Annotated in this window: 94 protein-coding genes and 5 pseudogenes (2 of these 99 running past the window's edge); 55 read left to right on the top strand and 44 right to left on the bottom strand. The window is 71.5% G+C overall.

Going from position 1 to position 115,343, the window contains the following annotated elements; genetic code table 11:
• Positions 1–77: the final stretch of an alpha/beta hydrolase gene (locus ACIRQ9_RS23745; RefSeq protein WP_404176813.1), read on the top strand. It extends 895 nt beyond the left edge of the window; only the last 77 of its 972 coding nucleotides appear in the window; its start codon lies beyond the left edge, outside the window; its stop codon occupies positions 75–77.
• Between the two features lie 368 nt (positions 78–445).
• A complete protein-coding gene (locus tag ACIRQ9_RS23740; RefSeq protein ID WP_404176810.1) occupies positions 446–1,171 on the top strand; it encodes an alpha/beta fold hydrolase in 726 nt (241 codons plus the stop codon).
• Positions 1,172–1,282: 111 nt separating this feature from the next.
• Here ACIRQ9_RS23740 and ACIRQ9_RS23735 read toward each other — a convergent pair whose 3' ends face one another.
• The 5 genes from ACIRQ9_RS23735 to ACIRQ9_RS23715 form a co-directional block, all read right to left on the bottom strand.
• Positions 1,283–1,825 carry a GNAT family N-acetyltransferase gene (locus ACIRQ9_RS23735; protein WP_404176807.1) on the bottom strand — a complete coding sequence of 181 codons (543 nt, stop codon included), beginning with the start codon at positions 1,823–1,825 and terminating at the stop codon, positions 1,283–1,285.
• Between the two features lie 68 nt (positions 1,826–1,893).
• Positions 1,894–2,892, bottom strand: a complete 999-nt coding sequence (meaB, locus tag ACIRQ9_RS23730; protein WP_404176804.1) for a methylmalonyl Co-A mutase-associated GTPase MeaB — start codon at positions 2,890–2,892, stop codon at positions 1,894–1,896.
• A complete protein-coding gene (scpA, locus tag ACIRQ9_RS23725) occupies positions 2,889–5,063 on the bottom strand; it encodes a methylmalonyl-CoA mutase (RefSeq protein WP_404176801.1) in 2,175 nt (724 codons plus the stop codon). Before scpA ends, meaB begins: the two co-directional genes overlap by 4 nt.
• Positions 5,063–6,868, bottom strand: coding sequence for a methylmalonyl-CoA mutase family protein (locus ACIRQ9_RS23720; RefSeq protein WP_404176798.1), 1,806 nt, complete (start codon positions 6,866–6,868; stop codon positions 5,063–5,065). Before ACIRQ9_RS23720 ends, scpA begins: the two co-directional genes overlap by 1 nt.
• A 113-nt stretch (positions 6,869–6,981) precedes the next feature.
• Positions 6,982–7,479 (bottom strand): MarR family winged helix-turn-helix transcriptional regulator, encoded by a 498-nt coding sequence (locus tag ACIRQ9_RS23715; RefSeq protein WP_404176795.1) that lies wholly within the window; start codon positions 7,477–7,479, stop codon positions 6,982–6,984.
• Positions 7,480–7,580: 101 nt separating this feature from the next.
• Here ACIRQ9_RS23715 and ACIRQ9_RS23710 point away from each other — a divergent pair, with 101 nt between their 5' ends.
• Positions 7,581–8,096, top strand: coding sequence for a YceI family protein (locus tag ACIRQ9_RS23710; protein WP_404176792.1), 516 nt, complete (start codon positions 7,581–7,583; stop codon positions 8,094–8,096).
• On the opposite strand, the gene ACIRQ9_RS23705 is transcribed toward ACIRQ9_RS23710, so the two are convergent.
• A complete protein-coding gene (locus ACIRQ9_RS23705) occupies positions 8,077–9,819 on the bottom strand; it encodes a hypothetical protein (RefSeq protein ID WP_404176938.1) in 1,743 nt (580 codons plus the stop codon). The two genes, ACIRQ9_RS23710 and ACIRQ9_RS23705, sit on opposite strands and share 20 nt — an antisense overlap.
• A 292-nt stretch (positions 9,820–10,111) precedes the next feature.
• Between ACIRQ9_RS23705 and ACIRQ9_RS23700 the strand changes: the two genes are divergently transcribed.
• The 8 genes from ACIRQ9_RS23700 (at position 10,112) to ACIRQ9_RS23665 (ending at position 19,503) form a co-directional block, all read left to right on the top strand.
• A complete protein-coding gene (locus tag ACIRQ9_RS23700; RefSeq protein WP_362727836.1) occupies positions 10,112–10,501 on the top strand; it encodes a cell division protein SepF in 390 nt (129 codons plus the stop codon).
• Between the two features lie 336 nt (positions 10,502–10,837).
• Positions 10,838–12,109 carry an ATP-binding protein gene (locus tag ACIRQ9_RS23695; RefSeq protein ID WP_404176935.1) on the top strand — a complete coding sequence of 424 codons (1,272 nt, stop codon included), beginning with the start codon at positions 10,838–10,840 and terminating at the stop codon, positions 12,107–12,109.
• Positions 12,106–12,438, top strand: a complete 333-nt coding sequence (locus ACIRQ9_RS23690) for a nucleotide pyrophosphohydrolase (RefSeq protein WP_404176788.1) — start codon at positions 12,106–12,108, stop codon at positions 12,436–12,438. Before ACIRQ9_RS23695 ends, ACIRQ9_RS23690 begins: the two co-directional genes overlap by 4 nt.
• A gap of 183 nt (positions 12,439–12,621) precedes the next feature.
• Positions 12,622–13,080, top strand: a complete 459-nt coding sequence (locus ACIRQ9_RS23685; protein WP_351325817.1) for a DUF6099 family protein — start codon at positions 12,622–12,624, stop codon at positions 13,078–13,080.
• Between the two features lie 344 nt (positions 13,081–13,424).
• Entirely contained in the window at positions 13,425–14,348 is a 924-nt protein-coding gene (locus tag ACIRQ9_RS23680; RefSeq protein ID WP_404176783.1) for an LLM class F420-dependent oxidoreductase, read from the top strand.
• A 99-nt stretch (positions 14,349–14,447) separates the two neighbouring features.
• Complete coding sequence (locus tag ACIRQ9_RS23675) at positions 14,448–15,374, top strand: DUF4232 domain-containing protein (RefSeq protein ID WP_404176780.1); 927 nt, start codon at positions 14,448–14,450, stop codon at positions 15,372–15,374.
• A gap of 110 nt (positions 15,375–15,484) precedes the next feature.
• Positions 15,485–16,960, top strand: a complete 1,476-nt coding sequence (locus ACIRQ9_RS23670; RefSeq protein WP_404176777.1) for a 3' terminal RNA ribose 2'-O-methyltransferase Hen1 — start codon at positions 15,485–15,487, stop codon at positions 16,958–16,960.
• Positions 16,957–19,503, top strand: coding sequence for a polynucleotide kinase-phosphatase (locus ACIRQ9_RS23665; protein ID WP_404176774.1), 2,547 nt, complete (start codon positions 16,957–16,959; stop codon positions 19,501–19,503). Before ACIRQ9_RS23670 ends, ACIRQ9_RS23665 begins: the two co-directional genes overlap by 4 nt.
• Positions 19,504–19,521: 18 nt before the next feature.
• Here the strand turns inward: ACIRQ9_RS23665 and ACIRQ9_RS23660 are convergent, their stop codons facing one another.
• Both ACIRQ9_RS23660 and ACIRQ9_RS23655 read right to left on the bottom strand, forming a co-directional pair.
• Positions 19,522–20,415, bottom strand: a complete 894-nt coding sequence (locus ACIRQ9_RS23660) for a hypothetical protein (RefSeq protein ID WP_404176771.1) — start codon at positions 20,413–20,415, stop codon at positions 19,522–19,524.
• 55 nt (positions 20,416–20,470) lie between these two features.
• The gene (locus ACIRQ9_RS23655; protein ID WP_404176768.1) at positions 20,471–21,574 is read right to left on the bottom strand and encodes an SPFH domain-containing protein; all 1,104 of its coding nucleotides are present in this window, start codon (positions 21,572–21,574) and stop codon (positions 20,471–20,473) included.
• Positions 21,575–21,702: 128 nt separating this feature from the next.
• Between ACIRQ9_RS23655 and ACIRQ9_RS23650 the strand changes: the two genes are divergently transcribed.
• The 3 genes from ACIRQ9_RS23650 to ACIRQ9_RS23640 all read left to right on the top strand — a co-directional run bounded on the left by ACIRQ9_RS23650 (position 21,703) and on the right by ACIRQ9_RS23640 (position 25,636).
• Positions 21,703–22,926, top strand: a complete 1,224-nt coding sequence (locus tag ACIRQ9_RS23650; protein ID WP_404176765.1) for an arginine deiminase — start codon at positions 21,703–21,705, stop codon at positions 22,924–22,926.
• A 139-nt stretch (positions 22,927–23,065) separates the two neighbouring features.
• Positions 23,066–24,073, top strand: a complete 1,008-nt coding sequence (gene argF / locus ACIRQ9_RS23645) for an ornithine carbamoyltransferase (RefSeq protein ID WP_404176762.1) — start codon at positions 23,066–23,068, stop codon at positions 24,071–24,073.
• Positions 24,074–24,199: 126 nt separating this feature from the next.
• A complete protein-coding gene (locus ACIRQ9_RS23640) occupies positions 24,200–25,636 on the top strand; it encodes an amino acid permease (RefSeq protein WP_404176759.1) in 1,437 nt (478 codons plus the stop codon).
• Here ACIRQ9_RS23640 and ACIRQ9_RS23635 read toward each other — a convergent pair.
• The 4 genes and pseudogenes from ACIRQ9_RS23635 to ACIRQ9_RS23620 all read right to left on the bottom strand — a co-directional run bounded on the left by ACIRQ9_RS23635 (position 25,596) and on the right by ACIRQ9_RS23620 (position 27,726).
• Positions 25,596–26,048, bottom strand: coding sequence for an ATP-binding protein (locus ACIRQ9_RS23635; protein WP_404176756.1), 453 nt, complete (start codon positions 26,046–26,048; stop codon positions 25,596–25,598). The genes ACIRQ9_RS23640 and ACIRQ9_RS23635 overlap by 41 nt on opposite strands.
• Positions 26,049–26,286: 238 nt before the next feature.
• Positions 26,287–26,532 (bottom strand): annotated as a pseudogene (locus tag ACIRQ9_RS23630) (hypothetical protein); the annotation flags it as partial.
• Between the two features lie 61 nt (positions 26,533–26,593).
• Positions 26,594–27,406, bottom strand: coding sequence for a PaaX family transcriptional regulator C-terminal domain-containing protein (locus tag ACIRQ9_RS23625; protein ID WP_404176753.1), 813 nt, complete (start codon positions 27,404–27,406; stop codon positions 26,594–26,596).
• Positions 27,407–27,531: 125 nt separating this feature from the next.
• The gene (locus ACIRQ9_RS23620) at positions 27,532–27,726 is read right to left on the bottom strand and encodes a DUF5999 family protein (protein WP_404176750.1); all 195 of its coding nucleotides are present in this window, start codon (positions 27,724–27,726) and stop codon (positions 27,532–27,534) included.
• A gap of 269 nt (positions 27,727–27,995) precedes the next feature.
• On the opposite strand from ACIRQ9_RS23620, the gene ACIRQ9_RS23615 reads away from it, so the two are divergent.
• A complete protein-coding gene (locus ACIRQ9_RS23615) occupies positions 27,996–28,421 on the top strand; it encodes a DUF6299 family protein (protein WP_404176747.1) in 426 nt (141 codons plus the stop codon).
• A 54-nt stretch (positions 28,422–28,475) separates the two neighbouring features.
• Here the strand turns inward: ACIRQ9_RS23615 and ACIRQ9_RS23610 are convergent, their stop codons facing one another.
• Positions 28,476–29,363 (bottom strand): alpha/beta fold hydrolase, encoded by an 888-nt coding sequence (locus tag ACIRQ9_RS23610; RefSeq protein ID WP_404176744.1) that lies wholly within the window; start codon positions 29,361–29,363, stop codon positions 28,476–28,478.
• An 87-nt stretch (positions 29,364–29,450) separates the two neighbouring features.
• Here ACIRQ9_RS23610 and ACIRQ9_RS23605 point away from each other — a divergent pair, with 87 nt between their 5' ends.
• Complete coding sequence (locus tag ACIRQ9_RS23605) at positions 29,451–31,433, top strand: BTAD domain-containing putative transcriptional regulator (protein ID WP_404176741.1); 1,983 nt, start codon at positions 29,451–29,453, stop codon at positions 31,431–31,433.
• Positions 31,434–31,636: 203 nt separating this feature from the next.
• Here the strand turns inward: ACIRQ9_RS23605 and ACIRQ9_RS23600 are convergent, their stop codons facing one another.
• From ACIRQ9_RS23600 to ACIRQ9_RS23580, 5 genes are all read right to left on the bottom strand, one after another.
• Positions 31,637–32,893 carry an extracellular solute-binding protein gene (locus tag ACIRQ9_RS23600; RefSeq protein ID WP_404176738.1) on the bottom strand — a complete coding sequence of 419 codons (1,257 nt, stop codon included), beginning with the start codon at positions 32,891–32,893 and terminating at the stop codon, positions 31,637–31,639.
• Positions 32,890–33,912: a hypothetical protein gene (locus ACIRQ9_RS23595; RefSeq protein ID WP_404176735.1), complete on the bottom strand. Its 1,023-nt coding sequence runs from the start codon at positions 33,910–33,912 to the stop codon at positions 32,890–32,892. The genes ACIRQ9_RS23600 and ACIRQ9_RS23595 overlap by 4 nt, the downstream gene beginning before the upstream one ends.
• Complete coding sequence (locus ACIRQ9_RS23590) at positions 33,909–35,297, bottom strand: vWA domain-containing protein (RefSeq protein WP_404176732.1); 1,389 nt, start codon at positions 35,295–35,297, stop codon at positions 33,909–33,911. Before ACIRQ9_RS23590 ends, ACIRQ9_RS23595 begins: the two co-directional genes overlap by 4 nt.
• Positions 35,298–35,591: 294 nt before the next feature.
• Entirely contained in the window at positions 35,592–37,952 is a 2,361-nt protein-coding gene (locus ACIRQ9_RS23585) for a tetratricopeptide repeat protein (protein WP_404176730.1), read from the bottom strand.
• Complete coding sequence (locus ACIRQ9_RS23580) at positions 37,952–39,271, bottom strand: serine protease (protein ID WP_404176728.1); 1,320 nt, start codon at positions 39,269–39,271, stop codon at positions 37,952–37,954. Before ACIRQ9_RS23580 ends, ACIRQ9_RS23585 begins: the two co-directional genes overlap by 1 nt.
• Before the next feature lie 91 nt (positions 39,272–39,362).
• On the opposite strand from ACIRQ9_RS23580, the gene ACIRQ9_RS23575 reads away from it, so the two are divergent.
• A complete protein-coding gene (locus tag ACIRQ9_RS23575) occupies positions 39,363–39,671 on the top strand; it encodes a trypco2 family protein (RefSeq protein WP_404176726.1) in 309 nt (102 codons plus the stop codon).
• Between the two features lie 122 nt (positions 39,672–39,793).
• On the opposite strand, the gene ACIRQ9_RS23570 is transcribed toward ACIRQ9_RS23575, so the two are convergent.
• Positions 39,794–40,090, bottom strand: a complete 297-nt coding sequence (locus ACIRQ9_RS23570; RefSeq protein WP_404176724.1) for a hypothetical protein — start codon at positions 40,088–40,090, stop codon at positions 39,794–39,796.
• A gap of 114 nt (positions 40,091–40,204) precedes the next feature.
• On the opposite strand from ACIRQ9_RS23570, the gene ACIRQ9_RS23565 reads away from it, so the two are divergent.
• The 7 genes from ACIRQ9_RS23565 to ACIRQ9_RS23535 all read left to right on the top strand — a co-directional run bounded on the left by ACIRQ9_RS23565 (position 40,205) and on the right by ACIRQ9_RS23535 (position 43,187).
• Positions 40,205–40,495 (top strand): polymorphic toxin-type HINT domain-containing protein, encoded by a 291-nt coding sequence (locus ACIRQ9_RS23565; RefSeq protein ID WP_404176721.1) that lies wholly within the window; start codon positions 40,205–40,207, stop codon positions 40,493–40,495.
• The gene (locus tag ACIRQ9_RS23560; protein WP_404176718.1) at positions 40,496–40,963 is read left to right on the top strand and encodes a hypothetical protein; all 468 of its coding nucleotides are present in this window, start codon (positions 40,496–40,498) and stop codon (positions 40,961–40,963) included.
• Positions 40,964–41,005: 42 nt separating this feature from the next.
• Entirely contained in the window at positions 41,006–41,332 is a 327-nt protein-coding gene (locus ACIRQ9_RS23555; RefSeq protein WP_404176932.1) for a hypothetical protein, read from the top strand.
• Positions 41,333–41,468: 136 nt separating this feature from the next.
• Positions 41,469–42,239: an IS5 family transposase gene (locus tag ACIRQ9_RS23550; protein ID WP_404176716.1), complete on the top strand. Its 771-nt coding sequence runs from the start codon at positions 41,469–41,471 to the stop codon at positions 42,237–42,239.
• Between the two features lie 15 nt (positions 42,240–42,254).
• Positions 42,255–42,362 (top strand): hypothetical protein, encoded by a 108-nt coding sequence (locus tag ACIRQ9_RS23545; protein WP_404176929.1) that lies wholly within the window; start codon positions 42,255–42,257, stop codon positions 42,360–42,362.
• Positions 42,363–42,384: 22 nt separating this feature from the next.
• Positions 42,385–42,807, top strand: coding sequence for a hypothetical protein (locus tag ACIRQ9_RS23540; protein WP_404176713.1), 423 nt, complete (start codon positions 42,385–42,387; stop codon positions 42,805–42,807).
• A 53-nt stretch (positions 42,808–42,860) separates the two neighbouring features.
• Positions 42,861–43,187 carry a DNA/RNA non-specific endonuclease gene (locus ACIRQ9_RS23535; RefSeq protein WP_404176710.1) on the top strand — a complete coding sequence of 109 codons (327 nt, stop codon included), beginning with the start codon at positions 42,861–42,863 and terminating at the stop codon, positions 43,185–43,187.
• 614 nt (positions 43,188–43,801) lie between these two features.
• Here ACIRQ9_RS23535 and ACIRQ9_RS23530 read toward each other — a convergent pair.
• Positions 43,802–45,124, bottom strand: coding sequence for a tyrosine-type recombinase/integrase (locus ACIRQ9_RS23530; protein ID WP_404176707.1), 1,323 nt, complete (start codon positions 45,122–45,124; stop codon positions 43,802–43,804).
• Positions 45,121–45,306: a helix-turn-helix domain-containing protein gene (locus ACIRQ9_RS23525; protein ID WP_404176704.1), complete on the bottom strand. Its 186-nt coding sequence runs from the start codon at positions 45,304–45,306 to the stop codon at positions 45,121–45,123. The genes ACIRQ9_RS23530 and ACIRQ9_RS23525 overlap by 4 nt, the downstream gene beginning before the upstream one ends.
• Positions 45,307–45,344: 38 nt before the next feature.
• Here ACIRQ9_RS23525 and ACIRQ9_RS23520 point away from each other — a divergent pair, with 38 nt between their 5' ends.
• The gene (locus tag ACIRQ9_RS23520) at positions 45,345–45,785 is read left to right on the top strand and encodes a hypothetical protein (RefSeq protein ID WP_404176701.1); all 441 of its coding nucleotides are present in this window, start codon (positions 45,345–45,347) and stop codon (positions 45,783–45,785) included.
• 91 nt (positions 45,786–45,876) lie between these two features.
• Here ACIRQ9_RS23520 and ACIRQ9_RS23515 read toward each other — a convergent pair whose 3' ends face one another.
• From ACIRQ9_RS23515 to ACIRQ9_RS23505, 3 genes are all read right to left on the bottom strand, one after another.
• A complete protein-coding gene (locus ACIRQ9_RS23515) occupies positions 45,877–46,245 on the bottom strand; it encodes a hypothetical protein (protein WP_404176698.1) in 369 nt (122 codons plus the stop codon).
• Positions 46,242–46,550 carry a hypothetical protein gene (locus ACIRQ9_RS23510; protein WP_404176696.1) on the bottom strand — a complete coding sequence of 103 codons (309 nt, stop codon included), beginning with the start codon at positions 46,548–46,550 and terminating at the stop codon, positions 46,242–46,244. The genes ACIRQ9_RS23515 and ACIRQ9_RS23510 overlap by 4 nt, the downstream gene beginning before the upstream one ends.
• A 138-nt stretch (positions 46,551–46,688) precedes the next feature.
• Positions 46,689–47,885 (bottom strand): helix-turn-helix domain-containing protein, encoded by a 1,197-nt coding sequence (locus ACIRQ9_RS23505; protein ID WP_404176693.1) that lies wholly within the window; start codon positions 47,883–47,885, stop codon positions 46,689–46,691.
• A 785-nt stretch (positions 47,886–48,670) separates the two neighbouring features.
• Between ACIRQ9_RS23505 and ACIRQ9_RS23500 the strand changes: the two genes are divergently transcribed.
• Both ACIRQ9_RS23500 and ACIRQ9_RS23495 read left to right on the top strand, forming a co-directional pair.
• Complete coding sequence (locus ACIRQ9_RS23500) at positions 48,671–49,057, top strand: hypothetical protein (RefSeq protein ID WP_404176690.1); 387 nt, start codon at positions 48,671–48,673, stop codon at positions 49,055–49,057.
• A gap of 1 nt (position 49,058) precedes the next feature.
• The gene (locus tag ACIRQ9_RS23495) at positions 49,059–49,319 is read left to right on the top strand and encodes a hypothetical protein (protein ID WP_404176687.1); all 261 of its coding nucleotides are present in this window, start codon (positions 49,059–49,061) and stop codon (positions 49,317–49,319) included.
• Between the two features lie 1,097 nt (positions 49,320–50,416).
• On the opposite strand, the pseudogene ACIRQ9_RS23490 reads toward ACIRQ9_RS23495, so the two are convergent.
• A pseudogene (locus ACIRQ9_RS23490) lies at positions 50,417–50,595 on the bottom strand (IS5/IS1182 family transposase); the annotation flags it as partial.
• 279 nt (positions 50,596–50,874) lie between these two features.
• Between ACIRQ9_RS23490 and ACIRQ9_RS23485 the strand changes: the two are divergent.
• Both ACIRQ9_RS23485 and ACIRQ9_RS23480 read left to right on the top strand, forming a co-directional pair.
• On the top strand, positions 50,875–51,255 hold the full coding sequence (locus ACIRQ9_RS23485) for a hypothetical protein (protein ID WP_404176684.1): 381 nt from the start codon (positions 50,875–50,877) through the stop codon (positions 51,253–51,255).
• Positions 51,256–51,565: 310 nt separating this feature from the next.
• Positions 51,566–53,470, top strand: coding sequence for a BTAD domain-containing putative transcriptional regulator (locus ACIRQ9_RS23480; protein ID WP_404176927.1), 1,905 nt, complete (start codon positions 51,566–51,568; stop codon positions 53,468–53,470).
• Positions 53,471–53,703: 233 nt separating this feature from the next.
• Here the strand turns inward: ACIRQ9_RS23480 and ACIRQ9_RS23475 are convergent, their stop codons facing one another.
• Complete coding sequence (locus ACIRQ9_RS23475) at positions 53,704–53,955, bottom strand: hypothetical protein (RefSeq protein ID WP_404176681.1); 252 nt, start codon at positions 53,953–53,955, stop codon at positions 53,704–53,706.
• A gap of 176 nt (positions 53,956–54,131) precedes the next feature.
• On the opposite strand from ACIRQ9_RS23475, the gene ACIRQ9_RS23470 reads away from it, so the two are divergent.
• Positions 54,132–56,003, top strand: coding sequence for a nuclear transport factor 2 family protein (locus tag ACIRQ9_RS23470; RefSeq protein WP_404176678.1), 1,872 nt, complete (start codon positions 54,132–54,134; stop codon positions 56,001–56,003).
• 188 nt (positions 56,004–56,191) lie between these two features.
• Positions 56,192–57,247: a TetR/AcrR family transcriptional regulator gene (locus tag ACIRQ9_RS23465; protein ID WP_404176675.1), complete on the top strand. Its 1,056-nt coding sequence runs from the start codon at positions 56,192–56,194 to the stop codon at positions 57,245–57,247.
• A 390-nt stretch (positions 57,248–57,637) separates the two neighbouring features.
• Here ACIRQ9_RS23465 and ACIRQ9_RS23460 read toward each other — a convergent pair whose 3' ends face one another.
• The 4 genes from ACIRQ9_RS23460 to ACIRQ9_RS23445 form a co-directional block, all read right to left on the bottom strand.
• Complete coding sequence (locus tag ACIRQ9_RS23460) at positions 57,638–58,315, bottom strand: TetR family transcriptional regulator (protein WP_404176672.1); 678 nt, start codon at positions 58,313–58,315, stop codon at positions 57,638–57,640.
• Positions 58,316–58,341: 26 nt separating this feature from the next.
• Positions 58,342–59,841: an aldehyde dehydrogenase family protein gene (locus tag ACIRQ9_RS23455; protein ID WP_404176669.1), complete on the bottom strand. Its 1,500-nt coding sequence runs from the start codon at positions 59,839–59,841 to the stop codon at positions 58,342–58,344.
• A 640-nt stretch (positions 59,842–60,481) separates the two neighbouring features.
• The gene (locus ACIRQ9_RS23450) at positions 60,482–61,477 is read right to left on the bottom strand and encodes an NADP-dependent oxidoreductase (protein WP_404176923.1); all 996 of its coding nucleotides are present in this window, start codon (positions 61,475–61,477) and stop codon (positions 60,482–60,484) included.
• A 122-nt stretch (positions 61,478–61,599) separates the two neighbouring features.
• Complete coding sequence (locus tag ACIRQ9_RS23445) at positions 61,600–62,223, bottom strand: TetR/AcrR family transcriptional regulator C-terminal ligand-binding domain-containing protein (protein ID WP_404176666.1); 624 nt, start codon at positions 62,221–62,223, stop codon at positions 61,600–61,602.
• An 85-nt stretch (positions 62,224–62,308) separates the two neighbouring features.
• Between ACIRQ9_RS23445 and ACIRQ9_RS23440 the strand changes: the two are divergent.
• The 3 genes and pseudogenes from ACIRQ9_RS23440 to ACIRQ9_RS23430 all read left to right on the top strand — a co-directional run.
• Positions 62,309–62,470 (top strand): annotated as a pseudogene (locus ACIRQ9_RS23440) (transposase); the annotation flags it as partial.
• A 295-nt stretch (positions 62,471–62,765) separates the two neighbouring features.
• Positions 62,766–63,695, top strand: coding sequence for an SDR family NAD(P)-dependent oxidoreductase (locus ACIRQ9_RS23435; RefSeq protein ID WP_404176663.1), 930 nt, complete (start codon positions 62,766–62,768; stop codon positions 63,693–63,695).
• 201 nt (positions 63,696–63,896) lie between these two features.
• Positions 63,897–63,974, top strand: a pseudogene (locus ACIRQ9_RS23430) (IS5/IS1182 family transposase); the annotation flags it as partial.
• Between the two features lie 425 nt (positions 63,975–64,399).
• Here the strand turns inward: ACIRQ9_RS23430 and ACIRQ9_RS23425 are convergent.
• Positions 64,400–65,929: a helix-turn-helix domain-containing protein gene (locus ACIRQ9_RS23425; RefSeq protein WP_404176660.1), complete on the bottom strand. Its 1,530-nt coding sequence runs from the start codon at positions 65,927–65,929 to the stop codon at positions 64,400–64,402.
• Positions 65,930–66,403: 474 nt separating this feature from the next.
• A complete protein-coding gene (locus ACIRQ9_RS23420) occupies positions 66,404–66,601 on the bottom strand; it encodes a DUF4236 domain-containing protein (protein ID WP_404176656.1) in 198 nt (65 codons plus the stop codon).
• 338 nt (positions 66,602–66,939) lie between these two features.
• Between ACIRQ9_RS23420 and acnA the strand changes: the two genes are divergently transcribed.
• Entirely contained in the window at positions 66,940–69,654 is a 2,715-nt protein-coding gene (acnA, locus tag ACIRQ9_RS23415) for an aconitate hydratase AcnA (protein ID WP_404176653.1), read from the top strand.
• Positions 69,655–69,860: 206 nt separating this feature from the next.
• Positions 69,861–70,307: pseudogene (locus ACIRQ9_RS23410) on the top strand (ATP-binding protein); the annotation flags it as partial.
• Here ACIRQ9_RS23410 and ACIRQ9_RS23405 read toward each other — a convergent pair.
• Positions 70,291–70,698, bottom strand: coding sequence for a hypothetical protein (locus ACIRQ9_RS23405; RefSeq protein ID WP_404176649.1), 408 nt, complete (start codon positions 70,696–70,698; stop codon positions 70,291–70,293). The pseudogene ACIRQ9_RS23410 and the gene ACIRQ9_RS23405 overlap by 17 nt on opposite strands.
• Positions 70,699–71,302: 604 nt before the next feature.
• Between ACIRQ9_RS23405 and ACIRQ9_RS23400 the strand changes: the two genes are divergently transcribed.
• Positions 71,303–74,584: a GH92 family glycosyl hydrolase gene (locus ACIRQ9_RS23400; RefSeq protein ID WP_404176645.1), complete on the top strand. Its 3,282-nt coding sequence runs from the start codon at positions 71,303–71,305 to the stop codon at positions 74,582–74,584.
• Positions 74,585–74,648: 64 nt separating this feature from the next.
• Here the strand turns inward: ACIRQ9_RS23400 and ACIRQ9_RS23395 are convergent, their stop codons facing one another.
• The gene (locus tag ACIRQ9_RS23395) at positions 74,649–78,392 is read right to left on the bottom strand and encodes a GH92 family glycosyl hydrolase (RefSeq protein WP_404176642.1); all 3,744 of its coding nucleotides are present in this window, start codon (positions 78,390–78,392) and stop codon (positions 74,649–74,651) included.
• A 424-nt stretch (positions 78,393–78,816) separates the two neighbouring features.
• On the opposite strand from ACIRQ9_RS23395, the gene ngcE reads away from it, so the two are divergent.
• The 10 genes from ngcE to ACIRQ9_RS23345 all read left to right on the top strand — a co-directional run bounded on the left by ngcE (position 78,817) and on the right by ACIRQ9_RS23345 (position 92,725).
• Complete coding sequence (gene ngcE / locus ACIRQ9_RS23390) at positions 78,817–80,268, top strand: N-acetylglucosamine/diacetylchitobiose ABC transporter substrate-binding protein (RefSeq protein ID WP_404176638.1); 1,452 nt, start codon at positions 78,817–78,819, stop codon at positions 80,266–80,268.
• Positions 80,269–80,295: 27 nt separating this feature from the next.
• The gene (locus ACIRQ9_RS23385; RefSeq protein ID WP_404176635.1) at positions 80,296–81,222 is read left to right on the top strand and encodes a carbohydrate ABC transporter permease; all 927 of its coding nucleotides are present in this window, start codon (positions 80,296–80,298) and stop codon (positions 81,220–81,222) included.
• A 4-nt stretch (positions 81,223–81,226) separates the two neighbouring features.
• Positions 81,227–82,150, top strand: a complete 924-nt coding sequence (locus tag ACIRQ9_RS23380) for a carbohydrate ABC transporter permease (protein WP_404176632.1) — start codon at positions 81,227–81,229, stop codon at positions 82,148–82,150.
• Between the two features lie 326 nt (positions 82,151–82,476).
• The gene (locus ACIRQ9_RS23375; RefSeq protein WP_404176629.1) at positions 82,477–83,676 is read left to right on the top strand and encodes an ROK family transcriptional regulator; all 1,200 of its coding nucleotides are present in this window, start codon (positions 82,477–82,479) and stop codon (positions 83,674–83,676) included.
• A 133-nt stretch (positions 83,677–83,809) separates the two neighbouring features.
• Positions 83,810–84,907, top strand: a complete 1,098-nt coding sequence (locus tag ACIRQ9_RS23370) for a sugar ABC transporter substrate-binding protein (RefSeq protein ID WP_404176626.1) — start codon at positions 83,810–83,812, stop codon at positions 84,905–84,907.
• Positions 84,908–85,234: 327 nt separating this feature from the next.
• Complete coding sequence (locus tag ACIRQ9_RS23365) at positions 85,235–86,026, top strand: ATP-binding cassette domain-containing protein (RefSeq protein WP_351325917.1); 792 nt, start codon at positions 85,235–85,237, stop codon at positions 86,024–86,026.
• Between the two features lie 56 nt (positions 86,027–86,082).
• The gene (locus tag ACIRQ9_RS23360; RefSeq protein WP_404176920.1) at positions 86,083–87,396 is read left to right on the top strand and encodes a sugar ABC transporter permease; all 1,314 of its coding nucleotides are present in this window, start codon (positions 86,083–86,085) and stop codon (positions 87,394–87,396) included.
• A gap of 190 nt (positions 87,397–87,586) precedes the next feature.
• Positions 87,587–89,503 carry a 1-deoxy-D-xylulose-5-phosphate synthase gene (gene dxs, locus ACIRQ9_RS23355; RefSeq protein WP_404176622.1) on the top strand — a complete coding sequence of 639 codons (1,917 nt, stop codon included), beginning with the start codon at positions 87,587–87,589 and terminating at the stop codon, positions 89,501–89,503.
• A gap of 204 nt (positions 89,504–89,707) precedes the next feature.
• Positions 89,708–91,204, top strand: coding sequence for an amino acid permease (locus ACIRQ9_RS23350; protein WP_404176618.1), 1,497 nt, complete (start codon positions 89,708–89,710; stop codon positions 91,202–91,204).
• A gap of 72 nt (positions 91,205–91,276) precedes the next feature.
• Positions 91,277–92,725 (top strand): ArnT family glycosyltransferase, encoded by a 1,449-nt coding sequence (locus ACIRQ9_RS23345; RefSeq protein ID WP_404176615.1) that lies wholly within the window; start codon positions 91,277–91,279, stop codon positions 92,723–92,725.
• Between the two features lie 48 nt (positions 92,726–92,773).
• Here ACIRQ9_RS23345 and ACIRQ9_RS23340 read toward each other — a convergent pair whose 3' ends face one another.
• On the bottom strand, positions 92,774–93,145 hold the full coding sequence (locus ACIRQ9_RS23340) for an NTP pyrophosphohydrolase (RefSeq protein WP_404176612.1): 372 nt from the start codon (positions 93,143–93,145) through the stop codon (positions 92,774–92,776).
• 66 nt (positions 93,146–93,211) lie between these two features.
• Here ACIRQ9_RS23340 and ACIRQ9_RS23335 point away from each other — a divergent pair, with 66 nt between their 5' ends.
• Positions 93,212–94,228, top strand: a complete 1,017-nt coding sequence (locus tag ACIRQ9_RS23335) for a hypothetical protein (protein WP_404176609.1) — start codon at positions 93,212–93,214, stop codon at positions 94,226–94,228.
• A 7-nt stretch (positions 94,229–94,235) separates the two neighbouring features.
• Here ACIRQ9_RS23335 and ACIRQ9_RS23330 read toward each other — a convergent pair whose 3' ends face one another.
• Positions 94,236–95,336, bottom strand: a complete 1,101-nt coding sequence (locus tag ACIRQ9_RS23330; protein ID WP_404176606.1) for an LCP family protein — start codon at positions 95,334–95,336, stop codon at positions 94,236–94,238.
• A 248-nt stretch (positions 95,337–95,584) separates the two neighbouring features.
• Between ACIRQ9_RS23330 and ACIRQ9_RS23325 the strand changes: the two genes are divergently transcribed.
• The 4 genes from ACIRQ9_RS23325 (at position 95,585) to ACIRQ9_RS23310 (ending at position 102,508) form a co-directional block, all read left to right on the top strand.
• Entirely contained in the window at positions 95,585–96,703 is a 1,119-nt protein-coding gene (locus tag ACIRQ9_RS23325; RefSeq protein WP_404176603.1) for a hypothetical protein, read from the top strand.
• A gap of 320 nt (positions 96,704–97,023) precedes the next feature.
• A complete protein-coding gene (locus ACIRQ9_RS23320) occupies positions 97,024–98,697 on the top strand; it encodes a stealth family protein (protein ID WP_404176917.1) in 1,674 nt (557 codons plus the stop codon).
• Positions 98,694–99,638, top strand: coding sequence for a hypothetical protein (locus ACIRQ9_RS23315; protein WP_404176600.1), 945 nt, complete (start codon positions 98,694–98,696; stop codon positions 99,636–99,638). The genes ACIRQ9_RS23320 and ACIRQ9_RS23315 overlap by 4 nt, the downstream gene beginning before the upstream one ends.
• Positions 99,639–99,646: 8 nt before the next feature.
• Complete coding sequence (locus ACIRQ9_RS23310) at positions 99,647–102,508, top strand: stealth conserved region 3 domain-containing protein (RefSeq protein ID WP_404176597.1); 2,862 nt, start codon at positions 99,647–99,649, stop codon at positions 102,506–102,508.
• Positions 102,509–102,620: 112 nt separating this feature from the next.
• Here the strand turns inward: ACIRQ9_RS23310 and ACIRQ9_RS23305 are convergent, their stop codons facing one another.
• The 5 genes from ACIRQ9_RS23305 to ACIRQ9_RS23285 all read right to left on the bottom strand — a co-directional run bounded on the left by ACIRQ9_RS23305 (position 102,621) and on the right by ACIRQ9_RS23285 (position 109,370).
• Positions 102,621–104,750, bottom strand: a complete 2,130-nt coding sequence (locus ACIRQ9_RS23305) for a 3-hydroxyacyl-CoA dehydrogenase NAD-binding domain-containing protein (RefSeq protein ID WP_404176594.1) — start codon at positions 104,748–104,750, stop codon at positions 102,621–102,623.
• Positions 104,747–105,964 carry a thiolase family protein gene (locus ACIRQ9_RS23300; RefSeq protein ID WP_404176591.1) on the bottom strand — a complete coding sequence of 406 codons (1,218 nt, stop codon included), beginning with the start codon at positions 105,962–105,964 and terminating at the stop codon, positions 104,747–104,749. Before ACIRQ9_RS23300 ends, ACIRQ9_RS23305 begins: the two co-directional genes overlap by 4 nt.
• A 290-nt stretch (positions 105,965–106,254) precedes the next feature.
• On the bottom strand, positions 106,255–107,535 hold the full coding sequence (locus ACIRQ9_RS23295; protein WP_404176588.1) for an HRDC domain-containing protein: 1,281 nt from the start codon (positions 107,533–107,535) through the stop codon (positions 106,255–106,257).
• A 194-nt stretch (positions 107,536–107,729) separates the two neighbouring features.
• Positions 107,730–108,392, bottom strand: coding sequence for a response regulator transcription factor (locus ACIRQ9_RS23290; protein WP_123973178.1), 663 nt, complete (start codon positions 108,390–108,392; stop codon positions 107,730–107,732).
• Between the two features lie 300 nt (positions 108,393–108,692).
• Positions 108,693–109,370, bottom strand: coding sequence for a DUF3000 domain-containing protein (locus tag ACIRQ9_RS23285; RefSeq protein ID WP_404176585.1), 678 nt, complete (start codon positions 109,368–109,370; stop codon positions 108,693–108,695).
• Between the two features lie 108 nt (positions 109,371–109,478).
• On the opposite strand from ACIRQ9_RS23285, the gene hemE reads away from it, so the two are divergent.
• Positions 109,479–110,546, top strand: coding sequence for a uroporphyrinogen decarboxylase (gene hemE / locus ACIRQ9_RS23280; RefSeq protein WP_404176582.1), 1,068 nt, complete (start codon positions 109,479–109,481; stop codon positions 110,544–110,546).
• A gap of 105 nt (positions 110,547–110,651) precedes the next feature.
• Here the strand turns inward: hemE and ACIRQ9_RS23275 are convergent, their stop codons facing one another.
• The gene (locus tag ACIRQ9_RS23275; RefSeq protein ID WP_404176579.1) at positions 110,652–111,476 is read right to left on the bottom strand and encodes a rhomboid family intramembrane serine protease; all 825 of its coding nucleotides are present in this window, start codon (positions 111,474–111,476) and stop codon (positions 110,652–110,654) included.
• A 167-nt stretch (positions 111,477–111,643) separates the two neighbouring features.
• On the opposite strand from ACIRQ9_RS23275, the gene ACIRQ9_RS23270 reads away from it, so the two are divergent.
• Entirely contained in the window at positions 111,644–111,910 is a 267-nt protein-coding gene (locus ACIRQ9_RS23270) for a hypothetical protein (RefSeq protein ID WP_404176576.1), read from the top strand.
• Positions 111,911–111,988: 78 nt separating this feature from the next.
• On the opposite strand, the gene ACIRQ9_RS23265 is transcribed toward ACIRQ9_RS23270, so the two are convergent.
• Both ACIRQ9_RS23265 and ACIRQ9_RS23260 read right to left on the bottom strand, forming a co-directional pair.
• Positions 111,989–113,377 (bottom strand): FAD-dependent oxidoreductase, encoded by a 1,389-nt coding sequence (locus tag ACIRQ9_RS23265; RefSeq protein WP_404176573.1) that lies wholly within the window; start codon positions 113,375–113,377, stop codon positions 111,989–111,991.
• A 37-nt stretch (positions 113,378–113,414) separates the two neighbouring features.
• Positions 113,415–114,320 (bottom strand): DUF4349 domain-containing protein, encoded by a 906-nt coding sequence (locus ACIRQ9_RS23260; protein ID WP_404176570.1) that lies wholly within the window; start codon positions 114,318–114,320, stop codon positions 113,415–113,417.
• A 156-nt stretch (positions 114,321–114,476) separates the two neighbouring features.
• Here ACIRQ9_RS23260 and hemG point away from each other — a divergent pair, with 156 nt between their 5' ends.
• Positions 114,477–115,343, top strand: partial view of a protoporphyrinogen oxidase gene (gene hemG, locus ACIRQ9_RS23255; RefSeq protein WP_404176567.1) — the 5' portion only. 633 nt of this gene lie beyond the right edge of the window; the window shows 867 of its 1,500 coding nt (coding positions 1–867); the start codon lies at positions 114,477–114,479; its stop codon lies beyond the right edge, outside the window.

Genomic DNA, 115,343 nt, shown 5'->3' with positions numbered 1-115,343 from the left:
TGCGCGGCACGTACGCCGCCGAGGCCGCCATCTCGATGGCCGTCCGCACCCTGCACACCGCCCTGCACACCGCCTGACCCGGCGGCAGGGCGCGGCGGCGAACCGTTCCGGCACGACGGGCGCCGCCCGCACCCAGGGAGCAGCGGGCCCGTACAGGCCGCGGCAGCGGGCGGAACGCGAGCAGGCGCAGCCGGCGCATGCGGTCGGCACCGCCGTCCTCGACCCGGCTGCCGTCCTCGCGCACCGGCCCCCCGCCGCCGGGTCACGCGGCGCGGGCGTCCCGCGCCGCGCCGCCACCGGACACGGCGGAACGCGCACCGGCGAAGACGGGGGCCGCCCACGCCCCCGGCCCGGGGCGGCGGGCCCCCGCACGGCCGGCCCCCCGGGCCGGTCCCTCTCGCCTGCTCGGACCCATCCCGCTTCGGACAGCAGAGAAGGAACTGACATGACCGCGCACACACCCACCGTCGTCCTGGTGCACGGCGCCTTCGCCGACGCGTCCAGCTTCGCCGGGGTCGTCCCCGGACTCCTCGCCGCCGGGCTGAAGGTGCTCGTGCCGGCCGTGCCCAACCGCAGCCTGACCGGCGACGCCGCGTACATCGCCTCGGTGGTCCGCGCGGTACCCGGCCCCGTGGTCCTGGTGGGCCACTCCTACGGCGGTGCCGTCATCACCGTCGCGGGCGCCGAGGACAACGTGCGGGCCCTCGTCTACCTGGCCGGCTACGCCCTGGCCGAGGGCGAGAGCCTCGGCGAGCTGCAGGGCCGGTTCCCGGACTCCGAGCTGGCCTCGGCCCTGGTCTACACGCCGTTCCCGGTCGAGGGCTCGGAGGAGCCCGGCACCGACGTGACGGTGGACCCCGACCGGTTCCCCGCGATCTTCGCCGCCGACGTCGACCCGGACCTGGCCAAGGTGCTCGCCGTCTCCCAGCGGCCTCTCGCCGGCGCGGCCTTCGCCGAGCAGGCGCCCGTCGCGGCCTGGCGTACCAAGCCGTCCTGGGGCCTGGTCTCCTCCTCGGACCGGACCATCAACCCCGACGTCGAGCGCTATGGCTACGAACGCGCCGGCATGACCACCGTCGAGATCGACTCCTCCCACCTGGTGATGCTCGCCCACCCCGGCGAGGTCGTCGCCCTGATCCGGGAGGCGGTCGGCAGCCTGACCGCACAGTGACCCGGGGGTGACTCGAAGGGCCGCGCACCGGTGCCGGCCGGGCGCGGCCCGCGCCTGCCCGGCCGCGCGCGGCCCGCGCCTGCCCGGCCGCGCCCCGGGCCGCCGGGAAGGTCAGCCCCGCGCGGCGGGCTTCCAGTCCTCGGCCAGCAGGCCCAGGAAGACCTCGTCGAGGAACTCGCCCATCACCCAGGCCGCGGAGCGCAGCACGCCCTCGCGGACGAAGCCGTTGCGTTCGGCGGAGCGCAGCATCGCGGTGTTGTCGGCCAGCGTGTCGACCTGGAGCCGGTGCAGACCGCGCACGACGAAGCCGTAGTGGCACAGCACGGCGACCACGTCGGTGCCGTACCCCTTGCCGCGGGCGGCCGGCAGCAGCCCGACCCCGAGGTGTGCGGACCGGTTGTGCGTGTCGACGCCCCACAGCATCGCGCTGCCGACCAGCGCACCGCCGTCCAGCTCCACCACGGAGAACGGGACGGTCGCCTCCTCCGGCTCGGACAGCGCGAACGGCCCGTCCTGCGAACCGGGCGCGACCGGCCGCCACGGCCGCCCGGCCGCCCGCGACGCGTTGACCACGTCGCCGTGGAGTTCGGCCTGCAGCACCGGGACGTCCGCCTCGTGCCGGGCCCTGAGCCCGACCTTGCCACCTCTGAGCATGCGAGTTTCCTATCCGACCCGGCCGGCGGCCGGCAAACGGATTACCGGTGTACGGACAGGGGCCGGGGTCAGCCCGGCCCCGGTGCGTCCGGGGGCTCGCCGAACGCCTCCAGGATCCGTTCGGCGGCCAGCGTGGCCGTCAGAGTGCCGTCCCTGACCTGCCGTTCGAGTTCGGGGGCGGCCGCTCGGACCGCGGGGTGGGCGGACAGCCGGCCGAGCAGTTCGTCCCGGACCATCGACCAGGTCCAGCCGACCTGCTGCTCCCGGCGCTTCTCGGCGAGCCGCCCGCTGGAGTCGAGCAACGCCCGGTGCTGTTCGAGGCGTTCCCAGACGACGTCCAGTCCCGTCGCCTCGCGGGCGCTGCAACTGAGCACCGGAGGCGTCCAGAAGGCGTCCTTGCCGTGCATCAGCCGCAGCGCGCCAGCCAGTTCGCGTGCCGCGGTCCGCGCGTCGCGTTCGTGCGGGCCGTCCGCCTTGTTCACGGCGATGACGTCGGCCAGCTCCAGCACGCCCTTCTTGATGCCCTGGAGCTGGTCGCCGGTGCGGGCCAGGCTGAGCAGCAGGAAGGAGTCGACCATGTCGGCGACCGCGGTCTCGGACTGGCCGACGCCGACGGTCTCCACCAGGATCACGTCGTACCCGGCGGCCTCCATGACCACCACCGACTCGCGGGTCGCCTTGGCGACCCCGCCGAGGGTGCCCGCGCTGGGGGAGGGGCGGACGAAGGCGGCCGGGTCGACCGCCAGCCGCTCCATCCGCGTCTTGTCGCCGAGGATCGAGCCGCCGGTCCGGGTGGACGACGGGTCCACGGCGAGGACGGCGACCCGGTGGCCGAGCCCGGTCAGCATGGTCCCGAACGCGTCGATGAACGTCGACTTGCCCACGCCCGGCACCCCGCTGATGCCGATCCGCCGCGCCCGGCCGCTGTGCGGAAGCAGCTCGGTGAGCAGCTCCTGCGCCAGCACCCGGTGCTGCGGCCGGGTGGACTCGACCAGGGTGATCGCGCGGGCGATGACCGCGCGCTTCCGGTCGAGCACACCCTTCGCATAGGCGTCGACGTCGATCACAGGTCGTGCCCGAGTTCCGCCGCCAGCCGCTTCACCAGGTCGTGGGCCGCGTCCGGGATCACCGTCCCGGGCGGGAACACGGCCGCGGCACCCATCTCCAGCAGCGTCGGCACGTCCTGCGGCGGGATCACCCCGCCGACCACGATCATGATGTCGGCCCGGCCCTCCTCGGCGAGCTTCTCGCGCAGCGCCGGTACGAGGGTGAGGTGGCCGGCCGCCAGCGAGGAGACGCCGACCACGTGGACGTCCGCCTCCACCGCCTGGCGGGCGACCTCGTCCGGGGTCTGGAAGAGCGGGCCGACGTCGACGTCGAAGCCGAGGTCGGCGAAGGCGGTGGCGATCACCTTCTGGCCGCGGTCGTGGCCGTCCTGGCCCATCTTGGCGACCAGGATGCGCGGACGGCGTCCCTCGGCCTCGTCGAAGGCGTCGACCAGGGCCCGGGTGCGGTCCACGTTCGGGGACTCGCCGGCTTCGTTGCGGTACACACCGGAAATCGTACGGATCTGGCCCGCGTGCCGGCCGTACACCTTCTCCAGGGCGTCGGAGATCTCGCCGACGGTGGCCTTGGCGCGGGCCGCGTTCACCGCCAGTTCCAGCAGGTTGCCCTCGCCGTCGGCCGCCCGGGTCAGCGCGTCGAGCGCCGCCCGGCACTCCACGTCGTCCCGCTCCGCCCGCAGCCGCCGCAGCTTCTCGATCTGCTGGGCGCGCACCGAGGAGTTGTCGACCTTGAGGACCTCGATCTGCTCGTCGCTGTCCACCCGGTACTTGTTGACGCCGATCACCGGCTGCCGTCCGGAGTCGATCCGCGCCTGCGTCCGCGCGGCCGCCTCCTCCACCCGCAGCTTCGGGATGCCGGCGTCGATGGCCTGCGCCATGCCGCCCGCCCGCTCGACCTCCTGGATGTGCGCCCAGGCCTTGCGCGCGAGGTCGTAGGTCAGCCGTTCCACGTAGGCGCTGCCGCCCCACGGGTCGATGACGCGGGTCGTCCCCGACTCCTGCTGGATCAGCAGCTGGGTGTTGCGGGCGATGCGTGCCGAGAAGTCCGTCGGGAGCGCGAGCGCCTCGTCGAGGGCGTTGGTGTGCAGCGACTGGGTGTGGCCCTGGGTCGCGGCCATCGCCTCCACGCAGGTCCGCGTCACGTTGTTGAAGACGTCCTGCGCGGTCAGCGACCAGCCCGAGGTCTGCGAATGGGTGCGCAGCGAAAGGGACTTGGTGTTCCGCGGGTCGAACTGCGCGACCAGCTTGGCCCACAGCAGCCGGGCCGCCCGCAACTTGGCGATCTCCATGAAGAAGTTCATGCCGATCGCCCAGAAGAAAGACAGGCGCGGCGCGAACGCGTCGACGTCCAGGCCCGCTTCGCGGCCCGCGCGGATGTACTCGACGCCGTCCGCGAGGGTGTACGCCAGCTCCAGGTCGGCCGTCGCGCCCGCTTCCTGGATGTGGTAGCCGGAGATGGAGATCGAGTTGTAGCGGGGCATCCGCTGCGAGGTGTAGGCGAAGATGTCGGAGATGATCCGCATCGACGGCTTCGGCGGATAGATGTAGGTGTTGCGGACCATGAACTCCTTGAGGATGTCGTTCTGGATGGTCCCGGCCAGTTTCTCCGGCGGCACCCCCTGTTCCTCGGCCGCCACGATGTACAGCGCGAGCACCGGCAGCACGGCGCCGTTCATCGTCATCGACACGGTCATCCGGTCCAGCGGGATCCCGTCGAACAGCCGGCGCATGTCGAGGATCGAGTCGATGGCCACGCCCGCCATGCCGACGTCGCCGGTCACCCGTGGGTGGTCGCTGTCGTAGCCGCGGTGGGTGGGCAGGTCGAAGGCGACCGACAGGCCCTTCTGGCCGGCCGCGAGGTTGCGCCGGTAGAAGGCGTTGGACTCCTCGGCGGTGGAGAAGCCCGCGTACTGGCGGATGGTCCAGGGCTGGTTGACGTACATCGTCGGGTAGGGGCCGCGCAGGTAGGGCGCGATGCCCGGGTAGGTCCCGAGGAAGTCCAGTCCCTCCAGGTCACGGCCGGTGTAGAGCGGCTTGACCCCGATGCCCTCCGGGGTCTCCCACACCGGGGCCGCGGCGCCGGTGGCGTCCTTGACGGCCGTACGCCACTGGTCGTCGCCGCCCTCGGTGACGGGGGTCCCCAGTTCGATGCCGGAGAAGTCGGGGATTCCCATCAGGACACTCCCATGCGGTCAAGGGTCTCGGACAGCACGGCCACGGCGTCGCAGCCCGCGAAGACGTACGCGTCGACGCCCGCGTACTCGCCCCGGCCCGCGAGGAAGACGTGCCCCGCACCGGACGCCTTGAGCGACCGGGCGGCCTGTTCGGCCTGTTCGGCGTAGAGCGCGTCGCTGGAGCAGAGCACCGCCTCGGCGGCACCGCTCTCCTCGAAGCTGCCCTCGGTGACGGTCTCGATGCCGCCGGCCTGGAAGAGGTTGGCGGCGAAACCGGCGCGGGCGGTGTAGGCCCCGGCCGGGCCGATCGTCGCCAGGTAGATCCGGGGGCGGGCGCCGGTCGCGGCGAGGTGCGCGTCCGAGCGGGCGCGCAGTTCCTCGAACGCCTCGTCCCTGCGCACCCGCGGGAGCCCGCCGGACGGCGGCTCGGGTGCGGCCTCGCGCACCGGCGCCTTCTCGGCCAGGTTCGGGAACTCGCTGACGCCGGTGACGGGTTCGCGGCGCCTGGCGAGCTTCTTGGAGCGTTCCGCCCAGGTCGTCGCGAGGTCCGTGCGCAGCCGGCCGGAGCGCAGCACGGCCGCCTGGCCGCCGTCCCGCTCGATCGACCGGAAGTACTCCCAGCCCGTGTGGGCGAGTTCGTCGGTGAGCCGCTCCACGTACCAGGAGCCGCCCGCCGGGTCGACGACCCGCGCCAGGTGCGACTCCTCGACCAGGATCGTCGAGGTGTTGCGGGCGATACGGCGGGCGAACGCGTCCGGCAGGCCGAGCGCGTGGTCGAACGGCAGCACGGTCACGGAGTCGGCGCCGCCCACCCCGGCGGCGAGCGTGGCCACCGTGGTGCGCAGCATGTTCACCCACGGGTCGCGACGGCTCATCATCACCGGCGAGGTGACCGCGTGCTGCACCTGGGCGCCCGCGGCGGCCGCGCCGCTGACCTCGGCGACCCGCGCCCACAGCCGGCGCGCGGCACGCAGCTTGGCGATGGTCAGGAACTGGTCGGCACTCGCCGCGTACCGGAACTCCAGCTGTCCGAAGGCCTGTTCGACACCCGTCCCGGCCTCGGTCAGCTCGCGGAGGTAGGCCACGCCGGTGGCCAGCGAGGCCCCCAGTTCCTGCCCCGCCGAGCCGCCCGCCTCGTGGTACGGCAGCGCGTCCACGGTCAGCGCGCGCAGCCCGGGGAACTCCTCGGCGCACCGCCGCGCGAGGGCGGCGGCCGGCGCGAAGTCCAGCGCCTCACCGGTACGCGCCTCGAAGCCGAGCGGGTCGGCGCCCAGGTTCCCGCGCACGGCCTCGGGAGCGATGCCCTTGTCGGCGTACAGCCGGAACAGCTCGGCGGCCGCCTCGGTCACCTCGCGGCCCGCGTCGAGGACGACCGGGGCCAGGTCGAGGAAGACGCCGTCGAGGGCGCGGGCGAGGCCGGAGACCGGGATGCCGCCCGCGCCGGTCAGCAGCCAGAGCGAGGTGACGCCGTTCTCCAGGTCGGCCAGGAGCGCGCCGTCGGGGGCGGTGGCGTGCCGCTGCCTTATGTCCCAGCCGCCCGCGGTGCCGCCCTCGGGCCGGCCGCCGCGCACGAACGGCGCGAAGCCGGGCAGGCCGGGGTCGGGCGCGGTGTCGCGCGCGGTGTACAGGGGACGGGTGCGCAGCCCGTCCTCCAGCGTCGTGGACAGGGCGTCCTCAGCGGCCTCGCCCGAGACTTCCCTGCCCGACTTGCGCAGTACGCCCTCCACGAGGTGCTGCCACTGCTCGTGTGTCGCGTCAGGGAACTCGGCGGCCAGTGAGAGCCCGTCGTCAGGCAGGACCGTCATGCTCGGATGCTAGGGCAGAGCGTCAGAAGTGCACGGGTGACGGGGCTGTGACCTTTCCCTCTCCGTGGTTGTGACCTGCGCCTCCCGGGGGCGCCGGGGCGGGTTCGCGGGGGTCAGCGGGTGCCTTCGGTGAGGGCCGGCACGAGCGCGCACAGGGCCTCGCGCTGCTCCGGTCCGATGACGTGGGCGAACGCGGTCCCGACCGTCTCGGCCAGGGCGGCGGAGGCGTCCTGGAGGCAGCCGCGGCCCTTTTCGGTGAGGGAGACCTCGACGCCCCGCTTGTCGTCGCGGACGGCCTTGCGGGCGACCAGGCCGGCGTGCTGGAGGCAGGCGATCTGATAGGTCAGACGGGTCTTCGGGCGGCCCAGCAGTTCGGCGATCCGGCTCATCCGCAGGCCCTCGCGCGGCTGTTCGGCCAGCAGGCACAGGATCAGGAACTCGTCGTGGGAGACGTCCAGCGTCTCCTTCACGACCGACCGCAGCCGCTGCTCCACCGCTCCCGTCGCGGCCAGCAGCAGCATCCAGGCGCGCAGTTCGTCCGGGAGCAGCCCGTCGCCCGTGCGGGAGGGGCATACGGGCAGCTCTGGGGGGTTTTCCGAGGCGGCGGCCATGGTGTCGAGTCTACCTGTTGTCCAAATTTGGATAGTGGGCTAGCGTGCAGCCGTAGCGAAGTCATCCAAATTTGAACCACTGATCCGATCGGAGCACGGCCATGACCGTCACCGTGGAAACCGGCCTCTGGCAGCTCGACCCGAGCGCCTCCACCGTCGCCGTCCGGCACAAGTCGGTCTGGGGTCTGGTCACCGTCAGGGGGACCTTCACGGGCGTCACCGGCCGGGGCGAGGTGGCGGCCGGCGGGTCCGCCACCGGCACGCTGGTGATCGACGCGGCCACTTTGGACACCAAGAACAAGAAGCGCGACGAGCACCTGCGCTCGGCCGACTTCTTCGACGCCGCCCACCACCCGGAGATCACCTTCGAGGTGCGCGATGCCCGGCGGGACGCGGACGGCACGGTGCGCGTGGACGGCCGGCTGACCGTCCGGGGCGTCACCAGGCCGCAGGAGATCACCGCGCGGCTGGCCTCGGCCGACGCGGACGGGCTGACGCTGGAGACGGAGTTCACGGTGACCCGCGAGGAGTTCGGGGTCGCCTTCAACCAGATGCGCATGATGGGCGGCCCGACCACGGTGACCGCCGCCCTGCGCTTCACCCGCGCGGCGGCCTGACCGTCGCTCCCGGTGCCGGCGCGCGCAGGGTGACGTCCTGGCTGGACAGGGTCTGCGGGTCCGCCGTGAACGCGCGCAGCCGGATCCGGGTGCCGGGCTTGCCGGGGACGGTGAACCGGCCGTCCGGCGGCCGGAGTTCGACGCTCGCCGTGCCGTGCCCCGCAATCGTCGCCGGGCCGCGCACCAGCAGCCAGTACCGGCTCATGCCCTGGCCGGTGGTCAGCGTGTAGTGCGGGGTGAGCGGGGCGTCCCCGGTGTTCACGACCTTCAGCGTCATCGCCCGGACCACCGCCGCCGACCGCTCCGCCCGGCGCAGGGCCGTGACCTGCATGCGCAGCGGCGGCGAGCCCGACACCGCGAGGGCCGCGCTCACCAGCGCCGGGATGAACAGCAGGGCCGCGACCGCGACCAGGGCGGGCCTGCGGCGGGGTCCGGCCAGGAAGGCCGGCCGCGGCTGCCAGGCCCGCGCGAACTCCGGCAGGGGCGCGGTGACGGCCGCCGCCAGCCACAGCGGGGTCATCAGCAGGTAGTAGCCGTCCTGGGAGCGGGTCGCCAGGAAGAAGGCCAGCCAGGGCAGCACGGTCGCCACCGGGCCAAGACGCCGCACGAACAGCACGAACAGGGCCAGCAGGGCCGCCGCGAGCAGCATGCTGGCGTGCGAGTACCAGGCGATGCGGTCGCTGCCGTCGGTGAAGTACAGCGTGACGTCCACCAGGCCCTGGCCGTGCACCACGGCGCCCTGGGTCAGCGGCAGCGCGATCCCCCCCAGCCAGCGGCCGGGTTCGGAGACGGCGAAGTACGTGTTGATCAGCAGCCAGACCGTGACGGCGGCGCCGGCGAACCGCAGCACCACCAGGGCGCCGGCCCGGCCGCCGAGTTCCCCGCGCCGCACCGCGTAGACGCCGGCCAGCAGGAACGGCGTGACGAACCAGGGCAGTTGCTGCGCCGCGCACGCGGCGCCCAGGCACGCGGCACGGGCGATCCCCGCGGTGCCGAGGCGGCCGCCCGCGCCGATCCGCGGCCAGCGCACCGCCACCGGGACGAGCAGGGCCAGCGCGATGATCGCCGGGTAGCCGACCCGGGCGTACGTCGACAGGAAGCCGAACCCCAGGCAGGCCAGGGTCGCCGCGGACCGCCACGGCACCGGGAGCATCCGCCACAGCGCGACCGTGCCGGCGATCAGCGCGAGCGTGCACGCCGCCGTCGCCGGGGCGCCGGAGTGGCCGAGCCACAGCAGCGGAACGGTGAGCAGCGGAGCGAGCGGGGGATAGCCGTAGGTGTAGTCGTAGCCGCCGCCTATGGTCGGCGTCACGGCGATGCCCGTGCCGTGGAACAGCCAGGGCCAGGGCTGTCCGTAGACGGCGTGTCCGGTGACGAGTGCCCGGGCCGCCTGGGTGGTGAGGACGCCCTCGTCGCCGCCGTTGTGGTTCAGCGCCCAGGCGCACAGGGCGAGGACCGCCGCCGTGACCAGGACCAGCAGGTCGACCCGGGCCAGCGACCGGGTCCTGCGCACGGTCAGGCTCAGCACGCCGCTCACCAGGATCGAGGCGTAGCACACGGAGATCAGGGCCGCCAGGACCAGGTGGTGCGTGGCCGCCTGCGTCCACACCGAACGGGTGCCGATGAACAGGGAGACGTCGGCGAGGAGGGTCAGGACGCGATGCCAGGGGGCGGGCGGTGCGCACGCTACGAGGTCCGGGGAGGTATCCGGGGCGGCGGACACCGCCGACTGTGTCCGCCGGTCGGGTGTCACCTGCTGTGTTTCTGCCAAGTGCACGCACCGGACGCTAATCCCGGGCGGTGAACGGGGCGTCGAAGGAGGAGAAGAGTCCGGTGTGAGGGCAGTAAGAAGCCCCCAATGCGTGGCATTCGCCCTAATAGTGACAAGAACACGTGTTCCACGCATGCGTGCCCACAGTCGTTCGCGCTTCGTGTCGCTGTTGGGCCGGACGGGTGACTTGGCGTAAGAATTGGCTGGTGCAGGCAACGAGTGCGAGTCAGGTCGGGGGGAGCCGGTGAGCCGTTACGACGTCACCGATGAACAGTGGGAGGGGCTCGCCCAGGTCGTGCCGCTGCGGGGCCGCGACGCCTGGCCGTCCTCGGTCGGCCACCGGTCGCTGCCGGACGCGGAGACCGAGACGCGGCGCCGTTTCGTGGTGCTGAGGGTGAACGTCTTCGCCGACGCGCGGGAGGTCGCCGAGACGCTGATGGCCGGGATACCGGTCCTGCTCGACCTGACCGGCGCGGAGACGGAGACCGCCAAGCGCGTCCTCGACTTCAGCACGGGCGTCGTCTTCGGCCTGGCGAGCGGCATGCACCGGGTGGACCGCAACGTCTTCCTCCTCACGCCGCCCGGCACCGAGGTCAGTGGGCTGATGGAGGGCGCGGGGGTCTCGGGCGGCTGAGCCGGGCACGGGGCCGGGGCGCCGCCGTACCCCGATCGTAGGAAGTCGCCGGCGGCAAAACGGTTCACCGGCCGGGCGGCGCCCTACGGTCCCCCTATGGCCGTGCCCTCCGTCTCGCCCGCGTCCAGCCCCTCCGCCTTTGCCGGTGCCACCCCGAGCGCCCCGCCGGCCCAATGTGCGGCCCCGCCGCCGACCCCACCGGACGTCCCGGTCCCGCCCGGCGTCCCGGGCTCCGGCGCGCCCGCCGCGCCGGGGGAGACCGTGCCCCGCGCCCGGTCGGGCCGCGGCACCGCGGCGGCGGCCGCACAGGCCACGGCGACCGCGCCGTCCACGGCGGTGCCCTCCGCGGCCTCGTCACCGGCCGCCGGTCCTGAGGCCGCCCCCTCGGGGCCCGGCTCCGCGCAGGCGCCGCCCGCCCGCCGACCGGCACGTGCCGGCGGTCCGCCGGGTCCCGCACCGGACGTCCGGCCCGGCGGCGGCCCCGCTGCCCGTCGCGACCCCCGTCCCCGGCTCACCGAGCTGCGTCTCTCCGCCTTCGCCCGGCATCGCGGGGCGAGCTTCCCGCTCGGGCCGGTCACCCTCTTCACCGGGCCGAGCGGCAGCGGGAAGTCCGCGGTGCTCGCGGCCTACGAGGCGCTGGCGCGGCTCGGCGGCGGCGCCTCGGTCGAGGAGGTGTTCCCCGACCCCGTCGCCCTGGTCCCGGAGCGGGCGCGGCCCGACGCGCAGCACCGGCGCGGATTCCGGATCGGCTGCACGGCGGACGGCCCCGAAGGGCCCGTACGGCTCGACGTCGCCGTCCAGGCCGAGCCCGACCTGCGCATCGTCGGCGAGCGGCTGACCGCCGGCGGCCTCGTGCTGCTGGAGACCGCCCTGCGCGACCCGGGGCGCCGGGCCGTGCAGGCCGCCTGGCACACGGCGGGCAGCTCTCCGGTGACCAAGGCCCCGCTGCCCGACGACCGGCTCGGCACCGCCCTGCTGCCGCTGCGCGTCGCCGGCAAGACCGACGGCCAGCGCCGGGTCCTCGCCGCCGCCGAGCAGATGGTCGTAGCCCTGCGGTCCGTGTTCGCCTGCGATCCGCGGCCCGAGGTCATGCGCGCACCCGTCCGCGCCGGCTCCGGGCGGCTGCTGCGCGGCTGCGACAACCTCGCCGACGTCCTGTGGCGCACCCGCTCCGAGTGCGGACGCCGCCACGGACTCCTCGTCGACGCGGTCCGCACCGGCTGCGCCGGTCCTGTGGCCGACCTGCTCGCCGAACCGCTCGGCGACGGCACGGTACGGGCGCTCCTCGACCGCGGCGAGGGCCACCGCTCGGAGCTTGCCGGGCTCGGCGACGGCGAGCTGCGCTACCTCGCCCTGGCGCTGGTCCTCTTCACCGGCCCCGGCGTCCTGGAGGTCGACGCGCCCGGCGAGGTCCCCGACGCCATGCGCAGCCTCACCGTCCTCGCCGACGGCTTCGACCGCTGCCTGGATTCCCGCCAGCGCACCGAACTCCTCCGCACCGCCGTCCTGATGGGCGAACGCGGCCACATCCGGCTCGTCGGCGCGGTGAGCGACGCGGACCCGGCCGACGGAGCCGGGACGATCACAGTGGTACACCTGGACGCGTGACCGACGAAGAACCCCTCGACGTGGCGAAGCTCCAGCGCAGGCTGGCCGAGTTCGCCGCCGCCCGTGACTGGCAGCAGTACCACACCCCCAAGAACCTGGTGGCCGCCCTCAGTGTCGAGGCCTCCGAACTGGTCGAGATCTTCCAGTGGTTGACCCCGGAGGAGTCCGCCCTGGTGATGGCCGACCCCGACACCGCGCACCGGGTCACCGACGAGGTGGCCGACGTCCTGTCCTACCTGCTCCAGCTCTGCGAGGTCCTGGACGTCGACCCGCTGGCCGCGCTGGACGCGAAGATCGAACGCAACGAGAAGCGGTTCCCGCCCTCCTGACGGCGCCCTGAGGGGAGGGCGGTACTCCGCTTTAACTCTCGGTGACCAAAAGCCCGCCCGAATCCGAATTGTTGTCCACAGATTTCCCCCTTCCTCTGGCTGTACGTCTCACCTGCCCTCACTCTGGGTAGTGAACTACTGACTGCTGCACGGCAGTTCGGACCGACGGGGACGGGGCGGCGGATGGACGCGATGCGGCTCATCGTGGCGAGCAGACGGGCACTGGCGAGCGGTGCGGGCGTACCGGAGATGATGACCGAGGTGTGGCAGGCGCAGGCCCTGGCCCAGGCGATCGGCAGCCGGCTGGCCGTCTCCGGCCCGCCCGAGCTGCGTGGCGAGGCTCTCGGCCTGACCGAGCTGGCGGGCCGGGGCTGCGGGATCCTGGGCGCCCCCGACCTGGATCCCGGCACCCTGCGCGCCGCCCAGCTCACCGAACTGGAGGACGCGCGGGCGACGCTGCTCTCCCTGGGCGGGCTCCTCGCCGAGGTCGGCATCACACTGGTCGGCATGGCCAGCGCGGCGGCCGACGAGGCGGCGTACTGGCAGTGCATGGAGGCCATCGACGCGGCCGACGAGTCCCGGGACCGGGTCCTCGAGATGCTGCGCAAACTGGCGGCGCGGGAGGAGGTCCACGACGGCTGACCGCGCGGCCGCGCGCGGCCCCGGCCGTCGGCGGCGACGCTCCGGGCGGCCGCGACGGGCCGCGCCTCGCCGGCGTGATCCGCCCGAACGGCCCTACGGGGTGTCGGCGCCCTCTGGTCTGGCGCGCCGCGGCCGAGGGGGCCCGCTTCCCTGTGCAGGTCGCACAGGCCCGCGGGCGGGCCACGAAGCGCACGCGACGGCACGGGCCGACGATCACCGGTGGGGCCGGAGACCGGCCGCCGCACCCGCACGCCCCGCCACCGGCGGCATTCACCCTGGCGGGGACGCGCACGGCAGCCGGTGCCGATGCGGTCGGCGGGCCCGCGGCCGTGCAGGATGGACGCATGGACCTTCGCATCTTCACCGAGCCCCAGCAGGGCGCGAGCTACGACACCCTCCTCACCGTGGCCAAGGCCACCGAGGACCTCGGGTTCGACGCCTTCTTCCGCTCCGACCACTACCTGCGGATGGGCGACGCCGACGGCCTGCCCGGCCCGACCGACGCCTGGATCACCCTGGCCGGACTGGCCCGCGAGACCAGCCGGATCCGCCTCGGCACCCTGATGACCGCCGCCACCTTCCGGCTGCCGGGCGTGCTCGCCATCCAGGTCGCCCAGGTCGACCAGATGTCCGGCGGCCGGGTCGAACTCGGCCTCGGCGCGGGCTGGTTCGAGGAGGAGCACAAGGCGTACGGCATCCCCTTCCCGAAGGAGAAGTTCGGCCGCCTGGAGGAGCAGCTGGCGATCGTCACGGGGCTGTGGGAGACCGCCCTCGGCGAGACCTTCGACTTCCACGGCACCTACTACGACCTCACCGGTTCGCCCGCGCTGCCCAAGCCCGCCCAGGCGCGCGTCCCGGTGCTGATCGGCGGCCAGGGCGCCACCCGCACGCCGCGGCTGACGGCCCGTTACGCCGACGAGTTCAACATGCCGTTCGCCTCGGTCGAGGACAGCGCCGCCCAGTTCGCGCGGGTGCGCACCGCCGTCGAGGCGGCCGGCCGCAAGGGCGACGACCTGACCTACTCCAACGCCCTCGTGGTCTGCGTGGGCAAGGACGACCAGGAGGTCGCCCGGCGCGCCGCCGCCATCGGCCGCGAGGTCGACGAGCTGAAGGCGAACGGCCTGGCCGGCACCCCGGCCGAGGTCGTCGACAAGATCGGCCGCTACGCGGAGATCGGCGCGCAGCGCTTCTACCTCCAGGTCCTCGACCTGTCCGACCTGGACCACCTGGAGCTGATCTCCGCCCAGGTCCAGGCGCAGCTGCCGTAGCCGGCCAGGCCCGCGCATCCGGCCGGCTGTGACACGCCTGTGACCGGAACTATGGCTTCCGTCACAGGCGTTGGGAGTGCGCCCTGATGAGCTGGCCGGATGCGCAGACCCCACACCCGTCTCCTCGCCCCCGCCGCCGTCCTGGTGCTGGCCACGGCGTGCGGCGCGGAGCACGCGGACGACGGGCCCGGCTCGGCCGCGCCGCCGCCCCGCACCACCGTCACCGACCCACCGGTGGACGGCGTGCGGATCACGTCGGTCACCCTCCCCACGGCCTCACCGAGCCCCTCCGTCACCCCGGGCCGGGTGCGCGCGGACCCGCTGCCCGGGACCGGTGACTCCGGGATCCTGGCCGCCTACCGGGTCCGCAACGACGGCGACGCCGCCATGACCTACACCGTGCTCTTCGCCTTCACCACGGACACCGGAGCCGTCATGGCCTCCAAGAGGGTGACCGTGACCGGGGTCGCGCCGGGCCACAGCACCACCGGGACCGTCGAGGCGGGCGCGCTCGCACCCGGCGCCTCCCCGGTCACCCGGGTCGAGGTCGCCGAGGTCACCAAGGTCCCCGCCGACGAGGCGCCGTCCCGGACGGGCCCCTGCCCCGTCTCCGGCGTGCGGCTGTGGGCCGACGACGGCGACGCCGCGATGGGCCTGCGCGTCGTCGGCCTGCACCTGGAGAACTGCGGGAAGCGGGACTACGCGCTCGACGGCTATCCGAAGCTGACCCTCCTGGACGACGCCCGTGAGCCCGTCGACGGCGTGCGCGTCCTGCGCGGCGGCACCGCCATCGCCACGGGAACCGGCCTCGACGGCCCGCCCGCCCCGCTCGTCCTGAAGCCCGGTGAGTCCGCCCGCTCCGGCCTGATCTGGCGCAACACGACCCTGTCCGGCACCGCGATCAACGTGCCCTACGTCCGGGTCCTGGCCAGGCCGGGCGCCGCACCCGTCATGCTCACACCGGGCCTGGACCTCGGCACCACGGGGAAGCTCGGCGTCGGCGCCTGGAAGCGGGCCGAGCGGTAGCGCCAGAGAAATTCCGCGGCCCGAAACGGCGACCGTCTGTACGTTGGAACCGCGCACAAGCGCACGACCAGCGCTTTCGCACCGTTTCCTGATCCCATTCGAGGCGACCCGTGTTCCTGACGATCACCACCACCGGCACTTCCGAACGCCCCGCGACCGACCTCGGGTTCCTGCTGCACAAGCACCCCGACAACGCGCAGACCTTCTCGACCTCCTACGGCATCGCGCACGTCTTCTACCCGGAGGCGGATCCCGAGCGCTGCACGGCGGCGCTGCTGCTGGAGATCGACGCGGTGGCGCTGGTCCGGCGTGGCAAGGGCAAGGGACACGGCGGGGCACCCGACGCGGCGCTCGCCCAGTACGTCAACGACCGCCCCTACGCGGCCTCCTCCCTGCTCGCCGTGGCGATAGGCAACGTCTTCTCCAGCGCGATGCGCGGAGTGTGCCGGGCCCGCCCCGACGCCCCCGGTCAGCCGCGGCCGCTGCGCGTCGAGGTGCCCGCGCTGCCCGCGCGCGGCGGCCCCGGTCTCGTACGGCAGCTGTTCGAGCCGCTCGGCTGGACGGTGACCGCCGAACCGGTCGCCCTGGACACCGCCTTCCCCGAGTGGGGTGAGTCGCGGTACGTCCGGCTGGTCCTGGAGTCCGGGACGCTGACCCTCGCCGAGGCCCTGCGCCACCTCTACGTCCTGCTCCCCGTCCTCGACGACGCCAAGCACTACTGGGTCTCCGCCGAGGAGGTCGACAAGCTGCTGCGCGCCGGCGAGGGCTGGCTGCCCGGCCACCCCGAGCAGCGGCTCATCACCACCCGCTACCTCTCCCGCCGCTGGTCGCTGACCCGGCAGGCGAGGGAACGGCTGGAGTTGGTGCGGCTCGCCGAGACCGACGACAGCGAGGTCGAGGAGATCGACAACGCGGTCGAGGAGGAGACGGAGGCCGAGGAGAGGCCCGCGCCGCTCGCGGTGCGGCGCCGGGAGGCGATCCTCGACGCCCTGCGCCGGTCCGGTGCCGCCCGGGTCCTGGACCTCGGCTGCGGACAGGGCCAGTTGGTGCAGGCCCTGCTGAAAGACCCCGCCTTCACCGAGATCGTCGGCGTCGACGTGTCGATGCGGGCCCTCACCATCGCGGCGCGCCGGCTCAAGCTGGACCGCATGGGCGAGCGGCAGGCGTCCCGCGTCACGCTCCTCCAGGGCTCCCTGGCCTACACCGACCGGCGGCTCAAGGGCTACGACGCGGCCGTGCTCAGCGAGGTGATCGAGCACCTCGACCTGCCCCGGCTGCCGGCCCTGGAGTACGCCGTGTTCGGAGCGGCCCGCCCGCGCACGGTCCTGGTGACCACGCCGAACGCCGAGTACAACGTCCGCTGGGAGACCCTGCCCGCCGGACACGTCCGGCACGGCGACCACCGCTTCGAGTGGACCCGCGAGGAGTTCCGCGCCTGGGCCGACCGGGTCGCCGGACTCCACGGGTACACCGTCGAGTTCGTCCCCGTGGGCCCGGACGACCCCGAGGTCGGCCCGCCCACCCAGATGGCCGTCTTCCAGATGGACACCACCACCCCCGCCGTGAAGGAGGCGAAGGCGGCATGACCGAGCAGACAGCGGCAGGACGCGTCCTGCCCGTCACCGACCTCTCCCTGGTCGTCCTGATCGGGGCCTCCGGCTCCGGCAAGTCCACCTTCGCGCGCCGCCACTTCAAGCCGACCGAGGTGATCTCCTCCGACTTCTGCCGGGGACTGGTCAGCGACGACGAGAACGACCAGGGCGCCACCAAGGACGCCTTCGACGTGCTGCACTACATCGCGGGCAAGCGGCTGGCCGCCGGCCGCCGCACGGTCGTCGACGCGACCAGCGTGCAGCAGGAGTCCCGGCGCCAGCTGATCGACCTGGCGAAGAAGTACGACGTCCTGCCCATCGCCGTCGTCCTGGACGTGCCCGAGGAGGTGTGCGCCGAGCGCAACGCGGCCCGCACCGACCGTGCCGACATGCCCCGCCGGGTCATCCAGCGCCACATCCGCGAACTCCGCCGCTCCCTCAGGCACCTGGAGCGCGAGGGCTTCCGGAAGGTGCACGTCCTGCGCGGGGTGGCGGAGGCCGAGTCGGCGACCGTCGTCACCGAGAAGCGGTTCAACGACCTGACCCACCTCACCGGCCCCTTCGACATCGTCGGCGACGTCCACGGCTGCGCCCTCGAACTGGAGGCCCTGCTCGCCAAGCTGGGCTACGCCGACGGCGTGCACCCCGAGGGCCGCACCGCCGTGTTCGTCGGCGACCTCGTCGACCGCGGCCCGGACAGCCCCGGTGTGCTGCGCCGGGTCATGTCGATGGTGCGGTCCGGCAACGCCCTGTGCGTGCCCGGCAACCACGAGAACAAGTACGGCCGCCACCTCAAGGGCCGCAAGGTCCAGCACACCCACGGACTCGCCGAGACCATCGAGCAGATGGCCGGCGAGAGCGAGGAGTTCACCCGGCAGGTAAGGGAGTTCATCGACGGACTCGTCAGCCACTACGTCCTCGACGGCGGCCGGCTGGTCGTCTGCCACGCCGGACTGCCCGAGAAGTACCACGGCCGCACCTCCGGCCGGGTCCGCTCGCACGCGCTGTACGGCGACACCACCGGCGAGACCGACGAGTTCGGCCTGCCGGTGCGCTACCCGTGGGCCGAGGACTACCGGGGCCGGGCGGCCGTCGTCTACGGTCACACGCCGGTCCCGGAGGCCTCCTGGCTGAACAACACCATCTGCCTCGACACCGGTGCCGTCTTCGGCGGCAAGCTCACCGCGCTGCGCTGGCCGGAGCGGGAGCTGGTCGACGTGCCGGCCGAGCGGGTCTGGTACGAGCCGGCCCGGCCGCTGCGCACCGAGGCGCCCGGCGGCCACGACGGGCGCCCGCTCGACCTGGCCGACGTGCACGGCCGGCGGGCCGTGGAGACCCGGTACCAGGGCCGGATCGCCGTGCGCGAGGAGAACGCGGCGGCCGCCCTGGAGGTGATGAGCCGTTTCGCGGCCGACCCGCGCCTGCTGCCGTACCTGCCGCCGACCATGGCTCCCACGGCCACCAGTCATGTCGAGGGGTATCTGGAGCACCCGGCGGAGGCCTTCGCGCAGTACGCGCAGGACGGGGTCGACCGGGTCGTGTGCGAGGAGAAGCACATGGGCTCGCGGGCCGTGGCCCTGGTGTGCCGGGACGCGGAGACCGCGCACCGCCGCTTCGGCGTCCCGCACGGACCCACCGGTTCCCTCTACACCCGCACCGGGCGCCCGTTCTTCGACGACGAGTCCGTCACCGAGGAGATCCTCGGCAGGATCCGCGAAGCGGTCGACGCGGCCGGGCTCTGGGACGAACTCGCCACCGACTGGCTCCTGCTGGACGCCGAACTGCTGCCCTGGTCGCTGAAGGCCGGCGGCCTGCTGCGCACCCAGTACGCGGCGGTGGGCACCGCCTCCGGAGCCGTGTTCCCCGGCGCGCTGGCCGCCCTGGAGGGCGCGTCGGCACGCGGTGTGGACGTCGGCGAACTGCTCGCCCGGCAGCGCGGACGCGCCGCCGACGCGGCCGCGTTCACCGACGCCTACCGCCGGTACTGCTGGACCACCGAGGGACTGGAGGGAGTGCACCTGGCCCCCTTCCAGGTCCTCGCGGTCCAGGGCCGCAGTCTCGCCGCCCTCCCGCACGACGAGCAGCTCGCCCTCCTGGACCGGATGGTGGAGCACGACGCGTCGGGCCTCCTGCGGACCACCCGGCGCCTGCTCGTCGACACCGGCGACCCGGAGTCGGTGCGGGCCGGCGTCGACTGGTGGCTGGAGATGACCGGCCGGGGCGGCGAGGGCATGGTCGTCAAGCCGCTCGGCGCGGTGGTGCGCGACCCGAAGGGCCGGCTGGTCCAGCCCGGCATCAAGTGCCGTGGCCGCGAGTACCTGCGGATCATCTACGGCCCCGAGTACACCCGACCGGACAACCTGGCACGCCTGCGGAACCGGTTCCTGAACCACAAGCGGTCCCTGGCGGCCCGCGAGTACGCCCTGGGACTCGAGGCCCTGGACCGTCTCGCGGACGGCGAGCCGCTGTGGCGGATCCACGAGGCGGTGTTCGGGGTTCTGGCCCTGGAGTCGGAACCGGTCGACCCCCGCCTGTGAGGACGGCCGGCCGCCGGCTCAGCCCACCAGCCGGAGCCGGTGGGCGCAGGCCCCGATCCGGACCCTCTGGCCCCAGGTGAGTTCCAGGGCGTCGGTCTCGATGCCGTCGCCGAAGGCGATCAGCCGGTCCGACTCGACGGTGAGCGTCAGGGACGCCGAGGCGGTCAGCTCGCCGGCGACCAGGGAGGTCCCGGTCACCGGCGAGGGCCACGCCTCCCGGACGAACCACAGCAGGCGGTCCTCGGTGGGGGAGGGCAGCGTCAGCCGGGCGCCGCGCTCCTGCCACAGCGAGCGCAGCCAGCCGGTGGCCCCGGTGCCGGTGCCCACCAGCACTCCGGAGGAAGCCTGGGCCTCGACGACACCCCCGTCGACCTCGAGGCCCAGGCGGTATCGGGCGGTCTGATGACCGGCGGTTCCCAGATAGATCTCGTTGAGCGCCACGAGCCGCTGCGTGTCGTCGGCCACGGCCTCGACCATCGTCAGCTCGTCGGCGCGGGTGACGGCGACGGAGGCCAGCAGCGTCGCCGCGTGCTCCGGCCGGTGCCGTACCAGCACACCGGGGTTGCGGCCGGGGTCGGTGTCGATGCCGATCACCGGCTGGCCGTCCAGGTACTTGGCCACGTTCGCCACCAGGCCGTCCTGGCCGACCACCAGGACCACGTCCTCGGGCGCGAACAGGAAGCGGTCCAGGTCGGCCCGCTCGACCCGGGCCTGGCGCCAGGTCAGCGGGACCGCCGCGGCCACCGTGGCCAGCGCCCGCCCGGTCCTGCGGTGCCGCTCCGCGATCTCCTCGATGTCCCGTCCCCGGGTGGAGAGGAAGAAGGCGGCCTGCCCGTGGGTGCCGTGATGGGCCACCAGTTCGTCGTACTCGGTGGTCCGGTGGACGAGGACCACCCGTGGCGCGAGACTCACGACGCCGCCTGCGCGGGCCGCCGGCCGTCGACACCGGCGACGCCGTCCCCCGCGGTCACGGCCCCTCCGTCGCGCCCAGCTTCGCCAGCAGCCCCGTCAGGACGTCCGGCGACACGGTCACGCTGTCGATGCGCGGCAGGTTCTCGGCGAGCCGCGTGCCGGTGAGCGCGTGCAGCGTGGCCACGTCCACCTCGCCGTGCACCCGCAGCCAGGCCGCCTGCGCCGCGGCGCGGGCCTCGCCGGTCTCCCGGGCGCCCTCGGCCTCGGCCCGCGCGAGCGTGACGGTGCGGGCCGCCTCGGCCTCGCCCAGCTTCACCGAGCGGGCCGCCTCCGCCTCCGCGAGCCGTACCGTCCGCGCCGCCTCGGCCTCCGCGAGCTTGACCGACCGCGCGGCCTCCGCCTCCGCGCGCACCGCGTCGGCCGCCGCGTGCTCCTCCGCCTCGCGCCGCGTGTTGGTGCCGCGCTGCTCGACCAACTGCTCCTCGCGGCGGGCCAGTTCGATCTGGCTGGCCAGCTCGTTCTCGGCGATGGTCCGCTCCCGCTCCACGGCCACCGCACGGCGCTCGTAGGTGGCCCGGTCCGCCTCCTGCTGGATCTGCTCGCGGGCCGGGGTGCGAAGCGCCCGCTCGACCTCCGGTTCGGGCCGCAGCGCCATCACGCGCACGGCCACCACCTCGATCCCGGTGGCCGGCAGCCGGGGCTCCGCGCCGAGGCCCTGCGCGATCCGCTCCCGGACCGCCGCCACCCCGTCGACCAGCGCGGACGCCAGCGGGGTGCGGGCCAGCACGGCCAGCGCGTGCTGCTGGGCGGTCTCGGTGAGCAGGGTGCCCAGCTGTTCCAGCGGGGTGCCGCGCCAGACCCCGGTGCCGGGGTCGATCGAGAAGTCGAGGCGGGCGGCCGCCAGCGCCGGGTCGCCGATCCGGTACGTGACCGTGGCCTGCACCGCGACGTCCTGGAAGTCGGCGGTGCGGGCGTGGAAGGTCATCGCCAGTTCGCGGTCGTCGACCGGGATCTCGGAGATCGCCGCGGTCAGCGCCCGGAACCAGAAGCTGATGCCGGTGCCGTCGTGCAGCAGCTTGCCGTCCCGGTGGTGCCTGATGTGCGCCGTCGGGGCGCCGCGCAGATGACGTCGTCCCAGCCGCCGGGTGATGTCGGCCATGAAGTCCCCCTCGTGATTTAGAGTCAACATGACAATAATCGCGGCCGGTCCGCTTGTCGTCAAGGGGACGACAACAAGAAACGGTCAACCTGGGGGTGAACCCGGTCGTCGATGGTCAGGATGGAGTCATGGGATTCCATGTCGACTCCGAAGCCGGGCGGCTGCGCCGCGTCATCCTGCACCGGCCGGATCTGGAGCTCAAAAGGCTCACCCCCAGCAACAAGGACGCCCTCCTCTTCGACGACCTCCTGTGGGTGCGCCGGGCCAGGGCCGAGCACGACGGGTTCGCGGACGTGCTCCGGGACCGCGGGGTCGCCGTCCACCTCTTCGGCGACCTGCTCACCGAGACGCTGGCGATCCCGGCGGCTCGCGCACTCGTCCTGGACCGGGTCTTCGAGGAGAAGGAGTACGGCCCGCTGGCCACCGACCACCTGCGCGCCGCCTTCGAGAACCTGCCCGCGCCCCAGCTGGCCGAGGCGCTGGTCGGCGGCATGACCAAACGGGAGTTCCTCGGCGGGCACGCGGAGCCCACCTCGGTCCGCTTCCACGTCATGGACCTCGACGACTTCCTGCTGCAGCCCCTGCCCAACCACCTCTTCACCCGGGACACCTCCGCCTGGGTCTACGACGGCGTCTCCATCAACGCCATGCGCTGGCCGGCCCGGCAGCGCGAGACCGTGCACTTCGAGGCGATCTACCGGCACCACCCGCTCTTCCGTGGCGAGACGTTCCACGTGTGGTCGGAGGGGCAGGCCGCCTACCCCTCCACCATCGAGGGCGGTGACGTCCTGGTGATCGGCGGCGGCGCGGTCCTGATCGGCATTAGCGAGCGCACCACCCCGCAGGCCGTCGAGATGCTCGCGCACGAACTGTTCGCGGCGGGCTCCGCGCGGACCATCGTGGCCCTCGACATGCCGAAGCGGCGGGCCTTCATGCACCTCGACACCGTGATGACGATGGTCGACGGCGACACCTTCACCCAGTACGCCGGGCTCGGCATGCTCCGCTCGTACACCATCGAACCGGGCTCCGGCGACAAGGAGCTGAAGGTCACCGACCATCCGCCGGAGCACATGCACCGCGCGATCGCCGCCGCTCTCGGCCTCAGCGAGATCCGGGTCCTCACCGCCACCCAGGACGTGCACGCGGCCGAGCGCGAGCAGTGGGACGACGGCTGCAACGTGCTCGCCGTCGAACCCGGCGTGGTCGTCGCCTACGAACGCAACTCGACCACCAACACCCACCTGCGCAAGCAGGGCATCGAGGTGATCGAGATCCCGGGCAGCGAGCTGGGCCGGGGGCGGGGCGGCCCGCGGTGCATGAGCTGCCCGGTGGAGCGGGACGCCGTGTAGGGGGCGTCGTGCGGGGGTGCGGGGGCGGGGCGCCCGGCCCGGGCCGGGGCCGGGGGGAACAGGACTCTGTATAGAAATGTGTAACGTCGTATAGACTTCCAAAAGTCCCCGCGTCGACCTCTACTGCTGGAGCGCCCCCATGGCGACAGTCCCGACCGCCCTCGCCGGCCGCCACTTCCTCAAGGAGCTGGACTTCACCGAGGAGGAGTTCCGCGGGCTGGTCGGGCTGGCCGCCGAGCTGAAGGCGGCCAAGAAGGCCGGGACCGAGACCCGGTACCTGCGCGGCAAGAACATCGCGCTGGTCTTCGAGAAGACCTCCACGCGGACCCGCTGCGCCTTCGAGGTCGCCGCCGCCGACCAGGGCGCCGTCACCACCTACCTCGACCCGTCCGGTTCGCAGATCGGGCACAAGGAGTCCGTGAAGGACACCGCCCGGGTACTGGGCCGGATGTTCGACGCGATCGAGTACCGCGGGCACGGCCAGGGCGTCGTGGAGGAACTGGCCGCCTTCGCCGGAGTGCCCGTCTACAACGGCCTCACCGACGAGTGGCACCCCACTCAGATGCTCGCCGACGTGCTCACCATGACCGAGCACTGCGACAAGCCGCTCGACGCCATGGCCTTCGCCTACCTCGGCGACGCCCGCTACAACATGGGCAACTCCTACCTCGTCACCGGCGCCCTGCTCGGCATGGACGTGCGGATCGTGGCACCCCGGCTGCTGTGGCCGGACGGCACCATCGTCGAGCTGGCCGAACGGCTCGCCGCGGCCTCCGGCGCCCGGATCACGCTCACCGAGGACGTGAAGGACGGCGTCAGCGGCGCCGACTTCGTCGCCACCGACGTATGGGTGTCCATGGGCGAGCCCAAGGAGGTGTGGGACGAGCGGATCGCGCTGCTCGGCCCCTACGCCGTGACCATGGACGTGCTGCGCGCCAGCGGCAACCCCGACGTCAAGTTCCTGCACTGCCTGCCGGCCTTCCACGACCTCGGCACCGACGTCGGCCGGGAGATCCACGCCCGCCACGGCCTGACCGAGCTGGAGGTCACCGACGAGGTGTTCGAGTCCGCGCACTCGGTCGTCTTCGACGAGGCCGAGAACCGGATGCACACCATCAAGGCGGTGCTGGTGGCCACGCTCGGCTGACCGCCGTCGTACCGCGCACGCCCCACCAGGCCTTATTCTGTCCGGCGGCCCGGCACACCCCAGCCGCGGCCGCCACGGCGACCGACCCGGATCGCACCCGCACCACCAGAAACGAGCACCACCCGCATGCCCCGCATCAAGTCCCCCCACCTGCTCGTCGCCGAATCCGGCGCCGACCGCGCGGGCCATGGCCTCCGCCGCACCATGGGCCTCTTCCAGCTGATCTGCTTCGGCATCGGCGCGATCGTCGGCACCGGCATCTTCGTCGGGCTCTCCGACTCGGTCGCCCAGGCCGGCCCGGCCGTCGTGGTCTCCTTCGTCCTCGCCGCCGTCACCTGCGTCTTCACGGCCCTCTCCTTCGCCGAGCTGGGCGGCGCGATCCCGGTCTCCGGATCGTCGTACTCCTTCGCCTACGCCGGTCTCGGCGAGTCCACCGCCTTCCTGGTCGGCTGGTGCCTGCTCCTGGAGTACGGCATCTCCATCTCGGCCGTCGCGGTCGGCTGGAGCCAGTACGTCAACGAACTGCTGCACAGCCTCACCGGCCTCCAGCTCCCGCACGCCGTGTCCGCGGGGCCCGGCGACGGCGGGATCGTGAACCTGCCCGCCGTGATCGTCATCGCGATGGCCGCCGTGCTGCTGGTGCGCGGGGTCCGGGAGAGCGCCCGCGCGACCGCCGCGATGGCGGCCGTGAAGCTCGTCATCCTGCTGGCCTTCTGCGCGATCGGCTTCAGCGCCTTCAAGGACGGCAACCTCGTGCCGTTCTCCCCGGCCGGGCTCGGCGGCATCGGCGCGGGCACCACCGCCGCGTTCTTCTCCTACATCGGCTTCGACGCGATCACCACGGCCGGCGAGGAGGCCAAGAACCCGCGCCGGGACATCCCCGTCGCGATCCTCGTCTGCATGGGCGTGGTCACGCTGCTCTACTGCGCCGTCGCCCTGGCCGCGACCGGCGCCATCGGCGGCGACCAGGTGGCCGGACGCCCGGCGGCCCTGTCCTACGTGGTCAACCAGGTCACCGGGTCCGCGATCGGCGGCGGCGTGATCGCCTTCGGCGCGGTCGTCGCCATCGCCTCCGTCGTCCTCGCGGTGATGTACGGCCAGACCCGCATCCTCATGTCCATGTCCCGGGACGGACTGATCCCGCGCGTCTTCGAGAAGGTCTCCCCGAGGACCGCCACCCCGGTCGCCGGAACCCTGATCGTCGCGCTCGTCTTCGCGCTGCCGGCCGCCTTCGCCTCGCTGGACGCGGTGATGAACCTGTGCACCATCGGCACCCTCGCCGTCATGGCGGTGGTGAACGTCGTGGTGATCGCGATGCGCCGGCGCGAACCGGCTCTGGCCCGCACCTTCCGGGTCCCGCTGTACCCCGTGGTGCCGCTGCTGGGCGTCGGCTTCTGCCTGTACCTGATGTACGAGACGGGCTGGACGACCTGGCTCCAGTTCGCCGTCTTCCTCGCGGTGGGCCTGCTGGTCTACGTCGGCTACGGGCGCCGGAACTCCACGCTGGCGCGCGCCGCGGCGGTCACGCCGGACGCCACTGACGCGGTACTACAGGAAGCCTGAACCACACCGCCTTGCCGGACTCGGTGGGGCGGTGGCCGCAGGAGGCGCTGAGGGCGCGGATCAGCAGCAGGCCGCGCCCGCCCTCCTCCATCGGATCGGGTTCCTCGACCACCGGACGGGTCAGGTGGCCGGGCGGCGCCGGGTCCGGGTCGTGCACCTCGACCTTGCAGCCGCCCGGCATCAGCTCGACGACCAGCTCTATCGGGCCCCGGCCGGCGGTGTGCTCGACGGCGTTGGCGACCAGCTCCGCGGTCAGCAGCTCCGCGGTGTCGGGGTCCGCCGCGTGGTCGGCCTCCTCCATCGCCGAACGCACCAGGGCACGGGCGACCGGCACGGCCGCGACGGTGTGCGGCAGCGCGATGCGCCAGGAGGCGGCGGCGGAAGGTGGTTCGTACACGGCGATTCCGTTCATGGCGCAGGCGATCACTGCTTGTCCTGCTTTCAACTGTAGGAATGGTACGGGTCCGCTCCCGGAACCCGTCGCCGGGCCCCGGGGGCCTGCGGCCCGGTACCCCGCTGACTACCCGGCCCGGTGCGCCGCTGCGCGCGTGCGGTGGGGCTGTTACCGCGTTATCGACACGCTGTGACCTTGTGACCGGCCGGGCCCGCCGGCCGGAGGCGAAAGGCTGGGGATCAGGTGAAGCCGACCATCCCGCGGTCAGCGTGGCGCCGTCCGCCGGACCGATCAGGATGAACGCGCCGGTGCGCCGGGACACCGTGTAGGCGTCCAGCGGCACCGCCTCGGCGCCGCGCAGGGTGATCCGGCCCAGGCCGTTGGCGGTCAGCTCGGCCGCGGCCGCCACGTCCCGCACGACCGCCCTGATGGTCCGCGTGGTGTGCCTGAGCAGCACCCGGTCGCCGACCCTGAGCGGCCGGTCGGCGAGGTGGTACACGGCTCCGCCAGACGCACCCCGGTCGACCGCCGTGCGTGCGAGGCACCCTCACGGGCCCGCTCCCTCACAGCCCCGCGAAAGCACCGCCCGCGTCCCGCAGGCGTTCGTGCAGCGCCCGGAAGACGGCGGCCGAACGGGTGCCCGGCCAGTCGGCGGGGAGCAGGGCCGTCGGCAGTCCCGGATCGGTGTACGGCAGGTGCCGCCAGGAGTCCAGGGCGAGCAGGTAGTCGCGGTAGGCGTCCTCGGGCGGGGTGTCGCTCCGTTGCTGCCAGCCGCGCAGCACCGGTTCGTGCTCGTCGAGGAACCGCTCGTGCGCCTTGGCGATCGCGGTCAGGTCCCACCAGCGGGCGACCGCCTCGGTGGTGGGGGCGAAGCCGAGGTGCTCGCCGCGGAAGAAGTCCACGTACGGGTCGAGACCGAGCCGGCGCAGGGTGTGCCGGGTCTCCTCGAACAGCCGGGCCGGGGCGATCCACACGCCGGGCGCGGCCGTGCCGAAGCCGAGTCCGGCGAGCCGCGAGCGCAGCACGTGCCGCTTCTGCCGTTCCGACTCGGGCACCGAGAACACCGCCAGCACCCAGCCGGCGTCCCGCGGGGCCGGGGCCGCGTACACCCGCTTGTCGCCGTCGTCCAGCAACTGGCGTGCCTCGTCGGAGAGTTCGTAGGCGGCCGCGCCCTGCTCGGTGCGCGTCGGGGCCAGCAGGCCGCGCCGTTTCAGCCGGGACACCGAGGACCGTACGGAAGGGGCGTCCACCCCGACGGCGGCCAGCAGCCGGATCAGCTCGGCGACGGGCACCGGGCCGGGCAGGAAGCGGCCGTAGGCGCCGTAGAGCGTGACGATGAGGGACCTCGGGGCGTGGTGCTCGGACACGTTGATCATTTTAGGTCCACGGCATCACGGCTGGTCACATCAGGTGCAGGGCTGAACGTGAGTCAGGATTCCGGGGGAGGGGACCGGCGAGCTGTCCGGGGCCGGGCGGACTCGGTACGCGACATCGCGCCCGGTCAGGCGGCGACGACGAGCTGTCCGGCCGGGCCGCGGTGCGGCTCGGCCACGCTGCCGTCGGGGCGCAGCTCGCCCGTGTCGTCGAAGACGATCGCCCCGTCGCACCGCAGGGACCAGCCCTGCTCGGGGTGGGCGGCGACGATGTGCGGGAGGCCCTGGTCGGCCGTCGCGCTCGGGAACGGGTGGGAACACATGGCGCACCTCCACGGGTCTGCCTCCGGCACGTCGCCGACCGGCATGACCAGACCATGCTCCCGCCGTGAACGGTACGGAACCACCTGCCGCGACCTGTGACAACACGCGGACAACACCCGGACGCCCCCACGACGGTCGCCGCGCGTCCGCGACCGAGCGGCGGAGCCGTCCCGGCCGGGACGCGCCACCGAAGGGGTGACGGTCACGCCTCCCGGGCCGCACGCCCGGTATCCAGGGCATGCCCACACCACGACCTGGGAAGGATGTCATGCCCCTACGCCCCGTCCTCGCCGCCGCCCTCGGTTCCGCCGCCCTGCTCTGCGCCGCCGTCGGCCCCGCGACCGCCGCTCCCGCCGAGTCCGTCACCGTCGACGCCACCGGCCGTCTCGCCGACGACGGCACGGTCACCCTCTCCGGCACCTACACCTGCACCGACGCCACCGGCCCGGTGTTCGTCAGCTCGTCCGTCAGCCAGGACTCGCCGACCAGCCGGCACGGCGTCGGCGGCACGCGGGCCGTGTGCGACGGCGCCGAGCACCACTGGGAGAACACCGGCAAGGTGACCTCCGAGAAGCTGGAGCCGGGCGCCGCCCGCGTCGAGGTCACCGTCATGGAGCTGCGCCCGGCGGGTGGCCTGCCGCTGCCCTTCTTCCACGTCACCCGGCAGCAGGACGTCAAACTCGCCAAGGGCTGAGACGCCGTCCGGACGGCCCGGCAGCCGGGAGTGCCGGGCCGGATCACCCGCGGATCACCGGGACAGCAGCTCCCGGACCGCGGAGGTGACCTCGTCCGGTGCCTCCTCGGCCATGAAGTGCCCGCAGTCAACGGTGCGGTGCTCCAGCTCCGGGGCCCAGGCCCGCCACAGCGCGGCCGCGTCGTAGCCGAGGGCCGCGCCCCAGTCCTGCTGGAGCACGGTCACCGGCATGCCGAGGACCTTCCCCGCGGCCCGGTCGGCCAGATCATGCTCGGTGTCGACGCCGGCCGACGCCCGGTAGTCGGCCACGATCGAGGGCACCGCCGCCCGGCAGGCCGCGAGATAGGCGGCGCGGACGTCGGCGGGGATCGCAGCGGAATCACGGGTCCACACATCCAGGAAGTGACCGAAGAACAGGTCGGGGGCGGCGCCGATCAACCGCTCGGGCAGGCCCGGGGGCTGGGCCGTCAGATAGAGGTGGAAGGCGACGGCGGCCGCGCGGCCGCGCAGCACCTCCCACATGTCCACGGTGGGCAGGACGTCGAGGAGCGCCAGATGCGTCACGGCGTCCGGGTGGTCCAGGCCCGCCCGGAAGGCGACCAGCGCGCCCCGGTCGTGCCCCGCCAGCGCGAACCGCTCGTGGCCGAGGGCACGGGCGAGCGCCACGACGTCGGCGGCCATCGTCCGCTTCGCGTAGGCCAGCCCGTCCACGTCGGCAGGCTTGTCACTGGCGCCGTAACCGCGCAGGTCGGGACAGATCACGGTGTGCTCGCGGGCGAGATCGGCGGCCACCCGCCGCCACATCAGGTGGGTCTGCGGGAAGCCGTGCAGCAGGACGACCGGGCTGCCGGTGCCGCCGACGACGGCGTGCAGACGGACGCCGTCGGCCACGGGGACACGGTGCGGGGCGAAGCCGGGGATGTTCGAGCCGGGGATGTTCATGCGCCGAGACTCCCGTGCGCGAATCAGCAACCGGTCAGCACGGACCGGGGCGTCGCCCGCCGTGCGACCGCATCTACCGTGGGGCGGGTGAGGACGGACCAGGTCGGCTTCGGAGTGCTCGGACCCGTGGTGGCGGAGCGCGCCGGTGCCCCGCTCGCCCTGAAGGGCCCCCGGCACCGTGCCGTGCTGGCCCGGCTGATCGTGGCCCGCGGACGGGTCGTGCCGGTGGCCCGGCTGGTCGCCGACCTGTGGGACGAGCCGCCGCCCACCGCCGTCAGCGCCGTCCGCACCTTCGTCGGCGACCTGCGCCGCGCCCTCGAACCCGGCCGCCCGCCCCGCACCCCGGCCCGGATCCTGGTCACCGACGGCCCCGGCTACGCCCTGCGCACCGGACCCGGGACGGTGGACGCCTGGCGGTTCGAGACCGCCGTGGAGGCCGCCGTACCGGAGGAGCCCGGTCCGGCCGCCCTGCTGCTGCGGGACGCGCTGGAGCTGTGGCGGGGGCCCGCCTACGCCGAGTTCGCCGACGAGCGGTGGTGCCGGGGCGAGCGGACCCGGCTGGCCGAGCTGCGGCTGCGGGCGGTCGAACAGCGGGCCGGGGCGCGGCTCGCCCAGGGCCGCCCGGCCGAGGCGGTGCCCGACCTGGACGCCCACCTCGCCGGGCACCCGTGGCGCGAGGAGGGCTGGCGGCTGCTGGCGCTCGCCCTCTACCGCACCGGCCGGCAGGGCGACGCCCTCGCGGTGCTGCGCCGGGCCCGCGCGACCCTCGCCGACCAGCTGGGGCTCGATCCCGGCCCGGCACTGCGGAGACTGGAGGCCGGCATCCTCGCGCAGGACCCCGCCCTGGACGCGGTGGGCGAGGCCGCGGCGGCACGGGTGTGGTCGCGGGCCGCGGAGGCGTACGACCGCACCGTCGCCGCGGGCGCCCGGGCCCGGCTCGAATCCACCGTCGGCCTGCTGCGCACGCTCGCCGTGACCGGCCCCGGCGGGCTCGCCGCCGCCCGCGAACACCGCCTCGCGGTGATCACCGCCGCCGAGGAGTCGGGCGACGCCGACCTGACCGCTCGGGTCATCGGCGCCTACGACGTCCCGGCGGTCTGGCCCCGCTCCGACGACCCGGCGGCCGCCCGCCGCGTCACCGAAGCCGCCGAACGCGCCCTGGCCCGGCTGCCCGTGACCCCGGCCCAGGACGCCGCCCGCTGCCGGCTCCTCGCCACGGTCGCCCTGGAGACCCGCGGCACCCGGTCGGCCCGCGCCGCCGAGGCCGCCGCGGAGGCGGAACGCCTGGCCCGCCGCCTGGACGATCCGGCCCTGCTCGCCTTCGCCCTCGACGGCGTCTTCATGCAGTCCTGCGCCCGCGCCGGCCTGGCCCCCCGCCGCGACGCCCTCGGCACCGAACTGATCACCCTGGCCGGCCGGCACGGCCTCGTCACCTACGAGGTCCTCGGCCACCTGATCCGGGTACAGGCCCGCGCGGGCCTCGCCGACCTCGCCACCGCCGACGCGCACGCCGAGGCGGCCGACCGGCTGGCCGACCGCCAGGAACTGCCGCTGGTCCGCGTGTTCACGGACGGCTACCGGGCGCTGCGGCTGGCCGCGACCGGGCGTACGGACCGCGCCGAGGCCGGCTACCGCGCCGTCGACCGGCTGCTGGCCGGGCCGGGCATGCCCGGCGTGCGCGCCGGACTCCTCCCGCTCGCCCTCCTGTGCCTCCGGCTGGCCGACCGGCCGTACGGCATCCGCGCCGCCCTCGACCCGGCCGCCGACTGGGGGCCGTACCTGCCCTGGATCCGCCCCGCGCTCGCGCTCGTGGCCGACGGCGAGCAGGCGGCCCGCGAGGCGCTGCGCGAGCTGCCCGAGCCGCCCGCCGACCTCGTGCAGGAGGCCCTGTGGTGTGCCGTGGCGGCCGTCGCCCTGGCGTCCGGCGACCGCCCGGCCCTGCTCCGCTGCCGGGACGGGCTGCGCCCGGCGGCCGGCCAACTCGCCGGAGCGGCAAGCGGACTGCTGACCGCAGGCCCGGTCGACACCTGGCTGACGGCGATCGACAAGGCGCTGGCCCAGGTGTATTGACCCGAAGCGTTGTTCACACGGCTGACCGTTCCCGCCGTCGCCCGCCCGCCTCGTGAGGCGGACGGGAAGGGGCGGACCGGCGCCGGGGCCCCAGCGTGCACCGTGGCCGCCGCGCCCGGTGGCGTCCTGCCGTCCCCGGCCGAGGGCGCGCGCCTCGCGCCGCTGTCCTGCGCCACCGGGCGGCCGGACCCGTCCCGCCCTGCTCAGCGGGGGCTGCACACCGTCCGGGGCGCGGCCTTCCCCGGGGCGCCCTGGGCGTCCTGCACCCGCTGCAGGTCCCGCAGCAGGCCCGCGATGCCGGGGTCCTGGCCGTCGGCGACCCGGGCGATGGTCTGCAGGACCGCCTCGTAGAAGGCGTCCCGCACGGCCGGTGCCATGACGTCCGAGGCGTCCAGGCAGCGCGGGCCCTGCCGGAGCCGTTCGGCGATCTCGTGGGCGACCCCGTCGTCCCGCGGGGTCACCTCCCGGTTCGCCGAGAAGAAGTCCGCCGACGCGGCCCACTCCTGCTGGCCGTCCCTGGAGGCCAGCCGCCGGACCAGCTCACGCGCCTGGGGACGGTCGCTGAACAGGGCCGCGAAGTCCCCGGTGACCTCGTGGGCCCGTACCCGGCCGCCACCGGGCAGCAGCGGAGCGGAGTCCGTCAGGTCCGCGTGCGCCGCCCGGCCCCGGTAGAAGGAGCGCGCGAACGACCCCTGGTGTTCGAGCCCGCAGCCGCCCCAGCCGGCGAAGAGTAGTCCGTCGCCGTCCGGGGAACCGCGGTGGTCGGTCAGCAGCGCGTGCCGGGCCCGGGACCGGTCCTGGGCCAGCAGACCAGCCCAGGCCTGCCACGCGGAGCGCACCGCGTCACCGCGCCACCACCGCGTCCGGCCGGTGCCCAGCGCCCACTGCGCGTAGACGCCCGGACCCGCCCGCTGCAGCACGAGGTCCTCGATCCAGTCCGTGCCGGGCCACCCGGAGGCGCCGTCGTCACCCATGCCGACGCACCACCTGCGCAGCGGGGCGGGCGAGTCCGCGGGCTTCTCGCCCCGCCGGTACCAGACGATGCTCTTCAGGTCCGCCTTGACCGGCACCCAGTACACCGACGAGGAGACGGTACCGGTCGCGTTCCACGGCGCGCCGTACTGCCCGGGGTCATACAGCCCGTTGAGCGGTTCGAGGCGGTTCTGGTCGGCGTACTCGGCGAGTTCACCGATGCCCGGCATGATCACGACGTCCGGGGGCTCTCCCGACTGCACCTTGGAGAGCAGCACCTCGCGCTGGGCGGCGGTGCCCTGGTAGCGGAAGGGGATCCCGAAGTCCCGCAGCACGGCCTCGAACCGGTCCGCCTGGTCCCCGGTCCAGGTCCCCAGGATGGTCACCGGCTCCCCGTCGTCGTGCCGTGCCCAGGCCACCACCAGCCCGCCGGCCGCGACCAGCACCATGACCACGAGCAGGACCAGCACCTTGAACCGCCGCGTCACCGCCGCCTCCAGTAGTCGCTGTCCAGCCGGAGCCCGAGGCCCAGCGCGGGCAGGACGACGACCAGCAGGCCGCCGACCGCCGTGCCCTGGTAGATCCGGTCCGCCCAGTCGCCGGCGGCGAGTTCCCGCCGGACCTCCTCCGACTCCTGCGCGACGCTCTGCTGCGCCCCGGCCAGCCCCGGTCCGGTGTGCCGGGACAGCTCGGTGATGCGCCCGAGATCACCGAGCGCGCCCTCCAGGCGGTCCTCGGTGGCGGTCGCCGTCAGCAGGGGGAACACCGCGAGCAGCACGGTCAGGACGAACGCGGCGACCAGGTAGGGGTTCCAGTCCCGGCCGCACCGGTCGCGCAGCACGAACAGCGCCGACAGCAGGGTCGACGCCAGCGCCACCAGGGCGATCTCGCCGAGCCACCAGCCGGCCCGCTGCCACCACCCCATGGTGGCGGTGGCGGCGGCGTGTTGGAGCTGCACCCGCTGCAGGGCGTCGAGGCGGGGTGCGAGCCCGACCTTGCTGCGGGTGAGCAGCGAGTCCGCCTCGTCGAGTTTCTGCTCCCGCATCAGCGGCTGGTCGCGGTACATGGACGTGCCCAGACCGAGCGAGTTGCCGTAGGTGGCGAGCAGACCGTTGACCGTGCCGAGATCCTGGTCGGTGCGGTCGGCGATCCGGGACAGGCCCTGGTCGGCGGCGGACAGCTGGGACCGGTACGTCTCGCCCGAGCCCGCCACGTCGACGAGGTGCGCCGTCACCAGGGCGTGCGCCTCCTGGTCGGCCCGCAGCGCCGCCAGCCGGGTGGCGGCCAGCCCCTGCACGGCCGGCGCCTCGCGGGCGGCGAGGGCCGCCGCGCCGCGCTGCGTCTGCCGGTAGGAGAGGAACAACGAGGCCGAGGCCACGGCCGCGCACAGCAGCAGCACCAGCAGGTGTGTCTCCAGCAGCCGCCGGGTCCGGGTGCGGCGCAGCCGCCCGCGCCAGAACGCGGCGGGGGAGCACCATCGCCGCAGGGTCGTCCGTACGGTCGTCACAGCAGCTTCTTTCCGCAGGCGATGCAGTAGCGGGCCTCGCCGCCGGCCGGGCTCAGGCAGCTCCCGCAGCGCGGTCCCGGGGGTGCGCCGTCCCCGTCGGCCACGGGCGCGCCCGGATGGGAGCCGGCCCGCAGGATCATCGGGCCCAGGGTCCCGGCGGCCACGGTGCGCAGCCGGATCCGTCCCTCGTCCGCGTCCTCGACGTCGGCGACCGTACGGATCTCGTCCAGCACCCAGTCGGTGCCGAACCGCGCCGCCAGCCGGGCCGCCTGCGCCAGGCACTCCCGCGCGGTGTCAGGACGGTGGGCCTGGAGCGCGGTCAGCCCCTCGCGCAGCGCGCCGCGCATCCGGGCGGTGGCGGCGAGACTGCGCACACTGCCCCCGCCCGTCGGGCCGGGCGGCGCCGACTGCCGGGGCAGATGCCAGCGGGCGACGACGGGCACGTGGACGCCGTCGACGGAGACCATGGCGAACTGCAGGTCCGTCTCCAGCGGGTCGTCGTCGGCGCCGGCGACCAGGGTGAGCAGATAGTCGCGGCGGCCCGGTTCCCACTGGTGGGTGGGGAAGGTCCAGCAGTGCGGCCGGTCGTCCTCGGGCAGCCCGACCAGGCGGTGCGGACGGGGAGCCTTCTCGGTGAGCGAGACCTGGCGCACCGACGGCCGCAGCGTCACCTCGATCGCCAGCTGGGCCGGACCCGCCCGGCGCAGCCGCGCGACGGCGTCGATGACCGCGCCGCCGAGCCCTTCGTCCACGAACTGGGCGGTGCCGTGGAGCCGTTCGGCGATGGCCAGCAGCGGATCGGGCGGCCAGTCGGCGCCCACCGCGAACACGTCGCAGGTGAACTTCCCCGCGCAGACGTCCAGTTCCTCGTCGAGACGGGTCTCGCCCGCGGCACTGCTGCCGTCGGTGATCAGTACGAGGTGCGGTACGGACAGCGGGCGGTCGGTGAGCAGCGCCCGCGCCTCGGCGGCCCAGGACGCGTATCCGGCGGGACGCGGGCCGTCCCGGTGCAGCGGCAGCGAGCCCACCGCGAACGCGGCCCGGCGCCGCTGGTCCCGGTCGGCGACGGCCCACGTGCCGGCGTCCCGCGGATAGAACCGGACCGGTTCGGGACCGCCGCCGAGCACGGCGAAGGAGATGCCGTCGGGCAGTGCGCGCAGCGCGGCCGGCAGGGCGTGGCGTACGGCCGCCCGGTTGGCCTCGGCCACGTCCACCGCGATGATCACGGCGAGTTCGACCGCCGGCAGGTCGCCCGCGGCACGGTCGGCGGCCACCTCGACCCGCAGACGGGCCTCGATCTTCGCGCTGCGGTGCGGGCGCAGCTCGCCGTCCAGGTCGACGTGGAGGCGGACGGCCGGGTGCGACGGCCGGGTGCGGCTGCTCATGTCCTCGGTCACCGCTCCTTCCCTGGGGCACCGCCGGTACCGCGGGCGCGGTGCCGTGCGACTGCGTCGTGCCGTGCCGTGCCGTGTCGTGTCGTGTCGTGCCGTGCGTGCCGGTCGGTCGTGCCCTGTGCTCCGGTCTCCGCGTGCGGCCGGGCCGTCCGCCCGGTGCCCGGTGGCGCGTTCCCCGGTTCTACCGCCCGGTCCGGCCGGTCCGGCCGTCTGCCGTCCGCTGTACCGCGCGGCTCGCGGTGCCGTCTGTGCCGTCCGTGCCGTCCGTGCCGCTCGTGCGGCCGGTCAGATCCGGGTCTGCGGCCGCACCGCGTGCACGAGGTCCACGAGGTGCTCGTGGGCGATGTCCGACTCCCGGTGCCGGGCGGCCAGTTGCCGGTACAGGGACTCCAGCCGCCGCCGCTGCTCGCGCTCCGGCGTGGCCAGGCGTCTGAGCCGGCGGGCGTCCAGCCGGCCGGCCCCCGTGCCAGGACCGCCGGTCCGGTCGCTCTGGTGGTGCAGGGCGTCCAGCTTCCACTCGTGCAGTTCGGTCCGCAGCCGCAGCGCCTCGTCCTCGGACAGGCTCGGCCCGCCCGCGCCCGGTGCGCGTCCCACCAGGCCGGGCAGTTCGGCCAGGGCCGCGTCGACCTCGGCGGGCGCGGGCAGCGGTGTGAAGGCCGCCGCCGGGGGACCGTCGCCGGCACAGGGCAGCCGGGCCGCGCGGATCCGCAGGGAGGCGATCCGGGCGACGGTGTGGTCCAGGGTGCCGGGCCCCACCCGGCCGAGGACGTCGAGGGCCGCCCGCCGGTCGCCCGCGCGCAGCGCCAGCCGGGCCAGCCCCAGCGCCGCACCGCCGTGCGCGGGGTTGCGCGCGAACACCGCCTCGTACAGCTCCCTGGCGGCCCGGTCGCCGAGCCGTTCGCCGCAGTAGGCGAGGGCCAGCTTCGGGGCGTACTCGCCGGGCAGTTCGAGGTGGACCCGCAGGAAGTGGGTGCGGGCCTCGGTGACCTGCTGGGGTGCGTCGTGCAGACCGGCGTGCCGCAGAGCCAGCAGCGCGCGGTGCCACTCCAGCCGCCACCGGCGCACCGCGGACGGCCCCGGCACGGAATCGGCGGTGTCCAGCTCCGCCTGGGCCAGCTCCAGGTCGGCACGGGTGTTGCGGCCCAGCAGGACACGCACGTTGTGCAGGCAGATCTCCACCGACGCCGGCATCTCGTCCTCCTGGTCCAGGAGCAGCCCGGGGTCGTAGCCGCTGCTCACCTCGAACCGCGCGGTCTGCGGATCGCCCGGATACCGGCGCGGCACCGGCAGGCACCCGGCGATCTCGGCCGGTGTCGGCGTGCCGAGGTCGAGGGCGGGCGCCACCGGCGGCTCGTACCGGTCGCGGCGCGGCCGTTCCAGCCAGTGCTCGATGCCCGGTACGGTGCCGAGCCGGGCGCCGAGCAGCTGCGGGGACGGACGAAAGTAGTCGGACGGCTCCGGCGGGTCGCTCTTGCCGCGCAGCGCCCGGATCTCCCGCAGCGCGCCGCGCAGTTGGCCGGCCATCTCGCGGGCGTCGGCGAAACGCCGCCCGGGATCGGTCCGCACGGCACGCTCGACGACCTGCCGGAAGGAGCGGGTGCCGAGGCCCGGTACGCCGTCCACGGCCCAGTGGGCGAGTTCCCGCAGGGTGACGCCGACGGTGTGCAGGTCGTGGGCGACGGTGGGCAGGCCCGAGAACGCGGTCTCGGGCGCCATGTACTCGCCGGTGACGTGGGCGGGCGGCCGGTTCTGGCCCTCCTCGCGCATCCCGCCGAGGTCGATGACCTTCACGCCGTCCCCGTGGTGCACGACGTTCGAGGGCTTCATGTCCCCGTAGACGAAGACCCGTTCACCGCCGGCGTGCAGATGCGCCAGGGCTTCGAGGATCTGGCAGCCGTACGCGGCCACGTGCTCGATGTCGAGCACCGACTCGCCCCGCCGGGTCTCCTCCACCACCTTCTCCAGCGTCCCGTCCCCCACGTCGTCCATGACGATGTAGCCGCCGGTGATCTCCCCGCTGCCGTCGCCGCGGGCGACGAAGTCGCGGATCTGCACGATGCGGGGGTGGCGCATGGCGACGAGGTTGCGGCGCTCGACGTCCGCGAGCCGGGCGCCGTCCTCCTCGTACCGGTTGAGCAGCCCCTTCACTGCCACGACGTCCCCGAGGTGGGTGTCCTCGGCGAGGTAGACCCAGCCCTGCCCGCCGTGGTCGATGGGTCCCATGATCCGGTACTGGTCGCGCAGCAACTCGCCCTCGGCCAGCTCCGGTTCGTACGAGTACCGCGCGCCGCACGCCGGACAGAACCCGGCGAGGGGCACCGGGCCCTCGGTGTAGGGCGGGGCGAAGGTGATCCCGCAGTCGGCGGCCGAGCAGCCCATGCGGACCCGCAGCGGTGTCTCCGCGCGGACGAGGCGCGCCCCGGGGGGACGCGGGGCGCGGTCGGGGAGCGTGAGGAGGTCGCGGGGGCCGAGCTCGCGCGGGTCCTCGGGCAGGCCGGGCAGCGTCGGGCCCAGCTCGGAGCGGCCGCACCGGTCGCACCAGCCGGTGGGCAGGACGGAGCCCGGGCAGCGCGATCCGTCGAAGGCGCGGTGCGGGCAGCCGGCCGGCCGTCGGCCGCCGTCCGGGCCGGTGCGCTCCTCGCGCATCAGCGGCCTCCTTGCCGGTCCAGATCGGCGCGCAGGGTCCTGAGCAGGGCCCGCAGCCCGGGCAGTTGGCGCTGCGGGTCCGACGACGCGGCGATCCGGCGGAGTTCGGCCCGGCGCAGGTCGGCCGTCTCCGTCACGGAGTCCAGGGACGCGCTGTCGACGACGTCACGGCGGATCGCGTTGCCGAACTCGGCGTGCTCCAGCCGTCCGAGCAGGACGTCCGCGTGGCCGAACAGCGCGGGGCGCAGCAGGTCGTCACGGGCCGCGTTCCAGCCGGTGCCGCCCTCGTGACGGAAGACGAGCAGCAGCCGGAAACCCAGTTCCCGCAGGCGCAGCAGGAGCGCGAGGAGCGGGCCCGGCCGGGGTTCCTCGTCGAGGCCGTCGACCACGAGGGTGACCGGCCGGGCGGGTGCCGGCGCCGTGCCGGCCGGGCGGCGCGCGGTACCGAGCAGCCAGTCCCAGTACGCGAGGTACTCGCCCACCGGGAAGGAGATCCGGCCCAGGGCGTGGTCGGCGAGGTGCGGCCGGCTGTCGCCGCCGCGATGGACGACGTCGGCGCGGTGCAGCAGATGGCGCAGCGAACGGTCCTTGCCGCTGCCCGGCGGCACCACGGTGATCTTCACCGGGTCCTCGTCCGGATCGCCGAACCACCGCTCCAGGCGCTCCTCGAAGGCGTGGTCCCAGGCATCGGGGCCGCTCAACTCCGCCACCAGCGGCGACAGCTGGGCGATGAGGTCGACCGGGATCAGATACGAGAAGGCCAGCCTGTTGTCCTCGGGCAGCACCTCGCCCAGGTCGCCGCGGCGGCTGACGACGAGACCGACCACCCGCACCGGCCGGCCCTCCCGGGGCCTGGTGCACACGGCCGCGCCGCTGAACCCGGCGCGCACCACCTCGGCCTTGGTGACGGCGTCGAGCTGCACCCGCTCGCCGCTGGCGCCACCGATCCGGCCCCACAGGCTCATCCCGTCGTCGAAGCCCTCCGCGTACCCGGTGGCGTATACCTCGGTACCGGCCCTGAGCACGGTGTCCAGCGGAGCGGGGCGTGCACGCGGGCGCGGGCTGTCGAGCCGTAACACGGCCACGTCCTCGCCGTGTTCGCCCTCCGGGAGCCAGCCGCCCGGCATGACCCGGGCGGCCACCGGTTCCAGCGTGCCGTTCTCGGCGAACTCCAGCCACATCACGGCGTCCGGGTGGCGCACCACATGCGCGCAGGTCAACGCCGTGTGCTGGTCGACGAGTACACCGGCCCCGCAGACGGGGCCGTACGCGTCCCCGCGGCGCAGCCTGAGTCTCCAGTCGGCACGCAAGTCCCCCATGCTGTCTCACACTACGCGCGGGGCATCGCCCGTCCCTAGACTTGTGACCCGGTTGGATCGGTCAAGCCACGGAAGCCGGCGGGGTGTTGTCATGGGGGATCCGGAACCGATCGGTCTCGCGGAGGCCATCGGCACGGTGCGCGCGGAACTGGCCAGGGCGCAGGCGGAGGGCGCCCGGAGCGACTGGCGGTTCAGCGTGGAGCAGGTCAGCCTGGAGTTCTCGGTGCAGTTCCACCGGGCCGGCGAGGCCGGCGCGGGGCTGCGCCTGGGCGTGGTCGAGGCGCGCCTCGGCGGCTCGGTCAGCCACGACTCCACGCACCGCATCCAGGTCGACCTCAAGCCACTGCCCCGCGCGGACGGCCGCCACCACGAGGTGAGCCGCGAGCCCCGGTTCCCGTGACCCTTCCGGCGACCACGTGCCCGTCGTCCGGGCGGTCCCCGGCCGCGGCCGGACCTGCCCGCACCCGAGAACTCCGGGCGCGGGCACGGGTGGAGGAGGTCCGGATCGTCAGTCGAGCTGCGTCACCTTCGGCCGGCCAGCGTGGCGTTGAGGGTACCGGCGCTGTCGGCGGCGGCGGCTCCGGAGCCTTCCGTCAGGTTCCACCCGTGCGAGGCGGTGCCCGTGACCGAGCCCAGCGACACCGGAGCCGCGAAGCCGTAGGTGGGCGGGGAGGTCAGCACTCCGCTCTGCCGGTAGTTGTACTCCAGGAGCTGACCGGAGGCGTCGACGGCGTAGAGATCCGGGATGCCGTCCGGGCCGCCGGGGTTGGCGTCGCCGGTCTGGACCGGGCTGTTGACGTCGCCGGGTGAGGCGACCACCGGGTACGTCGTCGACGGACGGACGAACCCGGCACGGGGAACTCGGGCACCACGGACAAGGGTTCAGGTGGTGAGAGCCCGCGCTGCAGCTTCTCGCCCAGCGCCCCGGTCCTCATGACCGGCGGCAGGACCAAGGCGATCGGCAAGATCAAGACCGGTGACAAGGTCGAATCGGCCGATCCGGACACGGGCAGGCACCAGGGTGCCCGCACCGTCCAGCACGTCTGGATCAACCACGACAACGACCTCCTCGACGTCACCGTCCGCGACAAGGACGGCCACAAGGCCACGCTGCACACGACGGCCAACCACCCGTTCCGGGACGACACCACCCACAGCTGGAAGCCGGCCGGCGCCCTCCACCACGGAGACGCCCTCAACACAGCGGACAACGGCCACGCCTAGGTGGTCACGACCCGCATCACACCGGGCACGGCGGACCGCTGGAACCTCACGGTCCGGGAACTCCACACGTACTATGTGGTGGCGGGCGGCGTCCCGATCTTGGTCCACAACACCGATGAGGCTTGCGGACTGGGCTGGGCCAATGCCCCCAAGGATTCTGGCCATCGCATTGACTATGAGATTCGAGACAAAGATGGAAATCTCAAGGTCGCCGGTGGCCTCTGGAGCGGCAACACCACCCCGCAGGAGGCGGCCATTGAAGGAGGGTGGAACAGGCAAGCTGCAGCCAATACCGAGCATCGACTTATGAGAATGTTCGGCGTCGCGCCCGAATTTGAGATGCCAGACGGGGATCCGTACTTCGGTTTGCTTATGCACGTCCCGCCAGAGTCTGGTGATACCCTCTATATTAATAATGAGCCCTTTTCAACCTCGGCAGGGCTGCTGACGCGGCTGGCCCCCGGTTGAGCCGGGCGGAGACTCTGAGGGCAGGATGTCTTCGTGCCCACCATGGTTGTTGAGATCCACGTGCCGTTGCTGCCGATGCCAGACCTGCCAAACGGCTCCTACCCGTTTCCCTGGATCGAGGAGGTCGAGGACTTCCTGTCCGGTCTCGAAGACCAAGGTGACGTGGAAGTCTTCGATGAGGGAGAGGAGGACGGGGACGTCTACGTCTTCTTCGTCACCGGAGCCGGTGAGGGAGATCTTCTGGCGGCGGCGTCCCGCGTGGCCACGCTGCCTGGGGTCCCTGCGGGAACCGTTGCGGTCGTGAGTAACGACGAGGCCGGGGAGTTCGGTCTGGGACGACGGGTGGCGCTTCCGCTGCCTGTGCTCTGAAGACCGGTGCGGAGCCTCCGCCCCCTGTCCAGGTCACCTCAGGTCGCACGGCAGCGGGGCACCGAGTGCGTAACGAAGTGAAGCTCCTGGTAGACGAGTTGTCGACCAAGATCAACCTGTCCGCCCGGAGCTTCGCATGCTTGTCTACCCATCGGGACTCGATCTGTCCAGTTCAGCCCTGCGGTTCCTGGCCAGGAAGCTGACTGCCTTGCGCCGTGAACGCGGAACGCGGTGGCGCAGGCTCGGAACGGATCGGCAGGCCCTGCTGGTCCTCGCCCACCTGCGATGCGGACACACCTACGCCCAGCTGGCCACCGGGTTCGGGATCAGCCTCAGCACCGTCTACCGGTACGTGAGCGAGGCCGTCGAACTGCTGGCCGCCCTCGCTCCCGACCTCGCCCAAGCCGTACGCGCCGCCTCCCGCAAAGCCTTCGTGATCCTGGACGGAACTCTCCTGCCGATCGACCGCATCGCTGCTGACCAGCCCTTCTATTCCGGCAAACACAAGAAGCACGGCATGAACGTGCAAGTCCTGGCCGACCCGGCAGGGAGACTGCTGTGGGCCTCACCCGCGCTGCCCGGAGCCGTTCACGACCTTCGTGCGGCCCGCGAACACGGCATTCTCGACTCTCTGGCCGCGGCCGGCATACGCTGCTGGGCCGACAAGGGATACCAAGGAGCCGGCGGAACCGTCCGTGTGCCCTACCGCGGTCGCTGGGAGAAACTCTCCGCCGGTCAGCAGGCGGTCAACCGGGCCCATGCCAAAATCCGGGCGCTGGGCGAGCAGGCCATTGCCACGCTCAAGACCTGGCGACTGCTGCGCAAGCTGCGATGCAGCACCACCCGCATCACCAGCCTTGTTCAGGCCGTCCTCACCCTCCACATGACCTGCTCAAACCAAGGTTGAAAACGGCTCAATGGCCTGAAGAAGCCTTGCGGACGCTGTCAGGGCATGATGAATGAATTCATGGATCTCTATGGCGTCGAAATAGAATATACCTGGAATGGCGGGGTCAATAAATGGCCCTAGCGAGTGAAATCTGGGAGGTGTCATGGAATATGTAGTGCAAGTGATGCACGAGGACGAATCTCCGCGCTATCAAACCTACTGTCTGGCACTCTATGAGAGTTGGGATGAGGGTGCCATAGGATTCGAATTCCAGCGCGACCTTCGAGACCCGAGTGATCCGCGCGCCTGGAATCCTCCCGTTTACTGTGTTGTAAACGGGGCCCATGATGCCAGCTATGGTGGCGTTAGGCGCGTCAACTGGATTGGAGGCTCGGTTGAAATGGAATTTACTCCCGAGTCGGCATTGGAACTTGGCATTGCTGGCGAAATTGTGAAGCTGGCCTTCGCTGGCAATATTCGCGATGTTGAGTCAATAAAGAGAGGGTTGGTTCGCATCTTCTCCTACGGCCCACCTGACCAGCGTCCAGAGCTGATTGGGTTCGACACGCCTGCAGTAGGGAGTTAGTCTCGATCGTTCATGAGTCCTCGTCGGTTTGCTGACGGGGACTCTGCGTTTGTGTGGTGCGGTCTTTGCGGGGCTGGGGTAGATTCACTGGAGGGCGTCCGATTGGAGATCAGGCGCGTGGTCACTTGCTTGGAAGGCAGCTCGGTGGCTCTGGTGATATTCCAGAGAATTTGGTAACGCTTCTCCAGAACCCCGTGAATACTCCGATCATGAGCGGCTTTGAAAGGCAAGTTCGACTGGCCGTAGAAGGTGGTCAATTTGTCCAATACTCGGTCACTCCTATATATGAGGGAAGTAATCTAGTGCCGCGCGCCGTAACCCTTTCGGCGTATGGCAACGGAGACTTTAGTCTAAATGTCACAATTTTGAATGGGAGGTAGCATGAGCATCGACGAACTAGCGTCCGTCGTGTCGCCTCCCTTGGGTGTCCAGCCTGGTGAAGTCGACTGGCAGTCTGTCGAGCGCCTGATTGGTTGCGGCTTGCCCGCCGACTATAAGGAGATGGTCCGGCGATACGGTCCGGGCTGCTTCTCGTAGTTCATTCACATCTATCAGCCTTCGAGTGAACTGCGGGCCATTGATCTTCCTACTCAAGTTGGCGAGTCGTTGTGGGCGCTCAGGTATCTGAGAGACGCAGGTGAGCCAATGCCGTATCGGATCGACGATCCAGCGGAAGTGCTCGCTTTCGGCCGAACGGACAACGGGGACGTTCTCTTTTGGAGGCGTCTGGACATTGAAGCTCCTGATACATGGACCGTTCTTGTGAAGGAGCCTCGGGGTGAAGAGTGGTTCGAATTCCCTGGTGACATGTCGGGATTCTTGGCCAAGGTCCTAGATCGTACAATTGCTGTGCCTATTTTTCCGCGACGATTCCCGTCAATGGCACCGATCTTTGAGTCTTACTAGCGGCCTTCCTTAATTGCGTCAGCGGCCCCGCCGGATTTGATTCCGGTGGGGCCGCTGTGGTGTTTGACGGCAGTAGTTGACGGCAACGTCAGCGGACGGGTGCTGCACAAGGCGTTGGATCGTCGCCGTCGTCTGGCTTGGCGGCGGTGTCGGTGAAGTTGCCGAGCGCGCGTCCGAGGAGGTCGATGGCCTGGCGTTGGAGGCGGAGGCGGACGTGGGCATACACAGTCGCGGTGACGCCGATGTGGGCGTGGCCGAGGAGTTCTTTGATGACGACGAGTTCGACGCCTTGCTCCAGGAGCAGTGTCGCCGTTGAGTGGCGGAGGTCGTGGAACCGGATCGGTCGTAGGTGGGCGTTGCGGAGCAGTGCGTTGAACTGTCGGGTGAGGGTGGCGGGTTCGATCAGGTGTCCGTCGGGGCGTGTGAAGACGTGGCCGGTGTCATGCCAGTCGGAGCCCGTCTTCTCCTTCTCCTTCTCCTGGGCCTGGTGCTTGCGGTGAGCACGGAGTGAGGTGACGCAGGAGGCCGGGAGTGCGATGCGGCGTTCGGAGCTGATGGTCTTGGTGGGGAGCGTGGCCAGGCCGCGGCTGTTCGTGCGTTGGAGGGTGCGGCCGATGGTGGCGGTGCCGCCGTCGAGGTCGGGGTCTTCCCAGCGAAGGCCGAGGAGTTCGCCCTTGCGCAGGCCGGTGCGCAGGGCGAGTTCGAAGAGTGTGGCGTGCCGGTGGTTCCGGGCGGCGGCGAGGAACTGTCGGGCTTCGTCGGCGGTGAGGGGGTTGAAGCGGCGGGGGTGTGGGACTCCGGTGCGGACGTTGCGGGCGACGTTGCGGGGGATCTCCTCTTCGCGGACGGCGTGTTCCAGGGCGGATTTGAGTACGGAGTGGATGTAGGCGAGTGTGAGAGGGGAGAGGTGCTTGCGGCAGCACTGGCCGAGCGCGCAGCAGCGTGGGCGGTGGCCGGTCTGGGCGTCGGGCTTGCGGCGGGCGTCGATGCCGCGTGCGCAGCATTGGCAGACGGTCCGCAGTCCGTTGAGCCAGGTGCGGACGTCCTTGGCGGTGAGCTTGGCGAGCTTCTTCCGGCCGAGGCCGGGGATGAGGTAGTGCTCGACGACGGCGGTGTAGTGGGTGTGGGTGGTTTCGCGGAGGTGGTGGACGGCGACGTTCTCCAGCCAGTACGTCAGGTACGCCGCGAGGCTGCCCTGCGCGGTGACGATGGGGACGCCGCGATTGCTGGCGGCGATCTTCTCGGTTAGCTTGGCCAGCGCCTCCGTGCGTGAGCTGCCGTAGACGTGGACGCGTTTGCGGGTGTTGCCGGGGGCGAGGACGTATCCGGCGGCTTCCCAGCGGCCGTCCTTGCGCTGGTAGACGGTTCCGTCGCCGTTGGCGCGGGTCTTCTTGCGCTTGGGGGCGGTCATCGGGTGGCCTCTTCCAGGTTGTGCTGGACGTAGTCAGTGAGTGCGTGGGCGGGGATGCGGCGGGCGCGGCCGATGGTCAGGGAGGCCAGGCGGCGGGTGCGCAGGAGGTCGTAGAGGGCGGAGCGGCCGATCTTGAGGCGGGCCATGGCCTCGGGGACGGTGAGGAGTTCGTCGTCATGCACCAGTGGTCACCGCCAGCTCGTGCGTCGGGCTCCCGCCGATGAGTGCGAAGATCCGTAACGGCTCGTTGTCCAAGGGCACCCGGCTGACGGCAGCGGAGGCTGCCGAGGTCATCGGCCACAGCGAAGAGAACACCGAACAGGCCCTGGCCACGCTGGCCCTCGAAGGGCACGTCCGCAAGGTCTACCGGAATCCGCGCAGGAAGATCCCCTCCCGTACCCGGCCGAGCGAGCCGCAGCCGGAAGAGCTGGCCTACGTCATCGGCGAAGGCCTCTTCTGGGGCGAGTCAGGAGACACGGGCGGCACCGAGGGCAGCTCAGGAGAGCAGCCACCGCACCCCACTCCGCCCGCATCCGGGGACATGGATCTGGCGGGCAAGCTGGATCTGATCCTGGAGCAGATGGCCGACATGCGCGAGCGCCTGGAGCGCCTGGAACAGGCGAGCCCTCGTCCAGGAACCAAGCGCTCGAAGGGCACCTGACGGCATGCAAGGAAGATCCCCGGGAAACCATGGCTCTCCGGGGATCGCTTCCGGCCCGGCCTGGATGGGACCAGGGAGCCACGAGGAACGGTCAGCGGCAGACGGCCGGGTACGAACTCTCCTGCCCGTTTTCCTCGTCCTCCAGGTCGTCCACGGTGTCGAGATCGTCGTCGATGGGTGTGCGCAGGCGTGCGCCGCGACTCACCGCGATGCGGTGCACGTTGCCGAGTGCTTCAGTCAACTGGACTGCCAGCAGGTGAAGTTCGCCCGGCGTCCACTGCCGGTTGTCCAGGACTTGCTTGGCCTCATGGAAGAGTTCCCCGGCCAGGCCGAGCTGGGTCGACTCCATGTTGTCGGCGAGCCGGGACAGGTATCCGGCCCTGTCGCCTGCGAGATAGCACGGCTTGCCCTCGGGCCCGGCCCACGGCAGCAGGCGCAGCTGTCCGGTCCCGCTCGTCACGCCGTGACCTCCACTCGGTCGAACAGCTGGGGACTGATGTCGATGCCGCGCACTGCCAGCCGGAGCGTGCGACACCGTGCCTGCTGCTCCTGCTCCTCCCGCCGCTCGTGCGCGACCAGATACGAGCGGACCAGCCCGACCTCCTCACCGTGTACTACTCGGGCGGCCGGTACGCGAGCCGGACAGGCCCTCGACGCCTCTACAGCAAGGCCGGCGGACGGGTGATCAGTTCTGCGATGGCGGCCCGGTGCGGGCCACAGCAGCCGCATCAGCGGCTCGAAGATGCGGGCGATACAGTGCGGCATGTCGACGCTCCTTGTCAGCGTTGGCCATGCCCCCGGACCGTTCGCGCGGTCGCGGGGGTCCTGACGAGACGTCAGCCTGCCGACTCGCGATGCACCGCGGTTGCACCGAAGGGTGCAACTCCTCCCGCCAGAAATCCGCTATATCCCGACCCACTCCGCGTACTGCGCCAACGAGCCGTTACGCGCCCGCTCCCGCCGCTTCAGCGCCAGTACGGTCTCCCGCACGGTCGGGTGGTAGCGGGTCTGCTGCGGGGCGATGCGCCGGGCCTGGTACAGGCAGTCCAGCGCCTTATCCGGGTGGCCCGCCCACGCGTGGGCCCGGCCGAGGTCCATCCAGTGGTGACCGGCCCGGGAACGGGTCCAGCCGCGTGGAATGCGCACGTTGTCGGCGAGTTCGATCGCACGCCCGAAGTCGTCAGCCTCCGAGGCGATCGCCACGGCATGCACACCGACGTTCACCGGTCCCCAGGTGACGCCGAAGTCGGGCAACTCGCCTGTGGCCCGGGCAAGGGCACGGGCCTCGGCGAGGCGGGCGTCGGCGTGGTCCCTGTCCTTCATCCGGCCTGCGATGGTCGCGGCACGCAGGTGCAGCATGCCCCGCATCGCCTCGACGCCCGCCGGGCGGCGTGACTCCTGGCTGCCGAGGTCCCGCAGAGCCCGATCGACCACCCGCAGACCCACGTCGTACCGACCCGAGGACAGCGTGGTCTGCGCACGCAGAAAGGCATGCATCGCGGCCAGCCCCGGCTCGTCGGCGCGCGGCGCGGTCCACGCGAGTCGGTCCAGCGCGACGGTGGCCAGATCGAGGAAGCCGAGCTTCCACGCCACGGTGAACACACACCGGAACGTCTCCGCCAGGCACTCGTAAGCCAGCCGCTGCTCTTCCCCGGTGCTGGTGTGCACTGCCTGCACCGACTCGTCGATCAGCACGGGCAGGTCGCGCACCATGTCCGTGTACTGCGCCTGGCGGCGCTGCTCCAGCGCTCGCTGGACATCCGCCCAGAGCAACGAGGCCGGGCGCGGAGCTGTCTCCCAGTCCAGAGCGATGTCCCAGTTCTCCAGCCCCTCACGGATCGGCTGGATCAGGGCATCCATGCGGTCGCGCCGCAGTTCGTCGGCGTACGGCTGTCCCAGCAGGTCGGATGTGGAAACACCCAGTGCACGGGCACAGGCGGCGACAAGAGCTGGGGAAGCGGGCTTCTGTCCGCACTCGACCTTCGACAACAGCGACTTCGACAGGTGCGCCCGCATCGCCAGCCCTTGCTGCGTCAGGCCGCGCTGCTTCCGGATACGGGCGATCCGAGCGCCGGCGTGTTCCTCGATGCTCTGCGACACGGCGAACTCCGTTCTGCGGCAACACTCAGACGGTACCCCCAGCACACGGTCCCGGAGCGGCCGAACAGCGATCATCCCGGCTGCCCGCAGGACAACACTCCAAGCCGAACGACCAGCCAGTGCCCACGGCGTACCACCGAAGCGGGATGCGTCCAAACTTTCTCAACGTCTTCAAGGCGACCCGCTGACGCGGGTCGCGCGCGGCACGGCCGCCCACCCGGCCCGCTCTCGGCTCCGCCACCGCGGGCGGGCCAGCGACCAGGCCGCGCAGAAGCGCGTAGCGGACCACCGGAAGCGCGGAGAAAGCCGGACGCGTTCGCACGACGATCGCCAGGCCGACGGCGAGGCGGCGGCCGGGAGTTGGCCACGGCGAAGGCCCGGAGGTGGGGCCGGTCGGCTCCGTGTGCTTTACCCACCTCCCCAGGTCGGGGCCCGCGTCGGGCAAGGCCAGGGGGCCACTCGTTCAAATTCCGGGCAGGAACACGACCTGCCCGAGTTGCCGGGCCAGCGTACGGCCCCCTGACCATGCCCGACCCCAACCCGGGCAGGACACCGGCCAAAGCCCACTCCACCGCCCTCACGCAGGCAGCAGTCTGACGGCAACGCCGACGGCAACACAGGCACACAGCACAGCACTTCCGCGCACCCCCACGGACCGGCAGGAATTCGCTGACCAGCGAAAATGCAGGTGACGACCGCCCCGCGAGCACACGTACTATGTCGTGGCGGGCGGCGTCCCAGTCCTGGTTCACAACACCTGCGGGGAATTGCCCGACGGTGTAACCGTGACGAAGGACGACAGCTCGATTGTGATTCACCATGCTGAAAGCGGATCTATGGCGATCGGCCTGCTTGACGATGCTGGAAAGCTGACGCTGGGCATGGATCGCCTGAGTGGATCTCCTTTGTCTGGGAAGCAGATGTTCGGCATGGTGATGGATCACTTTGGAGACGGGGTTAAGAGCATTGAGGGAAACTCGTCATACGGTGACAATCTCGCTGCATTCAATCAATTGGTAACGGGAGGGACGCCTTTGAAAACGGCCGCCAGCGGAACCTGGACGGGGCAGAGAGCTGCCGAATACGGGTTCACGCGTGTTCGTATCACTAGGGCCATCCCATCCATGGACGATGGGTATGATCGCGTCTCGGCCCTCTTTAGTAGGCCCTGACGTGAAGCCTGGTCAGTGGGTGGAAACGCTTCGCGAGCTCGCTTCATCTGGGATGGATATCGTAGATGTTGCTGAGCATGTGCGCGATGGGAATGCGGATTTTTCGGTGCGCTCGATGGAATGCCTAAATGAATTTCGAGTCGCATTTGGATTGTCCATCAGGCAGATGCAGGATATTGGCGGGTGGTACGAAGGGACGGTCTCTTCTGCCGCCCTCCGGGAAGAGATTCAGATTTCCTCAAATCGGCCTCCTTTGAAATGAGGATAGAAATCAGAAATGATCTGCCGTCTCGAGCGCGGCAGTCATGATGGTGAGGGGGATCTCAAGTTCATTTGATGGCGCTCAAAACTCTGGGATAAAAATCCATAAGTCTGCTTGCTGGTGGCAGAACGCTCGCGCTGCGCCGTCGGCGCCTCGAACCGGCTGCCGCTCCTGCCTCATCAGGGCTTCTGCGGCCCGGACTGCTCGCTGTGCTCGCAGGACTTGCGATTACCTGCGGTCTCTTTCCTGTGATCGTCGGAGCCGGTGTGCTTTTCGTGCGTTGAGATGCGGTGACGACGGCCCGCATTTCAAGTGGGAACGCCGCAACGTCCCCGCCGGCGCCGCATTCGCGCGGACCGGCAGGGCGATGCGGCAAATCTCTCGACGGGCCCTCAGATGTCCCGGAAGAGACCAGCGGACGCGGTGACCTGCCGCGATGCGTGGCTGATGACAGCTGGCCTGCGCGAATGAACAGTCAGCTTTCATGTTCGTGCCGGTTGATGGGGCCGGAAGGCCCAGAGAAGTCCCAGAGGACTCTCGCTGCTGACGGATGCCCTTTCAGTTCTGTACGCCCATGCGAGCTCGTCAACAATAGACGGGAAGACCAACTTCGGGACCGGCCCCGGGTGCGCAGGGATCACGTCTTGGACCCACACCCGTCACGCGCGGGACTGGGATCAACCGCGCGTGCGCGGGGACCACCGAGAGTCGTCCGAGCGAGTCGACCACGTCGCGGGGTCAACCCACTTCCGCTCGAGCGGAGGTGACCCAGCCGCATCACCAGGTCGGGGAACCGGCGGCGCCTGCTCTCCGCGCGAGCTGTTCGTGAAGACTCCAGACGGACGTTGCTCTCCGCGCGAGCGGAGGTGGCACAACCGGTCGTCCACCGGCTTAGGTCCCGGTGATTGCTCAGGCCAGGGCGGGAGCAGCGGTTCAATCCTTGCCCACAGATCGACGTCCACGGTCCGCGGGGAAGTCGTCACACGACGCGAACGGCCGGATCGTCACATCGGTCCCGCCCGACCGGAGCGCCTCAGCAAGATCCTGTTACGAGCACTTGGAAGGCACGTGCTCTATCCACTGAGCTGGAGCGTGAAGGCGGCTTCGACGACCCAGCGGTACACACCCAGGCCGGAGTCGCGCCCGTTCCACGGTGGGCGATGGCCGGGCGGATGCCCACCTCACGCACAGTCCGGCGGTAGATGTCGTACTCGTAGCCGCGGTCGGCGTACAGCACACCGGGGCGTCGGCGGGGTCGCCCGCGCTTGCCCTGGACCGAGGGCACGGCGCTGTGGCAGCGAGTCCGCGCTCCTGGCCGACGAACCGCTGCTGGACGTGGACGAGACCGCACCGCCGCGGCCGGATTCGGAAGCCGCCTACTGCGCGGTCAAGGCCATCGCCGAGAAGGTCGTGCGGGACGTCAACGCGCCGGGCTTCACCACCGTCTCCATACGGCCGCGGTTCGTCCGGGGCCCTGACAGCAGCCCTGACCGAAGGCCTGGCCGCCGCGGCCGGGCCGTTCGCATGGATCGAGGGCGGCCGGCACACCACCGATGTGACGTACGTGGACAACGCCGTCGAGGGCTTGATACGCGGATGGCAGCACGGCCGACCGGGTCAGGCGTACTCCGTCACCGACCAGCATCCGGTCATCCTGCGGGATTTCCTGGAGACAGTCTTCTCGCTCCACGGTGTCGACGCGCCCATCCCGGACAGGGACGCCGAGACCGCGGCCCAGGTGGTGCCTGTACCCGCCCGGTGGTTCGTCGGACAGCCGTGCACGCCGCGCACTGACAAAGCCGTGGCCGAACGGGGATACCGGCCCATCGTCTCGCATGAGGCCGGTTTCGCCTTTGTGAAGGAAGCGCTCGCCTCCGCCGCCGCGCGACGGACGGTCGGCGGTGCACCTGACCGTCGGTCCGCCCTCCCCGGGTGAGGGGAGCGGGGTGCAGGTGGGCGAGCGCTGAACCCGGGGGGGCTCTTGTCCGAGCCGGTAAGCACGGTTCAAAGGGTAATCTCGTCATGCGCTTCTCTGTGCGCAGGCGCGATGGGTTCCGACACGACCGCGGGCAGGGAGCCGGCCTTACTCAAGTGCCCGGCCATCGTGTGTGGGCGGGCGCGCCAGTGTTCGCGGATCCGGTCAGCGGTGAACCTCGACGCAGCGATCGCCGGACGGCTCCGCGCGGCGGTCTCGCCAGCCGGGCCGGAGTGGGGCGGCCATGAGAGAGAAAGGGTGTGGTCGCGTGATGCGTCTTGCGGTTCTTGGTCCTGTCCGCGCATGGCGACGGGACGAGGAGGTCGACCTCGGGTCTCCACAACAACGTGCCCTGCTCGCGCTGTTGCTCCTGCATGAAGGGCGCCTGGTGGCGACCGAGGCGATTCTGGAGGCCTTGTGGGGCGAGCACGCGCCTCGAGGCGCTCCGGGCACCATTCGCACCTACGTCTACCGTCTGCGCCCGATTCTCGGTGACATGGTGGTCATCGAATCGGCTGGCGGTGGCTACCGCCTCACCGTTCGTGACGGGACTTTCGACCTGAGGACGTTCCAGGAGCTGACCTCCCAGGCTCACCGGGCCCGCCGCGCCGGCGCTACGGCGAGTGCCGCTGATCTCCTGCGTCAAGCCCTCGGCACGTGGCAGGGACCGGCCCTGTCGGGGGTCCGGGGCCCTTTCTTCGACCTTGAGCGTGATCGGCTGGACGAACTGAGGCTGGCTGCTCTGGAAGAGGTGTTCGATCTTGAGCTGGAGGTCGGCGGGCCGTCTGATCTGACGTCCGAGATACGGGCAGCCGTGAGGGAGCACCCGCTGCGGGAGCGGCTGCACGAACAGCTCATGCTGGCGTTGTTCCGTGCCGGCCGCCGGGCCGAGGCTCTGGCCGCCTTCCAGCAGACACGGCGGCTCTTGCGCGACGAGCTGGGCGTGGACCCCGGGCCGGTACTTCGATCTCTCCACGACCGTATCCTGCGCGAGGGTGAGGGTTCCCACTCCTCTGCCGGGCGTGAGCCGTCCTCGCCCCCCGCGCCCGCGCCGGCTCAGCTCCCGGCGGACCTGGCAGTGTTCACCGGGCGCCGGGCAGAGATCGCGGAACTGTCCTTGGCGCTGCATAGTGCTGCGCATGCCCCGGTCGTCGGCATCACCGGTCTGGGCGGCATGGGCAAAACGGCGCTCGCGGTGCGCGTTGCGCACGCCCAACGCCGCTTGTTTCCCGATGGGCAACTCTTCGCCGACCTCGGCGGGGTAGAGGATCCGGTCGGCCCGCTGGAGGTGCTGGGCCAGTTCTTGCGTGCGGTCGGGGTGTCCCGGCTGCCGGCATCGCTGGACGAACGTGCCGCGCTGTGGCGTACGACGGTGTCCGGCCGTCGCCTGCTGATCGTCCTGGACGCGGCATCCAGCGGTGAGCAGGTGCGTCCTCTGCTGCCGGCCTCCCCCGGCTGTGCCGTCATCATGACGAGTCCGCGCCGCATCACCGACCTGCCCGGCATCCCCTGGCTGCGTCTCGGCGTGCTGCAGTCCGAGGACGCACTGCAACTGCTCGCCGCCATTTCCGGGACCCGGCGGGTGTTCGCAGAGCAGGAAGCGGCCAGTCGCCTGGTGCAGGCCTGCTCCTACCAGCCGCTCTCGGTGCATGTGGCGGCGGCCCGGTTGGATGCCCGGCCGTCTTGGACGATCGACCAGATCCTGGCCCAACTCGAGGACGATCTCCGCCAGCCGGTCGTCATGCATGAGGACTGCAAGATCGTCGACAGGCCATTCCGTGAGGCCCAGGCGCGCATGGACACCTTCCACCGCAACGCCTTCCACCTTGCCGCCGTTCCCGACTCCAGCCGGCTGGATGCCGCCATGGCAGCGGCCGTGCTCGACCTGCCGGTCAACGAAGCCACTGCCGTCATGGAAGCCCTGGTCGACGCTCATGTGGTGGAGATCTCCGAGAACGGCGACTACCACTTCCTCGGGCTCGTCAAGGCGTTCGCGAGGCGCCAGGCTCTCAACGGGCTGGGACACGACCACTGCCAGCGAGCGCTGCACCGGCTGCTGTGCCACTGCCTGAGCAGCAAGAGCACGGTGGGCGAAGAGGATCTGCGCGCGGTACTGGACCAGATCACTGATCTTCCGGACGCTCTCGCGGAAATGGTGTCGCTCTCGCTGCCCTGATGACTGCAGCGGCGGCGCACAACGACGCACCCGCCCAGGCCCCGCGAGCGTGGCGGCGTGGTGTCGTCGTTCGTATGTGCTGGGACGCGAGGTGGCCGTTAGCGGAGTGCAGGCGGGGGTGTTCTAGCGGGACAGCCCGGCGAAGACCGTCCTCCTGCAGGTGTGGGCGTCGCTGTAGTTGCGGGCACTTTGGCGTGTCTCCCGTTTCAGAGAGAGGCGAAAGCACCACCTGCTCACGCGCCCCGCTCTGACCGGCATGTCCCACGAGCCGTCCGACCGGCTCGTGGGGGAACTCCACCATTGCGCAGGGTGTTCCTGTCGGTGCCCAGGTCGGTGCCCAGGTCGGTGCCCAGGTCGGTGCCCAGGTCGGTGCCCAGGTCGGTGCCCAGGTCGGCGGGGATGCTCTTGTAGGGCGCCCCAGGTGTGGACTCGAACAGGTCCACGGCATCGGCCTTGAACTCGTCCGAGGAGTCCGCCACGGCCATCGGCGGTCTTCTCGCTTCCTCCGGATCAAGCAGATCCCGTATCAGCGTGTCTACCACTCAGGGGGCTCCCGCGTCACACGCGGGTGAGAATCGCGCGGAAGGCGACCTGTGCGGCCGATGGGTGAAACGCCCACGTCGACCCGGCATCGACGCCATGTTGACACGTGCCCAGTGCAATGGACCCCATGCTCAATCCAGTCAAGCGCGCCGGTCTGGCCGCGCAGATCACCGGGCCCGTACTCGGGCCGGAAGACGAAGGGTTCGCCGCGGAGTGCGCGCCCTTCAACCTTGCCGTGGCACACCGCCCTTACGTCGTTGTCGGAGCCACGAGCAGTACCGACGTGCAAGTCGCCGTTCGCTTCGCCGCACAGTGGGGTCTGCCGGTCGCCGTCATGGCCACCGGCCACCAGGCGACGGTCCCGGCCGATGACGCGGTCCTCATCACCACTCACCGCATGGCGCAGGTGAGCATCGACCCCGCAGCCCGCACAGCCCGCGTGACAGCGGGAACCCGCTGGCAGCAGGTGATCGACGCGGCGACCCCGTTCGGGCTTGCCCCGCTCAACGGCTCCTCCCCGCTCGTCGGAGTCGTCGGCTACACCCTCGGCGGGGGTTTGAGCCCCACAATGGGCCGCGCTCACGGGTGGGCAGCCGACCACGTCGCCTCCCTGGAGGTCGTGACAGCCGACGGCGAGTTGCGCTGTGTTGACGCCACGTCGGAACCCGACCTGTTCTGGGCACTGCGCGGCGGCAAGAGCAACTTCGGTGTCGTCACCGCAATGGAGTTCGCCCTCTTCCCGGCGGAACAGCTCTGGGCAGGCGGACTCTTCTTCGACGGGGCCGACGCAGCGGCCGTTCTGCACGCTTATGCCGAGGTCACGGCCGGGGCTCCGGACGAGTTGAGCTCATCGATCGCCCTGCTGCGCCTGCCGGCCCTGCCCGGCGTGCCCCCCTTCCTCGCCGACCGGTTCGCCGTGCACGTCCGCATTTCCTACCTCGGCCCGGAGGCCGAGGCCACCGAATTGGTGGCGCCGCTGCGGGCGGCCGCACCTGTCCTCGCGGACACGCTGGGCCCGATGCCGTACGCGTCCTTCGCGCAGATCCACAACGATCCGGCAGATCCGGCACCGTTCATGGAGCGCACCGCGATGCTGCACTCGCTGACCGGCGAGGCCGTCGCGGAGATCCTGTCCGCCGCGGGCCCGACGGCCGACTGCCCGGTGCACTTCGTCGAGTTGCGTCACCTTGGCGGCGCTCTGGCTCGGTCCGCGGACAACGCCGTAGGACACCGTGAAGCCCAGTTCGCACTCTGGATCGTGGGTGTGGGGGCGCCCGACGCCTTCACCGCGATGAACGCCTACGCCGATGAGGTCCTGCAGCGGATGCGCCCCTGGTCCACCGGCGGACGCTACCTGAACTTCATGGCCGCCCAGGACACCGAGGTCTCCGACGTGAGAGCCGCCTACGACGAAGCCGACTACCCCAGGCTCCGCAGCATCAAAAGGCGCTTCGACCCGGACAACCTCTTCCGCCTGAACCACAACATTCCCCCCGAGGAGCGCCCGATGACCGACGACAAACTGCAGCTTCTGATCGACCACGCCGCGATCGCCGACGCGCTGCACCGCTACACGGCCGGACTCGACCACGGCGACGCCGATCTGCTCACCTCGTCACTGACCGAGGACGCCATGGTCGACCTGACACCGGCCACGAGCAAGATCGGTCTCGACTTCCCCCCGCTCAAGCCGCGCGACACCGTGGTGGGAGCGCTCATCCCGGCGGTCGGCCCGCTCGACACCAGTCATGTGATCAGTAACATTCGCGCCACCGTGCACGGCGACACCGCCCACGTGAACTGCTACGCGATGGCTCAGCACTACCTGCCCGGGGAAGGCCCCAAGCCGGACCGGACTCGGCACGCGCTGATGATGAACCGCTACGACGCGGACCTGACGCGCGACGGAAGCACATGGCGCATCAGCCGACTGACGATCGACAACGCCTGGTTCGAAGGCGACGCAACCGTCCTGCTTCCCAGCGACTGACCTCAAGGCGAGAGGGGCTGACCGGGGCGGCGCCCTCCTTCTGCAGGGCGCCGCCCCGGTGCTGCCGGGCCCCACCAACACCGCCACAGAGGCGGGCCACACCCCCTCACTCACGAAACCGCCCCTGCGGGCCGGCTGCACCCAAGCCTTCAATGCCCGCCCTCCACGATCGTTCGGGAGCGTTCCGCGTGTCCACCACCTCCGATGAGCCCCACCCTCCTCGGCACTCACACTCCGACAGCGTCCAGGTACGACTCAAAGCCCTCATGGGGGACTTCCGTCACGGCGCTTGGCAGCCGACGGGTCTGGAGCGTCGCCTGGCCGAGCTTCTTGCGCAGTCGGCCGCCGGGACCGGGTCGCTCAGCGCGGTCAGTATCCGCGCCGCGCTGTGGGAGGGCTCGATGGCGGCCATTTACGAAAACAGCGGACGTTTCATCACCCTTGTTGCCGATCTGCTGCCGCTGCTCGAAAAGCCCGACGCAGCCGGGCTGCGCACGGCCGGCCTGGCGCTCGACTTCGTCGAGACGGTCGCGCAGACGGCACCGCACCGACAAGTCTCTCCTCCGTCGCCGGAATGCCTCGCTCCGAGCCTGGCAGGCAACCATCAGAGTGAAACAGCACCTCCGTCCCGGTCCCCGCGTCTCCGCGAGGACAGCGGCCGGCTGCGCGCGGACGCGGCACGCAATCACACCCGCCTGCTCAACGCTGCGGCACAGATAGCGCGGGAGCGGGGACTGAAGCATCTGACCATGGAAGCGGTGGCCCATGCGGCAGGTGTCGGCAAAGGCACCGTTTTTCGGCGGTTCGGCGACCGCACAGGTCTGATGCAAGCCCTGCTGCAGCACTCCGAGGACACCTTCCAGGCAGATCACCTCAGCGGCGTGGGCCAAGCAGACGGCCGTGATGAGGCCATCGAGCAGATTCGCGCATTCGGCGTGGCCGCCATACGACGCTATGCCCAGGAGATGGAGCTGCAGCTGGCTGCCGAGCCGTCGCCCCATCAGCGCTACCGGCGCGCACCTCGCCGCTCGTACCACGAGCGGGTCAGCGTCCTGCTCCGCCTGGCTGTACCGCAGGCAGACGCGGAACTGCTCGGCCACGCGCTGCTGGCCTACCTGGAGCCCACCCTTCTCTGGCATTTGAGCAACCAATGCAACCTACCCCTGCGGCGGCTGGAAAGCAGCTGGCTCGAACTGGTCTCCCGAGTCACCCAAGAGACCACAGTTCCGCAGGACGCGGCCTGAGGAGCTGTGCTCTTCCCAGTCTTGAGGACTGTGGTGAGGCACACGTGGTCCGGTCCGAAGGGACCGTGTGCGGTCGGGCGGGTGGTCCACAGGTCTCCCACGAGTCGGCCACGGTGGTACACGCACAACTGAGCGTTGCCGGGGTGGTCCTGCTGGGCGCGGGCGAAGGCGTCCACGACGCCTTCGAAACCTGCGGTCACGGTCCCCTCGACGGGATACGGCACGGGTGCTCCAGATGAAATGGTGGGCGGAGGGCGCGGTGAAGCGCGGGAGTGGGGGCGACCGAGGGGATCCGACCGGCCTGCCGGGGCACGCCGCCCGCCGCTAGGACTCCTACGAGGAACCCCACACCGGGTGGTCAGCCGTCCTCGGCACCCGGACCGCGGCGCGTCAGGCCTCGGCCTGGGCCGACAGCCCGACGAGCTGGGCCACCAGGCCAGCGCGGAGGTTGGCGCGGAACGCCTCCTCGGGGTCGAGCTGGCCCATCTGGGCGCTCACTGCCGCGACGACGTCGGTGGGCCGGGCGTAGGGCCACAGCCCGGCGGTGATGATGAAGACGGCTCCCGCGAACTGGTGCGTCGCGGCGCCGGACAGCGCCGGGAGCGTCGCGGCGGTGAGATCGGCGAGCCGGGCGGTGTTGGCGGCGGCGCGCTGTTTGAAGTCGCGGGCGAAGTCCAGGTCGATGTTGCGCTCCAGCACGCCGGCCATGACGCTGATGAGGTCGCACAGGACCGGCCGCTGCGCCAGGGTGTCGGCGACGGTGGCCGCGAAGACGCGCTCGGTGGCCCACGGCCCGTCGCACGGGGATGGCGGGGACGCGTCGTCGAGGGTGTCGAGCCACTGCCTCCACTCGCGGTCGAGGATCTCCAGGAAGATCACTTCCCTGGACCCGAAATACCGCAGCAGCGCGGACTTGGCCAGGCCGGTGCGCGAGCCGATGTCACCGAGGCTCACGTCCGCCGATCGGCCGTCCGCGAGCAGGTTGCGCGCGGCGTCGAGGATGGCTTCCCGCCGTGCCGCGATCTGTTCGGGCCGGCGCGCCCGCTGGAAACTGGCGGTACTGCTCATACAGGGAAGCCTAGACCTCCCGCCGCTCACGGCCCTTCGGCAGGACGCGGCAGGCGGGCCATGCGCAGGAGGTTGTTGCGCGCGCGGTCCGACCGGAACGGCGGTGCGGCGCTGTCGCCCGCCACGCGCAGCAGGAGCCGGCTGGCACGGACGACGGCCTTGGTGTTGGAGAAGGCGTCGAAGCCGACGCGGCCGCCCTTGTAGCGGCCCATCCCGCTCGGGCCGACCCCGCCGAACCCGATGCTGCCCGACATGGCGTGCAGCGCCGCGGCGTTGACGGTGACGCCGCCGGTGGAGGTGGAGGTGACGATGTGCTCGATGGAGCGCCGGTCCCAGCCGAGGACGTAGAGGGCGAGCGCCTTCGGCTTGGAGTTGACGAGCGCGACGGCCTGGTCGACGGAGCGGTACGTGTAGACGGACAGGATCGGGCCAAAGATCTCCTCCTGGTCGACGCGGGAGCCAGGCTTCGGGTTCACGACGATGGTCAGGGGGAGCTGGCGGCGTTCGGGGCTGGGCGCCTCGGCGGCGTGGACGGGCGGCTGCAGGACGCGGACCCCCGAGGCCCGGGCGTCGTCGACGAGGGCGAGGATGCGGTCGTACGCCGGCACGCTGATCATGGCCGAGTAGTTGCGGTTGCCCTGGACCGTCGGGTACGTGCGGACCGCGGCGTCGAGTGCCGCGTCGAGGAAGTTCTCCAAGTGCTCCTCGGGCACGAGCGCGTAGTCCACCGACAGGCAGATCTGCCCGGAGTTGCCGAGCCGGCCCTGGACGATCTGACCGGCCATGGCGCGGATGTCGGCGTCGGGAAGGACGATCGCGGGGCACTTCCCGCCGAGTTCGAGGATGACCGGGGTGAGGTTCGGCGCGGCCGCCTCCAGGATGCGCCTGCCCGTGGCCGTACCGCCGGTGAACAGGAACTTGTCCCAGGGCAGGGCCGCGAAGTGCGCCGACGCCTCCACACCACCGGTGACCACGGCGAGCTCCCGCTCGTCGAAGGCGTCCTGGACCAGCTGCCGGAACAGCGCCGCGGTGCGCGGCGTCAGTTCGCTCGGCTTCACGACGACCCGGTTCCCGGCGGCCAGGGCGTCGATGGCGGGGTCGACGGCGAGGCTGACGGGCGCGTTGAACGGCGACATGATGCCCACCACGCCCAGCGGTTCGGCGTACTCCCGGCTGCGGACCCCGAGCAGGCCGAGCGCGCCGCTGGACCTGCGCCGCGGCCGCATCCACCTGCGCAGGTGGCGGCGCACGTGGGCCGCGTGTGCCATCCCCGGGTACATGTCCGCGGCGAGGATCTGGTCCGGGCTGCGGTAGCCGAAGTCCGCCTCCAGCGTCGCGGTCAGGTCCTGGTAGTGGTGCTGCAGCAGGCGCTCCAGGCGCTGGATGCGGTCGATGCGCTCCTCGGCGCTGGGAGGGTCGGCCGGTGAGTACGCCGCACGCTGGGCGGCGAAGACGGCGCTGATGCGCTCGGGGCTGTCGACGGGCAGGGCCGCCGGGTCGGTGACCTCAGCGAATGGGGTGAGCATGACGTCCTCCTCGGGTCAGCGCATCCATCCTAAAAGAACGCCGTTCCGTTAACAAGAGAACGCCGTTCTTTTAAGTGGTGGCACCCGACAACCGCACCGTGATGAGCAACCGCAACCGACTGCGGAAGTCGGCTGCCGACGGCACCTCGGAGAAGGTCTTCACTACGCTGCCTGCCCAGACCTACGCGAGAGGTGACCTCCACCGGACCGCCTGGGTCGACCCGACGCTCGTCTCCGGCCGGGGAGCCGCACGACCGTCGCCTCCGAGGGCAGCAGTCTCCGGGGCGGTACTGGATCGGGGCGCACGCCGAAGCGCTCCAGCACGTGTGGCGGCGCGTCCTTCCCTGCATCGTTCCCCGGTCGCAGCAACGCCGCGGCCTCGCCTGCCACCCAGGTCTGCCGGACGCCACGGGTATGCGGCAGGTCAGGGCGGTCAAGAAGCCAGGGCACCTACCCGGCATGGCACCGGGCCCACGGACTGTCCGAATGAGCTGCCCGATCGAGCCTGGTCCGTAGATCAGCGCTGTCGACGGCCGGGGCACCCCGCACGTTTTCGCGATCCTTGCAGCGATACGTCCGATGGACGACGATCTCGACCAGGTCGGTGAGCTTGCCGGGTGAGGTGAGTTGGCCGGGTGTGTCAGTCCAGGGCCACGACGGTCTTGCCGGAGTTGACTCCGTCCAGCATGTCGATGAAGGCGGCCGCTGCGCTCTCCAGGCCCTTGGCCACGGTCTCGTGGTGGAGCAGTGAGCCGTCGCGCAGCCACTCGGCTGCCCGCGCCACGAACTCGGCGCGCAGATCGGTGTGTTCGGCGACCTGCATGCCCTCGAGCCGCAGGCTCTTGTACACGGCGAGCATGATGTTGGCCGGACCCGGGACCGGAGCGGTGGCGTTGTACTGCGAGATCATCCCGCACAGGACCGCCCGCCCGCGGTGGCGCAGCGAGTCGAGCGCCGCCTCCAGGTGGTCGCCCCCCACGTTGTCGAAGTAGACGTCGATGCCCCCGGGGGCGGCGTCGCGCAACTGCTCGGAGACCGGCGCCGTGCGGTAGTTGAAGGCGGCGTCGAAGCCGTACTCTTCGCGGAGCCGGCGGACCTTGTCGTCCGTCCCGGCCGAGCCGACGACGTAGGAAGCTCCCATGAGGCGGGCCATCTGCCCGACGAGACTGCCGACGGCACCGGCGGCGCCGGAGACGAAGACGACGTCCCCCTCCGCCAGGCCGGCGACGCGCGAGAGACCGGCGTAGGCGGTGAGCCCCGCGTTGCCGAGCACGCCGAGGTGGGCGGAGAGGGGAACGCCGGCGTGCTCCACCACGGTGATTTCGGACGCGTCCACCACCGCGTGCTCGCGCCATCCCAGCATGTGCCGCACCAGGGCGCCGACCGGCACGTCCGGCGACTGTGACGCCTCGACGACGCCGACCGCGGCCCCGGTGAGTGGTTCGCCAAGCGCGTAGGGCTGGTTGGTGCGGGTGGCGTCCATCTTGCCGCGCATGTACGGGTCCACCGAGAGGAACCGGTTGCGCACTAGCAGCCGCCCCGCCGAGAGTGCGGGCAGCTCGACGTCCCGCAGCGCGAAGTCGGACGGCTCCGGAGCGCCGTGCGGCCTGGCCGCGAGCTGCCAGGCGCGGGTCATGGTGGGGACGGGCAGGGACTCCCAGGTCTGCGTCACGGGATGCACTTCTTTCACGCCTGCGGTCGGACCCGTACGGCCCGAGCCGTCGAATATATACTGAACGATAAGTTCAGTATAGACCGCTACTCGGTTCTTCCCTCGCCGCTCCTGATCCCGCTGAGGACGTGCGCGACCGTGCGCTCGGCGAACGCCTCGTCGAGGGCGCCGTGGCCGAAGATCAGCCGGTAGTAGATCGGCGCGAAGACGAGGTCGAGGGTCGTCTCCACGTCGAGATCGGCCCGCAGTTCGCCGCACGACATCCCCTTGCGCAAAATTTCTGCGGCGACCGCGCGGCGCGGCGTCAGCCACTGCTCCCGCAGGGCGCGTGCCAGCTCGGCGTCGGACTGGGCGTCGGCGGCGAGGGCGCGCATGAGGGGGCCCGCGGTGGTGCCGGTGAAGAGGCGGACGGCCGCCGCGACCAGGATGTGCAGCGCCTCCGCCGCGCCCACGCCCTCCGCCAGCGACCAGGAGTCGGCGGCGCGGAGCATGAACCCCTCCATGGCCACCGCCCCCCGCGACGGCCACCACTTGTAGATCGTCGCCTTGCCCACCCCGGCGCGTTCGGCGATGGCGCCCATCGTGGCCGCCTTCAGCCCTCCCTCGATCATCAGGTCCCCGGCAGCCTCCAGGATGGCGGTACGCCGTTCTTCGCTGCGGGGCCTGCCCGGACCTCGGCGCGCAGCGCCCGCTGCGGTCACGTCACTCATACGCGTCTCCAAGCAGGAGGAAGAGGGTCCATATTATTAGACGCTACGTTCTGTTAGTGCGCCGGAGCCTTCAGCGCGTGGCCCCATCGTGGACGGCACCCTGGTGCCCACCCGCGACCACACGATCGCCGCGCGGTCAAAGACCTATCGGTACTCCACCCACCATCAGGTCGTCATCGACGCCGACACCCGCCTGGTCGTCGTGGTCGGCCGGCCACTTGCCGGGAACCGCGACGACTGCAAGGCATGCACCGGCCCGGAACGTCGCGCCGTGTCCTCGTCGCCTGGAGCTTCGCCGGCCAGGCCTGTGGCGCGCCGGCATGCGGGCTCGGCTTTGCGAGCGTACGCGTACCGGGGTAACGGATGCCCTCGCAGCAACCCCGAGGGCGTGCACCAGCGTGTGCTGGGGGTACGGAACGACGGGGGCGTGCTGAGGCGCACGCAGGCCACGTCACCCGGACGGCCCCGAGCGGCGACACCGGTACGACCTCGGGCATGTCACCCGGACGGGCCACGACAGCCGCCGCGGCTTGACTTCGAGCGTGCTCCAATCCCTAGAGTTCCGATCACGGATTTCCGCCCACGGATACGCCCTGCCACCGAGGACCACGGTCGCGAACGGCAACCGTGAAAGCGGCGGTGAGCACGACCGTTTACCCGGCCAGGCCGGTTCTCAGGACAGAGGTGATCCGATGAAGGTACTGGTGACCGGCGGGACGAGCGGACTCGGACTTGCCATGGCCTCCGCCCTGGCCGCGACGGGAGCCTCCGTCGCCCTGACCGGGCGGTCCGGCGAGCGTGCGGAGTCCGTCGCGGCGGGGCTGCCGGGGGCGACCGGCGTCGAAATGGACGTGCGCGACGAGTCCTCGGTGGCCAGGGCCGTCGACCGGGTGTGGTCGCGGCTCGGCGGCATCGACATGCTGGTGAACAACGCCGGCATCGGCATGCGCACGGTCAACCCGCGCTTCATGACACAGCCTCAGGGCTTCTGGGAGGTACCGTCCGACGCCTTCCGCGCAGTGATCGACACCAACCTGACCGGCTACTTCCTGGTCGCCCGCGAGATCACGCCACGGATGCTGGCATCCGGCGGTGGCCGCATCGTCAACATCTCGATGAACCACTCGACCATGCGACGCGCCGGATTCGTTCCCTACGGGCCGTCGCGTGCCGGCAGCGAGGCGATGTCCCGCATCATGGCGGCCGACCTGCGGGGCACGGGCGTCACCGTCAACCTGCTGCTGCCCGGCGGCGCGACGGTCACCGGGATGCTGCCCCAGGACGTCGCCTCCGAGGACCACGGGTTCCTGAGTCCCGCGGTGATGGGCCCGCCGATCGTCTGGCTGGCCTCCGACGACGCAGCCGGGGTGCATGACGAGCGCATCGTCGCCGCCGAGTTCGAACAATGGCTGCGGGACAGGGACAGCCGTCAGCCAAATGAAACGGGCAAGCAGGAACCAGACGCTCACTGAGTACGACTGGGGTGGGCCGGCGCGTCCAGTGGGGCACCCGTCAGGGGCTCGACGTGTCCGGGCAGGGCTCACCTTCCTGAGTCACTGAGCTTCTTCGAGCGGGCCACCGATCGGGTGACGGTCCGTGAAGCGCAACGAGCGAGGCCCCCGGGCAGTTGATCGAGATGTCTGACGTCTCAACCACGCTGCTCGGGGGCCTCGTTGGTCATCTGTCCTGCCGCACTCGACTGGCCCCGTGCGCTCGTGGAGTGGGTGACCATGCTCATCGTGACCCGTGAAAACCCGCAGCACACACAGGCTGGCGGTCATCGGACTACGCCTGGCTCCCCGGCAGATGGGTCATGCAAGGGCGTTCGGTCATGCCCCTAATCAGCGGTCTGTCAGTGCCTCCGGGGCTGGTGACACCACCCCCCAGGCCATGCGTTCGACAGCGGGAGATAGTCATGCCGACTCCGGGAGCCGGGCACCCCATTGCGGGGCTACCAAGAAGGTACGTGTGCGGAAAGGACTGAACTCCGAATCCTGGGAACGCCAGTGGCACCGTGGGTGCGGACATGGCGATGTCCCTGTGGCGAGCACTCCCCGTGAAGACTGACGGGCACTCAGATATTTCTGACGCACCGTCACCAATCTAGGGCAGCAGTTCAGCAGGCATTCAGGAGTGTCGTGCCCCTCCTCTCCTAGGGGCACGACACTTCTGCCGATCAGATGTCCCGGAAGATCTCGATCTGCGCCCCCACGGAGTTCAGCCGCTCCGCCAGGTCCTCGTACCCCCGGTTGATGACGTACACGTTGCGCAGCACCGACGTGCCCTCGGCCGCCATCATCGCCAGCAGGACGACGACCGCGGGGCGCAGCGCCGGCGGGCACATCATCTCGGCGGCGCGCCAGCGGGTCGGGCCCTCCACCAGGACCCGGTGCGGGTCCAGGAGTTGGAGGCGGCCGCCGAGGCGGTTCAGGTCGGTGAGGTAGATCGCGCGGTTGTCGTAGACCCAGTCGTGGATCAGGGTCTTGCCCTGGGCGACCGCCGCGATGGCGGCGAAGAACGGGACGTTGTCGATGTTCAGGCCCGGGAACGGCATCGGGTGGATCTTGTCGATCGGCGCCTCCAGCTTGGAGGGCCGGACCGTGAGGTCGATCAGCCGGGTGCGGCCGTTGTCCGCGAAGTACTCGGGGCTGCGGTCGTGGTCGAGGCCCATCTCCTCCAGGACCGCCAGTTCGATCTCCAGGAACTCGATCGGAACGCGCCGGACCGTCAGCTCCGACTCCGTGACCACCGCGGCGGCCAGCAGGCTCATCGCCTCGACCGGGTCCTCGGAGGGGGAGTAGTCGACGTCAACGTCGATGTTCGGGACGCCGTGCACGGTCAGGGTCGTGGTGCCGATGCCCTCGACCCGGACGCCGAGCGCCTCCAGGAAGAAGCAGAGGTCCTGGACCATGTAGTTGGAGGAGGCGTTGCGGATGACGGTGACACCGTCGTGGCGGGCGGCGGCCAGCAGCGCGTTCTCGGTGACCGTGTCGCCGCGTTCGGTCAGCACGATCGGGCGGTCCGGGCGGATCGAGCGGTCGACCTGCGCGTGGTACTGCCCCTCGGTCGCCGCGATGTCCAGCCCGAACCGGCGCAGGGCGATCATGTGCGGCTCGATGGTCCGCGTGCCGAGGTCGCAGCCGCCGGCGTACGGCAGCTTGAAGTGGTCCATGCGGTGCAGCAGCGGGCCGAAGAACATGATGATCGAGCGGGTCCGTACGGCGGCCTCGGCGTCGATCGCCGCCATGTCGAGGTCGGCCGGCGGCACCAGCTCCAGGTCGACGCCCTCGTTGATCCAGCGGGTCCGCACGCCGATGGAGTTGAGCACCTCCAGGAGGCGGTACACCTCCTCGATCCGGGCCACCCGGCGCAGCACCGTGCGCCCCTTGTTGAGCAGCGAGGCGCACAGCAGGGCGACGCACGCGTTCTTGCTGGTCTTCACGTCGATCGCGCCGGACAGCCGGCGGCCGCCCACCACGCGCAGGTGCATCGGTCCCGCGTAGCCCAGGGAGACGATCTCGCTGTCCAGGGCTTCACCGATGCGAGCGATCATCTCAAGGCTGATGTTCTGGTTGCCGCGCTCGATACGGTTCACGGCGCTCTGACTGGTGCCGAGCGCCTCCGCGAGCTGTGTCTGTGTCCAGCCGCGGTGCTGCCGGGCGTCACGGATGAGCTTGCCGATGCGTACGAGGTAGTCGTCTGCCATGAGATTGAGGTTATCTCAGATATGAGATGGGACCTGCTGAGGGGGTCCGTTCGGGTGATACCTCGTCAGTGCGGGTGCGTGTTCGACGTGTCGGCCATTGTTCGAAGGCTCTTCCGGTCGAGTTCCCGTGGCGGGAAGTACGGCTATTGCGGGTTTTGTCCGGCTGATTCGCGGCCTTCGTGGCACTTGTGGTGCGCGGTCGCCAGGTCTCGCGCGTGGCGCGGCTCGTCTGCGCGTTGCGTCCGATCGGTCCCGCCCGGTGCGCCGAGACGCCGACCGGTCCGGTCTTGTCCTGGTGTACGGCGCCCGTCAGGCCCGCCTGGGCGCGGTGTGCGACACGCCGGGATTCCACCGTGCGGGTTCCCGCGTGCCTCCGTTCGGACGCCGCCCTCGCCGACGCGCGGGGCTGTCGGGCGACGCGGCCGGACGACACCGCCGGGCGGACCGCGGCGCGCGCGGTCCGCCCGGCGGCGGTCACCCGCGGCGCGCCTTCGAGGTGTGACGCCACCCGAACGGTCCGGGCAGGTCCATCGACGTCGTCCGGCGCCCCGTGCTGCTGTGCGTGTGCCGGGGGCCGTGCTTGCCTCCGGTGGTGATCGACCAGGAGCGGCGGTTGATGTTGAGGCGCACTCCGGGCAGGATCCGGAAGCTCTTCCTGAAGGTGAGCGGCATGACGGTGACTCCTTTCGCTTCCCTCGTCGGTTACCCCCACTTCGCGAACTGATGGGCGACGGAACCGAATTCGCTCAGGAACGCCCGTCCGGCACGGGCGATGCGCTCCTCGGGGAGGGTCCGGGACACACTGCGGACGCGACGGAGGGCGGGTCCGGGCATGACCATCCGGCGACCGTGTACTAGAGTTATCTCGACATCGAGATATCTGCCTAGGCGCACCGTAGCCGCCACTTCTAGTAAGGCATGCCTAACTTAGCCTGACCTTACTGGATGGGCCAAGTCGGCGTGGCGGCACGATTGACGGTGGTACGCGCACATCAATGAAGGAGACTGTCGTGTCGGCGAACAGCTTCGACGCCCGCAGCACGCTGCAGGTGGGCGACGAGTCGTACGAGATCTTCCGGCTGGACAAGGTGGAAGGCTCGGCTCGCCTTCCGTACAGCCTGAAGGTCCTGCTGGAGAACCTGCTCCGCACGGAGGACGGCGCGAACATCACCGCCGACCACATCCGTGCCCTCGGCGGCTGGGACTCGCAGGCTCAGCCCAGCCAGGAGATCCAGTTCACGCCGGCTCGCGTGATCATGCAGGACTTCACCGGCGTGCCCTGCGTCGTGGACCTCGCCACCATGCGCGAGGCCGTGAAGGAGCTCGGCGGCGACCCCGCCAAGATCAACCCGCTGGCCCCGGCCGAGCTGGTCATCGACCACTCCGTCATCGCCGACAAGTTCGGCACCCACGACGCGTTCGCCCAGAACGTCGAGCTGGAGTACGGCCGCAACCGCGAGCGCTACCAGTTCCTGCGCTGGGGCCAGACCGCGTTCGACGAGTTCAAGGTCGTCCCGCCGGGCACCGGCATCGTCCACCAGGTGAACATCGAGCACCTCGCGCGCACCGTCATGGTCCGCGGCGGGCAGGCCTACCCCGACACCCTGGTCGGCACCGACTCGCACACCACCATGGTCAACGGCCTCGGCGTCCTCGGCTGGGGCGTCGGCGGCATCGAGGCCGAGGCCGCCATGCTCGGCCAGCCGGTCTCCATGCTCATCCCGCGTGTCGTCGGCTTCAAGCTGACCGGTGAGCTCAAGCCCGGCACCACCGCCACCGACCTCGTGCTCACCATCACCGAGATGCTCCGCAAGCACGGTGTGGTCGGCAAGTTCGTCGAGTTCTACGGCGAGGGCGTGGCCGCCACCTCCCTCGCCAACCGCGCCACCATCGGCAACATGTCGCCGGAGTTCGGCTCCACCGCGGCGATCTTCCCGATCGACGGCGAGACCCTGAACTACCTGCGCCTGACCGGCCGCAGCGACCAGCAGGTCGCGCTCGTCGAGGCGTACGCCAAGGAGCAGGGCCTCTGGCTGGACCCGAAGGCCGAGCCGGACTTCTCCGAGAAGCTGGAGCTCGACCTCGCCACGGTCGTCCCCTCCATCGCCGGCCCGAAGCGCCCGCAGGACCGCATCGTCCTCGCGAACGCCGCCGAGCAGTTCAAGAGCGACGTGCGCAACTACGTCGCCGACGACGACGAGGCGGGCAAGGAGTCCTTCCCGGCCTCCGACTCCCCGGCCGCCTCCAACGGCGTGCCGTCCAACCCGGTCACGGTCACGGCCCCCGACGGCACGACCTACGAGATCGACCACGGCGCGGTCACCGTCGCGGCCATCACCTCCTGCACCAACACCTCCAACCCGTACGTCATGGTCGCCGCCGCGCTGGTGGCCAAGAAGGCGGTCGAGAAGGGCCTGACCCGCAAGCCCTGGGTCAAGACCACCCTCGCCCCGGGGTCCAAGGTCGTCACCGACTACTTCGACAAGGCGGGCCTGACCCCCTACCTCGACAAGGTCGGCTTCAACCTGGTCGGTTACGGCTGCACCACCTGCATCGGCAACTCCGGCCCGCTGCCGGAGGAGGTCTCCAAGGCCGTCAACGACCACGACCTCGCGGTCACCTCGGTCCTCTCCGGCAACCGGAACTTCGAGGGCCGGATCAACCCCGACGTCAAGATGAACTACCTGGCCTCCCCGCCGCTGGTCGTCGCCTACGCGATCGCCGGCTCGATGAAGGTCGACATCACCAAGGACGCGCTGGGCACCGACACCGACGGCAAGCCGGTCTACCTCCAGGACATCTGGCCCACCGAGGCCGAGGTCAACGAGGTCGTGGCGAGCGCCATCGGCGAGGACATGTTCAACAAGTCCTACGCCGACGTGTTCGCCGGCGACGCCCAGTGGCAGTCGCTCCCGGTCCCCACCGGCAACACCTTCGAGTGGGACGCCGAGTCCACCTACGTCCGCAAGCCCCCGTACTTCGAGGGCATGCAGATGGAGCCGGCCCCGGTCACCGACATCGCCGGCGCCCGCGTGCTGGCCAAGCTGGGCGACTCGGTCACCACCGACCACATCTCCCCGGCCGGTGCCATCAAGGCCGACACCCCGGCCGGCACGTACCTCACCGAGCACGGTGTGGAGCGTCGTGACTTCAACTCCTACGGCTCGCGCCGTGGCAACCACGAGGTCATGATCCGCGGCACGTTCGCCAACATCCGCCTGCGCAACCAGATCGCGCCGGGCACCGAGGGCGGCTACACCCGCGACTTCACGCAGGCCGACGCGCCGGTGGCGTTCATCTACGACGCCTCCCGCAACTACATCGAGCAGGGCATCCCGCTGGTCGTCCTGGCCGGCAAGGAGTACGGCTCCGGTTCGTCCCGCGACTGGGCCGCCAAGGGCACCGCCCTGCTCGGCGTCAAGGCCGTCATCGCCGAGTCCTACGAGCGCATCCACCGCTCGAACCTGATCGGCATGGGCGTGCTCCCGCTGCAGTTCCCGGAGGGTGCCACCGCCGAGTCCCTCGGTCTGACCGGCGAGGAGACCTTCTCCTTCACCGGTGTCGAGGAGCTCAACAACGGCACCACCCCGCGCACGGTCAAGGTCACCACCGACACGGGCGTCGAGTTCGACGCGGTCGTCCGCATCGACACCCCCGGTGAGGCCGACTACTACCGCAACGGCGGCATCATGCAGTTCGTGCTGCGCAGCCTGATCCGCAAGTAGTCCGCAGGCGCCTGTGAGGGCCGCGTTCCCGGTCACCGGGGGCGCGGCCCTTCGCCGTTCCCGCGCGCGAGCCACGGGCGCCGGGCACCTCTGGCGGCTCGAACTCGCCCCGGACGCACCGGTGCTGGTCCTGGGCGACCGGGCCGGCCGCGCCGGGCGGTGGCCGACCCGCTCGCCGACGAGCGGACGCACACCCCCCGGGGGCGACGGTGACCGCCGGGGTCGGTGCCACCGCCGCGGGCCGCGTGGTCCGCGTCCGCGACGACGGATTCGGTGTCCCGCCGGAGTTCCTGCCGGCCGTCTTCGAACCCTGCACCCGGGCCGACCCCTCCCGCACCCGCACCGGGTCCCTGGGCGGCGGTGCGGGTCTCGGTCTCGCCGGCGTCGCGGCGATCGCCACCGCCCACGGCCGGCCGTGCCGAGGCGCACAGCGTCCCGGGCCGCACGGAGTTCACCCTCCACCGCCCCACCGCCCCACCTCTCCGCCGCGCGCCGCCCGCCACGGCCCGCCGGGAGGGCCCGGCGTCCGGACACGCGGACGCGCCCGCCGGGCGCGCGGTCCTGCCGCGCGCCCGGGGGCGGTCGTGAACGTGCGGGCGCCGGCGCCGCGATGGGCTCCGGCACCCGCGCGGGGGATCAGTCGTAGGGGTTGATCGAGGTGGCCGACGTGCTGCAGTTGTCGAAGGTGGTGTCCCGGCAGACCGTCAGCCAGAGGCTGTGGATGCCGCCGGTCAGGCTGCCCGGCATGCTGCCCCAGGTGGTCGTGGTGCCGCAGCCGGCGCTGTTGAAGTGGTTCGGGAACTGGAAGCCCGGCACGGAGACGTGGAAGAACACCGGGTGCGCGTCACAGGAGGTGTCGCTGAGCTTCACGTTGCGCAGGGTGAACGATTCCGAGCCCGTCCAGTCGACGGTGAGCGAGGCGGAGGCGCCGGTGGTGCTGGCGCTGAGCACGTCGTTGTCCGCGGCACTGGCCGTGCCCGGCGTGAGCCCGAGGGCCGCGGCAGCCAGGCCGGCGACGACGGCCGCGATGGCGCGCTTCTTCATGGGTCCTCCCGTATGTCCAAGCGGGTGTTCGGTCGGGTGCCCGGCGGGAGGTGTCGGCTCCGGCCCGGCGGCAGCAGGCTGTCCGCGGGGCCGTGCATATGCCAAGGAGTTCCGGGAGCCCTGGGACGGCGGGACGGCCGCGGGGCGCTGAACTGGGCCGTCGTGAGGCGGCTGGGACGAGGCCGGGACGGCGGCCCGCGGCCGGGGAGGCGGCGGACGCACCGCGAACCGCCCCGCCCCGCCGGACCGTCGGCAACCGCTCTGGGCGGACCCGGTGTCGGTTGCGCACCGGGTCCGCGAGCCGGGCAGGGAGGGGGTGGGGTGCCTGCCCGGGGGAAGTGGCGCGAACCGCCACTCGCGTGCTGTGCTGTTCGGCTTGTGTCGACGCCATGGAGCACGACAACGTTGTCTGATGTCTTTACCTGACTTTACCGCCCCAACCGACAACGATGTCAACCCACTTCGGGTAGCCCGCGCGGGTGAATCGGCGCGGCGCCTGCCGGAGGGCACGCGGTCTTCCGTGCTACGCGTGGCGCACGCTACTGTCCCTGCGGCTTGTGCGACCTGTGGTGCGCGACCCGTCCGAAGGAGGAGGGGCCGCGTCATGCGTTTCCGTCCCATGTCCCTGCTGCTGGCCGCGCTGCTCACGGCCGGCGGCGCCACCCCCGCCCTCGCGGCGAGCGCGAGCGGACCTCCCGGCCCGCAGCCCGAACTGGTCAAGGACCCCACCGCGTACGTGGATCCGCTGATCGGCACCAAGAACGGCGGCGACACCTTCCCCGGCGCCGTCGCGCCCTTCGGCATGCTCTCCTGGAGCCCGGAGAACACCAGGGGCGACGCGACCAGAACCGCGGCGCCCGGCGGCTACCAGTACGACGCGACCCGCATCCGGGGCTTCAGCCTCACCCACATGTCCGGCACCGGCTGCGCCGGCGGCAGCGGCGACATCCCCTTCTTCCCCTACGCCGGCGCCGTCACCTCGTCCCCGGCGAGCGACACCAGGGACGCCGTCTACGCCTCGGACTTCAGCCACGCCGACGAGCGGGCCGAACCGGGCCACTACGAGGTCGGTCTGGCCTCGGGAGTCACCGCCGACCTCACCGCGACCGCCCGCACCGGCTCGGCCCGGTTCACCTACCCGGCCGGCAAGCCCGCCTCGTTGCTGATCCGCACCGCCAACTCCGAGGTCGGCTCGGCCGATTCGGCGGTCACCATCGACCCGGCCACCCGGACCGTCTCCGGCTCGGTCACCTCCGGGAACTTCTGCGGCTACCTCGACCCGGAGGGCCAACGGTCCTACTACACGCTGTACTTCACCGCGCGCTTCGACCGCGCCTTCACCGGCGCCGGCACCTGGCGCGACGACCGGCTCAGCCCGGGGTCCACGACCGCCTCCGGCGGCACCGGCGGCTTCACAACGGGCGGACGTCCGGTCGCGGGCAAGGGAGCGGGCGGCTACGTCGAGTTCGCGGCCGGCACCGGCCCGGTCGGCGTCAAGGTGGGCATCTCGTACGTCAGCCGGTCGGCCGCCGAGGCGAACCTGCGGGCGGAGAACCCGCCGCGGCGCTCCTTCGACGCCGTCCGGGACGCGGCCCGCCGCGCCTGGCGCGACCGCCTCGGCGCGATCCGCGTCGGAGGCGGCACGGACGCCGACCGCACCACCTTCTACACCGCCCTCTACCACGCGCTCCTGCACCCGAACGTCATCAGCGACGCGGACGGCCGCTACCGGGGCGGCGACGGCGAGGTGCACGGCGTCGGACGCGGCCACCGGGCTCAGTACGGCACCTTCTCCGGCTGGGACGTCTACCGCGACCAGGTCCAGCTCCTGACCCTGCTGGACCCCCGCACCGGCTCCGACATCGCCCAGTCGCTCTACGCGCTCGCCGGGCAGAACGGCGGTGTCTGGGACCGCTGGCTGCATGGCGCGAGCGGCACCCACGTGATGAACGGCGACCCCTCGCCCACCGCCCTCGCCGGCATCCGCGCCTTCGGCGGCACCGACTTCGACCTGAAGGGCGCGCTGCGGTCCCTGGTGAAGGCCGCGACCGAACCGACCGCGCAGGACCTGTCGGCGGCGGGCAAGCCGGTGCTGTCGGTCGGCCAGCGCCCCTCGCTCGACAAGTACCTGGACAAGCACTACATGCCGTCCGTCTCCAACGCCTGGGGCGGCGCCGCGGAGACCCTGGAGATGTCCACGGCCGACTTCTCCCTCTCCCAACTCGCCCTGGCGGCGGGGGAGAAGAACACGGCGGCCGTCTTCGCCGACCGGTCCCAGTGGTGGCAGAACAACTTCGACGTAGCCGCCGACCCCGGCGGCGGGTACGTCGCCAACCGCAAGGCGGACGGCAGCTGGGTCACCGGCTTCACCCCGGACACCGGCAACGGGTTCGTGGAGGGCACGGCCGCCCAGTACACCTGGATGGTCCAGCACAACCCGGCGGGGCTGTTCGCCGCGATGGGCGGTACGGACCGGACGCTGGCCCGGCTGGACGCCTTCTTCCACCACGACGACGGCAGCTGGGCCCTCACCGGCGGCGGCGGCGACAAGGCCGAGCTGGACAACGAGCCCTCGATCAACGTGCCCTACCTGTACGACTACGCGGGCGCCCCGTACAAGGCCCAGGAGACCGTCCGCGCGGCCATGACCACGCTCTGGTCCACCGGTCCCGGCGGCATCCCGGGCAACGACGACCTGGGCGCGATGTCGGCCTGGTACGTCTTCTCGGCGCTCGGCATGTACCCGCAGGTGCCCTCCCGCGCCGAACTCGTGCTGGCCTCACCGCTGTTCGAGCGGGTGGAGATCGACCGCCCGGACGGCAACGACATCTCCGTCCACGCCCGCGGTGCGGCCGCCGGCGCCCCCTACGTCCAGTCCCTGAAGGTCGACGGCCGAACCAGCGACCGCCCCTGGCTCGACAGCTCCTTCGTCCGGGACGGCGGCCGCCTCGACTACACCCTGGCCGCCACCCCGAACCGGGCCTGGGGTGCCTCCTCGCCGCCGCCGTCGTTCCGCCGGGGCGAGCAGCCGTACCAGATCGGCGTCGGTCCGACCGCCGCGACCCTCGCCCCCGGTGACAGCACCCGGATCGCCGTCCGCGCCCTGTCCCTGACCGGCGGCACCGGTCCCGAGGTGCGGTTCCGGGTGCGGACCCCGGACGGCGTCGAGGCGACCCCGGCCGAGGGCACGGTGACCGGCGGCGCACAACCGATCACGCTGGCCACCACCGCCGGCACCCCGCAGGGCTACTACGACGTCCAGGTCACGGTGACCTCCGCCGGCCGTTCCTACGTCCAGCCGGTCGCCCTGACCGTCGCCGCGCCGGGCTCCCTGCTCGCCGCCTACGACAACACCGGCGTGTCGGACGACGCGGGCGACCACGACGAGGGCGACTTCGACGGCGGCGGCTGGAGCTACTCCCGCCAGGCCCTCGCGGCGGCCGGTCTCACCGCGGGCGCCCGGGGCGCCGTCGGCGGCCTCGCCTACACCTGGCCCGACGCACCCGCGGGCCGCCCCGACAACGCGACGGGCGCCGGCCAGACCATCGACCTCGCCACCCCCGCCGCCAGGCTGTCCTTCCTGGGCAGCGCCACCAACGGCGACCGGTCGGCCCCGGCCACCCTCACCTACACCGACGGCAGCACCGGCACGGTCGACCTCGGCCTCACCGACTGGACCGTCGGCGGCGGAGGCGGCACCGTCCGGTACGGGAACACGACCGTGGCGCGGACCGCGTACCGCAACGTCGCCGGCGCCGACAAGGACCCCGTGGCCACCTACGTCTTCGCGACCGAACCCGTCGAGGCGCCGGCGGGCAGGCGCATCAGGAGCGTCCGGCTCCCCGACGACGCCGACCTGCACGTCTTCACCCTCGCCACCGGCTGAGAGGGACGGGGCACGCGAACGGGGGCGGACCCGTCCGGGTCCGCCCCCGTTCGCGTGCGTCGGCTCAGGCCAGCAGTTCCACCTCCGCCAGCGTCGGCGCGCCGTCCAGGACGAGCCGGTAGTGCGCGTACGTCCCCGGCGTGCGGACCGTGAACGCCCTGGTCTGCAGGTTCCAGGCGAAGGTCTCGCCGGAGCGCCGGTCCACGGTGCGCCAGTGGGTGCCGTCCGAGGACGCCTCAAGGGTCCAGCCCGTCGGGGCCCGGGTGTGGTCCGCCGGAGAGGTCAGCGTGTACTGGATCCCCTTCACCGGCCCGGTCACCGGCAGGTCCACCGAGGTCACCGACTGCTGCGTGGCCGAGGTGTTGTCGAACAGGGAGCCGTCGCCCTTCAGGACGTCCGCGCGTGGGGCCGGGACCTTGTCGTCCTTGGTGATCGAGGCCGGGCCCGCGTTCTTGCCGGTGCCCCAGGTCGACGGCTTGGACCCCATCGTGAAGTCGACGACCCCGCCCCTGGAGACCAGCGAGTGGGGCAGCGAGGTCGACGTCCAGATGCGGCCGTTGACCCGCACGCCCTGCACGTAGACGTTGGCCGCGCTGTTCTGCGGCGCCCGGACGACCAGGTCCCGGCCGTTCTCCAGGTGGACGGTGGCCTTCTTGAACAGCGGGGAGCCGATCGAGTAGTCGCCGCTGCCCATCACCAGCGGGTAGAAGCCGAGGGCGGAGAAGAGGTACCAGGCCGACTGCTCGCCGTTGTCCTCGTCGCCGTGGTAGCCCTGGCCGATCTCGCTGCCGAGGTAGAGCCGGGAGACCGCCTCGCGGGCGTACGCCTGGGCCTTCCAGGGCTCGCCGGCCGCGTCGTACATGTAGATGACGTGGTGGGCGACCTGGTTGGAGTGGCCGTACATGCCCATCCGGACGTCCCGGGCCTCGGTCATCTCGTGGATGACCCCGCCGTAGGAGCCGACGAAGTCGGTGGACGCCGTCTCGGGGGTCGCGAAGTACTCGTCCAGCTTGTCCGCGAGTCCGGACCGGCCGCCGTACAGGTTGGCCAGGCCCCGGCTGTCCTGCGGTGCCGTGAAGGCGTAGCCCCAGCCGTTGGTCTCGGTGTAGTCGTAGCCCCACACCCGCGGGTCGTACGCGGACGAGTCCACCCGCCACGTGCCCTGGGCGTCCTTGCCCTGGAAGAAGCCGGCCTTGGAGTCGAAGAGGTCCACGTAGTCCTGGGCGCGGTTCAGGAAGTAGTCCGACTCCTCCTTGTAGCGCTTCTCGCCGGTCTTCTCGTACAGCGCCTTGCCCATCTCGGCGATGCCGTAGTCGTTGACGTATCCCTCCATCGCCCAGGACAGACCCTCGCGGGTGTCGTCGCTGGTGTAGCCGAGGAAGGGGGAGGTCGACATGCCCTTGCGGCCCACCCCGGAGGAGGGCGGCACGACCGTGGCGTTCTTCAGGGCCGCCTCGTAGGCCGCCTTCGCGTCGAAGTGCACGCCCTTGACGTAGGCGTCCGCGAACGCCACGTCCGAGGAGGTGCCGGTCATCAGGTCGGCGTAGCCGGGGGAGGACCAGCGCGAGGTCCAGCCGCCGTCCTTGTACTGCTGGACGAACCCGTCGACCATCTCGCCCGCCTGAGAGGGCGTCAGCAGCGAGTACGCCGGCCAGGTCGTGCGGTAGGTGTCCCAGAAACCGTTGTTGACGTACACCTTGCCGTCCACGATCTTCGCGCCGGTGTGCGTCGGGGTGTCCTGGCTGGTCATCGGCGAGAACGGGGAGGCGTACTGGTACGTGGAACCGACCTTCTCGAAGCCGGAGTTGGGGTACAGGTACAGCCGGTACATGCTGGAGTACAGCGTGGTCAGCTGGTCGGCCGTGGCACCCTCCACCTCGACCTTGCCGAGCAGCCGGTCCCACACCTTCTGGGCCCGTGCCTTCACCGTGTCGAAGGAGGTGCCGTCCGGGATCTCCCGGGCCAGGTTGTCCTTCGCCTGGTCGACGCCGATCAGCGAGGTGGCCAGGCGCAGGGTGACGGCGTGGTCGGAGCCCGCGTCGAAGCGCAGGTAGCCCTTGACCCCGGCGGAGTCACCGCCCGTCACCGGCTTGTCGAAGACGCCGTAGACGAACAGCCGGGTGGCGCCGGTCGACAGGCCGGACTTGACGTCCGAGTAGCCGGTGACGACCCCGTGCTCCTTGTCGAGGGTCAGACCGGCCTGCTCGGTGACGTTGTCGAAGATCACGCTCGCGTCGTCGCCCGGGTAGGTGAAGCGCAGCGCCGCCGCGTGGTCGGTCGGCGTTATCTCGGCCTTGAGTCCGTTCTGGAACCGCACCCCGTAGTAGTAGGGCCGCGCGGTCTCGTTCTCGTGCCGGAAGGCCAGCTCGCGCGCCTCCCGTCCGGTGTCCGGGGTCCCGGCGGCGGCGGACGGCATCATCTGGAAGGTCTGCCGGTCGCCCATCCAGGGGCTCGGCTCGTGACTGGCGCTGAACGCCTGGATCGTCGGCAGGTTGTCCGCGTTGTTGGCGCGCGCGTACTCGTACAGCCAGCTCTCCGAGGACGCGTTGGTCACCGGCGTCCAGAAGTTGAAGCCGTGCGGCAGGGCCGTGGCGGGGAAGTTGTTGCCGCGCGAGAAGCTGCCGCTGGAGTTGGTGCCGCGAGTGGTCAGCGCGTAGTCGGACAGGTGCGCCTTCGGCTTCTCGGGCGCGGCCGGCGCGATGTTCACGTCGTCGATCCAGCCCCGGAACCTGGCCGGTCCGGCCGGCGAGTCGTAGCCCACCAGGATCCGGTCCACGGTCTTGCCGGCCGCGACCGAACCGATCACCGAGGAGACGTCGTTCCACTGGTTGACGTACAGGCCCTTGGCCGCGCCCTGGCCACGCGGCGACAGGGCGAAGCCGTGGCTGTCCACCGCCCCGAGGCCGCTCAGGTAGGTGCCGTCGGTGAAGGCGAGGTCCACGGCCACGTTGGTGGCGTCGTAGTCGAGGTCGCCGTCGGCCATCGAGGGGAAGATCCGGTAGGCGAGCCGCGTGTCGCGCCGGACCTTCACGTTCACGTCGAAGACCTTGTTGTACGAGTACGCCCGCCCGCTCGCGGTGTGCCGGCCCGCGTACCGCAGCGCGTGGGTGCCGGTGAAGCCGGCGCCGGCCTTCGCGGTGGGCGAGCCGCTCGGGCCCTTGTCGACCAGCGAGAGCATGTCCTGGGGCACCGGGCCGCCGCTGCCGCCGGTGGAGAACTGCACGTCGGCGATCTGGAGGATGTCCGGGGCGCCGTTGTTCTTCGTGACGTCGAGCCGGAAGTGCTGGTACTCGGCGGGTTCCGCGAGGTCGTAGGTCCGGGTCTGGAACCGCTCGGTGAAGGTCTCACCCGTACGCGTGTCGACGGTCTTCCAGTCCTTGCCGTCCGCCGAGCCCTGCAGGGTCCAGTCGGCGGGATCGCGTTCGGCGTAGTCGTTCGCCGAGGTGACGGCGTACGTCACCAGCTTGATCGGCTTGTCGAAGTCGAACTCCGCCCAGCCGGTCCGCTCGAAGGTGAGCCACTTGGTGCCCGGCTCGCCGTCGACGAGGTTCTCCTTCACCTCGCCCGCGCCGGTGTTCTCGCCGCTGGCCCGAAGGTCTGTCACGTGGTCGGTGACGTTGCCGGGGATGCCGGTGCTGTAGCCGCCGTCGACACCCAAGGCGCGCGGAGCGCCGGCGGGGTCCGTGTCGACGGTGTCGGTCCAGTCAGGTGACGGATCGCCGGACTCGAACGAGGACGCGAACTGCGTCGCGGCCGCCGGTGCCTTGGCCGGCAGGGCGACCGCGGCCCCCTGGGAGCCCAGAGTCATGACTACGGCGGCCGTGATCACGACCGCCGTACCGGATCGGTGTCCTGTTCTTCGCTGCGTTCTCCGCTGCATCACGACGGGTACCCTCCCTGCCACAAGAGACAACGTTGTCAGATGCGTGGCGCAGGAACCAGTAGGTGGTCAAGTGGTCCGTGATGTCAAGGGTGTTGGCTGCGGCATTCAGGGGTCTATGTCGGCTCTTTTTCCGGCAAGCCGTACACGGCTCGCTCAGATTTCCGACAGGTCTCAACTAGGAAAAGACCCTTGGCGAACCTTGCATTCGATCTTGCCCCGCTGGCGGGAAGTGGACTATACCTGTCGGCACTTCCTGAGTGACTTCCTGCACGGCCCAGCACGACCCGACCGCGGTGCCGGGGAGGATCCGGTTCACCGCCTGAGTCCTGGAGAGGGCGAGGACTTGAGCATGGGATCCACATCCGCAGCCAGTCATGGTTCCGAAGGCGTCGGCCGCCGCGATCTGATCAAGCGGTCGGCCGCACTCGGCCTGATCTCGGTTCCCACCGTCGGATTTCTCTCCGCCTGTGCCAGCAGTGGCGGAGGCGGCCAGTCCAAGGACAAGGCCGGCAAGAAGACGGCCAAGAACCCGCTCGGCGTCAACGACACCGCCCAGATGGAATTCGTCCTCTTCGACGGCGGTTTCGGCAAGGAGTACGCCGAGGACGCGGTGAAGGTCTACCAGAAGGACTTTCCGAAGGCCAAGGTCAAGTTCTCGGCCACCCAGAAGATCCAGTCCACTCTGCAGCCCCGCTTCAACCAGGGCACCCCGCCGGACCTCATCGACAACTCCGGCGCCGAGCAGATGGACATGGGCGTGCTGGTCGGCAAGAAGCAGCTGGCCGACCTCACGCCGCTGCTCGACGCGCCGTCGTACGACGACCCGAACAAGAAGGTCCGCGACACGCTGCGCCCCGGCATCGTGGAGATGGGCCAGTTCGACGGCGACCCCGTCTGGATCATGTACTACGCCTACACGGTGTACGGCGTCTGGTACTCGCAGAAGGCCCTGGACTCGCTCGACGCGGAGTACCCGCAGACCTGGGACCAGATGCTCGCCGTCTGCGAGAAGGCCAAGAAGAAGGGCATCGCCGGCTGGACCTACGCCGGCAAGTACCCGTACTACATCCCCTTCTCGCTGTACCCGATGATCGGCAAGGTCGGCGGCGTCGAGGTCCTGAACGCCATCGACAACCTGGAGCCGAACGCCTGGAAGCACCCCGCCGTCAAGGCGTGCTTCGAGGCCTACTACGAGCTCTACAAGAAGGGCTACATCCTCAAGGGCACCCCGGGCCTGGACCACATCCAGTCGCAGACCGCCTGGGCGCAGGGCAAGGCCCTGTTCATCCCGAACGGCTCCTGGGTGGAGAACGAGTCGGCGAACGTCATCCCCTCCGACTTCAACCTCGCCGTCTCCGCGCCCACCGGCATCGACAAGAACGACAAGATGCCGTTCGGCACCATCTGGGCCTCAGGCGGCGAACCGTTCATCGTCCCGGCCAAGGCGGCGAACGCCGAGGGCGGCATGGAGCAGCTGCGCATCATGCTCAGCGAGGCCTCCTCCAAGAACTTCACGTCCAAGGTGAAGTCCCTGACCGCCTACAACGGCGGCACCGACGGCATCACCCTCACCCCGGGCCTCACCTCCGGCGTCGCCGCCCTGAAACTGGCCGGCTCGAACGTGGTCAACCCGCGGCTCCAGGACTGGTACGTGCAGCTCCAGAAGGAGAAGATCGGCGTGGCCGGTCTCGGCGAGATGATGGCCGGCCGGCTGACCCCGGCGGAGGCCATCAAGAAGATCCAGGGATACGCCGACGAAGCGGCCAAGGACACCACGATCAAGCACTACAAGCACCAGTAATACCCACCTCACGGCACCGGAGTGGCGATGCAGCACGGCAAGTACCGGTTCATTGTGGGGTTTCTGGCGTTGCCCCTGGGACTGTACGCGCTCTTCGTGGTCTGGCCGTTCATCCAGTCCATCTACTACTCGTTCACGGACTGGACCGGCCTGAGCCCCGATTTCAAGATGGTCGGCCTGGACAATTACAAGAGGATGTTCCACGACGACATCTTCTGGAAGTCCTTGCAGCACAGCTTGATGTTCGCGGTCGTGCTGCCGCTGGTGACGATCAGCCTGGCGCTGTTCTTCGCCTTCATGATCAATGTGGGCGGCCGCAGAAGGAGGGGCGGTCCCGTCGTCACCGGCGTACGGGGCTCCTCCTTCTACAAGATCGTCTATTTCTTCCCGCAGGTGCTGTCGATCGCGATCGTCTCGCTGCTGTTCGCCTTCGCCTACAACCCGGACAGCGGAGCGATCAACTCGTTCCTGCGCGGAATCGGTCTGGACAGTATCCAGCCGCTGTGGCTCGGGGATCCGAGCCTCGCGCTGTGGTGCGTGATGGCCGTCCTGGTGTGGTCCACGGTCGGTTTCTTCGTGGTCCTCTTCTCGGCCGGCATGGCGTCCATCCCGACCGATCTCTACGAGGCCGCGCTGCTCGACGGGGCCGGCCGCGCGACGACCTTCTTCCGACTGACCCTGCCGCTGCTGTGGGACACGGTGCAGTCCGGCTGGGTCTACATGGGCATCCTCGCGCTCGGCGCCGAGTCGTTCGCAGTCGTACAGATCATGACGACGGGACCGGGCGGGCCCGACTACTCGACGACCGTGATGGTCCTGTACGTGTACCAGAAGGCGTTCCGGGACGGTCAGGCCGCCTACGCCACCACCATCGGCGTCGCCCTGCTGGTCGTCACGCTCGCCTTCGCGGCGGTCGTGATGCGGCTGGGCCGTCGCGAGCGGCTGGAGTACTGAAGCGATGACGACGACCGAGACCGACGCCCCGATGCCGACCGGCCCCGACGCGCCGGTGGCGAAGACCGCCGCCGCCGCGCCGGAGCCGTCCCGGGGGCGGCGCGAGGGCGGGATCCTCAACGTCTTCTCCCACGGCGTCCTGGTCCTGTGGGCGATCATGGTGGTCATGCCGCTGGTGTGGGCGGTGATGACCTCCTTCAAGGACGACAGGTCCATCTTCAGCTCGCCCTGGGCGCTGCCGGACACGCTCCACTTCGACAACTGGTCGCGGGCCTGGACCCAGGCCAACATGAGCGACTACTTCCTGAACACCATCCTGGTGGTGGGCGGTTCACTGATCGGGACGCTGGTGCTCGGCTCGATGGCGGCCTACGTCCTGGCCCGTTTCGACTTCCCCGGCAACCGCTTCATCTACTACCTGTTCATCGGCGGCATGAGCTTCCCGATCATGCTCGCCCTGGTCCCGCTGTTCTACGTCGTCAACAACATGGGTCTGCTGAACACGATCCACGGCCTGATCCTGGTCTACATCGCGTACTCGCTGCCGTTCACGGTCTTCTTCCTCACGGCGTTCTTCCGCACCCTGCCCACCTCGGTGGCCGAGGCCGCCTTCGTCGACGGCGCCTCGCACAGCCGCACGTTCTTCCAGATCATGTTGCCGATGGCGAAGCCCGGCCTGATCAGCGTCGGGATCTTCAACTTCCTCGGGCAGTGGAACCAGTACATGCTCCCCACGGTCCTCAACACGGATCCGGACAAGCACGTCCTCACCCAGGGCCTGGTCCAGCTGGCGGTCAGCCAGGGCTACAAGGGCGACTGGTCGGGACTCTTCGCCGGCCTGGTGATGGCGATGCTGCCGGTGCTGGCCGCGTACATCGTCTTCCAGCGCCAGGTGGTGGCGGGGCTCACGGCGGGCGCGTTGAAGTAGACGGACCGTTTGCGTCCCGAAAGAACAGGAGCCGCCCTCAGGGGCGGCTCCGCCGCGCGGTGTGACCGGCGACGACCTGGCCGCACCCGCCTCACCGGGGCCGCCCGCCCCCCTCCCGGCCTGCTCACCAGTGGACTAGACATGTCGAACGCATGTCCCGCAGGCATCCCCCGAACCGCCAACGATTTCTGTCAAGGACTTGACGGCGGTAACCCGTTCAGCAGAGCTTGGAGTTCATAACTTGTAAGTGACCCGGTTCCAGAGATGTGGCTTGGGTCACGTTGGCGGCACCGTGGCCGCCTCCGATGGCGGGAGTGGATGGGTCGATGGAGACTCCGGGGTCGCAGTCGTCGCTGCACCGAGCCAACCTGGAACGTGTCGTACGGGCCGTACGGCTGGCCGGATCGCTCACGCAGGCGGAGATCGCGCGCACGACCGGGCTGTCCGCGGCGACGGTCTCCAACATCGTGCGCGAGCTCAAGGACGGCGGAACCGTCGAGGTCACGCCCACGTCGGCGGGCGGCCGCAGGGCCCGCAGCGTGAGTCTGAGCGGTGACGCCGGCATCGTCATAGGGGTCGACTTCGGCCACACCCACCTGCGCGTCGCGATCGGGAACCTGGCCCACCAGGTGCTGGCCGAGGAGTCCGAGCCGCTCGACGTCGACGCGTCGTCGAGCCAGGGCTTCGACCGGGCGGAAGAGCTGGTCAACCGCCTGATCGCGGCGACCTCCGTGGACCGCTCGAAGATCGCCGGCGTGGGTGTCGGCGTCCCGGGGCCCATCGACGTCGAGTCCGGCACCCTCGGCTCCAGCGCCATCCTGCCCGGCTGGATCGGCGCGAGACCGGCCGAGGAGCTGAGACTCCGCCTCGGCGTCCCCGTGCACGTGGACAACGACGCCAACCTCGGCGCCCTGGGCGAACTGGTCTGGGGCAGCGGCAAGGGAGTGCGTGATCTTGCTTACATCAAGGTCGCGAGCGGTGTCGGCGCCGGACTGGTGATCAACGGGAAGATCTACCGCGGGCCCGGCGGCACGGCGGGCGAAATCGGGCACATCACGCTCGACGAGTCCGGCCCGGTCTGCCGCTGCGGCAACCGCGGCTGCCTGGAGACCTTCGCGGCGGCCCGCTACGTGCTGCCGCTGCTCCAGCCCGGTCACGGCCCCGACCTGACCCTGGAGGGCGTCGTACGGCTGGCCAGGGACGGCGACGCCGGCTGCCGGCGGGTGATCTCCGACGTCGGGCGGCACATCGGCAGCGGTGTGGCCAACCTCTGCAACCTGCTGAACCCGAGCAGGGTGGTCCTCGGCGGCGACCTCGCCGAGGCCGGTGAGCTGGTCCTGGCGCCGATCAGGGAGTCCGTGGGGCGCTACGCGATCCCCAGTGCCGCACGGCAGCTGTCGGTGCTTCCCGGTGCCCTCGGCGGCCGCGCGGAGGTGCTCGGGGCGCTCGCCCTCGCACTCAGCGAGATGGGCGATTCAACCCTTTTGGACGGCTCGTTGCCCGCCGTTGCACCTGCCTTCACTTAGAGAACGAATGGCGCCGTTGCCATCTCGTTAAGTATTTACTTCTTGACGCCGCAGTCACGGCCGAGTTGACTTCCAGCCACCTCGGCCGCAGCGTTGCGGCCCTGTCAGGGAGGCACCCCCAATGAACGCAACGATGCGTAGAGTCGTGATCGGCACCGCCGCGGTTTCCATGGCGCTGTCGCTCGCCGCCTGTGGCAAGGCCGGCGATGACAAGAAGAGCGACTCGAGCAGCAGCAGCAGCTCCTCCGGTGGTAGCAAGACCATCGGTCTGCTGCTTCCCGACAGCGTGACCGCGCGCTACGAGAAGTTCGACAAGCCGTACTTCGAGGCCAAGGTCAGCTCGCTGTGTGCCGACTGCAAGGTCGAGTACGCGAACGCCGCCGGTGACTCGGCCAAGCAGGCCCAGCAGGTCAGCAGCATGATCACCAAGGGCGTCAAGGTCATCGTGATCTCGTCCCAGGACGCCGCGGCCATCAAGTCCTCCGTGCAGGCCGCTGTCGCCAAGGGCATCAAGGTCGTCGCGTACGACCGCCTCGCCCAGGGCCCGGTCTCGGCCTTCGTCTCCTTCGACAACGTCAAGGTCGGCGAGCTGCAGGGCCAGGCCCTGCTGGACTCCCTCGGCTCCAAGGCGACCAAGAAGTCCAAGGTCGTCATGATCAACGGTGACGACGCCGACCCGAACGCCGCGCAGTTCAAGGAAGGCGCCCACAAGGCGCTGGACGGCAAGGTCGACATCGCCTACGAGCAGTCCGGCCTGTGGAAGGACACCGTCGCCGCGCAGAAGGTCAAGGCGGCCATCACGCAGCTCGGCGCCAAGAACATCGCCGGTGTCTACTCCGCCAACGACGGCATGGCCGGTGGTATCGCCAACACCCTCAAGGGCGCCGGCATCAGCGGCATCCCGCTGACCGGTCAGGACGCGGAGCTCGCGGGCATCCAGCGCATCGTCGCCGGCACCCAGTCCTCCACCGTCTACAAGGCGTTCAAGCCGGAGGCCGAGGCCGCCGCCACGATCGCCGTGGACCTGCTCCAGGGCAAGGACATCGCCTCGCTCGCCACCAGCACGCAGACCAGCGGCTCCGGCGACAAGGTGCCCTCGCAGCTGCTGACCCCGGTGTCGGTCACCAAGGCCAACATCAAGGACACGGTGATCAAGGACGGTCTGTACACCGTCTCCGACATCTGCACCGGCGAGTACGCCAAGGCCTGCAAGACCGCCGGCCTGCAGTAGTCCGGCGCTCCGGAGCCGCACGGCTCCGGCCGCCCGCGCCCGGGTGCTCGCAGTACGACACCCGGGCCCCGGCCGCCCGACGCGCCGGCCCTTCCGCAAGGTGCCCCGTCCGTCCGGCGGTCTCGCGAAACCCCTCCGACGCCCGCTCCGGCCTCATACCCCGCTGCCGGAGCGGGCGTCGGACGGACCCGTTGCCAAGCGCGGCGGATTCGCGCATGTTCATCTTGTAAATCTCGTGCGGACACCGAAGACAACCCGAGGTGGCCGCACGACCCTCCGCGCCTGATCACCAAGCGCGGCATCCCCGCCGGTCAGGCGGCGAAGGAGATGGTTCACGTGTCCGCTACGCCCGTGCTGGCGTTGCGCGGAGTCTCCAAGCGATTCGGTGCGGTCCAGGCACTCACCGATGTCGACTTGGAGGTCCACGCCGGAGAAGTGGTCGCCCTGGTGGGCGACAACGGCGCCGGAAAGTCGACCCTGGTCAAGACGATCGCGGGTGTGCATCCCATCGATGAGGGCGTCATCGAGTGGGAGGGCCGGCCGGTCCACATCAACAAGCCGAACGACGCCCAGGGCCTGGGCGTCGCGACGGTCTACCAGGACCTCGCCCTGTGCGACAACCTGGACGTGGTCGGCAACCTCTTCCTCGGCCGTGAGCTCCTGCACCGGGGCGCCATCGACGAGGTCACGATGGAGAAGCAGGCCCGGGAGCTGCTGAGCACGCTCTCCATCCGCATCCCGAGCGTGCGCATCCCGATCGCCAGCCTCTCCGGCGGTCAGCGCCAGGTCGTGGCCATCGCCCGCGCCCTGATCGGCGACCCCAAGGTCGTCATCCTCGACGAGCCCACCGCCGCGCTCGGTGTCGAGCAGACCGCCCAGGTCCTCGACCTGGTCGAGCGGCTCCGCGAGCGCAACCTCGCCGTCATCCTGATCAGCCACAACATGGCTGACGTGAAGGCGGTCGCGGACACGGTCGCCGTGCTGCGCCTGGGCAGGAACAACGGCTCCTTCCCCGTGAAGAGCACCAGCCATGAAGAGATCATCGCCGCGATCACGGGCGCCACGGACAACGCCGTGACCCGTCGTGCGGAGCGTCGCACCCCGGAGGCGGCAAAGTGAGCGAGACGTCGAACAAGACCGTGCAGGGCGACGAGTCGCCCGACGAGTCTCCGCAGATCGAGAAGTCCGCGGCCGCCGAGGCCGCCGCGGCCACGGCGACGGTGGCCCCGCCCGCCGAGGACCCCACGGCCGCGCCCGTCGCGGTCGTCGACCCGCGCCTGCTGGTCCGCGAGGAGGGCCTCAAGGGCTACGTCACCGAGTTCAAGCGCAAGGTGAAGGGCGGCGAGCTGGGCTCGCTGCCGGTGGTCATCGGCCTCATCATCATCTGGACCATCTTCCAGGTGAAGAACAGCCTGTTCCTCAGCGCCGACAACCTCTCCAACATCAGCTACTTCCTCTCGGCCACCGGCATGCTCGCCATCGGCCTGGTGTTCGTGCTGCTGCTCGGTGAGATCGACCTGTCGGTCGGCTCGGTCAGCGGTCTGGCCTCCACCGTGTTCGCCGTCTTCGTGGTCAACCACGGGATGAACGGCTGGCTGGCGCTGATCCTCACGATCATCACCGGCGTCGGCATCGGCGCCCTGCACGGCTGGTTCTTCGCCAAGATCGGCGTACCCGCGTTCGTGGTCACCCTGGCCGGCTTCCTCGGCTGGAACGGCCTGATGCTGTGGCTGCTCGGCGACAGCGGCACCATCAACATCCCGTCCGACAGCGGACCGGTGCACATCCTCGGCCAGAGCTCCTTCTTCATGGACCAGGCCATCATCGGCGCCTACCTGCTGGCCGGCCTCGGCGTGGTCCTGTCGGCCATCGGCCAGTTCAACGAGCAGCGCCGGCGCCGTGCCGCGGGCGTCCCGTTCCGTCCCACCAGCGAGATCCTGGTCCGCGTCGCGCTCCTGGCCATCGCCTCCTTCGTGGCGGCGGCCGTGCTCAACAACGCCTCCGGTGTCTCCAACGCCCTGGTGATCTTCCTGGCCTCCCTGGTGGTCGTCGACTTCGTGCTGCGCCGCACGACGTACGGCCGCAAGGTCTTCGCGGTCGGCGGCGGCATCGAGGCCGCCCGTCGTGCCGGTATCAGCGTGCCGATGGTCCGGATCACCGTGTTCGCGATCTCCGGCGGCTTCGCGGCGGTCGGCGGTATGTTCTTCGCCGGCCAGACCGCCAGCGCCACGCTGAACGCCGGTGGCGGCAACACCCTGATGCTCGCCATCGCGGCGGCCGTCATCGGCGGCACGTCGCTCTTCGGCGGCCGCGGTTCGGTGTGGTCGGCCCTCCTGGGCATGCTGGTCATCCAGTCCATCCAGACCGGTCTCGACCTGCTCAACATGAACACCTCGATCCAGTACATGATCACCGGTGGTGTTCTGCTCGGCGCGGTCGTCATCGACTCGGTCTCCCGCCGCAGCCAGAAGGCGGCCGGGCGCGGCTGACGCCCCGCGGTTCCCGACTGTGCCCGGCACCGCACGGTGCCGGGCACAGTCGTGTCATAGGTGGGGGCCATCATGGGTACAGCCGACGCGTGACCTATGACCCTGGGGCCGGAGTCGTTCCGTCCGGGCGGAACATTAGACTCGACAGGCCCGGCAACAGCTCGATCAGCTCTACTGCAAGGAGGCACGGGTGCCGCTGCTGACCCGTATCAGGGGACCGCGCGATCTGGACCGGCTCAGCCCCGAGGAGCTGCTCCAGCTGGCAGAGGAGATCCGGAGCTTCCTGGTGGAAGCGGTCTCCAAGACCGGCGGACACCTCGGTCCCAACCTGGGCGTGGTCGAGCTCACCATCGCCCTGCACCGCGTCTTCGACTCCCCGAAGGACAAGGTGCTGTGGGACACCGGCCACCAGTCCTACGTGCACAAACTGCTCACCGGCCGGCACGACTTCTCGAAGCTGAAACAGAAGGGCGGCCTGTCCGGCTACCCCTCGCAGGCCGAGTCCGAGCACGACGTCATCGAGAACAGCCACGCCTCCACGGTCCTCGGCTGGGCCGACGGCATCGCCAAGGGCAACCAACTGCTCGACAACGACCACCACGTCGTCGCCGTCATCGGTGACGGCGCCCTCACCGGCGGCATGGCCTGGGAGGCGCTCAACAACATCGCCGCCGCCAAGGACCGCCCGCTGGTCATCGTCGTCAACGACAACGAGCGCTCCTACGCCCCGACCATCGGCGGCCTCGCCAACCACCTCGCGACCCTGCGCACCACGGACGGGTACGAGCGGTTCCTGGCCCGTGGCAAGGACCTCCTGGAGCGCACCCCGGTCGTCGGCAAGCCGCTCTTCGACACCCTGCACGGCGCCAAGAAGGGCCTGAAGGACTTCATCGCCCCGCAGGGCATGTTCGAGGACCTGGGCCTGAAGTACGTCGGCCCGATCGACGGCCACGACATCGAGGCCCTGGAGTCGGCGCTCGCCCGCGCCAAGCGGTTCGGCGGCCCGGTCATCGTGCACTGCCTCACCGAGAAGGGCCGCGGCTACCAGCCCGCCCTCCAGGACGAGGCCGACCGCTTCCACGGCATCGGCCCCATCCACCCCGACACCGGCCTGCCCATCAAGGCGTCCGGCGCCGACTGGACCTCCGTCTTCGGCGACGAGATGGTCGAGCTGGGCAAGGAGCGCGAGGACATCGTCGCCATCACGGCGGCCATGCTCCAGCCGGTCGGCCTGAAGAAGTTCGCCGACACCTTCCCCGAGCGGATCTACGACGTCGGCATCGCCGAGCAGCACGGCGCCACCTCCGCCGCGGGCCTGGCCACCGCCGGACTCCACCCGGTCTTCGCCCTGTACGCCACCTTCCTCAACCGCGCCTTCGACCAGGTGCTCATGGACGTGGCCCTGCACAAGTGCGGCGTGACCTTCGTCCTGGACCGGGCCGGCGTCACCGGCACCGACGGCGCCTCCCACAACGGCATGTGGGACATGTCGATCCTCCAGGTCGTCCCCGGCCTGCGGCTCGCCGCCCCGCGCGACGCCGACCAGGTCCGCGCCCAGCTCCGCGAGGCCGTCGAGGTCGACGACGCGCCCACCGTCGTCCGCTTCTCCAAGGGCGCGGTCGGCCCCGCGGTCGCCGCGGTCGGCAAGGTCGGCGGCATGGACGTACTGCGCGAGCCCGGCACCGACACCCCGGACGTGCTGCTGGTCTCCGTCGGCGCGCTCGCCCCGATGTGCCTGGAGATCGCCGCGCTCCTCGACAAGCAGGGCATCTCCACCACCGTCGTCGACCCGCGCTGGGTCAAGCCGGTGGACGAGGCGATGGCTCCGCTGGCCGAGCGGCACCGGGTGGTCGTCACGGTCGAGGACAACCTCCGTGTCGGCGGCGTGGGCGCGACGATCGCCCAGGCGCTGCGCGACGCGGGCGTGGACGTCCCGCTCCGCGACTTCGGCATCCCGCCGCGCTTCCTGGACCACGCGTCCCGGGCGGAGGTCATGGCGGAGATCGGCCTGACGGCCCCCGACATCGCCCGTCAGGTCACCGGCCTGGTGGCCAGGCTGGACGGCCAGCCGGCCGACGTCGGCTCCGTCGAGCCCGCCAGGGACTGAACCGCGACGCGCCCCGCGAGGGGCGCGGGGAACCGCGCGACGGGCCGTCCGCGGCCCCCGACGGCACACGAACCACCCCGATGGGCCGGTTCCGCTCACCTCCGGTGGCGGGACCGGCCCTCGTGCGTGAACCTGCCTTTGCCGGGCATACGCATCCCCGGCCCTCTCGATCATGTCGAGGACGACAAGCGTGGGAGGTAGGCAGTGGCCAGTACGTTCTTCAGGACCAAGAACGTCGAACAGTCCATCAAGGACACCGAGGAACCCGAGCACGCTCTCAAGAAGTCGCTGTCGGCCCTGGACCTCACGGTCTTCGGCGTGGGTGTCATCATCGGCACCGGCATCTTCGTCCTGACCGGTACGGCCGCCAAGAACACCGCAGGCCCCGCCGTCGCGCTCTCCTTCGCCGTCGCCGGCGTCGTCTGCGGCCTCGCCGCGCTGTGCTACGCCGAGTTCGCCTCCACCGTCCCGGTGGCCGGTTCGGCGTACACCTTCTCGTACGCCTCCCTCGGGGAGTTCCCGGCCTGGATCATCGGCTGGGACCTGGTGCTGGAGCTGGCGCTGGGCACGGCGGTGGTGGCGGTCGGCTGGTCGGGGTACATCCATTCGCTGCTCGACAACGCCGGCTGGCAGCTGCCCGCGTACCTCAGCGGCCGCGACGGCGCGCACGGCTTCGGCTTCGACATCCTCGCCGCCCTGCTCGTCCTCGCCCTCACCGCGATCCTGGTCGTCGGCATGAAGCTCTCCGCCCGGGTCACCTCGGTCGTCGTCGCCATCAAGGTGGCCGTCGTCCTGGTCGTCATCATCGCGGGCGCCTTCTTCATCCACAGCGGCAACTACAGCCCCTTCATCCCGCCCAAGGAGGCCGTGCCGGCGGGCGGCAGCCTCAAGGCACCGCTGATCCAGCTGATGATCGGCTGGGCGCCCTCCAACTTCGGCGTGATGGGCATCTTCACCGCCGCCTCCGTCGTCTTCTTCGCCTTCATCGGCTTCGACGTCGTCGCCACCGCCGCCGAGGAGACCCGCAACCCCCAGCGGGACGTGCCGCGCGGCATCATGGGCTCCCTGATCATCTGCACCGCCCTGTACGTCGCCGTGGCCATCGTGGTGACCGGCATGCAGAAGTACAGCGCGCTGTCCGTGGACGCCCCGCTCGCCGACGCCTTCAAGGCCACCGGGCACCCCTGGTTCGCGGGCCTGATCAGCTTCGGGGCCGCCGTCGGCCTGACCACCGTCTGCATGATCCTGCTGCTCGGCCAGTCCCGGGTGTTCTTCGCGATGAGCCGGGACGGCCTGCTGCCCAGGTTCTTCTCGCACACCCACCCGAAGTTCCGCACCCCCTACCGGCCCACGATCCTGCTGGGCGTCGTCATCGCGATCGTCGCCGGCTTCACCAGTCTCAGCGAACTCGCCGAACTCGTGAACATCGGCACGCTCTTCGCCTTCATCGTCGTCGCGATCAGCGTGGTCATCCTGCGCAACACCCGGCCGGACCTGGAGCGGTCCTTCCGTACCCCGTGGGTGCCGGCGCTGCCGGTCGTGTCCGTGCTGGCCTCGCTGTGGCTGATGCTCAACCTGCCTGCCGAGACGTGGCTGCGGTTCGCCATCTGGATGGTCATCGGCTTCGGCGTCTACTTCCTCTACGGCCGTAAGCACAGCCGTCTCGCCGAGGCAGAGCGGAGCCCCGCCGACGCTCCGTGACCGGCACTCTCGCCACTTCGGCCCCGTATGTCCCGTCCGAGGGGGACTGCGGGGCCGGATAGCGTGCTCCCCATGCTTCTCGCGCCCCTCGCCCCGCCACGGTCCGTAGTCGCAGGGAAGGGGTACTGGACGCGGCTGCTGCCCCTGCTCGCGGTCCTGGCCTGCGTCACCCGGACGCCGTCCTTCCTGCGGCCGCTGTGGAACCCCGACGAGGGCTATCTCGCCGTACAGGCACGCATACTGGCGCGCGGCGGGCAGCTCTACGAGACGGTGGTGGACCGCAAGCCGCCGCTGCTGCCCTGGCTGTACGAGGGGACGTTCGCGGTCTTCGGTTCCGGGTCGCTCACCCCGGTCCGGGTGCTCGCCGTCCTCGCCCAGCTGGCCACCGCCGTCCTGCTCGCCTCGATCGCCCGGCGCCGCTGGGGCGACCGCGCGGGGCGCACCGCGGGCACGCTGTACCTGCTCGTCTCCGTAGGGCTCAACCCCGAGGACGCGCAGGCCGCCACCTTCGAGGTGTTCATACTGCCCGCCACGGCCGCCGCGATGTGGTGCGCCGACCGCCGCCGCTGGGGCGCCGCCGGTGCGGCCGTCGCCTGCGCCCTGCTCACCAAGCAGACCGGCGGGGCCGTCCTGCTGCCGGTCCTCTGGCTGTTCCACCGCGCCGGCGGCCCGCGCGCGGGCCTGCTCCGGCTGGCCGCCGGTGTCACCCTGCCCGTCCTGGGCGCCGCCCTGCTCACCGACCCGGCCGGCTTCGCCTTCTGGACGGTCACCGGCTCCGGCACCTACGCCTCCTTCACCGGCTCCGAACTCCACGTCACGGCACGCGCGTTGACCAACACCGCGATCCTCGCCACGGCCTGCGCGGGCCTGCTCCCACCCGTCGCGCGCGCCCTGCGCGTCACCCGTTCCGGAGCCGGGGACCTCTGGCTGTGGCTGGCCGCGTCCGCGGCCGCCGTCACCGTCGGCCTCCACTTCTTCGGCCACTACTTCCTTCAGCTCACCCCGCCGCTCGCGCTGCTGGCCACGGCCGCGCTCCAGGTCCTGCCCAGGGAGCGGACCGCGGCGGCCGTCCGGGCCTCGGCCTGCGTCTGCGCCCTGTTCCTGGCCTGGGGTCTGCTGGCGCCGCGGCCCGAACTCGCGCACGCCCAGCGGCTCGCGGCCGCGCTCGCCCACCGCACCCAGCCGGGCGACCGGGTGCTGGTCTGGGGGATACACCCCGAGACCTACTGGCTCGCCGACCGCACGCCCGCCACCCGGTACCTCACCGCCGGCCTCCTCACCAACTTCAGCGGCGGCCGGGACGGTCCGCAGGTCGGCGAGAAGTACGCCGTCGCGGGCACCTGGCCGGTCTTCCGCGCCGAACTGGCCGACCGGCCCCCGGACCTGGTCATCGACGACTCCCGGGGCAAGCCGTACGGCCCCGACCGGGTGCCCACCCTGCGCCGCCTGCTCAGGGCCGGCTACACCCAGGTCGGCGAGGTGGACGGAGCGGTGCTGTACGCCCGGGTGCCGGGCGGGTAGGGCGGGACGCGGCGGTCGGCGCCGGGCGCTCCGACCCGGATCCGCGGCTCAGCGCAGGAGGGTGCTCGGGCCGATCACCTCGGCGCCCAACTCGGTCACCCGGCGGCGCAGTTCGCGGTCGGCGGTGACGACCAGGCGGGGGCGGCCGGGGTGTTCGGCGGCCAGCTCGACGATGCGGTCGTCGCCGCTGCCGGACGCCGCCTCCACCCGCACCCCGGGCACCGACTCGACCCCGCGGGCCGCGCCCTCGACGACGAGCACCAGCTCGACGGGGGTCGGCCGGCCGGGCAGGCCCCGCTCGGCGAGCCGGTCGCGCAACCGCTCGGCGGCCCCTTTGCGGTCCCGCCACCATCCGTCGGGCCGCGACCCGACGACGTTCGCGCCGTCGACGATCACCAGCAGGGGCGCTTCTCCGTCCATGTCCCCAGCGTCGCACGCCCGGGGCCTGCCCATCGCCCCGAACGGCCGCCCGCTTAGAGTGAAGCGGTGAACGGCGACTGGCTCCTCCGCGGCCGCGACGGCCGGCTCAGTGTCTATCTGCCGTCGGGTGACGCCGTGCTGTGCCGGGCCGAGCGCGGCCCCGCCCGTCCCTGGAGCGCGCCCCGCGGGATCGGCGGTGACCAGCGGCTGCACCCCGGCTTCGCGGTGGGCCACGGCGCCGACGGATATGCCCACCTGGTGGCCTGGCGGCCCACGGTGAACGGCGAGTCGGGGCTGGTCCACTCCACCCACTACCGTCCGCACCTGGCGGCCCTGGACTGGCGGCCGATCGGCCATCCCGGCAAGAAGGGCGAGGTCACCGGCGCCCCGGCCGTCGCGGTGGACGCGCAGGGCCGGGCCCATGTCTTCGTCCGCAACCGGGGACGCGGGGTGAGCATGGTCGCCCAGAAGGAGAAGGGCGGCTGGGACCCGTGGCGCGACCTGAAGGGCCGGCGGGTCGAGGACGGGCTCGCGGCGGTGACCGGCGAGTCGGGGCGGGTGGAGGTCTACGCGGCGGTACCGGGCGGGATCGTGCACTGGCGCCAGGAGGAGGCGGGCAAGCCGCCCGTCCTGCTGGAGACGGTCGAGACCCCGGTCCGTCCCGGCACCCTCACCGCCCTCGCCACCTCGCCCGCGAGCACGACCCTCTTCTACACCGACGAGGCCGGTGACCTCTGCGCCTGGCGTCCGGGCGACGGGCCGTACACCCTGCTGCCGTCCGCCGGGCCCGGCCCGGTCGCCGCGGTCCGCTGCGAACTCGACGGGCACGACTGCACCCTGCTCGCCCAGCGCTCGGCGAGCGGCCGGGTGGCCTTCGCCGCCTATCCCACGCAGGACGAGCGGGCGGGTGCCTGGTGGACCGAGTCGGGCCCGCAGCTTCCCGCCGACGCGACGGTCGCCCTGGCCACGGACGAGGAGGACCGGGTCACCGCCGTCTCCGTGTCCCCGTCCACCGGGCAGTTGCTGCTCACCCGGCGCAAGGACGAGGAGGGGCTGGCGCTGGAGGCCTGGCGGGAGGTCTGATCCGCCGTCAGTTTCCGCCGGTGGCCGGTGACTTCTTCGCGGACGCGGGGATCTCGGTGTCGGTGCGGACCGCCTTCCACAGGGCCGAGGCCTGCGGCTGGGCGGCCACCACGCGGTTCGGGTCGGCCTTGTCGTACGCCACCGGGAGCATGATCGTCTCCATGGTGTCCGGGTTGACGCCCTTCAGGCTGCGGCCGAACTCCGCGAGCTTGGTGAGCGAGGCGAGTTCGGAGTCGGTGGTGAGCGCCGCGGTCAGCTTGTCGGCGATCTTGTAGGCCTTCACCGGGCTGCCCAGCAGGTCCTGCCGCTGGATCTCGCCGAGCAGGGCGATCATGAACTGCTGCTGGAGACCGATGCGGCCGAGGTCGCTGCCGTCGCCGATGCCGTGCCGGGTGCGGACGAACTCCAGGGACCGCGTGCCGTCGAGGCGGTGGGTGCCCTTGGTCAGGTCGAGGCCGCTGGAGGTGTCGTGGATGTCCTGGTCCACGGTGACGGTCACCCCGCCTATCGCGTCCACCAGGTCCTTGAAGCCGGCGAAGTCCACCTCGACGTAGTGGTCCATGCGGACCCCGGACATCTGCTCCACCGTCTTGACCACGCAGGCCGGACCGACCTGCGAGTAGATGGAGTTGAACATCACGCGCCGCGCGGAGGCGACCGTGGAACCGGTCGCGCTGGTGCACTCCGGGCGGGTCACCAGGGTGTCGCGCGGAATGCTGACCGCGACGGCCTGCCGGCGGCCCTCGGGTATGTGCATCACCAGCGCGGTGTCCGAACGGGCCCCGGAGACCTTGCCGGTGTGCAGCGCCGCGTTGGCGCCGGCCCGGGAGTCGGAGCCGAGGATGAGTATGTTCTGTCCCGAGGTGGGCAGTTTCTCCGGCCGGTCGTCACCGATCGCCCGGTCGATGTCCAAGCCGTGGATGTTGCCGTCGATGCCGCTGTAGAGCCAGTAACCGGTGCCGGCCACGGCCACGATCAGGACGGCCAGCGAGAGCAGGATCCAGCGGCCGGTGCGGCGCCTGCCGGTGCGCGCGCGCTTGCCGCCTCGCCCGCCTCCGGGCGATGACGTGGCGCCGTCGGCGGAGGGCGGCGTCGATACGTGGCTCATCCTGGTTCGAGTCCTCAGGTGTCGTGCCCCGGAGGGCGCATGCGGTGGCGTGGGGACTCGGGTGGGGGGAGAGCCGGTCCGTGATCTGCCGGATGACGTTGCACTATAGACACCCCGTCCGGACAGTTGTGCGGTCGGAGTGACGAAAACGTGAACGCGGACCATCGGGAGGGTGTCCCCCGGGAGGCCGGGGGAGACGGCCGGCGCCGACGGCGGACCGGTGGAGGGACGAGGAAGAGGGGGACCCGATGGGGGTCGGAACCAGGCGGGCCGCACGCGGCCGCGGGAGCGCGTCGCGGGAGGAGGCCGGCCGTGCGGCCGGTGACGGCCCCCGGAGCGACGGTGTCGTGGACGGCCGTTGGCTCGTCGGCGGCCGTGACGGCAGGCTCAGCGCCTACGCGCGCACCGACGGCGGGGTGTTGCGCTGGACGCAGGCCCGGCCGGGTGGTCCCCGGTGGACGGGGCCGGACTTCTTCGCCGCCCCCGGCGTCACGGACGTCTCGGCCGCCCAGGGCGCCGACGGATATGTGCACCTGGTGGGCAGGCGGGAGCGGGGCGGCCCGGCCCCGGTGGAGATCGTGCACGCGGTGCAGTACCAGACCGGCCGGCCCCTCGGGGAGTGGCGCTCGATGGGCAATCCCGGCCGGACCCCGGAGCGGGCGGCTCTCGTCGGGGCGCCGGTCGCGGCGGTGAGCGCGTCGGGCCGGGTGCACGTCTTCGTCCGCAACGCGGGCGGCGGGGTCAGCCTGCGCAGGGAGGCACCGGACGGGCGGTGGGAGCCCTGGCGGGACCTGCGCGGCGGGGGCGTCCTCGCCGGGACGGCGGCCACGGCCACCGGGACCGGCCGGATCGAGGTGTTCGTGCCGGGCCGGCGGGCCGCGATGCACTGGTCCCAGTCCGAGCCGGACGGCGGGACGGAGCGCCGGCCCGACCTGGGCGTCGCCGTCGCCGAGGGCAGCCCCGCCGTGCTGGAGACCGCCCACGACCGGGTGACCTTCCACTGGACGGACGCGGCGACCGGCGGGGTCGTCGCCCACCGTCCCGGCGGCCGGGTCGTTCCGCTGGGCGGGGCGCCGGCCGTCGGCAGGATCGCGGCGCTGCGCACCGTGCTCGACGGGTACGACTGCACGGTCCTCGCCGTCCGCGACCGGACCGGCGGGATCGCGCTCGCCGCCTTCGGGACCGAGAACGAGGGCGGCGGCGTGTGGTGGTCGCCGACGGGGGAGCGGTGCGCGCACGGTCCCGCGCTGGCCCGGGACGCGCGCGGGCGCGTGGTCCTGGCCTTCGTGGACGAGGCGGGCGCGCTGCGCGTGGCGCGCCAGGCGGACGAGGCGGGCCTGGCGATGGAGCGATCGGTCCCCGTATGACCCGGTAGCGCCCCCCGCCGGATTGAAATGTAGGTGACACCTATCTCACAGCTGTGCAAACGTGTGGACAATAAGTTGGTGAGAATGTGAAGATCCGGTGGCTCGATCTGGTCGTCCCCAACGGAACGGCGGGCGTACGGGCGCAGTCGTTCACGGGGCGTGAGGGGGGTCTCAGCCCTTGCTCAAGGTGCTGAGGAGTTTGGGTGAGCCCGGGTAATCCGGAGGCCAGTGCGCTCGTTTCCACGTACAGATCACTCGTCCCGGTACGGGCCCGCCGGCGGATCGTCCGGCGGATTCCGCGTCCGCTGCGCCAGCAGGTCATGCGCGGTCTGGCGGCGGCCGACGCGATGCGCGGCACCCTGGCCGGAATCGCCCTGGGGCGGGGCCTCGGTGCCGCCCGACGCGACGCGGCCGCCCTGCGGGTGGTCCGTCTCGACGGACGGCACGTGCGGGCCATGGTCGTGCCCGGCGCCACCGAGTGGGCCGCGAGGGCGCGCAACCTCCATCTCCTCGTGGCGATCCTCGAAGAGGCCGAGATCGAGTACTTCGCCGTGCGCGGCACGGGAGGAAACGTTCCTGTACTGGCGATTCCCGCGGCGCTCCGCGAGGACGTCGAAGAGGTCCTCCAGATGGTCTGCGGCAGCGACCCCGGATACGTCCGCGCGGCGTCGGGGGGCCAGTCCCGCGACGGGTCCTCCGCCCAGGCCTGGCGGAAACTGCGCGCGCAGCGGGTGCTGAACGTGGCCTGGGTCGTCTGCGACCCCACCGGAAACCTCGTCTTCGGCCACGACTCCGGCTGCGAACTGGAGTTCTGGACGGAGCAGGACGGCGAACTCGTCGCCCCCCGACCCAACTCCGTGATCACCAGCACCCCGGCCGACGGCGAACGCCGGCTCGCCGAACAGCGCCTGTTCAGCCCCGTCCCGTTCCTGTACGGCACCGGACAGACCCGCACGCTGCCCGAGTTCACGGCCGCGCTGATCGGCGACCACCGCTACCCGATCGACATCGTCTACACCTGGGTCGACGACTCCGACCCGGTCTGGAGGGCGAGCAAGGACACCACGCGCCGCTGGGTCGACGGCTCCGTGCCGATGCACGACCAGGCCGACAACGACGCCCGGTACACCAGCCGCGACGAACTGCGGTACTCCCTGCGCTCCATCCACCAGTTCGTGCCCTGGGTGCGCAACATCTACCTGGTGACGGCGGGACAGGTGCCCGCCTGGCTCGACACCGAGTACCCCGGCCTGCGCGTGGTGGACCACCGGGAGATCTTCTCCGACGCGCACGCGCTGCCGACCTTCAACTCCCACGCCATCGAGAGCCAGCTGCACCACATACCGGACCTCGCCGAACACTTCCTCTACCTGAACGACGACGTGTTCTTCGGGCGCCCGGTCCACCCCGAACAGTTCTTCCATCCCAATGGCCTGACCAAGTTCTTCATGTCCAAGGCGCTGATCCCGTCCGGGCAGATCTCCCCCGACGACCTTCCGGTGAACGCCGCGGGCAAGAACAGCCGGGGACTGATCGCCCAGCAGTTCGGCACGGTCGTCTCGCAGAAGATGAAGCACACCCCGCACGCCCTCCGGCGCTCCGTCCTCGCCGAGATCGAGCAGGTCTACGCCCGCGCGCACTGGGTCACCCAGCACTCGCGGTTCCGTTCCCCGCACGACACCCCGGTCGTCTCGTCGCTGCACCACTACTACGCCTACCACTCGGCCAGGGCCACCGTCGGCGACCTGCGGTACGTGTACATCGACATCGGCGACCAGCGCGCCGAGCAGCGGCTCAACCGCCTGGTCGCCCGGCGTGACTTCGACACCTTCTGCATCAACGACACGGTCGTTCCCGAGGACCGGGACGCCCAGGCGCGCATGGTCGCCCGCTTCCTGGACGCCTACTTCCCCGTGGCCAGCCCGTACGAGCGCCCCGATCCCGCGCCGTCCACGGCGAGGCAGCAGGTCGAGGAAGGGGCGGTGGCCCGATGAGCGCACGCGGCAGGATCCTCGCCGCCGTCCGCCGCCGGGCCGCGGTCCGGCTCGCCCGGCCCCGCGCCTGGCTGATGAACCGCCTCTTCGTGCCCAGGCGGGCCGCCCGCACCGCCCGGCTGCGCTACGCCGCCGTCCTGGACGGCCAGACCGTCAACCTCCACGCCGAGCTGCCCCGCTCGGTCACCGGCGCGGACCGGGCCGAGATCGTCGTACAGCGCCGCCGCCGCCGGCACCGGGTGCCCGCCCGGATCTACGCCGGGCGCGACGGCCGCCTCCTCGTCGACGCGGCGGTCCTGCTGGGCACCGGGACCAGGGGAGTGCCCGTGACCCCGGGGCGGTGGAGGCTGCGGCTGACCGTGACCGCCGGGCGCCAAGTCCTCCGGTTCCCGCTGCTGCTCGCCGAACCGACGAAGCCCGCGACCGGGACGACAGGACCGATGACGTCGTCGCCGGTCACCGCCGACCGCTACCGGCTCGGCCGGACCGTCCGGGGCGACGCGCGCGTGGTCTGCGCCAGGCCGCGGCCCGCAGCCGAGGTGGTCACCGTGCACATCGAGCACGCGCGCGTCGAGGTCGACCTGCGCCTGTTCGGAGTCGACGCGGACGCCCGGCAGGCCGAGTTCGTCGCCGCCGGGCGCCGGGTGACGCGGCCGCTCCGCGCCGTGGAATCCGGGGTGTGGCGGGTGGAGGTACCACTGGCCGAGATGGTCCCGTCCGGGACCCGGCACGTGCACTGGGACGTCCTGGTCCACGCGGACGGCCGCGCCCCGCTCCGCCTCGGCCGACGGCTGCACGACGTCCAGGCACCGGGGCGGGTGTTCGCGATGCGGAAGATCCTCGTGTCACCGCGGCGCGGCACCCTGATGTCGATCCAACCCCGCTACACGCCTGCCGGGAACCTGCGGTTCACCTGCGGCGACGGTACCGCGGCCGAGTAGAGGAACCCATGAGAATCGCCTTCCTGCTGACCCAGGCCGATGTCCTGGGCGGCGAGGAGCGGGCCGTGCTCGGTCACGCCGGCGCGCTCGCCGACCGCCACGAGGTCAGCGTCGTCAGCGTCTTCAAGGCACGTCGCCGGCGCTTCACCGCCCCCGACCCCCGGGTGCCGGTCGCGTTCCTCGTCGAGGCGCTCCAGCACCGGCCCGTACGCCGCTCGGCCCTCGACGAGGCGGCCGGACCCGCGCTGAGCGCGATGCCCAGCGAAGTCGTCGAGCGCCGCTGGGACGACCGCTTCGACCGGCTCACCGACATCGAGGTGGAGTACGCGCTCCAGAACACCGACGTCGACGTCCTGGTCACCACCTCACCGGCGCTGCTCGCCTACGCGGCGCGGTTCGCCCCGCCGCACGTCCTGACCGTCCACTACGAACTCGGCGCTCCGGAGGGGGCCGGCGCCGCCGCCGAACCCCTCCTGCGGCACATCACACGCTGCGACGCCGTGGCTCTCGCGTGCGCCCGGTCCCGCGAGTGGTACACCGAGACGTTCGGTGCCGGTGCCCCGCCGCTCGCGGTGATCCCGCCCGCCCTCACCGAGGGGTTCCGGCCGCGCTCGACGCTGGAGACCCGGATGGTGACCCTGGCCGCCCGGCTGGAGGAGCGCTCCGCGATCGCCGACGCCCTGACCGCGTGGGCCCGTGTCAGCCCGCTCCACCCCACCTGGGTCCTGCGGATCCTCGGTGACGGCCCGCTCGGCGGCAGGCTCACCGGCCGCCGGGACCAACTCGGCCTGCACGGAACCGTCCAGTTCGTGGGGGAGGCGCCGGCCGGCCTCGCCGAGGAGTGGGCGAAGGCCAGCATCGCCCTGAGCACCGCCACCGAGGACGCCGTCGGACTGGCGCTGCGCGAGGCCCAGGCCGCCGGGGTGCCCGTACTGGCCTACGACAGCCCGCACGCTCCCCGGGAGATCGTGCACGAGGGACGGACCGGCCTGCTCACCACCCCCGGGGACACGGACGCCCTGGCCACCGCGCTGCTCGGCCTGATCGAGGACGCCGACACGCGCCACGGCATGGGCCGTCTCGCCGCCGAAGCGGCCCGGCGGTTCTTCGCCGGCGACCAGTGGGACACCCTGCTCGCCACCCTGGAGGCGGACCGGGCCGGCGGCCGGCGCGCCGTGCTGAGGGCCGAGCGGTCCGCGGCGCACGCCCTCCTCGCCGGCGCGGGCGGCCGGGCGCGGGCCGCGGCCGGCGCTCCGCGCAGCACCCAGCACTCCAACCGGCTCCAGCAGGCAGAGGAACGGCTGCTCAAGGAGCACCGCGGTCTGGTGCGCGACGGCGGCCAGGTGTGCCGCCTGATCGACGCGGAGACCCCCTTCGACATCGTCCAGGCCAACCTCGCGATGACGGCCGACGCGCTGGAGGCGGCCCGCGTCCCGTACTTCGTCTCCCGGACCACGAAGGTGCGGCACACCGTCGCCGTCCACGCCGACCACCGGGAGGCCGTGCTCAAGGCGCTCGCCCAGCACTTCGGGAAGCAGGCCGTCTACACGGCCCTGCTCAACGACGCGGACACCTCGGTCGCCACCACCCTCGCCGGGCTCGCCACCGAGTACCTGCGCACCGAGTGCTCCGGAGTACGGGTCTACCAGAGCGTCGTGACAGCGTCCGGGACCCTGCGGCTCGGGGCGGCCTACGGCTGCACCGTCGCGTTCTGGCAGGACGACCCCGAGGACCCCGGCACCATCGTCTCCCCGTTCCGCACCCTGCTCGGCCCGCGGGTGCCCAAGTCCGCGCTGCGCCGGGTGCCGATGACTCTGGGCGGCCGCCGGTACCCGACGCTGGAGGCCTTCGCGGCAACCCTGCACCACGACGTCGACTTCCCGGTGGATGCCGTGTACACCTGGGTCGACGGCGCCGACGTCGCGTGGCTGGAGCGCAAGAACGCCGTGCTGGCCGCCATGGGGATCGAGACGGAGGACGCGGCCACGAGCGCCGCCCGCTTCCGCAACCGCGACGAACTGCGGTACTCGCTGCGGTCCCTGGACATGTACGCCCCGTGGATCAGGAACATCTACATCGTGACGGACCGTCAGGTCCCGTCGTGGCTGGACCCGCACCACCCCAGGGTCCGCGTGGTCGACCACACCGAGATCTTCGGCGACGAGGGGGCGCTGCCCACGTACAACTCGCACGCCATCGAGAGCCGGCTGCACCACATCGACGGGCTGGCCGAGCACTTCCTGTACTTCAACGACGACGTCTTCGCCGCCCGCCCCGTCCAGCCCGGCCTGTTCTTCCTCGGCAACGGGCAGTCGAAGCACTTCATGTCGTCGAACGCCGTTCCGGTCAACCCCATCGCCGAGGGCGACGAGTTCAGCCGCATGGCGGCGAAGAACAACCGGGCGCTGGTGGCCCGGAAGTTCGGCAGGACCCTCGTCAACTCCTTCATCCACGCCCCGCACCCGTTGCGCCGCAGCGTCATGTACGACCTGGAGCGGGAGTTCCCGGACGCGCTGAGCGCCACCGCCCGCCACCAGGTGCGCGACCCGTCGGACGTGTCCGTCGCCTCCTCGTTGCACCACTACTACGGCTACTACACGGGCCGCAGCGTGCCGGGCGGCATCTCCAGCGGGTTCGTCAACGTCGGACTCAGCGAGCAGGTGAAGAAGCTCAACCACCTCCTCGCGGAGCGCGCCAACGACGTCTTCTGCCTCAACGACTTCCACGACGGGGACGTCTCCGAGGACGAGCAGGACGCCACGCTCGCCGCCTTCCTGCCCAGCTACTTCCCCATCGCCGGCCAGTTCGAGGCGGGTTCGCCCCGCAACCGGCTCTTCCACGCGGGGCACCTGCCCGGCTGGCCGCTCTGAGAGGCACCGCGACCACGGTCCGCGTCCTCTGCTCAGCGCGCCCGCACCCCGCCGCCCGGACACACCGAAGGGGGCCTCCGCGGATCGCGGAGGCCCCCTTCGCCCTCGGCCGTTACGCCGGGACCGACGCCACGCCGGGCGCCAGGAACTTCTTGCCGTTCACGCGCTCGGAGACACCCTCGCGGTCCAGGTACGGCGTGAGGCCGCCCAGGTGGAAGGGCCAGCCGGCACCCGTGATCAGGCAGAGGTCGATGTCCTGCGCCTCGGCGACGACACCCTCGTCGAGCATCAGCCCGATCTCCTGGGCGACGGCGTCCAGGACGCGGTCACGGACCTGCTCCTCGGTCAGGACCACGTCGCCCTGCCGGAGCAGCGCGGCGACCTCGGGGTCCAGCTCCGGCTTCCCGCTGTCGTACACGTAGAAGCCGCGCTTGCCCGCCTTGACGACGGCGGCGAGGTTCGGGGAGACCGTGAAGCGGTCCGGGAAGGCCCGGTTGAGGGTCTCCGAGACGTGCAGGCCGATCGCGGGGCCGACCAGCTCCAGGAGCACCAGCGGGGACATCGGCAGGCCGAGCGGCTCGACGGCCTTCTCCGCGACCTCGACCGGGGTGCCCTCGTCGATCACGTTCTGGATCTCGCCCATGAAGCGGGTGAGGATGCGGTTGACGACGAACGCCGGGGCGTCCTTCACCAGCACCGCGGTCTTCTTCAGCTTCTTGGCGACGCCGAACGCGGTCGCCAGGGAGGCGTCGTCGGTCTGCTCGCCGCGCACGATCTCCAGAAGGGGGAGGATCGCGACCGGGTTGAAGAAGTGGAAGCCCACGACCCGCTCGGGGTTCTTGAGCTTGGACGCCATCTCGGTCACCGACAGCGAGGAGGTGTTGGTGGCGAGGATCGCGTGCGCCGGGGCGACCGCCTCGACCTCCGCGAACACCTGCTGCTTGACGCCGATCTCCTCGAAGACCGCTTCGATGATGAAGTCGGCGTCGGAGAAGCCCTCGGCCTTGTCCAGCACGCCGGTGACCAGGGCCTTGAGACGGTTGGCCTTGTCCTGGTTGATCCGGCCCTTGCCGAGCAGCTTGTCGATCTCGGCGTGGACGTAGCCCACACCCTTGTCGACGCGCTCCTGGTCGATGTCGGTCAGCACGACCGGCACCTCCAGACGGCGCAGGAAGAGCAGCGCGAGCTGGGAGGCCATCAGACCGGCGCCGACGACACCGACCTTGGTGACCGGACGTGCCAGGTTCTTGTCCGGCGCGCCCGCCGGACGCTTGCCGCGCTTCTGCACCAGGTTGAACGCGTAGATGCCGGCGCGCAGTTCACCGCCCATGATCAGGTCGGCGAGCGCCTTGTCCTCGGCGTCGTAGCCCTGCTGGAGGTCGCCGTTCTTGGCGGCCGCGATGATGTCCAGGGCGCGGTAGGCGGCCGGGGCGGCGCCGTGCACCTTGGAGTCCGCGATGAAACGGCCCTTGGCGACGGCCTGGTCCCAGGCCTCGCCGCGGTCGATCACCGGACGCTCGACCTCGATGTCGCCCTTGAGTACCTGGGCGGTCCAGATCAGCGACTGCTCCAGGAAGTCGGCGCCCTCGAACAGGGCGTCGGCGATGCCGAGGTCGAAGACCTGCTGGCCCTTGAGCTGCTTGTTCTGGTTCAGGCTGTTCTCGATGATGACCGAGACGGCCTTGTCGGCGCCGATCAGGTTCGGCAGCAGCGCGCAGCCGCCCCAGCCCGGGACCAGGCCGAGGAAGACCTCGGGCAGCGAGAACGCCGGGATGGCCTTCGAGACGGTCCGGTACGTGCAGTGCAGACCGACCTCGACGCCACCGCCCATGGCGGCACCGTTGTAGTAGGCGAAGGTCGGCACGGCCAGGCCCGCGAGGCGCTTGAAGACCTCGTGACCGCCCTTGCCGATGGCGAGCGCGTCCTTGTGGTCCTTCAGCAGCTCGACGCCCTTGAGGTCGGCGCCGACCGCGAAGATGAACGGCTTGCCGGTGATGCCGACACCGACGATCGCGCCGTCGGCGGCCTCCTTCTCCACCTGGTCGACGGCGGCGTCGAGGTTCGCCAGCGACGCCGGGCCGAAGGTGGTCGGCTTGGTGTGGTCCAGGCCGTTGTCCAGGGTGATCAGCGCGAAGCGGCCGGCCCCGGACGGCAGGTCGAAGTGGCGTACGTGCGCCGACGTGACGACCTCGTCGGGGAACAGGGCGGAGGCCTGCTTCAGAAGCTCGGCGGTGGTGCTCACTTGTCCCCCTCGAAGTGCGGGTTCTCCCAGATGACCGTCGCGCCCATGCCGAAGCCGACGCACATGGTGGTCAGGCCGTAGCGGACGTGCGGCTGCTCCTCGAACTGGCGGGCCAGCTGCGTCATCAGACGCACGCCGGAGGAGGCCAGCGGGTGACCGAAGGCGATGGCGCCGCCGTACTGGTTGACGCGCTCGTCGTCGTCGGCGATGCCGTAGTGCTCCAGGAAGGCCAGCACCTGCACGGCGAAGGCCTCGTTGATCTCGAACAGACCGATGTCGGAGATGCTCAGCCCGGCCTGGGCGAGCGCCTTCTCGGTGGCCGGGATCGGGCCGTAGCCCATGACCTCGGGCTCCACACCGGCGAACGAGTAGGCCACGAGCCGCATCTTGACCGGCAGGCCGTTCTCGCGGGCGAAGTCCTCGCTCGCGATCAGCGAGGCGGTGGCGCCGTCGTTGAGACCGGCCGCGTTGCCCGCGGTGACCCGGCCGTGCACGCGGAACGGCGTCTTGAGACCGGCCAGGTTCTCCAGCGTGGTCCCCGGCCGCATCGGCTCGTCGGCGGTGACCAGCCCCCAGCCGGTCTCGCCGCCCTCGGGGCTGGTCCGGCGCACCGAGATCGGCACCAGGTCGGCCTGGATCTTGCCGTCGGCGTACGCCTTGGCGGCCTTCTCCTGGGAGCGGACCGCGTACTCGTCGGTGCGCTCCTTGGTGATCTGCGGGTAGCGGTCGTGCAGGTTCTCGGCGGTCATGCCCATGAACAGCGCCGACTCGTCGACCAGCTTCTCGCTGACGAAGCGCGGGTTCGGGTCGACGCCCTCGCCCATCGGGTGGCGGCCCATGTGCTCGACGCCGCCGGCGATGGCGACGTCGTACGCGCCGAAGGCGACGGAACCGGCGACCGTGGTGACGGCGGTCAGGGCGCCCGCGCACATGCGGTCGATCGAGTAGCCGGGCACGGAGGTCGGCAGGCCGGCGAGGATGCCCGCGGTACGGCCGATGGTCAGGCCCTGGTCACCGATCTGGGTGGTCGCGGCGATGGCGACCTCGTCGATCTTCTTGGTGTCCAGCCCGGGGTTGCGGCGCAGCAGCTCCCGGATCGCCTTCACGACGAGGTCGTCGGCGCGGGTCTCGTGGTAGATGCCCTTCGGGCCCGCCTTGCCGAACGGGGTACGGACGCCGTCGACGAAGACGACATCCCTGACGGTACGAGGCACGATTGGCTCTCCTCCAGGGTGCGGGATGGCACTGCTGCATGCGCTGAGCGCGCGCTCAGGCCCCATGCTACTTATGAGTAACGTGGCTGCCCACCCCTGACGGGCGGAGCGGCGAAGGTCACACGCCGACCGTGCTCCGCGCGGACCGGAGACCGGCCCCGCCGCCCGCGGGGCGGCGGCGCCGACCGGGCCGGGGACGGCCCGCGCCGGCGGCCGCCCGGCTTCCCGTTCCTCCGTGCGCCGTCCCGCAACCTTGGCGGGATCTCGACGCCCCGCCGCCCGCGGACCTGCTACGCGGTCAGCGCCGTGACCAGCGCCGGCGTGACCTGCTCCACCTGCCAGGGCCGGGCGCCGTATCCCGCCAGGGCCGCCCCCACCGTCTCGGCGTCGACGGCCTTGGGCGGCTCCCAGCAGAGCCGGCGCACGGTGTCCGGGGTGATGAGGTTCTCCTGCGGCATGGTGAGCCGTTCGGCGAGTGCCGACACCGCGGCCCGCGCGGCGGACAGCCGGGCGGCCGCCGCCGGGTCCTTGTCGGCCCACGCGCGCGGCGGCGGCGGCCCCGTCACCGGCTGCCCCGGCAGCGGCAGCGCGGAGTCCGGCAGGGCCTTGGCCCGGTCCACCGCGGCCTGCCACTGCTCCAGCTGCCGCCGTCCCATCCGGTGCCCGAACCCGGTCAGTGCCGCGAGGGCGTGCGCGTTGGCCGGCAGCGCCAGCGCGGCCTCCACGATCGCCGTGTCGCTGAGCACCTTGCCGGGCGACACGTCCCGCTTCTGCGCGATGCGGTCCCGCGTCTGCCACAGCTCCCGCACCACGCCCAGCTGCCGGCGCCGCCGCACCTTGTGCATGCCGGACGTCCGGCGCCAGGGGTCCTTCCTCGGCTCGGCGGGCGGCGCGGACGCGATCGCGTCGAACTCCTGCCGGGCCCACTCCAGCTTCCCCTGCCGGTCCAGCTCCTTCTCCAGGGCGTCCCGGAGGTCGACGAGCAGTTCGACGTCGAGCGCCGCGTACCGCAGCCAGGGCTCGGGCAGCGGGCGGGTGGACCAGTCGACGGCGGAGTGGCCCTTCTCCAGGACGAAGCCGAGAACGCTCTCCACCATCGCGCCGAGCCCGACCCGCGGGAACCCGGCGAGCCGTCCCGCCAGTTCGGTGTCGAAGAGGCTGCCGGGCACCATGCCTATCTCCCGCAGGCAGGGCAGGTCCTGGGTGGCGGCGTGCAGCACCCACTCGACGCCGGACAGCGCCTCGCCGAGTCCGGAGAGGTCGGGGCAGGCGACGGGGTCGATGAGCGCGGTCCCGGCGCCGGCGCGGCGCAGCTGGACCAGGTAGGCGCGCTGGCCGTAGCGGTAGCCGGACGCGCGTTCGGCGTCGACGGCCACCGGCCCGGAGCCGGCCGCGAACGCGGCGATCACGCGGGCGAGCGTGTCCTCGTCCGTGACCACGGGCGGAATGCCCTCACGCGGCTCCAGCAAGGGAGTCGGCGCCTCCGTCGCAGAAGACCCGGCGTCGTCCGGGGGAGTACCCCCGGTGGTGCGCAGTGAACTGTCTGCTGCGGTGTCTTGGGCGTCGGTCACATGTCAAGGGTATCCGTGTGTGGACGGCGCCCGTCGACGGAACGTTCCGTCGACGGGCGCCTGGGGGTCGTAAACCAGTCAGCTCGGTGAATTATCAGGTCCACGAACGGGGGACGCCGTCCGGGGCGCGGCTGCGGACCAGCGGCCGATCCGGTTCACGTCGCTGAACGATGGAGGGCGGGGTGGACGGCGGGTCAGTGGATGATGCCGGTGCGCAGGGCGACGGCGACCATCCCGGCGCGGTCGCCCGTGCCCAGCTTGCGGGCGATGCGGGCCAGGTGGCTCTTGACGGTGAGGGCGGACAGTCCCATCGAGACGCCGATGGCCTTGTTCGACTGGCCCTCCGCGACCAGCCGGAGCACCTCGACCTCACGGCCGGAGAGCTCGCGGTAGCCGCCCGGGTGGCTCGGGGCACCCGGGGGGCGGCGGTGCATACGGGCGGCGGCGGAACCGATGGGGGCGGCACCGGGCCGGGTGGGGAGCCCGATGTTGGTGCGGGTGCCGGTGACGACGTAGCCCTTGACTCCGCCGGCCAGGGCGTTGCGGACGGCGCCGATGTCGTCGGCCGCGGACAGGGCCAGGCCGTTGGGCCAGCCCGCGGCGCGGGTCTCGGACAGGAGGGTCAGGCCGGAGCCGTCCGGGAGGTGGACGTCGGCGACGCAGATGTCACGGGGGTTGCCGATGCGGGGACGAGCCTCCGCGATGGACGAGGCCTCGATCACGTCGCGCACCCCCAGCGCCCACAGGTGGCGGGTGACGGTGGAACGGACGCGCGGGTCGGCCACGACCACCATGGCGGTGGGCTTGTTCGGGCGGTAGGCGACCAGGCTTGCGGGCTGCTCTAGGAGAACGGACACCAGGCCTCCTGGGTGGGGGGACGGGGCCGGCTTGGGGGGAAGAAGCCGGGACGAACCGTGCTTTCAAGGTCACAGTCGTCTTCGGCATCAAACCCGTCCGCCTTTAGAGAATGATCACGATTTAGTGAGCATCAATACGTGCAATTCGGACACGCGATCGATCATCCGAAGATCGAATCGGTTCGGCCTGTTGCCGTACAGGACAGAAAGTGGCCGTATCGACAAAGAGATGGTCAATGAAGGGTGAGTCGCCGATGGCCCGAACGGACGACACCGGGGCGGACGGTCCCTGAAAGGGGCCTAGCGCGCCTGCGGGTCGCGGCGCTGCGGCAGCGTGACCACCGAGGCGTCGCCGGGTCCGGCCGGCGGCAGCCCCGCCACCTGCGCCAGCAGGTCGCACCAGGAGGCGAGGTGCGCCGCGGTGTCCGGCACCCCGGCCCGCCCCTCCCGCGGCGTCCAGGAGGCCCGGATCTCGATCTGCGAGGCGGCGGGCCGCTCCGACAGCCCGCCGAAGTAGTGCGAACTGGCCCGCGTGACGGTCCCGCTCGGCTCCCCGTACGACAGACCGCGCGCCTGCAGGGCCCCGGTGAGCCAGGACCAGCAGACGTCCGGGAGCAGCGGATCGGCCGCCATCTCCGGTTCCAGCTCCGCGCGCACCAGCGTCACCAGCCGGAACGTACCGCGCCAGGCGTCGTGCCCGGCCGGGTCGTGCAGCAGCACCAGCCGGCCGTCGGCGAGATCCTGCTCGCCGTCGACGACCGCCGCCTCCACGGCGTACGCGAACGGGGCCAGACGCTGCGGCGCGGGCGTCGGCTCCACCTCGACCTGCGGCCGCAGCCGGGCGCCGCGCAGCGCGTCGACCGCGGCCCGGAAGGCCGGCGGCGCCGCCGTCCCCGTATGTCCTTCGCCCCCCTCGGTGCCTTTCCCCTCGCCCATTTCGCCAGCGCCGTCCGACAGTCGTCCCTGAGCCGCAGCCATGCGGGGAAGAGTAAGGGGAACGACGCCTTCGCGCAGGGAGAGACACCACCTAAGGCCCCGCCCGGGCCGTGTCCGCACCGGGTCCGGGGGCGTGCGAGACTTGCCGTCGTGAGTGCGAACGGGAGCCCCGCGGGCCAGCAGCCGACAGCGACGTACGACAGTGCCTTCCTCAAGGCGTGCAGGCGTGAACCCGTTCCGCACACCCCCGTGTGGTTCATGCGGCAGGCCGGCCGCTCCCTGCCGGAGTACCGCAAGGTGCGCGAGGGCATCCCCATGCTGGAGTCCTGCATGCGCCCCGAGCTGGTCACCGAGATCACGCTCCAGCCCGTGCGCCGGCACAACGTGGACGCGGCCATCTACTTCAGCGACATCGTCGTCCCGCTCAAGGCGATCGGTGTCGACCTCGACATCAAGCCCGGCGTCGGCCCGGTCGTCGCCCACCCGATCCGCACCCGCGCCGACCTCGCCCAGCTCCGCGACCTGACCCCGGAGGACGTCTCCTACGTCACCGAGGCCATCGGCATGCTCACCCGGGAGCTCGGACCGACCCCGCTGATCGGCTTCGCCGGCGCCCCGTTCACCCTCGCGAGCTATCTCGTCGAGGGCGGCCCCTCGCGCACCTACGAGAACGCCAAGGCGATGATGTTCGGCGACCCCGAGCTCTGGGCCGACCTGCTCGACCGCCTCGCCGGCATCACGGCCGTGTTCCTGAAGGTGCAGATCGAGGCCGGCGCCTCGGCCGTCCAGCTCTTCGACTCCTGGGCCGGCGCGCTGTCCCCCGCCGACTACCGCCGCTCGGTGCTCCCCGCCTCCGCCAAGGTCTTCGACGCCGTCGCCGGATACGGCGTTCCACGCATCCACTTCGGCGTCGGCACCGGCGAACTGCTGAACCTGATGGGCGAGGCCGGCGCGGACGTCGTCGGCGTCGACTGGCGCGTCCCGCTCGACGAGGCCGCCCGCCGCGTCGGCCCCGGCAAGGCCCTCCAGGGCAACATCGACCCGACCGTCCTGTTCGCCGGCAAGGACGCGGTGGAGACCAAGGCGCGTGAGGTGCTCGACGCGGCCGCCGGTCTGGAAGGCCACGTCTTCAACCTCGGCCACGGCGTCATGCCGTCCACCGACCCGGACGCACTGACCCGCCTGGTCGACTACGTCCACAACCGCACGGCCCACTAGGACAGCCGTTCCGGCCGCCCCGTCGCGGCCGTTGCGGTGACGTGCCCCCGGGCCCGGCCGCACCATCTTCGCGGACGGGGCAGGGGGCACGGTGGCGGTCCTTGCTCACCAGCCGTGCCGGGGCCGGGCCCGCCTGCCGAACAGCAGGCCGCGCGGCTCCGGCGGCGGAGGCGTGCCCGGTTTGAGCGGCCAGGCGAGCAGCATGCCCACGAGGAAGCCGACGATGTGCGCCGCGTACGCCACCGTGCCCGCGTCGGAGACGCCCTCCCCGGACGAGTACACGGCCTGGAGCACGAACCAGAAGCCCAGCACCAGCCAGGCCGGCAGCCGCAGCGGCAGGAAGACCAGGAACGGGACGAGCACCCAGACCCTGGCCCTCGGATAGAGGACCAGATAGGCGCCGAGGACGCCGGCGATCGCGCCGGACGCGCCGATCAGCGGGTCACCCGAGGCGTCGTTGAGGAGGGCGAAGCCGTAGGAGGCCGCGTAGCCGCAGACGACGTAGAAGAGGAAGTACCGGACGTGGCCCATCCGGTCCTCGACGTTGTTGCCGAAGATCAGCAGGAAGAGCATGTTGCCGAGCAGGTGCAGCCAGCTTCCGTGCAGGAACATCGCCGTGAAGACCGACAGCGCCGGTGACTTGTCGTAGGAGGGCGGCGCGACGACGCAGCCGGGACCGTGGCCGCCGACGCCCACGGCACCGGTCGGCACCAGGCCCGGCATCTGATGATGGATCAGTTCCCGCGGGACCGCCGCGTAGTGGTCCGTGAACGCCTGCAGGTGGCACAGCTGTGCCAGGTCGCTGCTGCCGGCCACGGAACCGGCTATGCCGGGCATGAACAGGAAGACGAGGACGTTCGCGGCGATGAGCGCGTACGTCACGTACGGCGTGCGCCGCACCGGGTTGACGTCATGGACGGGGATGACCACAGCTCACTAGTGCCCAGGGCGGGGGCGCCCGAAGCGCGCGGTGCCCCGGTGAACGTCGGCGCGCGCGGGTGCGTATGTCCTTGCGACCGATGAGCTTCGGGTGATGTTTCCGGCGACGTGAGGACCAGGCGATGAACGAGCGGGTTGCTTCCCAGGGATTCCCTCCCATGCAGGCCATGCCGGACGGCGAGGCGGAGATCTCCCTCGTCGTACGGCTGCCGTGGGAGGACGTGGCACGGCTCGGTCAGGAGGCGGGCCGGCTGGCGGCGCAGATGCAGCGGCCGGTGACGCTGGACGAGGCGGTGAGCAACCGGCTGCGGTCGACCCGGCCGGCCGCGGCGCACGCGCGGTCCGGCGCCGAGCAGCCCGCCGCCGCGCCCGCGCCGGGAGGCGCCGGGGTCACGTCGCTGCCGAGGATCAGCGGGACGGCCTGACGTGCGCCGCCGGGTGCGGGCGCGCCGCGGCCGGCCGCGCCCGCACGGCGGCCGCACACCGGCCGCGACCTCGCACCCCTACCGGGCGGCGTTCACCTTGGCCACCGCCTTCCGCGCCGCCACCAGCACCGGGTCCCACACCGGCGAGAACGGCGGCGCGTAGCCCAGGTCCAGGGCCGTCATCTGTTCCACCGTCATGTTCGCCGTCAGCGCCACCGCCGCGATGTCGACCCGCTTGCCCGCGCCCTCCCGCCCCACGATCTGGACGCCCAGCAGGCGCCCCGTGCGGCGTTCCGCGAGCATCTTGACCGTCATCGGGCTCGCGCCGGGGTAGTACCCGGCGCGGCTCGTGGACTCGATGGTGACCGTCTCGAACCGCAGGCCCACCCGCAGGGCGTCCTTCTCGCGCAGCCCGGTGCGGGCGATCTCCAGGTCGCACACCTTGCTCACCGCCGTGCCGACGACTCCCGGGAACGTGGCGTAGCCGCCGCCCACGTTGGTGCCGACGACCTGGCCGTGCTTGTTGGCGTGGGTGCCCAGCGGGACGTGCTGCTCCTGTCCCGAGACCAGGTTCAGGACCTCCACGCAGTCGCCGGCCGCCCAGATGTCCCGGTGGCCGCGGACCCGCATCGCCAGGTCGGTGAGCAGGCCGCCGTGCGCGCCGACGGGCAGGCCCGCGTCCCGCGCGAGGCTCGTCTCCGGGCGGACGCCGACGCCCAGGATCACCACGTCCGCCGGGTACTCGCCGTCCTCGGTGGCCACCGCCCGGACATGGCCGTCCGGTCCGGTGAGCACCTCGGTGACCTCGGCGTCGTTGACCATGGTGATGCCGAGGCCCTCCATCGCCGTGTGCACCAGGCGGCCCATGTCCGGGTCGAGCGTGGACATGGGCTCGCTGCCGCGGTTGACGACCGTCACCTCGTAACCGCGGTTGATCATCGCCTCGGCCATCTCGACGCCGATGTAGCCGGCGCCGACCACCACCGCTCGGCGGCCACGCGTGCGGGCCAGCGTGTCCAGCAGCGCCTGTCCGTCGTCCAGCGTCTGCACGCCGTGCACCCCGGGCGCGTCCGCGCCGGGCATGTCGGGCCGGATCGGGCGGGCGCCGGTCCCGATGACGAGTTTGTCGTACGGCGTCCAGGACTCGGCGCCGGAGGCCAGGTCACGCGCGCGCACCCGCTTCCCGGCCACGTCGATCCGGGTGACCTCGGTGCCCGTGCGCAGGTCGATGCCGCGGGCCCGGTGCTCCTCGGGCGTCCGGGCGATCAGCTCGTCGCGTTCCGGGACGTCACCGCCGACCCAGTACGGGATCCCGCACGCCGAGTAGGAGCTGAAGCGGCCGCGTTCGAACGCCGTGATCTCCAGTTCGTCCGGTCCCCGCAGCCGGCGTGCCTGGGACGCCGCGGACATGCCCGCGGCGTCCCCGCCGATCACCACCAGCCGTTCCCGTCCACCGCTCATGTCCATGCGGACACGCTACGGGGCGGGGGAACGCCGGCCCCGCTCAGGTCTGCCCGCCGGGCGCGCGGCGCCGGCGGGCGATCCGCCACCACGGGACGGCGACCAGGGCCGCGAGGGCCGCGAACGGCAGGGCGGCGCCCAGCGCCAGCGCGATCCAGCGCAGCACGGTGACGAAGACGTGCCAGCCGCCCGCCAGCGCGTCCGTGAATCCGGGCGTGTGGTCCCGCGCCGCGCGCACCGCCGGCGTCCTGGTCAGCGACAGGGTGATGGTGGCCATGGCGGTGCGGTCCTTGAGGGAGGCCTGCTGGGCGAGCAGCGCCTCCAGGTCGGCCTCCCGGCTGCTCAACTCCCCTTCCAGGGTCACCACGTCGCTCAGCTTGGCGGCCCGGTCCATCAGCTCGCGGACCCGGGCCACGCTGGCCCGCTGCGAGGCGACGCGGCTGTCGACGTCCACCATCTGGTCGGTGACGTCCTGGGCCTTGGCGGTGCGGTCGAGGAGCCTGCCCGCGCCCTGGAGGCGCGCGAGCACCTCGTCGTACCGCTCGGTGGGCACCCGCAGGACCACCCTGGTGCGCTCGTGGCCCCCGGTGTCCCGGCTGGTCGTCTCGTCGCCGACGTAGCCGCCGGCGCTCTCGGCCGTTGCGCGGGCCTCGTCGAGCGCCCGGGGCACGTCCTTGACCTGCACGGTCAGGGAGGCGGTGCGGATGATGCGGTTCGCCGTGAGCGTGGGCGCCCGCCCGGCGCCCCGGCCGCCGCCGTCCGCGGCCCCGGCCGGGCCCGCCGCCGCCTCGGCGGCGCCGCCCACGGCGGACTTGGCGTCGCCGGAGTCGCTCGCGGAGCCTCCGGAGCCGCCACCCGCGCCGCATCCGGTGAGGACCAGGGCGGCGGCCATCAGCAGGCCGGCCAGGACGGGTCGTACGGGTCGGACGGGTCGTACGGGATGCCGCATGGTTCCCCCCGGGGAGTGGTGACCGATGACGCTCCTTCGACGCCGGGGCGGTGCGGGACGTTGGGGTGCGCGGGTCCCGATGCGGTCACGGTCAGGACGCGCGCCGGTCACCGGGCCGGGCCGGGAGCGCGGGTGCGGGTTTGAGAGAGTGGGGCCATGAGCGCAACGCACACGGGGCAGGTCGTCGTCGTCGGGGCCGGGATCGCGGGGCTCGCCGCGGCCCACCGGCTGCTGGAGCGCGGTGTGCGCGTCACGGTGCTGGAGGCCGCCGACCGGGTCGGCGGCAAGCTGCTGCCCGGCGAGATCGCGGGCGTGCGGGTCGACCTGGGCGCCGAGTCGATGCTGGCCCGCCGCCCCGAGGCCGTCGCCCTGGCGCGCGAGGCGGGGCTCGGCGACCGGCTGCGGCCACCGTCCACCGCCACGGCGTCGATCTGGACCCGGGGCGCCCTGCGTCCCATGCCCAAGGGCCACGTCATGGGCGTGCCCGGCACCGCCGCCGCGCTGTCCGGCGTGCTGTCCGAGGAAGGGCTCGCGCGGATCGGGCGCGACGCCGACCTGCCCCGCACCGAGGTCGGCGACGACGTCGCGGTGGGCGAGTACGTCGCCGGGCGGCTGGGCCGGGAGGTCGTCGACCGGCTGGTCGAGCCGCTGCTCGGCGGGGTCTACGCGGGGGACGCCTACCGCATCTCGATGCGCTCGGCGGTCCCGCAGCTCTACCAGGCGGCCCGGACGCACGACTCGCTGACCGAGGCCGTCCGCGACATCCAGGCCAAGGCGGCGGCGGTCCGGCAGACGGGCCCGGTGTTCACCGGCATCGAGGGCGGCGTCGGCACCCTGCCGCTCGCGGTGGCGTCGTCGGTGCGGGCGCGCGGCGGCGAGATCGTCACCGGCACCCCGGTGACCGAACTGCGCCGGGTGGCACCGGACCCGGACCGCGACCCCGGCCGCGACGGCTCGCCGGCGGCCGGACCGCGCACCGGCTGGCGGATCGTCGCCGGTGACCGGGTGCGGTACGCGGACGCC

Origin of the sequence: Streptomyces sp. NPDC101237 (assembly GCF_044767465.1) — a bacterium.
Taxonomy (GTDB): Bacteria; Actinomycetota; Actinomycetes; order Streptomycetales; family Streptomycetaceae; genus Streptomyces; species Streptomyces gramineus.
The sequence above is the reverse complement of the archived record's forward strand: the minus strand, read 5'-3'. Positions and strand labels throughout refer to the sequence as shown.

Coding starts and splice junctions, on each gene's coding strand:
- ngcE (WP_404176638.1), top strand. CDS start 78,817: ATGGGATCCACATCCGCAGCCAGTCATGGTTCCGAAGGCGTCGGCCGC.
- ACIRQ9_RS23530 (WP_404176707.1), bottom strand. CDS start 45,124: ATGACCGCCCCCAAGCGCAAGAAGACCCGCGCCAACGGCGACGGAACC.
- ACIRQ9_RS23460 (WP_404176672.1), bottom strand. CDS start 58,315: ATGAGCAGTACCGCCAGTTTCCAGCGGGCGCGCCGGCCCGAACAGATC.
- ACIRQ9_RS23580 (WP_404176728.1), bottom strand. CDS start 39,271: ATGGGGGACTTGCGTGCCGACTGGAGACTCAGGCTGCGCCGCGGGGAC.
- ACIRQ9_RS23655 (WP_404176768.1), bottom strand. CDS start 21,574: ATGGCCGACATCACCCGGCGGCTGGGACGACGTCATCTGCGCGGCGCC.
- ACIRQ9_RS23740 (WP_404176810.1), top strand. CDS start 446: ATGACCGCGCACACACCCACCGTCGTCCTGGTGCACGGCGCCTTCGCC.
- ACIRQ9_RS23400 (WP_404176645.1), top strand. CDS start 71,303: ATGCGTTTCCGTCCCATGTCCCTGCTGCTGGCCGCGCTGCTCACGGCC.
- ACIRQ9_RS23615 (WP_404176747.1), top strand. CDS start 27,996: ATGCCCCTACGCCCCGTCCTCGCCGCCGCCCTCGGTTCCGCCGCCCTG.
- scpA (WP_404176801.1), bottom strand. CDS start 5,063: ATGGGAATCCCCGACTTCTCCGGCATCGAACTGGGGACCCCCGTCACC.
- ACIRQ9_RS23540 (WP_404176713.1), top strand. CDS start 42,385: ATGGAATATGTAGTGCAAGTGATGCACGAGGACGAATCTCCGCGCTAT.
- ACIRQ9_RS23620 (WP_404176750.1), bottom strand. CDS start 27,726: ATGTGTTCCCACCCGTTCCCGAGCGCGACGGCCGACCAGGGCCTCCCG.
- ACIRQ9_RS23550 (WP_404176716.1), top strand. CDS start 41,469: ATGCTTGTCTACCCATCGGGACTCGATCTGTCCAGTTCAGCCCTGCGG.
- ACIRQ9_RS23675 (WP_404176780.1), top strand. CDS start 14,448: ATGCGCAGACCCCACACCCGTCTCCTCGCCCCCGCCGCCGTCCTGGTG.
- ACIRQ9_RS23475 (WP_404176681.1), bottom strand. CDS start 53,955: ATGGCCGTGGCGGACTCCTCGGACGAGTTCAAGGCCGATGCCGTGGAC.
- ACIRQ9_RS23470 (WP_404176678.1), top strand. CDS start 54,132: ATGGACCCCATGCTCAATCCAGTCAAGCGCGCCGGTCTGGCCGCGCAG.
- ACIRQ9_RS23510 (WP_404176696.1), bottom strand. CDS start 46,550: ATGCCGCACTGTATCGCCCGCATCTTCGAGCCGCTGATGCGGCTGCTG.
- ACIRQ9_RS23685 (WP_351325817.1), top strand. CDS start 12,622: ATGGACGCGATGCGGCTCATCGTGGCGAGCAGACGGGCACTGGCGAGC.
- ACIRQ9_RS23455 (WP_404176669.1), bottom strand. CDS start 59,841: ATGCTCACCCCATTCGCTGAGGTCACCGACCCGGCGGCCCTGCCCGTC.
- ACIRQ9_RS23265 (WP_404176573.1), bottom strand. CDS start 113,377: ATGGACATGAGCGGTGGACGGGAACGGCTGGTGGTGATCGGCGGGGAC.
- ACIRQ9_RS23405 (WP_404176649.1), bottom strand. CDS start 70,698: ATGAAGAAGCGCGCCATCGCGGCCGTCGTCGCCGGCCTGGCTGCCGCG.
- ACIRQ9_RS23565 (WP_404176721.1), top strand. CDS start 40,205: ATGACCGGCGGCAGGACCAAGGCGATCGGCAAGATCAAGACCGGTGAC.
- ACIRQ9_RS23370 (WP_404176626.1), top strand. CDS start 83,810: ATGCGTAGAGTCGTGATCGGCACCGCCGCGGTTTCCATGGCGCTGTCG.
- ACIRQ9_RS23320 (WP_404176917.1), top strand. CDS start 97,024: ATGCGCGGTCTGGCGGCGGCCGACGCGATGCGCGGCACCCTGGCCGGA.
- ACIRQ9_RS23285 (WP_404176585.1), bottom strand. CDS start 109,370: ATGGCTGCGGCTCAGGGACGACTGTCGGACGGCGCTGGCGAAATGGGC.
- ACIRQ9_RS23665 (WP_404176774.1), top strand. CDS start 16,957: ATGACCGAGCAGACAGCGGCAGGACGCGTCCTGCCCGTCACCGACCTC.
- ACIRQ9_RS23610 (WP_404176744.1), bottom strand. CDS start 29,363: ATGAACATCCCCGGCTCGAACATCCCCGGCTTCGCCCCGCACCGTGTC.
- ACIRQ9_RS23640 (WP_404176759.1), top strand. CDS start 24,200: ATGCCCCGCATCAAGTCCCCCCACCTGCTCGTCGCCGAATCCGGCGCC.
- ACIRQ9_RS23325 (WP_404176603.1), top strand. CDS start 95,585: ATGGGGGTCGGAACCAGGCGGGCCGCACGCGGCCGCGGGAGCGCGTCG.
- ACIRQ9_RS23395 (WP_404176642.1), bottom strand. CDS start 78,392: ATGACTCTGGGCTCCCAGGGGGCCGCGGTCGCCCTGCCGGCCAAGGCA.
- ACIRQ9_RS23425 (WP_404176660.1), bottom strand. CDS start 65,929: ATGGCAGACGACTACCTCGTACGCATCGGCAAGCTCATCCGTGACGCC.
- ACIRQ9_RS23450 (WP_404176923.1), bottom strand. CDS start 61,477: ATGACCCGCGCCTGGCAGCTCGCGGCCAGGCCGCACGGCGCTCCGGAG.
- ACIRQ9_RS23345 (WP_404176615.1), top strand. CDS start 91,277: ATGCTTCTCGCGCCCCTCGCCCCGCCACGGTCCGTAGTCGCAGGGAAG.
- ACIRQ9_RS23555 (WP_404176932.1), top strand. CDS start 41,006: ATGGTTGTTGAGATCCACGTGCCGTTGCTGCCGATGCCAGACCTGCCA.
- ACIRQ9_RS23385 (WP_404176635.1), top strand. CDS start 80,296: ATGCAGCACGGCAAGTACCGGTTCATTGTGGGGTTTCTGGCGTTGCCC.
- ACIRQ9_RS23420 (WP_404176656.1), bottom strand. CDS start 66,601: ATGCCGCTCACCTTCAGGAAGAGCTTCCGGATCCTGCCCGGAGTGCGC.
- ACIRQ9_RS23650 (WP_404176765.1), top strand. CDS start 21,703: ATGGGATTCCATGTCGACTCCGAAGCCGGGCGGCTGCGCCGCGTCATC.
- ACIRQ9_RS23365 (WP_351325917.1), top strand. CDS start 85,235: ATGGTTCACGTGTCCGCTACGCCCGTGCTGGCGTTGCGCGGAGTCTCC.
- ACIRQ9_RS23710 (WP_404176792.1), top strand. CDS start 7,581: ATGACCGTCACCGTGGAAACCGGCCTCTGGCAGCTCGACCCGAGCGCC.
- ACIRQ9_RS23635 (WP_404176756.1), bottom strand. CDS start 26,048: ATGAACGGAATCGCCGTGTACGAACCACCTTCCGCCGCCGCCTCCTGG.
- ACIRQ9_RS23520 (WP_404176701.1), top strand. CDS start 45,345: ATGAGTGCGAAGATCCGTAACGGCTCGTTGTCCAAGGGCACCCGGCTG.
- ACIRQ9_RS23375 (WP_404176629.1), top strand. CDS start 82,477: ATGGAGACTCCGGGGTCGCAGTCGTCGCTGCACCGAGCCAACCTGGAA.
- ACIRQ9_RS23380 (WP_404176632.1), top strand. CDS start 81,227: ATGACGACGACCGAGACCGACGCCCCGATGCCGACCGGCCCCGACGCG.
- ACIRQ9_RS23315 (WP_404176600.1), top strand. CDS start 98,694: ATGAGCGCACGCGGCAGGATCCTCGCCGCCGTCCGCCGCCGGGCCGCG.
- ACIRQ9_RS23720 (WP_404176798.1), bottom strand. CDS start 6,868: ATGACGGTCCTGCCTGACGACGGGCTCTCACTGGCCGCCGAGTTCCCT.
- ACIRQ9_RS23590 (WP_404176732.1), bottom strand. CDS start 35,297: ATGAGCAGCCGCACCCGGCCGTCGCACCCGGCCGTCCGCCTCCACGTC.
- ACIRQ9_RS23340 (WP_404176612.1), bottom strand. CDS start 93,145: ATGGACGGAGAAGCGCCCCTGCTGGTGATCGTCGACGGCGCGAACGTC.
- ACIRQ9_RS23310 (WP_404176597.1), top strand. CDS start 99,647: ATGAGAATCGCCTTCCTGCTGACCCAGGCCGATGTCCTGGGCGGCGAG.
- argF (WP_404176762.1), top strand. CDS start 23,066: ATGGCGACAGTCCCGACCGCCCTCGCCGGCCGCCACTTCCTCAAGGAG.
- ACIRQ9_RS23445 (WP_404176666.1), bottom strand. CDS start 62,223: ATGAGTGACGTGACCGCAGCGGGCGCTGCGCGCCGAGGTCCGGGCAGG.
- ACIRQ9_RS23680 (WP_404176783.1), top strand. CDS start 13,425: ATGGACCTTCGCATCTTCACCGAGCCCCAGCAGGGCGCGAGCTACGAC.
- ACIRQ9_RS23270 (WP_404176576.1), top strand. CDS start 111,644: ATGCAGGCCATGCCGGACGGCGAGGCGGAGATCTCCCTCGTCGTACGG.
- ACIRQ9_RS23715 (WP_404176795.1), bottom strand. CDS start 7,479: ATGGCCGCCGCCTCGGAAAACCCCCCAGAGCTGCCCGTATGCCCCTCC.
- ACIRQ9_RS23330 (WP_404176606.1), bottom strand. CDS start 95,336: ATGAGCCACGTATCGACGCCGCCCTCCGCCGACGGCGCCACGTCATCG.
- ACIRQ9_RS23575 (WP_404176726.1), top strand. CDS start 39,363: ATGGGGGATCCGGAACCGATCGGTCTCGCGGAGGCCATCGGCACGGTG.
- ACIRQ9_RS23625 (WP_404176753.1), bottom strand. CDS start 27,406: ATGATCAACGTGTCCGAGCACCACGCCCCGAGGTCCCTCATCGTCACG.
- ACIRQ9_RS23585 (WP_404176730.1), bottom strand. CDS start 37,952: ATGCGCGAGGAGCGCACCGGCCCGGACGGCGGCCGACGGCCGGCCGGC.
- ACIRQ9_RS23480 (WP_404176927.1), top strand. CDS start 51,566: ATGCGTCTTGCGGTTCTTGGTCCTGTCCGCGCATGGCGACGGGACGAG.
- ACIRQ9_RS23735 (WP_404176807.1), bottom strand. CDS start 1,825: ATGCTCAGAGGTGGCAAGGTCGGGCTCAGGGCCCGGCACGAGGCGGAC.
- ACIRQ9_RS23260 (WP_404176570.1), bottom strand. CDS start 114,320: ATGCGGCATCCCGTACGACCCGTCCGACCCGTACGACCCGTCCTGGCC.